At 71.2% G+C, this 111334-nt stretch carries 87 protein-coding genes and 1 tRNA gene; 53 read left to right on the plus strand and 35 right to left on the minus strand.

Annotation, left to right across the window (positions count from 1 at the left end; translation table 11 throughout):
• Positions 1-96: 96 nt before the first annotated feature.
• Both AB0M59_RS37015 and AB0M59_RS37020 read right to left on the minus strand, forming a co-directional pair.
• Positions 97-1800 carry an AMP-binding protein gene (locus AB0M59_RS37015; protein WP_364624750.1) on the minus strand — a complete coding sequence of 568 codons (1704 nt, stop codon included), beginning with the start codon at positions 1798-1800 and terminating at the stop codon, positions 97-99.
• An 11-nt stretch (positions 1801-1811) separates the two neighbouring features.
• Positions 1812-2654: a crotonase/enoyl-CoA hydratase family protein gene (locus tag AB0M59_RS37020; protein ID WP_364624752.1), complete on the minus strand. Its 843-nt coding sequence runs from the start codon at positions 2652-2654 to the stop codon at positions 1812-1814.
• A 148-nt stretch (positions 2655-2802) separates the two neighbouring features.
• Here AB0M59_RS37020 and AB0M59_RS37025 point away from each other — a divergent pair, with 148 nt between their 5' ends.
• Both AB0M59_RS37025 and AB0M59_RS37030 read left to right on the plus strand, forming a co-directional pair.
• The gene (locus AB0M59_RS37025; protein ID WP_364624754.1) at positions 2803-3681 is read left to right on the plus strand and encodes an alpha/beta hydrolase; all 879 of its coding nucleotides are present in this window, start codon (positions 2803-2805) and stop codon (positions 3679-3681) included.
• Positions 3682-3685: 4 nt separating this feature from the next.
• Positions 3686-4213, plus strand: a complete 528-nt coding sequence (locus AB0M59_RS37030) for an AAA family ATPase (RefSeq protein ID WP_364624756.1) — start codon at positions 3686-3688, stop codon at positions 4211-4213.
• Here AB0M59_RS37030 and cobA read toward each other — a convergent pair.
• The 7 genes from cobA to rpmB form a co-directional block, all read right to left on the minus strand.
• Positions 4201-5427: a uroporphyrinogen-III C-methyltransferase gene (gene cobA / locus AB0M59_RS37035; protein WP_364624758.1), complete on the minus strand. Its 1227-nt coding sequence runs from the start codon at positions 5425-5427 to the stop codon at positions 4201-4203. The two genes, AB0M59_RS37030 and cobA, sit on opposite strands and share 13 nt — an antisense overlap.
• A 47-nt stretch (positions 5428-5474) precedes the next feature.
• Entirely contained in the window at positions 5475-7343 is a 1869-nt protein-coding gene (locus AB0M59_RS37040) for a hypothetical protein (protein ID WP_364624760.1), read from the minus strand.
• Positions 7340-8401 carry a MoxR family ATPase gene (locus AB0M59_RS37045; RefSeq protein ID WP_364624762.1) on the minus strand — a complete coding sequence of 354 codons (1062 nt, stop codon included), beginning with the start codon at positions 8399-8401 and terminating at the stop codon, positions 7340-7342. The genes AB0M59_RS37040 and AB0M59_RS37045 overlap by 4 nt, the downstream gene beginning before the upstream one ends.
• Before the next feature lie 88 nt (positions 8402-8489).
• Positions 8490-8744, minus strand: a complete 255-nt coding sequence (rpsR, locus tag AB0M59_RS37050) for a 30S ribosomal protein S18 (RefSeq protein WP_364624764.1) — start codon at positions 8742-8744, stop codon at positions 8490-8492.
• On the minus strand, positions 8741-9046 hold the full coding sequence (rpsN, locus tag AB0M59_RS37055; protein WP_364624766.1) for a 30S ribosomal protein S14: 306 nt from the start codon (positions 9044-9046) through the stop codon (positions 8741-8743). Before rpsN ends, rpsR begins: the two co-directional genes overlap by 4 nt.
• A complete protein-coding gene (gene rpmG / locus AB0M59_RS37060; RefSeq protein WP_003091682.1) occupies positions 9046-9213 on the minus strand; it encodes a 50S ribosomal protein L33 in 168 nt (55 codons plus the stop codon). The genes rpsN and rpmG overlap by 1 nt, the downstream gene beginning before the upstream one ends.
• The gene (gene rpmB, locus AB0M59_RS37065) at positions 9213-9449 is read right to left on the minus strand and encodes a 50S ribosomal protein L28 (RefSeq protein WP_364624768.1); all 237 of its coding nucleotides are present in this window, start codon (positions 9447-9449) and stop codon (positions 9213-9215) included. The genes rpmG and rpmB overlap by 1 nt, the downstream gene beginning before the upstream one ends.
• A gap of 78 nt (positions 9450-9527) precedes the next feature.
• Here rpmB and AB0M59_RS37070 point away from each other — a divergent pair, with 78 nt between their 5' ends.
• The 8 genes from AB0M59_RS37070 to AB0M59_RS37105 all read left to right on the plus strand — a co-directional run bounded on the left by AB0M59_RS37070 (position 9528) and on the right by AB0M59_RS37105 (position 15457).
• Complete coding sequence (locus tag AB0M59_RS37070; RefSeq protein WP_364624770.1) at positions 9528-10778, plus strand: GTP-binding protein; 1251 nt, start codon at positions 9528-9530, stop codon at positions 10776-10778.
• Positions 10775-11029, plus strand: coding sequence for a type B 50S ribosomal protein L31 (locus AB0M59_RS37075; protein WP_364379636.1), 255 nt, complete (start codon positions 10775-10777; stop codon positions 11027-11029). The genes AB0M59_RS37070 and AB0M59_RS37075 overlap by 4 nt, the downstream gene beginning before the upstream one ends.
• Entirely contained in the window at positions 11029-11178 is a 150-nt protein-coding gene (rpmF, locus tag AB0M59_RS37080) for a 50S ribosomal protein L32 (RefSeq protein ID WP_364624772.1), read from the plus strand. Before AB0M59_RS37075 ends, rpmF begins: the two co-directional genes overlap by 1 nt.
• Complete coding sequence (locus AB0M59_RS37085) at positions 11175-12230, plus strand: GTP-binding protein (protein WP_364624774.1); 1056 nt, start codon at positions 11175-11177, stop codon at positions 12228-12230. The genes rpmF and AB0M59_RS37085 overlap by 4 nt, the downstream gene beginning before the upstream one ends.
• Before the next feature lie 80 nt (positions 12231-12310).
• A complete protein-coding gene (locus tag AB0M59_RS37090; RefSeq protein ID WP_364624776.1) occupies positions 12311-12745 on the plus strand; it encodes a MarR family transcriptional regulator in 435 nt (144 codons plus the stop codon).
• Positions 12742-14436, plus strand: a complete 1695-nt coding sequence (locus AB0M59_RS37095; protein WP_364624778.1) for an MFS transporter — start codon at positions 12742-12744, stop codon at positions 14434-14436. The genes AB0M59_RS37090 and AB0M59_RS37095 overlap by 4 nt, the downstream gene beginning before the upstream one ends.
• Positions 14433-15173: a dienelactone hydrolase family protein gene (locus tag AB0M59_RS37100; RefSeq protein ID WP_364624780.1), complete on the plus strand. Its 741-nt coding sequence runs from the start codon at positions 14433-14435 to the stop codon at positions 15171-15173. Before AB0M59_RS37095 ends, AB0M59_RS37100 begins: the two co-directional genes overlap by 4 nt.
• Positions 15174-15184: 11 nt before the next feature.
• The gene (locus tag AB0M59_RS37105; RefSeq protein ID WP_364624782.1) at positions 15185-15457 is read left to right on the plus strand and encodes a DUF6295 family protein; all 273 of its coding nucleotides are present in this window, start codon (positions 15185-15187) and stop codon (positions 15455-15457) included.
• Position 15458: 1 nt separating this feature from the next.
• Here AB0M59_RS37105 and AB0M59_RS37110 read toward each other — a convergent pair whose 3' ends face one another.
• From AB0M59_RS37110 to AB0M59_RS37125, 4 genes are all read right to left on the minus strand, one after another.
• Entirely contained in the window at positions 15459-16874 is a 1416-nt protein-coding gene (locus AB0M59_RS37110) for an aminotransferase class V-fold PLP-dependent enzyme (RefSeq protein ID WP_364624784.1), read from the minus strand.
• Entirely contained in the window at positions 16861-18192 is a 1332-nt protein-coding gene (locus tag AB0M59_RS37115) for an MFS transporter (protein ID WP_364624786.1), read from the minus strand. Before AB0M59_RS37115 ends, AB0M59_RS37110 begins: the two co-directional genes overlap by 14 nt.
• 124 nt (positions 18193-18316) lie before the next feature.
• On the minus strand, positions 18317-19342 hold the full coding sequence (locus AB0M59_RS37120) for an LLM class F420-dependent oxidoreductase (protein WP_364624788.1): 1026 nt from the start codon (positions 19340-19342) through the stop codon (positions 18317-18319).
• Positions 19343-19351: 9 nt separating this feature from the next.
• Entirely contained in the window at positions 19352-20272 is a 921-nt protein-coding gene (locus AB0M59_RS37125) for an oxygenase MpaB family protein (protein ID WP_364624790.1), read from the minus strand.
• Between the two features lie 95 nt (positions 20273-20367).
• On the opposite strand from AB0M59_RS37125, the gene AB0M59_RS37130 reads away from it, so the two are divergent.
• From AB0M59_RS37130 to AB0M59_RS37150, 5 genes are all read left to right on the plus strand, one after another.
• Entirely contained in the window at positions 20368-20958 is a 591-nt protein-coding gene (locus tag AB0M59_RS37130; RefSeq protein WP_364624792.1) for a TetR/AcrR family transcriptional regulator, read from the plus strand.
• A 55-nt stretch (positions 20959-21013) separates the two neighbouring features.
• Positions 21014-21799: an IclR family transcriptional regulator gene (locus tag AB0M59_RS37135; protein WP_364624794.1), complete on the plus strand. Its 786-nt coding sequence runs from the start codon at positions 21014-21016 to the stop codon at positions 21797-21799.
• A 95-nt stretch (positions 21800-21894) separates the two neighbouring features.
• Positions 21895-23703 (plus strand): glycosyl transferase, encoded by a 1809-nt coding sequence (locus AB0M59_RS37140; RefSeq protein WP_364624796.1) that lies wholly within the window; start codon positions 21895-21897, stop codon positions 23701-23703.
• Between the two features lie 18 nt (positions 23704-23721).
• A complete protein-coding gene (locus AB0M59_RS37145; protein WP_364624798.1) occupies positions 23722-24573 on the plus strand; it encodes a DUF4397 domain-containing protein in 852 nt (283 codons plus the stop codon).
• A complete protein-coding gene (locus AB0M59_RS37150) occupies positions 24563-25159 on the plus strand; it encodes a class F sortase (RefSeq protein WP_364624799.1) in 597 nt (198 codons plus the stop codon). Before AB0M59_RS37145 ends, AB0M59_RS37150 begins: the two co-directional genes overlap by 11 nt.
• Here the strand turns inward: AB0M59_RS37150 and AB0M59_RS37155 are convergent.
• From AB0M59_RS37155 to AB0M59_RS37180, 6 genes are all read right to left on the minus strand, one after another.
• Positions 25156-26259 carry an LLM class flavin-dependent oxidoreductase gene (locus tag AB0M59_RS37155; RefSeq protein WP_364624800.1) on the minus strand — a complete coding sequence of 368 codons (1104 nt, stop codon included), beginning with the start codon at positions 26257-26259 and terminating at the stop codon, positions 25156-25158. The two genes, AB0M59_RS37150 and AB0M59_RS37155, sit on opposite strands and share 4 nt — an antisense overlap.
• The gene (locus AB0M59_RS37160; RefSeq protein WP_364624802.1) at positions 26256-27266 is read right to left on the minus strand and encodes an ABC transporter substrate-binding protein; all 1011 of its coding nucleotides are present in this window, start codon (positions 27264-27266) and stop codon (positions 26256-26258) included. The genes AB0M59_RS37155 and AB0M59_RS37160 overlap by 4 nt, the downstream gene beginning before the upstream one ends.
• On the minus strand, positions 27253-27954 hold the full coding sequence (locus tag AB0M59_RS37165; protein ID WP_364624804.1) for an ABC transporter ATP-binding protein: 702 nt from the start codon (positions 27952-27954) through the stop codon (positions 27253-27255). The genes AB0M59_RS37160 and AB0M59_RS37165 overlap by 14 nt, the downstream gene beginning before the upstream one ends.
• Entirely contained in the window at positions 27939-28757 is an 819-nt protein-coding gene (locus AB0M59_RS37170; RefSeq protein ID WP_364624806.1) for an ABC transporter permease, read from the minus strand. Before AB0M59_RS37170 ends, AB0M59_RS37165 begins: the two co-directional genes overlap by 16 nt.
• A 125-nt stretch (positions 28758-28882) precedes the next feature.
• Positions 28883-29593, minus strand: coding sequence for an MBL fold metallo-hydrolase (locus tag AB0M59_RS37175; RefSeq protein WP_364624808.1), 711 nt, complete (start codon positions 29591-29593; stop codon positions 28883-28885).
• Positions 29594-29617: 24 nt separating this feature from the next.
• A complete protein-coding gene (locus tag AB0M59_RS37180; protein ID WP_364624810.1) occupies positions 29618-30580 on the minus strand; it encodes a zinc-binding dehydrogenase in 963 nt (320 codons plus the stop codon).
• Positions 30581-30628: 48 nt separating this feature from the next.
• On the opposite strand from AB0M59_RS37180, the gene AB0M59_RS37185 reads away from it, so the two are divergent.
• Positions 30629-31198 (plus strand): helix-turn-helix domain-containing protein, encoded by a 570-nt coding sequence (locus AB0M59_RS37185; RefSeq protein ID WP_364624812.1) that lies wholly within the window; start codon positions 30629-30631, stop codon positions 31196-31198.
• Here AB0M59_RS37185 and AB0M59_RS37190 read toward each other — a convergent pair.
• Together AB0M59_RS37190 and AB0M59_RS37195 are read right to left on the minus strand one after the other, a co-directional pair.
• Positions 31154-32275, minus strand: coding sequence for a hypothetical protein (locus AB0M59_RS37190; RefSeq protein WP_364624814.1), 1122 nt, complete (start codon positions 32273-32275; stop codon positions 31154-31156). The two genes, AB0M59_RS37185 and AB0M59_RS37190, sit on opposite strands and share 45 nt — an antisense overlap.
• 245 nt (positions 32276-32520) lie before the next feature.
• On the minus strand, positions 32521-33033 hold the full coding sequence (locus AB0M59_RS37195) for a DinB family protein (protein ID WP_364624816.1): 513 nt from the start codon (positions 33031-33033) through the stop codon (positions 32521-32523).
• Between the two features lie 44 nt (positions 33034-33077).
• On the opposite strand from AB0M59_RS37195, the gene AB0M59_RS37200 reads away from it, so the two are divergent.
• From AB0M59_RS37200 to AB0M59_RS37210, 3 genes are read left to right on the plus strand one after another with little or no spacing between them, the layout of a single operon-like run.
• Positions 33078-33938, plus strand: a complete 861-nt coding sequence (locus AB0M59_RS37200; RefSeq protein WP_364624818.1) for a hypothetical protein — start codon at positions 33078-33080, stop codon at positions 33936-33938.
• Positions 33939-33991: 53 nt separating this feature from the next.
• Positions 33992-35662, plus strand: a complete 1671-nt coding sequence (locus AB0M59_RS37205; RefSeq protein ID WP_364624820.1) for an ABC transporter ATP-binding protein — start codon at positions 33992-33994, stop codon at positions 35660-35662.
• The gene (locus tag AB0M59_RS37210; RefSeq protein ID WP_364624822.1) at positions 35659-37410 is read left to right on the plus strand and encodes an ABC transporter ATP-binding protein; all 1752 of its coding nucleotides are present in this window, start codon (positions 35659-35661) and stop codon (positions 37408-37410) included. The genes AB0M59_RS37205 and AB0M59_RS37210 overlap by 4 nt, the downstream gene beginning before the upstream one ends.
• 60 nt (positions 37411-37470) lie before the next feature.
• Here AB0M59_RS37210 and AB0M59_RS37215 read toward each other — a convergent pair whose 3' ends face one another.
• From AB0M59_RS37215 to AB0M59_RS37230, 4 genes are all read right to left on the minus strand, one after another.
• The gene (locus AB0M59_RS37215) at positions 37471-37680 is read right to left on the minus strand and encodes an MbtH family protein (RefSeq protein ID WP_360484241.1); all 210 of its coding nucleotides are present in this window, start codon (positions 37678-37680) and stop codon (positions 37471-37473) included.
• An 11-nt stretch (positions 37681-37691) separates the two neighbouring features.
• A complete protein-coding gene (locus AB0M59_RS37220; RefSeq protein WP_364624824.1) occupies positions 37692-38717 on the minus strand; it encodes an ABC transporter substrate-binding protein in 1026 nt (341 codons plus the stop codon).
• 101 nt (positions 38718-38818) lie between these two features.
• Positions 38819-39229, minus strand: coding sequence for an aspartate 1-decarboxylase (gene panD / locus AB0M59_RS37225; protein WP_364624826.1), 411 nt, complete (start codon positions 39227-39229; stop codon positions 38819-38821).
• Positions 39230-39231: 2 nt separating this feature from the next.
• Positions 39232-57357: an amino acid adenylation domain-containing protein gene (locus tag AB0M59_RS37230; protein ID WP_364624828.1), complete on the minus strand. Its 18126-nt coding sequence runs from the start codon at positions 57355-57357 to the stop codon at positions 39232-39234.
• A gap of 136 nt (positions 57358-57493) precedes the next feature.
• On the opposite strand from AB0M59_RS37230, the gene AB0M59_RS37235 reads away from it, so the two are divergent.
• The 4 genes from AB0M59_RS37235 to AB0M59_RS37250 are packed head-to-tail and all read left to right on the plus strand — an operon-like array spanning position 57494 to position 60944.
• On the plus strand, positions 57494-58531 hold the full coding sequence (locus AB0M59_RS37235) for an iron chelate uptake ABC transporter family permease subunit (RefSeq protein WP_364624830.1): 1038 nt from the start codon (positions 57494-57496) through the stop codon (positions 58529-58531).
• Between the two features lies 1 nt (position 58532).
• Positions 58533-59591 (plus strand): iron chelate uptake ABC transporter family permease subunit, encoded by a 1059-nt coding sequence (locus tag AB0M59_RS37240; RefSeq protein ID WP_364624831.1) that lies wholly within the window; start codon positions 58533-58535, stop codon positions 59589-59591.
• 4 nt (positions 59592-59595) lie between these two features.
• Positions 59596-60399, plus strand: a complete 804-nt coding sequence (locus tag AB0M59_RS37245) for an ABC transporter ATP-binding protein (protein ID WP_364624833.1) — start codon at positions 59596-59598, stop codon at positions 60397-60399.
• A 59-nt stretch (positions 60400-60458) separates the two neighbouring features.
• Positions 60459-60944: a DinB family protein gene (locus AB0M59_RS37250; RefSeq protein ID WP_364624835.1), complete on the plus strand. Its 486-nt coding sequence runs from the start codon at positions 60459-60461 to the stop codon at positions 60942-60944.
• Here the strand turns inward: AB0M59_RS37250 and AB0M59_RS37255 are convergent.
• Positions 60931-62241, minus strand: a complete 1311-nt coding sequence (locus AB0M59_RS37255; protein WP_364624837.1) for a lysine N(6)-hydroxylase/L-ornithine N(5)-oxygenase family protein — start codon at positions 62239-62241, stop codon at positions 60931-60933. The genes AB0M59_RS37250 and AB0M59_RS37255 overlap by 14 nt on opposite strands.
• A 113-nt stretch (positions 62242-62354) precedes the next feature.
• Between AB0M59_RS37255 and AB0M59_RS37260 the strand changes: the two genes are divergently transcribed.
• Positions 62355-63299, plus strand: coding sequence for a methionyl-tRNA formyltransferase (locus AB0M59_RS37260; RefSeq protein ID WP_364624839.1), 945 nt, complete (start codon positions 62355-62357; stop codon positions 63297-63299).
• On the opposite strand, the gene AB0M59_RS37265 is transcribed toward AB0M59_RS37260, so the two are convergent.
• A complete protein-coding gene (locus tag AB0M59_RS37265) occupies positions 63262-64506 on the minus strand; it encodes a hypothetical protein (protein WP_364624841.1) in 1245 nt (414 codons plus the stop codon). The genes AB0M59_RS37260 and AB0M59_RS37265 overlap by 38 nt on opposite strands.
• Between AB0M59_RS37265 and AB0M59_RS37270 the strand changes: the two genes are divergently transcribed.
• The 4 genes from AB0M59_RS37270 to AB0M59_RS37285 all read left to right on the plus strand — a co-directional run bounded on the left by AB0M59_RS37270 (position 64460) and on the right by AB0M59_RS37285 (position 69705).
• Positions 64460-66547 (plus strand): alpha-galactosidase, encoded by a 2088-nt coding sequence (locus AB0M59_RS37270; RefSeq protein ID WP_364624843.1) that lies wholly within the window; start codon positions 64460-64462, stop codon positions 66545-66547. The genes AB0M59_RS37265 and AB0M59_RS37270 overlap by 47 nt on opposite strands.
• A gap of 112 nt (positions 66548-66659) precedes the next feature.
• Entirely contained in the window at positions 66660-67934 is a 1275-nt protein-coding gene (locus AB0M59_RS37275) for an extracellular solute-binding protein (protein WP_364624845.1), read from the plus strand.
• A complete protein-coding gene (locus AB0M59_RS37280; protein ID WP_364624847.1) occupies positions 67916-68887 on the plus strand; it encodes a sugar ABC transporter permease in 972 nt (323 codons plus the stop codon). Before AB0M59_RS37275 ends, AB0M59_RS37280 begins: the two co-directional genes overlap by 19 nt.
• Positions 68884-69705, plus strand: coding sequence for a carbohydrate ABC transporter permease (locus AB0M59_RS37285; protein WP_364624849.1), 822 nt, complete (start codon positions 68884-68886; stop codon positions 69703-69705). The genes AB0M59_RS37280 and AB0M59_RS37285 overlap by 4 nt, the downstream gene beginning before the upstream one ends.
• Positions 69706-70286: 581 nt before the next feature.
• On the opposite strand, the gene AB0M59_RS37290 is transcribed toward AB0M59_RS37285, so the two are convergent.
• Positions 70287-71924: an ABC-F family ATP-binding cassette domain-containing protein gene (locus AB0M59_RS37290; protein WP_364624851.1), complete on the minus strand. Its 1638-nt coding sequence runs from the start codon at positions 71922-71924 to the stop codon at positions 70287-70289.
• Positions 71925-72067: 143 nt separating this feature from the next.
• Here AB0M59_RS37290 and AB0M59_RS37295 point away from each other — a divergent pair, with 143 nt between their 5' ends.
• The 6 genes from AB0M59_RS37295 (at position 72068) to AB0M59_RS37320 (ending at position 78187) form a co-directional block, all read left to right on the plus strand.
• Entirely contained in the window at positions 72068-72979 is a 912-nt protein-coding gene (locus AB0M59_RS37295; protein WP_364624853.1) for a PaaX family transcriptional regulator C-terminal domain-containing protein, read from the plus strand.
• A gap of 2 nt (positions 72980-72981) precedes the next feature.
• Positions 72982-73761 (plus strand): enoyl-CoA hydratase/isomerase family protein, encoded by a 780-nt coding sequence (locus AB0M59_RS37300; RefSeq protein WP_364624855.1) that lies wholly within the window; start codon positions 72982-72984, stop codon positions 73759-73761.
• Positions 73762-73880: 119 nt separating this feature from the next.
• Entirely contained in the window at positions 73881-76136 is a 2256-nt protein-coding gene (locus AB0M59_RS37305; RefSeq protein WP_364624857.1) for a glycosyl hydrolase family 18 protein, read from the plus strand.
• A 171-nt stretch (positions 76137-76307) separates the two neighbouring features.
• A complete protein-coding gene (locus AB0M59_RS37310) occupies positions 76308-77480 on the plus strand; it encodes an alginate lyase family protein (protein WP_364624858.1) in 1173 nt (390 codons plus the stop codon).
• 114 nt (positions 77481-77594) lie between these two features.
• A tRNA-Pro gene (locus tag AB0M59_RS37315) sits at positions 77595-77668 on the plus strand.
• 204 nt (positions 77669-77872) lie between these two features.
• Positions 77873-78187, plus strand: a complete 315-nt coding sequence (locus tag AB0M59_RS37320; RefSeq protein WP_364624860.1) for an antibiotic biosynthesis monooxygenase — start codon at positions 77873-77875, stop codon at positions 78185-78187.
• 58 nt (positions 78188-78245) lie between these two features.
• Here AB0M59_RS37320 and AB0M59_RS37325 read toward each other — a convergent pair whose 3' ends face one another.
• Positions 78246-79007, minus strand: a complete 762-nt coding sequence (locus AB0M59_RS37325; protein WP_364624907.1) for a PIG-L deacetylase family protein — start codon at positions 79005-79007, stop codon at positions 78246-78248.
• A gap of 424 nt (positions 79008-79431) precedes the next feature.
• Between AB0M59_RS37325 and AB0M59_RS37330 the strand changes: the two genes are divergently transcribed.
• From AB0M59_RS37330 to AB0M59_RS37390, 13 genes are all read left to right on the plus strand, one after another.
• On the plus strand, positions 79432-79905 hold the full coding sequence (locus AB0M59_RS37330) for a MarR family transcriptional regulator (RefSeq protein WP_364624862.1): 474 nt from the start codon (positions 79432-79434) through the stop codon (positions 79903-79905).
• An 82-nt stretch (positions 79906-79987) separates the two neighbouring features.
• The gene (locus AB0M59_RS37335; RefSeq protein WP_364624864.1) at positions 79988-81376 is read left to right on the plus strand and encodes an MFS transporter; all 1389 of its coding nucleotides are present in this window, start codon (positions 79988-79990) and stop codon (positions 81374-81376) included.
• 26 nt (positions 81377-81402) lie between these two features.
• Complete coding sequence (locus AB0M59_RS37340; protein ID WP_364624866.1) at positions 81403-82575, plus strand: Xaa-Pro peptidase family protein; 1173 nt, start codon at positions 81403-81405, stop codon at positions 82573-82575.
• Positions 82572-83618, plus strand: a complete 1047-nt coding sequence (locus AB0M59_RS37345) for an aminopeptidase P family N-terminal domain-containing protein (protein ID WP_364624868.1) — start codon at positions 82572-82574, stop codon at positions 83616-83618. The genes AB0M59_RS37340 and AB0M59_RS37345 overlap by 4 nt, the downstream gene beginning before the upstream one ends.
• Positions 83615-84694 carry an ornithine cyclodeaminase family protein gene (locus AB0M59_RS37350; protein ID WP_364624870.1) on the plus strand — a complete coding sequence of 360 codons (1080 nt, stop codon included), beginning with the start codon at positions 83615-83617 and terminating at the stop codon, positions 84692-84694. The genes AB0M59_RS37345 and AB0M59_RS37350 overlap by 4 nt, the downstream gene beginning before the upstream one ends.
• A 42-nt stretch (positions 84695-84736) precedes the next feature.
• Entirely contained in the window at positions 84737-85249 is a 513-nt protein-coding gene (locus AB0M59_RS37355) for a 3-isopropylmalate dehydratase (protein ID WP_364624872.1), read from the plus strand.
• Positions 85246-86526: an aconitase/3-isopropylmalate dehydratase large subunit family protein gene (locus AB0M59_RS37360; RefSeq protein ID WP_364624874.1), complete on the plus strand. Its 1281-nt coding sequence runs from the start codon at positions 85246-85248 to the stop codon at positions 86524-86526. The genes AB0M59_RS37355 and AB0M59_RS37360 overlap by 4 nt, the downstream gene beginning before the upstream one ends.
• Positions 86523-87788, plus strand: coding sequence for an aconitase family protein (locus tag AB0M59_RS37365; RefSeq protein WP_364624876.1), 1266 nt, complete (start codon positions 86523-86525; stop codon positions 87786-87788). The genes AB0M59_RS37360 and AB0M59_RS37365 overlap by 4 nt, the downstream gene beginning before the upstream one ends.
• Positions 87785-88282 (plus strand): 3-isopropylmalate dehydratase, encoded by a 498-nt coding sequence (locus AB0M59_RS37370; protein ID WP_364624878.1) that lies wholly within the window; start codon positions 87785-87787, stop codon positions 88280-88282. The genes AB0M59_RS37365 and AB0M59_RS37370 overlap by 4 nt, the downstream gene beginning before the upstream one ends.
• Before the next feature lie 178 nt (positions 88283-88460).
• A complete protein-coding gene (locus tag AB0M59_RS37375; protein ID WP_364624880.1) occupies positions 88461-88877 on the plus strand; it encodes a YbaB/EbfC family nucleoid-associated protein in 417 nt (138 codons plus the stop codon).
• 34 nt (positions 88878-88911) lie between these two features.
• Positions 88912-93450 (plus strand): RHS repeat-associated core domain-containing protein, encoded by a 4539-nt coding sequence (locus AB0M59_RS37380; RefSeq protein WP_364624882.1) that lies wholly within the window; start codon positions 88912-88914, stop codon positions 93448-93450.
• A gap of 407 nt (positions 93451-93857) precedes the next feature.
• Entirely contained in the window at positions 93858-94247 is a 390-nt protein-coding gene (locus tag AB0M59_RS37385) for a hypothetical protein (protein ID WP_364624909.1), read from the plus strand.
• Between the two features lie 32 nt (positions 94248-94279).
• On the plus strand, positions 94280-94624 hold the full coding sequence (locus AB0M59_RS37390; protein ID WP_364624911.1) for a ClpX C4-type zinc finger protein: 345 nt from the start codon (positions 94280-94282) through the stop codon (positions 94622-94624).
• On the opposite strand, the gene AB0M59_RS37395 is transcribed toward AB0M59_RS37390, so the two are convergent.
• Both AB0M59_RS37395 and AB0M59_RS37400 read right to left on the minus strand, forming a co-directional pair.
• A complete protein-coding gene (locus AB0M59_RS37395; protein ID WP_364624884.1) occupies positions 94621-95424 on the minus strand; it encodes an SAM-dependent methyltransferase in 804 nt (267 codons plus the stop codon). The two genes, AB0M59_RS37390 and AB0M59_RS37395, sit on opposite strands and share 4 nt — an antisense overlap.
• Positions 95425-95515: 91 nt before the next feature.
• Positions 95516-96760: a GDSL-type esterase/lipase family protein gene (locus AB0M59_RS37400; RefSeq protein ID WP_364624886.1), complete on the minus strand. Its 1245-nt coding sequence runs from the start codon at positions 96758-96760 to the stop codon at positions 95516-95518.
• A 142-nt stretch (positions 96761-96902) separates the two neighbouring features.
• Between AB0M59_RS37400 and AB0M59_RS37405 the strand changes: the two genes are divergently transcribed.
• Entirely contained in the window at positions 96903-97178 is a 276-nt protein-coding gene (locus AB0M59_RS37405) for a hypothetical protein (RefSeq protein ID WP_364624888.1), read from the plus strand.
• Here AB0M59_RS37405 and AB0M59_RS37410 read toward each other — a convergent pair.
• From AB0M59_RS37410 to AB0M59_RS37420, 3 genes are all read right to left on the minus strand, one after another.
• The gene (locus AB0M59_RS37410; RefSeq protein ID WP_364624890.1) at positions 97175-98014 is read right to left on the minus strand and encodes a GH25 family lysozyme; all 840 of its coding nucleotides are present in this window, start codon (positions 98012-98014) and stop codon (positions 97175-97177) included. The two genes, AB0M59_RS37405 and AB0M59_RS37410, sit on opposite strands and share 4 nt — an antisense overlap.
• A gap of 91 nt (positions 98015-98105) precedes the next feature.
• Positions 98106-99554 (minus strand): radical SAM protein, encoded by a 1449-nt coding sequence (locus tag AB0M59_RS37415; protein WP_364624892.1) that lies wholly within the window; start codon positions 99552-99554, stop codon positions 98106-98108.
• Complete coding sequence (locus AB0M59_RS37420) at positions 99554-102133, minus strand: glycosyltransferase (RefSeq protein ID WP_364624894.1); 2580 nt, start codon at positions 102131-102133, stop codon at positions 99554-99556. The genes AB0M59_RS37415 and AB0M59_RS37420 overlap by 1 nt, the downstream gene beginning before the upstream one ends.
• A gap of 115 nt (positions 102134-102248) precedes the next feature.
• Here AB0M59_RS37420 and AB0M59_RS37425 point away from each other — a divergent pair, with 115 nt between their 5' ends.
• The 4 genes from AB0M59_RS37425 to AB0M59_RS37440 all read left to right on the plus strand — a co-directional run bounded on the left by AB0M59_RS37425 (position 102249) and on the right by AB0M59_RS37440 (position 105776).
• Positions 102249-103331 carry a sensor histidine kinase gene (locus AB0M59_RS37425; protein ID WP_364624895.1) on the plus strand — a complete coding sequence of 361 codons (1083 nt, stop codon included), beginning with the start codon at positions 102249-102251 and terminating at the stop codon, positions 103329-103331.
• A complete protein-coding gene (locus AB0M59_RS37430; protein WP_364624897.1) occupies positions 103328-103972 on the plus strand; it encodes a response regulator transcription factor in 645 nt (214 codons plus the stop codon). The genes AB0M59_RS37425 and AB0M59_RS37430 overlap by 4 nt, the downstream gene beginning before the upstream one ends.
• A gap of 99 nt (positions 103973-104071) precedes the next feature.
• A complete protein-coding gene (locus AB0M59_RS37435) occupies positions 104072-104464 on the plus strand; it encodes a hypothetical protein (protein ID WP_364624899.1) in 393 nt (130 codons plus the stop codon).
• A gap of 1 nt (position 104465) precedes the next feature.
• A complete protein-coding gene (locus AB0M59_RS37440; protein WP_364624901.1) occupies positions 104466-105776 on the plus strand; it encodes a DJ-1/PfpI family protein in 1311 nt (436 codons plus the stop codon).
• Here AB0M59_RS37440 and AB0M59_RS37445 read toward each other — a convergent pair.
• On the minus strand, positions 105742-107214 hold the full coding sequence (locus AB0M59_RS37445) for an alpha-L-arabinofuranosidase B (RefSeq protein ID WP_364624903.1): 1473 nt from the start codon (positions 107212-107214) through the stop codon (positions 105742-105744). The genes AB0M59_RS37440 and AB0M59_RS37445 overlap by 35 nt on opposite strands.
• Positions 107215-107570: 356 nt before the next feature.
• Here AB0M59_RS37445 and AB0M59_RS37450 point away from each other — a divergent pair, with 356 nt between their 5' ends.
• Entirely contained in the window at positions 107571-111224 is a 3654-nt protein-coding gene (locus AB0M59_RS37450; protein WP_364624905.1) for a family 78 glycoside hydrolase catalytic domain, read from the plus strand.
• Positions 111225-111334: the final 110 nt, after the last annotated feature.

A 111334-nucleotide genomic window follows, 5' to 3' on the forward strand; every position in this document is an offset into this window, starting at 1 on the left:
TCCCAAGCGCCCCAAGGTGGCCTTCGGTGCGTTCAACGCACCCAAGGCGGCCTTCGGTGCGTTGAACGCAACCAAGGCCGCCTTGGGGCGCTCGGGTCAGGACTTGAGGTCGGGGAAGTCCTCTTCGCGGTACTCGGTCCCCGCGGCGCGCTTCGGGTCGTTCTCGCGGCCTCGCAGCTCGACGCGGCGGATCTTGCCCGAGATCGTCTTCGGCAGCTCCGCGAACTCGATCCGCCGGATCCGCTTGTACGGCGCCAGGTGCTCGCGGCAGTACGCGAGGATCGCCTTCGCCGTCTCCGCCGACGGTTCGTGGCCCGCGGCCAGCACGACGTACGCCTTGGGCACCGCGAGCCGGATCGGGTCGGGGGCCGGGACGACCGCCGCCTCCGCCACCGCCTCGTGCTCGATCAGCACGCTCTCCAGCTCGAACGGCGAGATCCGGTAGTCCGACGCCTTGAACACGTCGTCGGTGCGCCCGACGTAGGTGATGTAGCCGCGTTCGTCGATCGAACCGACGTCACCGGTGTGGTAGTAACCGCCGCCGAACGCAGCTGACGTGCGCTCGTCGTCGCCGGTGTAGCCGGTCATCAGGCCCACCGGGCGGTGCTGCAGGTCGAGGCAGATCTCGCCCTCGGACGCGCGCTCGCCGCTGACCGGGTCGACCAGCGCCACCACGAACCCGGGCAGCGGGCGGCCCATCGAGCCGGGCACGACGTCCTGGCCGGGGGTGTTGGCGATCTGGACGCTGCTCTCCGTCTGGCCGAAGCCGTCGCGGATGGTGACGCCCCACGACTTCTGGACCTGCTCGATCACCTCGGGGTTGAGCGGCTCCCCCGCCCCGACGACCTTCTTCGGCGGCGTCTTCAGCGCCGTCAGGTCCGCCTGGATGAGCATCCGCCAGACCGTCGGCGGCGCGCAGAAGCTCGTGACGCCGCAGCGGTCCATCTGGGCCATCAGCGCGTTCGCGTCGAACCGGCTGTAGTTGTAGAGGAACACCGTCGCTTCGGCGTTGAACGGGGCGAAGAAGTTGCTCCACGCGTGCTTCGCCCAGCCGGGCGAGGAGATGTTCAGGTGGACGTCGCCCGGCTCCAGCCCGATCCAGTACATCGTGGACAGGTGGCCCACCGGGTACGAGACGTGCGTGTGCTGCACCAGCTTCGGCTTCGCCGTCGTGCCGGAGGTGAAGTAGAGCAGCAGCGGGTCGGCGGCCTTCGTCGGGCCCTCCGGGGCGAACTCCGGCGAGTGCGCGAACGCGGCAGAGTACGGCTGCCACCCCTCGACCGGCTCCCCCACCGCGATCCGCGTGTAGTCGCCCTCGACGCCGGCGAACTTCGGCGCGTCCACCGACCGGACCACGACGTGCTTCGCCGCACCGCGCTCCACGCGGTCGGTCAGGTCGGCCGGCCCGAGCAGCGTGGACGCCGGGATGATCACGGCGCCGAGCTTGATCGCCGCGAGGATGGTCTCCCACAGCTCGCCCTGGTTGCCCAGCATCAGGATCAGCCGGTCGCCGCGGCGCACGCCGAGCGAACGCAGCCAGTTCGCGACCTGGTTCGACCGGCCGGACATCTCCGGGTAGGTCCAGCGGTTCTCGGTGCCGTCCTCCTCGACGATCCACAGCGCGTACCGCTCGGCGTTGTCCGGGTCGTGCGCGACGACGTCGAACCAGTCGATTGCCCAGTTGAACTCGTCGAACTCCGGCCAGGCGAAGTCCCGGTAGGCCGTGTCGTAGTCCTCGCGGTGGGTCTGCAGGTAGTCCCGCGCGACGCGGAACGCGTGGTGGACTTCCGAAGCGGTCACGCTGCCTCCTCTTATTCGCCCTTGAACTCCGGCGCGCGCCGCTCCATGAACGCCTGGACCGCCTCGCCGAGGTCCTTGCTGGGCAGGAACGCCGAGTTCCACGCCGCGACGTACCGGAGGCCGTCGGCGACCTGGCGCTCGGTGTTCGTCGCCAGTACCTGCTTCGTACCCTGCACCACGAGCGGCGGGTTCGCAGCGATCTCCCCGGCGAGTTCGCGCGCGGCCTTCAGCAGCGCCTCCTGGTCGGGGTGGACATCGTTGACGAGCCCGATCTTCTCGGCGCGCGCGGCGTCGATGTCCTTGCCGGTCAGGGCGAGCTCGCGCAGGTGGCCTTCGCCGACGATCGAGGCGAGCCGCTGGAGGCTGCCGAGGTCGGCCACGATGGCGACGCGCACTTCGCGCACGCTGAACTTGGCATCGGCGCTGGCCAGGCGGATGTCCGCGGCGGCGACCACGTCGACCCCACCGCCGATGCACCAGCCCGAAACGGCCGCGATGACCGGTTTGCGGCATTCCGCGATCGAGCTGACCGCCGCCTGCAGCGACCGGACCTGGTCGAGGAAGGCCGTCCGCGGGCCGGCCAGGTTGTCCCCGCCGAGCATCGGCGCCCAGTCGCCCATCATCGCCGGCAGGTCGAGGCCGTAGGAGAAGTGCTTGCCGCCGCCGGTCAGCACGACCGCCCTGACCTGCGGGTCGGCGTCCAGCGCGCGGAACACCAGCGGCAGCTCGCGCCAGAAGTCCGGCCCCATCGCGTTGCCCTTCGAAGGGCCGAGGAGCGTCACTTCGGCCACGGCGCCGGCGATGTCGACCTTCAGGGAGACGAGGTCGGGCAAACTGTCAGCAGTAGCGGTCATGGAATCATCTTGACCCATGTCCGCGACGAGCCGCCATTGGCATGTTGTCAATTGACGCGCGAGTCACTGCCGGGAACCACTGTGCCAACGTGGTCACGGGATGTTTTCCTGGACGTAGGTGTCCACGACGCGGGGAGGACGGTGGGACATGAGCCCGGCCAGCAGCGCGACCCTGATCGAACCCGAGCCTCCCGCCTCGCCCGCGCGGCGCGAGTCCCGCCCGATCGAGCTGACCGGCTCGTTCGACCACGAAGGCCACCGGCTCTGGTACACGGAGTTCGGCAGCGGCGACAAGGTCGTCGTCCTCACCCACGGCATCATGCTGACCCGCCGGATGCACGCCCCGCTCGCGCGCCGGCTGGCCCGCGCCGGGTTCCGGGTGGTCACGCTCGACCTGCTCGGCCACGGCGACTCCGACCGGCCGACCGAGTCGTGGCTCTACTCGATGCCGTCGTTCGCCGAGCAGACCCTGGCGCTGCTCGACCACCTCGAGGTCGGCTCCGCCGTCATCGGCGGGACGTCGCTCGGGGCGAACGTCTCGCTGGAAGTGGCGGTGCGGGAGCCGGACCGGGTTCGCGGGCTGATCGTCGAGATGCCGGTGCTGGACAACGCGATCGTCGCGGGGCTGTTCACGTTCGCACCGCTGCTGATGGCGGCCCGGTTCCTGCCGGTGACGGTCCAGGCGGTGGCGCTGGTGGCGTCCCTGGTCCCGCACGGCAACCAGTGGGTCGACGTCGTGACGGACACGCTCTCGCAGCGCCCGGCGCCGATGGCGGCGCTGCTGCACGGCGTGCTGTTCGGCCGGATCGCGCCGCCGAAGTCGGTGCGCCGCAAGATCACGACGCGCGCGCTGGTGATCGGCCACCAGGGCGACCCGATCCACCCGTTCGGCGACGCGGACACCTTGGCGATCGACATGCCGGACGCGGAGTTCGTCCAGGCGCGCAGCCCGGTCGAGCTGAGGCTGGACCCGACCCGCCTGTCGGACGCGATCCGGGACTTCGCCGCGAGCTGCTACGAGGGCTGAGCCGGTGCCGCTGGTGTGGGTGACCGGCAACGCGGGGGTCGGCAAGTCGGAGGTCTGCGCGCTCCTGAAAAGCCGGCGGAAGTTCGCGGTCGACGCAGACTGGGATGGCTTCAACCACTGGGTGGACCGGACGACCGGACAAGCCGTCGCCGATCCCCCCGATCCGGTGCCCGCCGGCTGGCTCGACCGCTACGGTTGGCAGACCAGCCGCACGAAGGTCGAGGCACTGGCGGCGAAGGCGTCCGACAAGGTCGTGTTCTTCTGCGGTTCCGCCGAAAACGACGCAGAGGTGCGGGCCCTCTTCGACCTCGTGGTCTGCCTGGTGGTCGACGACAGCACGCTCCGGGACCGGCTGCTGACCCGCACCTCGAACAGCTTCGGCAAGCACCCGGAGGAGCTGGCTGCGGCACTCGACGCCAACGGACGTGCCGAGGCCGCCTACCGGCGGCTCGGAGCGACGATCGTCGTCGACGGCCGCCGGCCGCTTTCCGAGGTCGCCGACGCGATCCTCGCCGCCGCCTACGAAGGCTGAACCGGCGCGAGGCCGGCCACCGGGCCGATCACGATGATCGCCGGCGGGCGCACCCCCGAAGCCGCCGCGTCGGTGACCACCGTGTCCAAAGTGGACCGCAACGCCCGCTGGGTGCGCATCGTGCCGTCCTCGATGATCGCCACCGGGGTGTCCGACGGGCGGCCGCCGTCCAGCAGCGCCTTCGCGAACTGCGGCAGCCGCTCCACGCCCATCATCAGCACGATCGTGCCGCGCATGCGGGCCAGCAGCTCCCAGTCGACCAGGGACCGGTCGTCGCCCGGGGCGACGTGGCCGGAGACCACCACCACCTCGTGCGCCACCCCGCGGTGAGTCACCGGGACGTCCGCCACCGCCGGGACCGCGAACGCGCTCGTGATGCCCGGGACCATCGTCACCGGGACGCCCGCCTCGGCGCAGGCCAGCACCTCTTCGAAGCCGCGGCCGAACAGGTACGGGTCGCCGCCCTTGAGCCGGACGACGAACTTGCCCTCCTTGGCCTTCTCGATCAGCGTGCTGTTGATGACGTCCTGGCTGGCCGCGCGGCCGTACGGGATCTTCGCCGCGTCGACGATCTCGACCTCGGGCGCCAGCTCGTCCAGCAGCTCACGCGGTGCCAGCCGGTCGACGACCACCACGTCCGCGCGCGAAAGCAGCCGGCGGCCGCGGACCGTGATCAGCTCCGGGTCGCCCGGACCGCCGCCGACCAGCGCCACGCCGGGCAGGCTGCCCTCGGGGTGCGGCTGGCGGCCGTCCTCGATCGTGCCGTTGTGCAGGCCGTCGAGCATCGAGTCGCGGACCGCGGCCGAGCGCAGCGGCTCGCCGCCGGAGAGCACGCCGAAGAGCAGGCCACCGTGCCGTCCGGACGCCGGGGTCACCGCGGAACCCGACTCGCCCTCGTCGGCGCGGACGCAGAACACCCGTTCGCGCTCGGCCTCGGCGCAGATCGCTTCGTTCACTGAAGGGTCATCGGTGCAGGCCAGCGCGTACCAGGCGTCCTTGAGGTCACCGGAGGTGTAGCGGCGTTCGTGCCAGACCAGCTCGCCCGCGTCCACCATCCCCTGCACCGACGGCGTCGTGTGCGGCGACACCAGTTCGACGCGGGCCCCGGCGCCGATCAGCCGGGGCAGCCGTCGCTGGGCCACGCTGCCGCCGCCGAACAGCACGACGCGGCGGCCGGTGAGCTGGAGGCCGGAGAGGTAGTGCGGGTCGTCCATGGGCGGGAGTTTATTGACGGTTCACCCTCGCGCCAGCCAAGCGTGCGTTATGCCACGCGGAAGACCGGCCCGCGGGCCACGAATGGCAGTCGCGCGCCCCGCGGCACCAGGTACGCGTGCTCACGACGCGGCCGGACGTGGTCGCACATCGCGTCGGTGATGATCAAGATGGGCCCGTCGGCCGGGAAGTCGGCCGCGCGCTGCAGGAGGTCGACGCCGGGCTGCAGGATCGTGCCGCCGCGACCGCGGACCTTCACCCGGCCGGCGATGTCCTCCACCGCGAGGTAGCCGGCGTCGTAGGCGACCGCGTCGCAGAACACCACGCGCGCCGCCGGGACGTCGCGGGCCAGCGCGTACGACGCGATCGCGCCCAGCGCCTTGCCCAGCAGCTCCGCGTTCATCGAGCCGGACGTGTCGAGCACGACGCCGAAGGTCGCGCGCCGGTCGAGGTGCTCGGGGCGGACCCGGCCCGGCCGCGGGATGTCCGGGGTGGCGGACTGACGCCGCGACGCCCGCGCGTAGCCGCGCACCGGCAGCTCCGCCCGGACGTGCTCGTCGAACCAGCGGGCCAGCTGCGCGTCCCACGGCAGCGGCGGGTGGTCCAAGGCCCGGATCTCCTGTTCCAGCCCGAGCGGCAACAGCCCGCGGCCCTGCGCGTGGTGGTATTCCAGGCCCTGGGTGAGCGCCCGGCGGTAGAACTCGTCGAGGTCGACACCCCGGACACGGTCACTCCACGACATCGGCCGCGGCTCGCGCTGCGACGACCGGCGATGGGCCGCCTCGGGCTCGGACAGCCAGTCGCCGAGAACGTCGCCCGCGGCGCGGCCGCCCAGGGTCATCAGCTTGCGGGCGCGGCGGATGTCCGTGGTCAGCGTGTCGTAAACCGACTCCGCGGACATCCCGGTGAGCTGCTGGTCGTGCAGGCTGCCGTCGGGCAGCTCGCCGACGCCCATCGCGACCAGCCAGCCGTTGACGACGTAGTCGCAGGCGACGTTCCACAGGTAGGGGTCGCGGCCCAGCACCCGGAGGTCGTGGCGCAGCGCGGCGTGCAGCATCTCGTGGGCCAGCACGAACCGCCATTCTTCGGCGGTCAGCGCGGCACTCGGGTTGACGTGGATCTCGCCGTGCCCGGCGTCGACCGCGGCCAGGGAGATGTCCCAGGCGCGCACGACCTCGGCGTCCACGACCAGCGTGAACCCGGCGGCGACCGCGCCGAGCAGCGGGAACGACGAGACGAACCAGGACAGCGCCCGGTCCCACTCCCCCATGGCCCGGCGGTGCCGCGTCTGCCCGCGGGCGGCGGCAGCGCGTTCCATCGCCTCGGTGGCCGACGCGATCAGCCCGCGGGCGAACCGTTCGGTCCACGGCTCCGGCTTCCCGTGGTACTGCAGCTGCCAGCGGCCCATCGGCTCCGCGAGCCGCAGGCACGGCCGTCCGGTGCCCAGGTCGGTGAACGGCGCCGGGACGCCCGTCTGGCGCCACGCGCGGGTCAGCGCGAGCTCGTCGGTTCCGGGGAGTTCGGGCAGGTCGAGGACGGCTGTCCCGACGTGCACCGCCTCGGCGAACCGGTGGACGGCCACGCAGCACGCGGCGCCGTAGACCGCGTCCACCTCGCGGCCGGGCGTGACCGCCTCCGCCTCGGTGAGCTGGTCCTCGTCGAGGTGACCGAGGCCGAGGTGCAGCAGGAGGTGCGCGAACACCCAGGCCCATTCGGCGGGCTCGGCGTCACGGGCGCGGTTCGGGGTGACGAGGCCGCGATCGGTGACGACGGCCCAGCCCTCGGCGCTCTCCGGGCTCAGGCTCGCACCCCGCATGAGGTGGTCCAGGACGGTGTTCGAGCGCGCCTGCGCCCAGCCGTCGGCGATCGCCTTGTTCCGCCGTTCCCGGCGCTTGGCTTCCGCGCGCGCGGTGCTCATGCGCGCGCCGCGACCAGCCGCGGCAGATCACGGGCCGCTTCGACCAGGAACCACGACGGCAGCCGCGGGTGACCCGCTTCGTCGTCGGCGATGACCAGCTGGGCCATCTCCAGGGAGATCTCGGCCAGCTCGACGAGCAGGCCCTTGGCGCGGAAAGCGAACTGGCGGACGGTCGCCGACGCGTGCCGCTTGTCCGCGGGCAGGTCCTTGACCAGGCGCGCGCGGAACGTCTCGGCGAGGAAGTAGAGCAGGTCGCGGTCGCCCGGCTCGGCCGGCCAGCGCGCGTCGCCCTTGAGGATCGCCTCCAGGTCGAAAGCGTGCCGGGCCACCTTGAGGTACGCGCGGAAGGCACCCGCGTGCGCCGGCGTGAGCGTGGCGTACGCGAGCAGGGCGATCGTCTCGTCGCCGTCCGGGTCGCCGTAGGAGTGCAGCAGGTCCGACAGCATGTGCCAGGACCGCGGCGTCGAGAACGGCTCCTCGGTCTTCGGCGGCGGGCTCCAGAGGTGGTCCGGGCGCTGGGTCAGGTACTCGACGACCCACGGGTGGATGCCGTGGCCCGCGGCCCAGACCAGCCAGTCGCCCGCGGCGGCGCGCAGGTGGACGTGCACCAGGCGGTTCACCAGCGCCGAGGCCATCGGCCGGGCCAGCGCCTGGTCGGTGGCCCGGTTGCCCGCCCCGATCACGACCGAACCCGCCGGCAGCTCGTAGGAGCCGGTCCGGCGGTCGAGGATGAGCGAGTAGAACGCCTTCTGGACGTCGGGCGCGGCGGCGTTCAGCTCGTCGAGGAACAGGCAGTACGGCTCGTCGCGGGCGATCTGCTCCGGCGGGCAGAACCGGCTGCGGCCGTCGACGATCTGCGGGACGCCGATCAGGTCCTCCGGCGCGAGCTGGGTGCCCAGCAGCGACACGCACTCCAGCCCCAGCGATGCGGCGAAGTCCCTTACCAGCGAGGACTTCCCGATGCCGGGCGCGCCCCAGAGGAACACCGGCCGGACGACGGCGGTGTTCAGCAGGACTTCGGGCAGCTGGGCGGGCGTGATCGTGAGCTGGGCGTGCAAGCGTGGACCTCCCGAGTCAGGACATCCCCGTGCGACGCCCCCTTTCGTGAGCCCATGGTCGCGCGCCCGCCCAGCCGGCGCATCCGAATTACCCGGCGCGACCCGAGGCCGGGTACGGCAGCAGGGCCATCTCGCGCGCGTTCTTGATCGCCGTGGCGACCTGTTTCTGTTGCTGCGGCGTCAATCCAGTGACGCGCCGGGCGCGGATCTTGCCGCGGTCGGAGACGAACTTCCGCAGCAGCTCGACGTCCTTCCAGTCGACCTCGGTGACCTTGTTGGCGCGCAACAAGTTCACCCGGCGCTTGGCGGGCCGGTCCCGGTTCGGCTTCGGCATCCGGCTCACCAGCTCGACTTCGTGACGCCGGGCAGCTCGCCGTTGTGCGCGGCTTGACGCATCTTCACCCGTGACAGCCCGAACTTCCGCAGATATCCGCGGGGACGTCCGTCGGCGGCGTCCCGGTTGCGGATGCGCGTCGGGCTCGCGTCGCGCGGCAGCTTCTGCAGTGCGACAACGGCTTCGGCCTTCTCGTCCGGGGACGACGACGGCGAGGCGATGACGGCTTTGAGCGCGCGACGTCGTTCGACGTACCGGGCGGCGACCACCTTCCGCTGCTCGTTCTTCGCGATCTTGGACTTCTTGGCCATCAGCGCTCTTCCTTGAACTCGACGTGCTTGCGCGCGACCGGGTCGTACTTGCGCAGGACCATCCGGTCGGGGTCGTTCCGCCGGTTCTTCTTGGTGACGTAGGTGTAGCCGGTGCCCGCGGTGGACCGCAGCTTGATGATCGGGCGGACGTCGGTGCTCTTCGCCATTACAGCTTCACTCCCCTTGCCTTCAGTTCGGCCACGACGGCCTCGATGCCCCGCTTGTCGATCGTCTTCATGCCCTTGACGGAGACGCGCAGGCGTACCCAGCGGCCTTCACCGGGCACGAAGTAGCGACGGTTCTGGAGGTTCGGCTCCCAGCGCCGCGAGGTGCGGCGGTGGGAGTGCGAGACCTGCTTGCCGAAGCCCGGCTTGCGGCCGGTGACCTGGCACACGGCGGACACGGGCCCTCCCGAGTTGATAGTGGTTGTCGTTTTCATCTACTCTACGCACCGTACCCCGCCCGTATTCCTGGAGCACTCGTGACCCCTCACCCCCGCGTCCCGCTCGTCCTCGTCAGCGGTCTCGCGCCGGGACCGAACGCCACGCTCGCCGAGCTGCTGCGCGTCGCCGAGCCCGGTACCGCCGTCGTCCACCACGACCTGCGCGAAATCCACGCCGGCGTCGTCCGCCGCCGGCTGCGGCTCGAGCAGCGCGACCAGCTGACCGTTCTCGAGCTGGCCCACGGCTGCGTGTCGTGCACGCTGCGCGAGGACCTGCTCCCGCTGCTGCGCCACCTCACGCGGATGCCGCAGGTCCGCCGGATCGTCGTCCGGCTCGACGAGGCCATGGAGCCGGAGCCGGTGAGCTGGGCGATCCGGAACGTCCTGGTCGGCGACCACCCGGTGAGCGACGACGTCGACCTGCGGGCCGTGCTCACCGTCGTCGACTGCGCGACCTTCCTCGCCGACGCGACCGGCGACGACGTCCTCGCCGAGCGGGACCTGCAGGCGAGCCCGGAGGACGAGCGCACGGTCGCGCAGGTCGCGCTCTCGCAGGTCGAGTTCGCCGACGTCCTCGTGCTGGCCGGCGCGGCCACCGACGCTTGGACCGCCGCGAAGGCGTCCGCGATCCTCGACCGCGTCGCGCCGTCGGTCCCCCGCGTGGAGCTGGGCCGGATCGACGGGCACAGCGTGCTCGACGCCGTGCCGAAGGATGCCCGGCGCGGCGAGGTCACCGACATGCACGGCGCGCTGCTGCGCGGCGAGCCGCCGTTGCACCCCGACTGCGGCATCGGCGTGGTCACCTTCACCGCCCAGCGGCCGTTCCATCCCGAACGGCTGCACGACGCCCTGGACGTCCTCCTCGACGGCGTCATCCGGACTCGCGGACGCGCCTGGGTGGCGAGCCAGCCGGACGTCGCGTTCTGGATCGAGTCGGCCGGCGGCGGGCTGGGCATCGGCCACGCCGGGCCGTGGCTCGCGGCGCCGGACGGTCCGGAGTGGACGGACGTCTCCCCGGAGCGCCGCACCCTGGCGTCCCTGCGCTGGCACCCGGTGCACGGCGACCGCGCGCAGGAGCTCGTCGTGGTGACGGACCAGACAACGCCCGACGAGATCGACGCGGCCCTGCGCAGCGCTCTACTCACTGACGACGAACTGGCCGCCGGCCCGGCGGGGTGGCAGCGCTACCCCGACCCGTTCGGCGACTGGCACGAAGAGCCGTGCGAGGACACCGAGACCGACCCGGCGCGGCACGACGCGACCGCGGCGAACCGAAAGGAAGACCAGTGAAGACAGGCATCCACCCCGACTACCACCCCGTGGTGTTCAAGGACTCGTCCACCGGCGACGCGTTCCTGACCCGCTCCACCATCACGTCCGACAAGACCGTCGAATGGTCCGACGGGCAGACGTACCCGCTGGTCATGGTCGACATCAGCTCGTGGTCGCACCCGTTCTGGACCGGCACCCAGCGCATCATGGACAGCGCCGGCCAGGTCGAGAAGTTCCACCGCCGCTACGGGAAGCGGGGGACGCGCTGATGGCCGTCCCGAAACGCAAGAAGCCGCGCAGCACCACACGATCCCGGCGTTCGCAGTGGAAAGCCGCGGTGCCGGACCTGGTGCCGATCAAAGTCGACGGCGAGACGAAGCTCGTCCCGCGCCGCCTGATGAGGCACTTCCACTCGTGACCGTCCCGGTCACGGTGCTGTCCGGCTTCCTCGGCGCCGGCAAGACGACGCTGCTCAACCACATCCTCGCCACCCGGTCGGGGCTGCGGGTGGCGGTGATCGTCAACGACATGAGCGAGGTCAACATCGACGCGGCGCTCGTGCGCTCGCAGGAGCGCCTCGTCGAGCTGACCAACGGGTGCATCTGCTGCACCCTGCGGGAGGACCTCCTCGAGGAGGTGTCGGCGCTGTGCGGCGAGAACCGCTTCGACCACGTGCTGATCGAGTCGAGCGGGATCTCCGAGCCGATGCCGGTGGCGGCGACGTTCTCGTTCCTGGACTCGGTCGCCCACCTCGACACCATGGTGACGGTGGTGGACGCGGCGGACTTCGCCCGCGAGCTGGCAGCGGGCGACTCGCTGGCCGAACGCCGGCTGGACCAGTACGAAGGCGACGAGCGGACGGTCAGCGACCTGCTGGTCGACCAGATCGAGTTCGCCGACGTCCTGCTGCTGAACAAGACGGACCTGGTCCCGGCTTCGGACGTCGACCGCCTGGTGGCGACGCTGCGGCGGCTCAACCCGGCGGCCGACGTCGTCACGGGCAGCTTCGGCGAGGTACCCCTCGACCGGGTCTTCGGCACCGGGCGGTACGACTCGGTGAAGGCCCAGGAGGCGCCGGGCTGGGTCGCCGAGCTGAACGGCGACCACGTGCCGGAGACCGAGGAGTACGGCATCTCGAGCGTCGTGTTCCGCGCTTCGCGGGCGTTCGATCCGGCGCGGCTGTGGGACTTCGTCACGCGACGGCTGGACTCCGGCGAGTTCGGGACGGTCTTGCGGTCCAAGGGGTTCTTCGCGCTGGCGTCCCGGCCCGGGGTGACGGGACTGTGGTCGCAGGCGGGAGCGGTGGCGCGGTTCGAGCCTCAGGGCGTGGCGGATGAGCCGCGTCAGGAGCTGGTGTTCATCGGCGTCGACCTGGCGGACGAAGCACTTCTGACGGCCTTGCGGGACTGCCTGGGCGAGGCGACCGCACCGGATCCGTTCCCGGCGTGGGAACCGGTCCACGTCCACTGAGCGAAAGCTCCCGACTCACCCGATAGCGGCCGCTCCGTCCGAGTTGATCAACCCAGGTTTATCAGCCTAGGTTGACTAATGTGACGGACGAGGAACTCCTCCAGGTGAGCGCCGACCTGCGCGTCGCCCTGGGGCGGCTGATCCGGCGGTTGCGGCAGGGGTACGTCGTCGGGGAGCTGACGCTGCCCGAGCGGTCGGTGCTCTCCCGGCTCGACCGGGAGGGCCCGGCCACGCCGGGTTGCCTCGCCGACCTCGAACGTGTCAAGCCGCAGGCCATGGGCGTCACGCTGGCCGGGCTCGTCGACCGCGGGCTCGTCCAGCGGCGCAAGGACGACTCCGACGGCCGCAAGGTGCTGATGTCGGTCACGGACACCGGGGTGGCGCTGCTCACCGACCGGCGCTCGCACACGACCCGGCTGATGGCGACCGCACTGGCCGAGAAGTTCACCGCGGCCGAGCAGCGCGAGCTCGTCACCGCCATCCCGCTGATCGAGCGGCTGGCGGACCAGCTGTGACGACGACGCGGACCACGAACAGCCGCTACAAGTGGGTCGCGCTCTCCAACACGACCCTCGGCGTGCTGATGTCCGCGCTCGACGGCTCGATCGTCATCATCTCGCTGCCGGCGATCTTCCGCGGCATCGGCCTCGATCCCCTCGCGCCGGGCAACATCGGCTACCTGCTCTGGATGATCCTCGGCTACCTGCTGGTGCAGGCCGTGCTGGTGGTGACGCTCGGGCGCCTGGGCGACATGTTCGGCCGGGTCAAGATGTACAACCTCGGCTTCGTCGTCTTCAGCGTCGCGTCGGTGGCCCTGTCGTTCGACCCGTTCCACGCTGGCGGCGGCGCGCTGTGGCTGATCGGCTGGCGGATCGTGCAGGCCGTCGGCGGGTCGATGCTGACGGCGAACTCGGCCGCGATCCTGACCGATGCCTTCCCGGCCGAACAGCGCGGGATGGCGCTCGGGGTCAACCAGATCACCGCGCTGGCCGGGCAGTTCCTCGGCCTGGTCGTCGGCGGGCTGCTGGCCGAGATCGACTGGCGCGCGGTGTTCTGGGTGAGCGTCCCGTTCGGGCTGCTCGGCACGATCTGGTCGATCCGCAGCCTGCGCGAGGTCGGCACGCCGAAGCGCGCGAAGGTCGATTGGGGCGGCAACGTCACCTTCGCCGCCGGGACCGCGTTGCTGCTGGCCGCGATCACCTACGGCATCCAGCCCTACGGCGGCGCCGCCACCGGCTGGGGCAGTCCGTGGGTGCTCGGCGGGATCGGCGCCGGCGTGCTGCTGCTCCTGCTGTTCGGCGTCATCGAGACCCGCGTCGCGGCGCCGATGTTCCACCTCGGCCTGTTCAAGATCCGCGCGTTCGCCGCGGGCAACATCGCCGCGTTGCTGACCGCGGTCGCCCGGGGCGGCATGCAGTTCATGCTCATCATCTGGCTGCAGGGGATCTGGCTGCCCCTGCACGGCTACGACTACGAGCGGACACCCCTGTGGGCGGGCATCTACATGCTGCCGCTGACCGTCGGGTTCCTCATCGCCGGGCCGGTGTCGGGCTACCTGTCCGACCGGTTCGGGGCGCGCGCGTTCTCCACCGGCGGGCTCCTGCTGGTAGCGGCGGCTTTCCTCGGCCTGCTCGCCCTGCCGGTGGACTTCCCGTACCCGCTGTTCGCCGCGTTGCTCGTGGTCAGCGGGATCGGCCAGGGCATGTTCTCCGCGCCCAACACGTCGGCGATCATGAGCAGCGTGCCGACCGAGCAGCGCGGGGTGGCCTCCGGGATGCGGGCGACGTTCCAGAACTCCGGGACGTCGCTGTCGATCGGTGTGTTCTTCTCGCTGATGATCGCCGGGCTGGCGTCGTCGCTGCCGCAGACGATGACGAGCGGGCTGCAGGCCCACGGCGTCCCGGCGTCGGTCGCCGACGGCGTCGCGCAGTTGCCGCCGGTGAGCACGCTGTTCGCGGCGTTCCTCGGCAGCAACCCGGTCGGGCACCTGCTCGGCCCGGACGTCCTGGCCGGGCTTTCCCCGGCCGACCGCTCGGCCCTGACCGGCGGGGAGTTCTTCCCGCAGCTGGTTTCCGGCCCGTTCCACCACGGCCTGGTGGTCGTGTTCACGGCGGCCGCGGTGATGGCCGTCGTCGCCGCGGTGGCTTCCGCTTCGCGCGGCGCGCGTTACTTCCACACCCCCGAGGGATCGAAGGAGAACCGATGACCGACGAGATCGTCGCCGGGACCGTCACCATCACCGGCCACGGCGGTGACGAGCTCGAGGCCTACCTGGCCAAGCCGACCGACGCGACCCCGCGCGGCGGCGTCGTGGTGATCCACCACATGCCCGGCTACGACGCGGCGACGAAGGAGATGGTCCGCCGCTTCGCCGTCGAGGGCTACAACGCGCTCTGCCCGAACCTGTACACGCGCGAAGCACCGGGCGCGGATCCGGACGACGCGGCCGCCACGGTCCGCGCGGCCGGCGGCGTCCCGGACGACCGGCTCGTCGGCGACGTCTCCGGCGCGGCGGATTACCTTCGCGCCCTGGAAAACGCGAACGGTCGCATCGGTGTCATCGGGCACTGCTCGGGCGGGCGTCAGGCGTTCCTTTCCGGCTGTTCGCTCGACATCGACGCGGCGGTCGACTGCTACGGCGCGTTCGTCGTCAACGACCCGCCGGAGGCCATGAAGCAGATGAAGCCGCTGCTCGGCCTGGCGTCGCAGCTGTCGTGCCCGCTGCTGGGCCTCTTCGGCGCCGACGACCAGTTCCCCGGTCCGGACGAGGTCGCGGTCCTGGCGGCCGACCTGGAGAAGCTGGGCAAGCAGCACGAGTTCCACACGTACGCGGGCGCCGGCCACTCGTTCTTCTCCGTCGACCGCCCGAGCTACCGTCCCGAAGCCGCGAAGGACGGCTGGGAACGCATCCTCGACTTCTACTCCCGCACGCTCACGGCCTGAGAGGACAGCTCATGTGCACCTACCTGACCGAGAAGTTCGAGCTCGAAGGCAGCGGCAAGGGCGCCCGCGGCTGGTTCCGCCTCAATGAGGGAACCGTGTACGTCGACCACCCGGTCCACGCACCGTACGGCCACACGGTGAACATCGACTTCCGCAACCCGGGCCTGGGCGCGTCAGCCCGCGTCGCCCTGGAACTGACGGAAGAGGATGCGCTGGCGCTGGCGGACGCGATCCACGCGGCCGTCAAGTCGGCGCCGGACGGCCTGGCTTCGCGGAACCAGTGAGTCAGGGCGTGTAAAGCGCGCCCAGGAACTCCAGCAACAGCCGCTCCCGCAACGGCCCTGGCGCCGTTGCGAGGAGCGCGTTGATGGGCGCCATCCGGTCCGGCAAGCCCGAAGCGCCGCCGAGACCCGCCGCGGCCAAGAGACCCGCGAACTGCTCCGACGTCAGCGTCGCCGGGTCGAGGGCCGCGACGAACTCCGCCACAGCGGCGTCGATCACCACGGGACCCGAGGCGCGGGCCGCGTCGACCGCGGCCGCCAAATCCGTCAGGAACTCCTTCTCGCTGCCGTGGTTCGCCGCCGTCACCGTCAGGTGCAGGTTCACCGGTGAGGCCTCGAAAGCGAACTGCGGCTGGACGTACCAGCCGCGCACCTTCATCTCGTCGGCCACGGTGAACAGGTCGAAGTCACCGGAACCCGTGAACGCGATCAGCGTCGACACCGGGTCGCCGAGCACCTGGAGGCCGTCGATCTCGGCGATGCCGGACCGGATCCGGGAAACCGCTTCCCGCGTGGCGGAAGCCAGCTGCAGGTAGCCGTCCTCGCCGAGGTGACGGACCACCGCCCACGCCGCGGCCAGCGGCCCACCCGAGCGCGTGCTCTGGATCGTCGTGTTCAGCATCGTGTAGCCCGGCCAGGCCGCGCTCGCGAAGTAGTGTGAGCGCCGCAGCTCCGCCGATGCGTGCAGCAGCACCGAAGTGCCCTTCGGGCAGTACGCGTACTTGTGCAGGTCCACCGAAATGCTCGTGACGCCCGGGACGCGGAAGTCGAACGGCGGGATCTCGGCGCCGAGGCGGGCGAAGTACGGCAGCACCCAGCCGCCGATGCACGCGTCGACGTGCATCCGGACGCCGCGCTCGAGCGCAAGAGCCGCGATCTCGGCGATCGGGTCGAGGACGCCGTGCGCGTACGACGGCGCGCTCGCCACCACCAGCACCGTCGAGTCGTCGATCGCCGCGGCCATCGCGGCCGGGTCGGCGCGGAACGTCACCGGGTCGACCGGGACGTCGATGCGGCGCAGCCCGAACAGGTGCGCCGCCTTGTGGAACGCGGCGTGCGCGGTGGTCGGCAGGACAATCGACGGCGACGCGATCTCCGGGTGCGCGTCGCGGGCGGCGAGCACCGCCAGCAGGCACGACTCCGTGCCCCCGGACGTCACCGAACCGACCACGCCCGGGACGTCGCCGAGCAACCGGGACGCCGCGAGAACGAGGTCGTTCTCCATCCGCAGCAGGCTGGGGAACGCCGTCGGGTCGAGGCCGTTGGCCGACGACGCGAGCGCGTGCGCGGCGGCCCCCAGGGTGTCCACTTCGGACAGGCCGCTGTCGTAGACGTAGGCGAGCGTGCGGCCGCCGTGGGTCGGCAGGTCACCCGCGCGCAATTCCCGCAGCGCCGCGAGGACGTCCTCAGGCGGGTTCATGGCGCGGCTCCTGCGGTTCCCGAGGCTCCAGCACCTTGCGCCGCAGCAGCGGCAGGGCCAGCGCGATGAGCACGCCCGGGATGATCGACGCGCCGACGAGGATCGCCACGATCGCGCTGTGCGGCTGGGCGGTCGTCGCGTCGGTGCTGGAGACGTACCCGCCGAAGGCGAGGATGAGCGCCCAGAGCCCGCCGCCGAAAGCCAGCCCGAGCGTCTCCCCCGCCGTCCACACGCCGGCCGCGATCCCGGCGCGGGTCTCGCCGGTGCGCTCCTCTTCGGCGGTGATCAGGTCGGGCAGGATGGCCAGCGGGAACACCGAGATCCCGGCGTACCCGACGCCGCACAGCGCCACGAAGACGAACGACACCACGAGCGGGATCGACTGGGCGAACACCAGGCCCAGCAGGCCGATCGCGAACGCCGCCGTCGCCAGGCGGAAGCCGTTGAGCTTGCCGACCCGGTCGCCGAGCCGCGGCCACAGCGGCATGGTGACCAGCGCCGGGCCGACGAAGATGACGAACAGGATCGTGCCGTAGCCCTCGCTGCCGAGGATGCGCTGGGCGAAGAACGGGATTGCGGCGAGCACCGTGCCGATGCCCAGCGCCTGGATGAAGTACGTGCCGAGCAGCCAGCGGAACGGCCGCCAGCCGGCGAGCGTGCGGACGAGCTCCTTCAGGTTCACGGTGTTCGGCCGCAGCGAACCGACCGGCGCGCCCTTGAGCCCGAAGTACACGAGCAGCGTCGCGGCCAGCACGATCAGCCCGATCACCACGGCCATCACCCGGTAGCCCGCGACCCCGTCGATCCCGGCGGTGATCGCCGGGGCGCCGCCCCCGCAGATCAGGATCGTCACGGCCAGCACCCCGATCCGGACGCTGGTGAGCTTCGTCCGCTCGGTCGCCGACTCGGTCAGCTCGGCGGGCAGCGCGTTGAACGGCACCTGGAACAGGGCGTACGCCGTGGCGCAGAGGGCGAACATGACCGCGACGTACAGCGCGTCCGGCAGCGGGCTCCCGAAGCCGGGGTGGGCGAACATCGCCGCGAACAGGATCGCGACACCGATGCCGCCGACGAGTAGGAAACGGCGCCGGCTGCCGGTCTTGATCAGGTCGGCGTCGGACATCCGGCCGGCGATCGGGTTGAAGAAGAAGTCCCAGGCCTTCGGCACGAAGACGATCGCGGCGGCCCACCCGGCCGGCACGGCCATGGTGTCGGTCAGGTACTTGACCAGGACCAGGCCGGGAACCGTCCCGAAGGACCCGGTGACGAACGAGCCGAGCGAATAGCGGAACCTCGTCCGGCCGGACAGCGTCGCCATGGTCCTCCTCGAAGGCGTACCGGGTGCCCGCATGAGTATTCGATCTCGGCGGGCACCCGGTAGTGGTCGAGGGGAATCGTGCCATCGTCGTGACCTGGAGCACGGAGCGACCCGCGCTACGCGGTCACGAAAGCGCTTCGGCGATCTTCGTCAGGGTTGCCGCGTCGCCGCGCAGGAGCAGCTGGGTGACCACCGTTTCCTCCCAGGCCTGCAGCTCGTCCCGGATCTTCGCCGCCGGCCCGATCAGCGACGTGTCCTCCACGAGCGACGTCGGGATCGCCGCGGTCGCCTCGTCCTTGCGGCCCGCGAGGTACAGCTCCTGCACCTTGTCGGCCACGTCCTCGTAGCCGAGCCGGGCGAAGACGTCGTGGTGGAAGTTCACGCTCTTCGCGCCCATCCCGCCGATGTACAGCGCGAGCGACGGCTTGATCCAGCTCGCCGCTTCCTCGACGTCGTCGTGCACGATCACCGGGATCGAGCACGGCACCTCGAACGTCTCCAGGGTGTGCCGGGCGCCTTCACGGGCGAAGCCCTCTTCCAGCGCCGCCTTGTAGAAGGCGTTGCTCTTGGGTGAGAAGAACAGCGGGAGCCAGCCGTCGCCGATCTCGGCGGAGAGGGCGACGTTCTTCGGGCCCTCCGCGGCCAGGTGGATCGGGATCTCCTTGCGCAGCGGGTGGACCGTCGGCTTCAGCGCCTTGCCCAGGCCCGCACCCCCCTTGTACGGCAGCTGGAAGTGCTCACCGTCCAGGGTCACCGGGGCTTCGCGGGCGATCACCTGGCGCACGATGTCGACGTACTCGCGGGTCCGGGCGAGCGGCTTCGGGTACGGCTGCCCGTACCAGCCCTCGACGACCTGCGGCCCGGACGCGCCGAGCCCGAGCACCATCCGGCCGCCGGAGAGGTGGTCGAGCGTCAGCGCACTCATCGCCGTCGCCGTCGGGGTGCGCGCCGCCATCTGCACGATGTTCGTGCCGAGCCGGATCCGGCTGGTCGACGAGCCGTACCAGGCCAGCGGCGTGAACGCGTCCGAGCCGTACGCCTCCGCCGTCCACACCGAGTCGAAGCCGAGCTCCTCGGCCTTCAGCACCGCTTCGAGTGCCCCCGGGGTCGGGCCGCTGCCCCAGTACCCGACGTGGAATCCCAGCTTCACGAATGCCTCCTAGACGTTCGGCGCGTAGTGCTCGGGTTTGCCCCGCTCGGACAGCGGCGGCAGGTTCCTTCGTGGAGTCTCGACCAAGGCGGCGTCCGGAGCCACCTCGCCGCGTACCCGGCGCCAGCCGGCCCGGGCCCGCGGGTGGTAGCGGCGGTCGTGCGGGACGAGCTTGAACACGGCGTTGATCAGCTTCCCCACCCGCCGGTGCCGCCGTGCGTCGCGGTCGGTCCAATGCAGGCCCAGCAGGTCGCGGATCTCGCGGTCGTACAGCCCGGTCGTCAGCCAGACGAAGTTCTTCGCGATCAGCGTGCTCACCGGGCGCCAGAGCGGGTCCGGCAGCCACGGCAGGAACGGCGGTTTCGCGATGCCGCCCAGGTCGAGGACGTCGCGGGTGGCCTTGTTGTCCTCCAGGACCTCGGCGCACATGTGCTTCCAGTACCGCTGGAAGTCCTCCCAGCTCTCCGGCACCGGCCGCATGGTCATGTCGTACATCCGCCACCACGTGACGTGCTCGTCGAACAGCCGCCGCTTCTCCGCCTCGCCGATGCCGCCCATGAAGTGGTCGGCGATGAGGATCGTGCTGACGAAGAACGTCGAGTGCGCCCAGTAGTAGGTGTCCGGGTCGAGCGCGTGGTAGCGGCGGCCCTGCGCGTCGACACCCTTGATGCGGTCGTGGTAGCCGCGGACCTCCAAGGCCGTCCGGTGCGCGCGCGGGCCGTCGTAGACCACCCCGCCGATCGGGTAGAGCGAGCGGAACAGCCGCTGCCAGCGCTCCTCGAAGAACCGCGAGTGCTGCTCGACGCCGGCGCCGAGGCCCGGGTGCATGTTCTGCATCGAGCCGGCCCACAACGCGATGAGCAGGCCACGCCAGTCGCCGAAATACTTCCACGTCAGCGAGTCGGGGCCCAGCGGTTGGGGGGCATCCATGGGCGGCTCTCCTCGTCGAGTCGTCGAGTCGGAACTGACTACGGCTGTTGTCAGGCTAGGATCTGACAACACATGTAGTCAACCGAGGAGCGACCATGCCGGGCCGCACGTGGGCGGGCACGACCCTGGACGACCGCAAGGCGCAGCGACGCGAACAGCTCGTCTCCGCGGGTCTGGAGCTGCTGGGCACCGAGGGCTCGGCCGGGACGAGCGTCCGTGCGGTCTGCCGGCACGCGAAGCTTACCGAGCGGTACTTCTACGAGAGCTTCGCCGACCGCGAGGAGCTCGTCGCGGCCGTCTACGAGCACGTCGGCGAGCAGGCGCGGCAAGCACTGGTCGACGCGGTGCGGGACGCGCCGACCCCGGCGTCGCGGGCCGAGCACGCCGTGCGCGCGTTCGTCGAGCTGATCGTCGACGACCCCCGCCAGGGCCGGATCCTGCTCCTCGCGCCCCTGACCGACCCGGCACTGACCCGCCGGGGCCTGCACCTGCTGCCGGTGTTCGCCGCGCTCGTCGGCGAGCAGCTGTCCCACGGCGACGAAACCGAGCGCCAGATGGTCGCGGTCGGGCTGGTGGGCGCGCTGAGCAACGTCTTCATCGCCTACCTCGACGGCTCGCTGAAGGTCTCGCGCGAACGGCTCGTCGCCCACTGCGTGAAGCTCGTGCTGGGCGCCGACGACCACTGACCTCACCTCCGCTGACCTGGTGACAGTGGCGGGGAAGATCGGGCACACTCAACCCATGCGTACCGCTGGGCGGAACGACGGCGCGAGCGGCGACGGACTCGTCGCGGCCCGGCTCGCCGCACTCCTGGAAGCCTTCCGGCCGGGTGACGAGACCCTCGGCGTCTCCGAGCTGGCCCGCCGGACCGGGCTCGCGAAGACGACGGTCCACCGGCTGGTGGGCCACCTGGCCGACACCGGCCTGCTCACCCGCGAGGACGGCGCGGTGCGCCTCGGACTCCGGCTGTTCGAAATCGGCCAACTGGCCTCACCCCGCCGCGGACTGGTCGAAGCGGCCCGCCCGTACCTCGCCGACCTGCGCGAGGCGACGCGCAACACCGTCCACCTCGCCATCCTCGAAGGCACCGAAGTCGTCTACCTCGACGTCCTGCGCGGCCCGGACGCGCCGACGCTGCCGTCGCGCATCGGCGGCCGGTTCCCGGCGCACGCCACCGGAGTCGGGAAGGCAATCCTCGCCTTCTCTCCGGAATCCGTGGTGAATCAGGTGATCGACGCCGGATTGCCCAGGATGAGCCCCAAGACGATCACCGCGCCGGGCCTGCTGCGCCGGCAGCTCACCCGGGTCCGGGAGGACGGGATCGCCCTGGAACGCGAGGAATCCGGCGTCGGTGTCGTCTGCGCCGCCAGTCCACTCCTCGACTCCCGCGGCGTCGCGGTCGCCGCGGTCTCGATCTCCGGTTGGGCCAACCGGATGCGGACCGAACGGGTCGCGCCCGCCGTCCGCACGGTCGCACTCGCGTTGACCCGGACACTCTCCGGATCCACTCGGGACAGTCGGAAATAATCTTGCGGGACAAGGCTTTCACGATCTCTAGGCCGTCCGGCTGACGTAACCGTCCCGAGCTGGACCGGTGATCGGGAGCGGCTACGATCCGTCGAATGGCCCAGCACAGCTGGGGGACGACGTTCTCGGGCCGCTCCCCCGCGACCCACCTCGAGCCGGCGGCCGGACACCGGTTGCTGTCGCTCGACATCGTGCTCGCGCTGCTGGCCCTCACCGGCGGCCTGCGGGTGCTCTACCTCGCCGCCCCGGCCCCGGCGCTGCCCGCCGAAGCCGCGAACGTCGCCCACGCCTACGCGCTCGGCCACCTCACGCCGTTCACCGACGCCGGCGGCGCCGGCGTCAGCCCGTTCGGCTGGTGGCAGCTCTCGGCCTACACGATGATCTCGGACGCGTTCGGCCGCTCGGCCACGGCGCTGGCGGCGGTCCGCGAGACGATGCTCGTCGCCGCGGTCGTCGGCGCCGTGCTGCTCTGGGTGCTGGCGCGCCGGCTCGGCTTGACGCGGTGGGCGTCGGCGGCCGCGGTGCTGCTGGTCGCGGCGTCCCCGCTGGCGCTGGGCCTGCAGCGGCTGGTCGTCGTCGAGCACCTGGCGGTCGTCTGGGCCCTGGGCGCGCTGGTGCTCGTGACCAGGCCCGATGCCCGGATCCGGCACGACGTCTTCGCCGCGGTCTGCCTGCTGGCCGCGGTGCTCACCTCGCCGTTGGCGCTGTTCTTCCTGCCCGCCGCCGGCTGGCTGCTGGTGCGGCGCGCGCCCGTGCGGGCCGCGCTGGTGGCGGTGCTGCTCAACCTCGGGCTCGGCATCGCGTTCGGCCCGGCGGCGGGGATCCTCCGGCCGCACCTCGCGGCCGCGGGCCGCCCGTCGGTCGCCGACTGGGTCGCGCTCGACCCGGCGTGGGCGGTGCTGTCGACCGTCGCACTGGTGGCCTCGCTGGCCGTCAGGTCCCTGCGGCCGTTCGCGGTGTCCGGCCTGCTGCTCGCCGCCACCCTGGCCGTGCCGGGCGTGCCGGACACCGCCGTGCTCGCGTTGCTGCTGCCGGTGACGCCGTTGCTGCTGGCCGGGGTCGTACAGGCGCTGACCCGGCAGCGCGTTCCCGCCCACCGGTGGGAGGCGAAGCGGGGAACCGGCGTCGCGGTCGCCGCGGTCGTCCTCGTCGTGGTGGTCGCCGCCGGCTGGGTTTACGGCTACCCGGCCCTGCGGCCCTCGACCGACCGGGGCGGCCCGATGGCCGACGCGCAGGAGTGGTTGCGGGCCAACGCTTCCGGCTCGCGCGTGCTCGTCGACGACGCCGCCTGGGCCGAACTCGCCAAGGCCGGCTGGCCGACCGGCATGCTCGTCGCGCCCGCCGCGTGCGCGGCCGCCTGCCCGCCCGCCGAATGGGCCGTCTTCGCCGACGACGCGACCGATCTCCGACACCGCTACCCGGCCCTCGAAGCCGCCTTCGACGACGCCGGGGCGACCGCGGTGTTCGGCGACGGCGATCGCCGGGTCACCGTCTCGCGCCTGGGCCTGCCGCCGGCCGACCCGGCCGCACCGTCGGAGTCCTCGGCGCGCGCCCACGCCGGCGCGGCCCTCCAGGCGTCGGCCCGCATCACCTTCACCCCGGACGCCGCCGCCGAACTCCGCGCGGGCCGTGTCGACCCCCGGCTGATCGCGACGATCGCCGCGCTCGCGGCCCTGCAGCCGGTCGCGGTCGCGGCGTTCCCCGAGGTCCCCGGCGAAGACCCCGCCGGGCAACCACGCCGCCGTGTCCTGCTGACCGGCGGCGAAGACGGCGCGGCCGCGTTCTACACCGGCCAGCGCGACCTGTTCCGCCCCTCGTCGGTCGCCCGGACCGGCGGCGGCGTGCTGGTCACCTATCCGCTGTTCGCGCCCCCGGGACTGCTCGTCCCGTTCTCCTCCCCCTGATCGGCGAAAGGCCTTCCGATGCGCACTCTCCCCCAGCTCCTGCTCAGACCCGGCGGGCTGACCGCCGCAGCCCTCCTGCTCGTCGCGCTGACGCCGGTGACGGCCGAGGCGGCGACCGCCCCCGGCCCGGGCGTCGGCTGGATCCGGGTCGGTCACCTCTCCCCCAAGGTGCCGCCGGTGGACATCTACTTCGCGCCGTTCGGCCAGGCCGAGAAGGTCGTCATCCGCAAGGCCGGCTACGGCGCGGTCACCCCGTACTCCTCGCTCGATCCCGGCAAGTACACGCTGTCGATGCGGCCCGCCGACGCCGCGTCCAGCACCCCGCCCGCGCTGTCGGCGACCATCGACGTCGCCGAGCGCAGCGCCTACTCGCTGCTGGTCTTCGCGAACGGCCCGGACGGCACGCTCAAGGGCGACCTCGTCACCGACGACCTCAGCGCGCCGGCCGCCGGCAAGGGCCGGGTCCGGGTGGTCGAAGGCTCGGCGGCGATCGCGCCGGTCAGCGTCGCGGGCCCGACGGGCGTCACGATCGCCAAGGACGCGGCCTACGGCCAGACGTCGTCCTATGTGGACGTTCCGGAAGGCCGCTGGCCGCTGCAGCTGACCGGCGGCACGGTGCAGTCGACCGCCGACCTCGACGTCAAGGCCGGCACGTCGACGACGCTGCTGGTCACCGAGAACGCCGGGGTGCTCAAGGCGAACCCGATCTCCGACGGCGGGTCGCTGCCCGAGCCGCCGAAGCTCGGCGTCGAGACCGGGGGCGGCGGCACGGCGCCGTCGTCGTCCGATCTGCCGCTCTGGCCGGCGTTCGCGGCGGCCGGGCTGCTGGCCGCGTTCGTGGTCGGGCGCCGGCTGGCTCGTGCGCGCTGACCTCGGCGTACTGCTCGTCGCGGTGCTGGTGGCCGCGGGCTGCTCGGCGGCCCCGGCCCAGCCCGCCGCGCCACCTCAGTCGCCGGTTTCGACGACGCCGGTGGCGAGCGGGCCGCAACCGCTGCCTCCGGCGGCCGACGTCCGCCCGGTCCGGCTGCGGATCCCCGCCATCGGCGTCGACGCGGCCGCGCTAGTCCCGCTCGGGCTGGGCGGCGACCACGAACTCGAGGCGCCCGCGCGCTTCGAAGACGTCGGCTGGTACGCCGCCGGCCCGGTGCCGGGAGACCCCGGGCCGGCGGTGATCGCCGCGCACGTCGACTCCCGGTCCGGGCCGGCGCCGTTCTTCCGGTTGCGCGACCTGCGCGACGGCGACCAAGTGTTCGTCGCGCGCTCCGACGGCCAGGAGACCCGGTTCGTCGTGGACACCGTCCAGCGCTACCCGAAGAACGCCTTCCCGACCGACGCGGTTTACGGGCCCGCACCGGGCAGCGCGCTGCGGCTGATCACCTGCGGCGGCAGCTTCGACGCGGCGAAACGGTCCTATCGCGACAACATCGTCGTCTACGCCTCGACCCGCTGGGGTTAGTACTCTTTGAGCAGGCCGCGCCGGGCCAGCTCGGGCCGGACGCCGTCGCCGAACCAGTAGGCCTCCTCGAGGTGCGGGTAGCCGGACAGCACGAACTCGGTGACGCCGACGCCGTGGTACTCCTCGATCAGGTCCGCGACCTCGCGGTGGCTGCCCACCAGCGCGGTGCCCGCGCCGCCGCGGACCAGGCCGACGCCGGCCCACAGGTTCGGGTGGATCTCCAGCCCGCGGACGCCGCCGCCGGTCCGGCCGCCGTGCAGCGCGACCATCCGCTGCTGCCCGACCGACTCGCTCGCCGCGAGCTGGGCTTGGGCCTTGGCGACCTGCTCCGGGCTCAACGCGTCCAGGAGCTTCTGCGCCTCCGCCCACGCTTCGGCCGACGTGTCGCGCGAGATCGTGTGCAGCCGGACGCCGAACCGGACCGGCCGGTCGCCGGCCAGCTCGCGGACCTTGCCGATCTTCTCCGCCACCTGCGCGGGCGGCTCGCCCCAGGTCAGGTAGACGTCGGCGTGCCGGGCCGCGACCGGCAGCGCGGCCGGCGACGACCCGCCGAAGTAGATCGGCGGCACCGGGTCGGGCGCAGCCAGCGTCGTCGCGCCTTCGACGCGCAGGTGCTCGCCCTCGAAGGTGAACGGCTGCCCGGACCAGACGCCGCGGACGATGGTGAGGAACTCGTCGGTGCGCGCGTAGCGGGCGTCGTGGTCGTGCCAGTCGCCGAAGCGCCGCTGCTCCACGGCGTCGCCGCCGGTGACGATGTTGAGCAGCACGCGGCCCTCCGACAGGCGCTGGAAGGTGCCGGCCATCTGCGCGGCGAGCGTCGGCGAGAGGACGCCGGGGCGGAACGCGACCAGGAACTTCAGCCGGGTCGTCTCGCGGATCAGCGCGGCCGTGGTCAGCCAGGCGTCCTCGCACCACGTGCCGGTCGGGGTCAGGACGCCTTCGAAGCCCTGCCGTTCGGCGGCGCGGGCGACCTGGGCGAGGTAGTCCAGGTCGGGTGCGCGCTGGGCCGACGGGCCCGCGGACCGGTTGGCGTGGAAGCGTTCCACGATCGTGCGGCCGTCGCCGCTGGTGGGCAGGAACCAGTGCAGACTGATGCTCATCCGTTGCTCCTCGCCTGATCCAAATCAGGGGCGAACCGCCGGTCGGCGAACGCGGCGAAGTCCACCTTGCCCGGCAGAGTCTTCTCGTCGGTGAAGGCGTCCGCGAGCTGCTGTTCGGACGCCACCACGGCGTCGTCCAGCGGGATCGGCAGGTCACGCCCGGCGTCGACGGTCTTCTGCGCCACCTCGGGCTTCAGCCCGGTCTCCTTGGCCCACGCCTGCGCCCACTCCGTCCGGTGCGTGTCCGCCCACTTCTGCGCCTTGACGACCCGGACGGCGAAGTCGCGCAGCGCCGAGTTCCGCCCCGGGTCGGCCAGCGCCGCGGTGCTCGCGGTCAGGAAGCCGAGGCCGTTCGAGGCACCGCGGCCGTCGGCCAGGACCCGGGCGTGGGCTTCGAGCTGGGCCTGCGCGGTGTAGGGGTCCCAGATCGCCCACGCGTCGATCGTGTGCTGGGTGAAGGCCGCGTAGGCCTCGGACGGCTGCAGGAAGTTCAGTTTCACATCCTTGGTGGACAGTCCGTTGTTGTGCAGGGTGTTCAGCAGCTGGCCGTGGGCCGAGGTGCCCTTGGCGACGCCGATCGTCTTGCCCTTCAGGGCAGCGACGTTCTGCAGCGGCGAGCCGGGGGGCACGAGGACGGCCTCCCGCTCGACGTTGCTGCGCGAAACGCTGATCACCTTGATCTTCGCCTTCGCCGCGGCCGCGAAGATCGGCGGCGTGTTGCCGACGCGACCGGTGTCGATCGCCCCGGCCGACGCGGCTTCGAGCAGCGGCGGCCCCGAGGTGAACGTCGCCCATTCGACCTTGTACGGCGTCCCGTCCAGCAGGCCCGCGGCGGTGAGCAGCGACTTGACGCCGCCCTTCTGGTCACCGACCTTGAGCGTCACCTTCGCCAGGTCCGCCGCGCTCACCGGGCCCGGCACGGCCGCCTGATCGGCGCTGGTCGCCGAGCCGCACCCGGCCAGCGTCAGCGCCGCCGCGACAACGGTGATTCCGCTACGCCACTGCATCTTCGGTCACTCCCAGGTCCGCCAGCACGCGCCGGCGGAGGTCGTCGTGGTCGGCTTCGCGCGGCCGGTGCTCGGCGACGATCCGCCCGCCGTCGAGCACCAGGACCCGGCCGGCGAGCCGCAGGGCCTCGTCGACGTCGTGGGTCACCAGCAGCACGCCCGGCTGATGACGTCGCCAGAGGTCCTGGACCAGCCCGTGCATCGCGATCCGGGTGAGGGCGTCGAGCGCGCCGAACGGCTCGTCGAGCAGGAGCAGATCGGGTTCGCGCACCAGGGCGCGGGCCAGCGACACCCGCTGGGCCTCACCGCCGGAGAGCGTGAGCGGCCAGTCGTCGGCGTGGTCGGCCAGGTGGACCTCGCCCAGTGCCTTCTCCGCGAGCGCGCGGTTGCGGGACTTCGCGACGCCGTCCTGGCGCAGGCCGAGGACGACGTTGCGCCAGACCTTCCGCCACGGCAGCAGCCGCGGCTGCTGGAAGGCGACCGAGACGGTCCCGGTCACCGTCGCTTTACCGGCCACGTCGTCGTCGAGCCCGGCGAGGACCCGCAAGAGCGTCGACTTGCCGGAGCCGCTGCGGCCGAGCAGGGCGACGAACTCGCCGCGCTCGACGGTCAGGTCGAGTCCACTGAGGATGGTCCGGTCGCCGAACCGCTTCGTGAGGTCACGGACCTCGGCTACCGGGTTCGCCACCGCAGCACCTTCCGTTCGAGCAGCCGGACCAGCGCGTCGGTGACCAGGCCGAGCAGGGCGTACAGGACGAGGCCGACGACCACGACGTCGGTGCGCAGGAATTCGCGCGCGTTGTTGATGAGGTAGCCGACCCCGGCGTCGGCGTTGACCGTCTCGCCGACGATGAGCGCGAGCCACGCAAGACCGAGCGACTGCCGCAGCCCGACGAGCGCCTGCGGCAACGCGCCGGGGAGGACGACGTGCCAAAGCCGTTCCGCGCGGCTGAAACCGAGCGCCCGCGACGCTTCGACGAGGTTGGGGTCGGCGCCGCGGATTCCCGAGTGGACGTTGAGGTAGAGCGGGAAGGCCACGCCCAGCGCGACCAGCACGATCTTCGTTTCCTCGCCGATGCCGAACCACAGGATGAACAGCGGGATCAGGCCGAGGAACGGCAGCGTGCGCAGCATCTGCACGGGCGGGTCGACCAGCGCCTCACCCCAGCGGGACAGCCCGGAGACGATGCCCAGCACCACGCCGGCGATCAGGCCGAGGGCGAACCCGGCGCCGACGCGGCCGAGCGACACCGCGAAGGCGGTCCCGAGTTCGCCGCTGCGGGCGACTTCCATCCCGGCCTGGACGACCGTCCACGGTGAACTGAGCTTGTCGGGCGGCAGGACGCCGGTGGCGCTGGCGACCTGCCAGGCGGCGACGAGCACCACCGGGCTGATCCAGCGCCGCAGGTCGAGCCGGCGCACGGTCCGGCGCGGCGGTCCTTCGACGCGGTTGCGGGCGCGCGGAAGCACGCCCGTGGTGGAAATCGACACGGATTTCTCCCGGGGACGGGGATGTTCGGGATTGCGTGGTCCCGACATTCGAGCCCCGGGCAGGCAAAGTCAATCGGTGCCCAGTCCGTGAAATCGCGGGGTTTCACCCCGTGGAACGCCCTTGATCAGCCGCCGAACATGACCTTCCATTCGTCGAGCGACCGCGGCCGGTAGACGAAGTTGGTGCGCTTGACGTCGGACAGCGCGGCCGACGGTTCGGCCGAGTACTGGTGCCCGGGGTACACGACGGGGTCGCCCGGCAGGCCGGCGAGGGCCTGCAGGCTGCGGTAGATCTCTTCGGCGTCGCCGCCGGGGAAGTCGGTGCGGCCGCAGCCTTCCAGGAAGAGCGTGTCGCCGGAGACGAGCTTGTCCTCGACGAGGAAACACTGGCTGCCGGGCGTGTGGCCGGGGGTGTGCAGCATCCGGATCGGGACGGCCCCGACCTCGAGGACGTCGTCGTGGTCGTGCGCGCGCAGATCGGTGTTCTCGACCCCGGTCACGCGGCGGACCCACTCGGTCTCGGCACTGTTGACGTGGATCGGCACCGGCTGGAGCGCGAGCAGCTCGGCGATCCCGGGCAGTGAGAAGCCCATCATCTCGCCGCCGACGTGGTCGGGGTGGTGGTGGGTGGCCAGCACGCCGGTGAGCCGCATGCCGTCGGCTTCGAGGACACCGAGCAAATCCTGCACGGCGTAGGCCGGGTCGACGATCACCGCTTCCCGGGTGTCCCGGTCGCCGATGAGGTAGGCGAAGTTCACCATCTGCGTCGCGACCGGGTCGCCGACGGCGAAGTCCCGCCCGGCGAGCAGCTGCCGGAAGTAGAGCCGATCTGCCATGGCCACACCCTACGGGCCCTCGCCCTACGACCTCGACGGTGTGAGGACCAGCCGGCCGAACACCTCGCCGGCCTGCATCATCCGGTGCGCCAGTACCGCCTGCTCCAGCGGCAGGACCTCGTGCACGACGGCGGTCAGCTCGCCGCGCGTCGCCGCGACGAACAGCTCCGCGGTCACCGCGCTCCGGTCGGCCCGCGGGACGGTGTTCGCGCTGAAGGTCGCGAACGACAGCGACTTCTGGAAGGCCGTGAACATTGCTTTGCCGAAGTCCGCGGGTGGGTCGCCGGCGACCGCGCCGATCGCCACCAGGCGGCCGTTCGGGTTCAGCTTGGCGAAGAACGACGGCAGCTCCGGACCCGCGACGATGTCGATGATGACGTCGTAGGTGTCCGCCGTGCCTTCGCCGGCACGGTCCAGCACGCGAGTCGCGCCCAGCTCGCGCAGGCGATCGGCGCGCTCGGGCGACGACGTCGTGACCGCGATCGCGCCGGCCCCGGCCCGGGCGGCGAGCTGGACCGTCATGATCCCGAGGCCGCCCGCCGCACCGCGGACCAGCACCGACTCGCCCGGGGCGAAGTGGGCGTGACGCAGGCCGAAGTGGGCCACGGCGCCGGAGCTGCCGAGCGTCACCGCGTCGACCGCCGACGTCGTCGCCGGGAGCGGGACGAGCGTCTCGGCCGGGGCGACCGCCTGCTCGGCGTACCCGCCGCCCACGCCGGTGAAGGCCCACACGCGCCGGCCGGCCCACGACGGGTCGACGCCGTCGCCGACCGCGGTCACCGTGCCCGCGATCTCGCCGCCGAGGATGTGCCCGTCCCGGAACCCGTACGCGGCGAGGGCGCCGCTGCGGATCACGGCGTCGACGCCGCCCACGCCGATCGCCTCGGTGGCGACCAGCACCTGTCCCTCGGCCGGCTCAGGGACCGGGACGTCGATGACCGCCAGTCCCTCAGGACCGCCGAACGCTTGTACCGCAACTGCTTTCATGGGTCCGACGGTAGTGGACGCCGGCGTCCGGTTGGCTAAAGTGAGAGCGTGGCCGATCAGTTGCCTCACCTCTTGCGCTCCGACGCCCGCGACAACCGCGAGCGCATCCTCGACGCGGCCCGCGCGGTGTTCGCCACCGACGGCCTGGACGTACCGATGCGGGAGATCGCCCGGCGCGCCGGGGTCGGGCCGGCCACCCTGTACCGCCGGTTCCCGACCAAGGAACTGCTGGTCACCGCGGCGTTCACGGACCAGATGCGGGCGTGCTACGCCATCGTCGACGAGGGGCTCGCCGATCCCGATCCGTGGCGCGGCTTCGCCTCGGTGGTCGAGAAGCTCTGCGAGCTGCACGCGCGCGACCGGGGGTTCACCGCGGCCTTCACGTCGGCGTTCCCGCACGCGATCGACTTCGCCGCGGACCGCGAACGGGCGTTGCGGTCGATCGCCGAGCTGGTCCGCCGCGCGCAAGAGGCCGGGTACGTGCGCCCCGACGTCGTCCTGGACGACGTGGTCCTCATCCTCATGGCCAACAGCGGCCTCCAGGCGCCGTCACCGGCGGCGCGTGTTCTCGCTTCACGTCGCTTCGCCGCGCTCGCGCTCCGGGGGCTGCGAGCCTGACCCCTGGTGCAGTGCGGCATGGGCCCGGTCGCGCAGGACGTTCGCTTCCGCGTCCGACAGAGTCGTGTCCAGCGGACGCAGCACCAGCCGGACCAGGAGGTTCTTCTGGTCCTCGGTCGCGCCGAGCCGGGCCAGCGCCTGGAGTGGCAGCTGCGAGCACGGCGTCTCCTGAAGGATTTCGACCGACTCGACGACGTCGGCGTCATCACCGAGGGCGGTGCGGACGCGATCCCCGAGGTCCTCCGCGCGGTCGTCGTGCGCCACCGCGATCGAGAGGTCGCGGCGCACCGGCGGCAGGGCCGAGACCGGGCGGTACGGCGCGAGGTCGGCGAGCTGCGCGGCGACGGCCGGGTGCGGTGACCGCAGGAGCCGGATGTCCGGGATGTCCTTCAGCAGCATCAGCATCCGGTCGAGACCCATGCCGAGGGCCAGTCCGGACCACCCTGCTTTGAGCCCGGCCCGAGCGAGGACCTCGGGGTGGGCGAGGCCGCACTCGGCGATCTCGACCCACTCGCCGCGGTGCCGGACGTCGAGCTGGGCACCGTCCACTGTGTACGGCTGGCGGCGGGGTTCGAGCCGCCATCGGCGTCCTGGCAGGAGCGTGGTGACGAGGCCCTCCACGAGCCGGTCGAGGTCCGGCTTCGTCGTGCGCGTGATCCGCCAGAGGTCGAGCTGGTGCGGGGTGCCCGTGTGCAGCCGGTCGATGCTGTCGCGCCGGTAGACGATGCCGGGACAGACGAGCAGGACGTCGTCGGCCGGGCACGCTTCGAGCGCCCGCAGCGCGGCGGGAACCAGGGCGCTGGAATGGCTGCGCAGCACGTGGTCCGCGTCGACGTAGCGGGTGTAGCGCGCGTCGCGGGTGACGTCGGCGCGGTCGTAGCCGAGGTTGTCGTAGTTGTCGGCGACGGTGACGATCCGATCCCCCGGCCACCACCGGACTTCGGTGCGCGATCCTTGGACGGCGGCGACGGCCCGCTCGACGACGAGCTGGATGGCGTGCGAGCCGCTGGCCGGATCGGTGAGGTCGCGGATGGCGAGGTCGCGGGTGAGCTGGGTGGGGGTGAGTGTTTCGGGCATGGCAGGGCCTCCTGGGTCAAGGGGATGGGTGAGCGAAGGTGCTCCCCCTGACCCGGACACCAGACGAGGTTCTCGGCGGCGCGCAGTCAGGTCACCGCACGACGATGCCGTTCAGGCAACACCGAACGCGGACGTGGCACCGGAACCCCACTGGCACCCGCGAAGGGCCAGGGGGCCGGTAAATCGGCGGCACTCCGCAACGACGGCCACGAACCCAGGTTAGCCGGGCTTGTCACGCGGATTTCTCATTCACCCACCTCTCCATCGGCCAGCTCCCGCAGCAGGTCCAAATGCCCCACATGCCGAGCCGTCTCCTGCACGACGTGCGCCACCACCCACCGGACCGTGAACTCCGACCGCCGCCGCGTCCGGTCGTCCGGCCCCACCCGGCGCAACGACTTCTCCGACCGGGCCCACTCGGCCTTGTACGCCGCCACCACCGATGCCGGCGTGTCGTCCGGACTCAGATCCCAGCTCGGATCCGGAGACCCCGCCCACAGCGACGGCAGGTCCGCTCCCCCGGCCTCGATCGACAGCCACCACCGCTCGACCGCCGTCAGGTGCTTCACCGCTCCCATCGCGCTCAGCCGCGGCGACGTCGAGAACGGTGTCGCCGCGGCCAGCTCGACCGACAACCCGGCCAGCTTGTTCACCGCCGTCGCCCGGAGGAACTGCAGGAAGTCCAGCTGCAGGCTCAACTCGTCCCACGCCAGCCGGGCCGGCCAGGCGCGCCGCGTCTTCGAACTCGTGTTCGACATGACCGGAACGTACCCCACAGGTCCGACAAAATAGAGTGATCGCCATGTGGTGGGGACTTTTGTGCGCCCTCGGCGCGGCGATCGCGTACGGCGTGGCTTCGGTGATGCAGTCGGTCGCCGCCCAGGCGACCGAAGACACCGGCGCCGACGGTGTCGATCCGAAGCTGCTCGTCCGCGTCCTCGGCCAGTGGAAGTTCGTGGTCGGCCTCGCGCTGGACGTCCTCGGGTTCGTCGCGCAGATCGCCGCTCTGCACGTCCTGCCGCTGTTCGTCGTGCAGGCCGCGCTCGCCGCGAGCCTCGCCGTGACCGCCGTCGCCGCCCGGTTCCTCGGGGTCCGGCTCGGCAACCGGGAGTGGGCGGCCGTCGCCGTCGTGTGCGCCGGGCTCGGCCTGCTCGGCGCGGCCGCGGAGAGCGAGGGCTCCGACCCGGTCGGGCTCGGCTTCCGGCTCGGCCTGATCGGCGCGGTCGTCGTGCTGGCCGGCGCCGGGATCGCGGCCGGGAAGGCGAGCCGGCGCATCAGGACGCCCGCGCTCGGGCTCGTCGCCGGGCTCAGCTTCGGTGTCGTCGCCATCGCCGGGCGGATCATCCCCAGCCTCGCCCCGCTGGACCTGCTCACCGACCCGGCCACCTACACCGTGGCCGTCGCGGGCGGGATGGCGATGCTGTTCTACGCGACGGCGTTGCAACGCGGCAGCGTCACCACGAGCACCGCGATGATGGTCCTCGGCGAAACGGTCTTCCCGTCGCTGGTCGGCGTGTTCGTCCTCGGCGACCGGACCCGCCCCGGGTTCGCGGTCGTCGCGATCGCCGGGTTCGTCCTCGCCGTGGCCGCCGCGCTCGCCCTGGCCCGCTTCGGAGAGCCGGCGACCGAGGGAAATGAGACGAAGCCGACCGTGCTCCCGTAACTCCTTTACTTAGACTAGCCTTACCTATCCCACGACAGGACAGGGAGGCGCGGGTGAGCACGACCGGACGGGAAGTCCTCCGCCGTTCGATCACCGGGCAACGACGATCGGTGACCCTCGCGGCGCTGCTGACGTCGTGCCACCAGGGCGGCGAAGCGCTGGTACCGGTGGTGATCGGCGTGGTGATCGACCAGGCCGTCGCGGGTGGCTCGGCAGGCACGCTGATCTTCTGGCTGGCGGTGCTGGGCGTACTCTTCGCCGCGCTGTCGACCAGCTACCGCCTCGGCGCCCGCTTCGGCGAGCGCGCCGCCGAACGCGCCGCCCACGACCTGCGCCTCGACGTCGGACGCCGTGTGCTGCACCCCGGCGGCGGGGCCGAGGCGGGCAACCTCGCGGGCGAGCTCGTCAGCATCGGGACGTCCGACGCGAAGCGCGTCGGCCAGGTCAACGGCGTCCTGCCGTTCGGCGTCGCCGGCTTGGCCGGACTGCTGGTCAGCGCCGTCGTGCTGCTGACCATGAGCATCCCCCTCGGCCTGCTCGTGCTGCTCGGCACGCCGCCGATGCTGTACCTGGCGCACCTGATCGGCAAGCCTCTCGAACGCCGCAGCGAAGCCGAGCAAGAGCGATCCGCCTTCGCCTCCGGCATCGCCACCGACCTCGTCGCCGGGCTGCGCGTGCTCAAGGGCGTCGGTGCCGAACGCGCCGCCGTCGACCGCTACCGCCGCACCAGCCAGGATTCGCTCAAGGCCACCCTGCGCGCGGCGCGCGCCCAGGCTTGGCACAACGGCGCGCTGCTCGCGCTGACCGGCATCTTCATCGCCGTCGTCGCGCTCGTCGGCGGGAACCTCGCGGCGGCGGGCGACATCAGCGTCGGTGACCTCGTCGCCGCGGTCGGCCTGGCGCAGTACCTGATCACGCCGTTCTCGATCTTCTCGTGGGTCAACGGCGAGCTCGCGCAGGGCCGCGCGTCGGCCGCGCGCATCGCCGACGTGCTGAACGCACCGCCCGCAGTGGGCACCGGTGAAGCGACGCTCCCGACGCCCGCCGCCGGGCACGTCCGACTGTCCGCGCTCGGCCGGGGCGCGTTGCGCGACGTCGACTTCGAAGCCCGCCCGGGTGAGCTGCTCGGCGTCGTCGCCACCGACCCGGCCGCCGCGACCGACCTCCTGGACTGCCTCGGCCGCGCCGCCGACCCCGCGGCAGGCTCGGTGTCGGTCGACGCGGTCGATCTGTCCACTGTGGACCCGAGCCGGGTCCGCGAAGTGGTGCTGGTGGCCGCGCACGACGCGGACCTGTTCGCCGGGACCGTCGCCGAAAACTTCGAAACCGGGCCGCTCAGCGAAGAAGCGCTGACCGCGGCCGCCGTCGACGAGGTGGCCGGCGCGCTGCCCGACGGCGTCGCGACCGAAGTCTCCGAACGCGGGCGGTCGCTGTCGGGCGGGCAACGCCAGCGGGTCGCGCTCGCCCGCGCGCTCGCCGTCGACGCGCCGGTGCTCGTCCTGCACGACCCGACGACCGCCGTCGACACCGTCACCGAGGCCCGCATCGCCGCGGGCCTGGCCGAACTGCGGCGTGGCCGCACGACCATCCTCGTGACCACCAGCCCGGCGCTGCTCGCCGCGACCGACCGCGTCGTCCTCCTCGACGACGGGCGGATCGCGGGCGAAGGCAGCCACGCCGAGCTCGCCGGTCGCGCCGACTACCGGGCGGCGGTGCTGTCATGACCCGCGAACTCCTCCCCGTGGCCGACGGCCGCCGGATCCGCGCCGTCGTCGGCGAGCTCGTCGGCCGGTCGAAGGGCCGCGCCGCGGCCGCGTTCACGATGCTGGTCGCGGCCACGGCGATCGGGCTGCTCACCGCACCTTTGCTCGGCCGGGTCGTCGACCTCGTCGCGACGCGACGGCCGGCGGCCGACCTGCTCACGCCGGTCGTCGAGCTGGTCCTCGTCGCGATCGGACAGGCCATCGCGACCGCCATCGGCGTGTCGCTGGTCGCACGGCTGGGCGAGACGATCCTGGCCGAGCTGCGCGAACGCTTCGTCGAGCGGGCGCTCGGGCTGCCGCTCGACCAGCTCGAGCGCGCCGGGTCCGGCGATCTGACCACCCGCGTGACGAACGACGTCTCGGTCGTCGCGGAAGGCGTCCGGCAGGCGCTGCCCGAGCTGGGCCGCTCGGTGCTGACGGTCGTCCTGACGCTCGGCGCGCTGGCCGTACTGGACTGGCGGTTCCTGCTCGCCGCGCTGGTCGCCGTGCCGATCCAGCTGTGGACCGTGCGGTGGTACGTGCCGCGCGCGAAGCCGCTCTACGCGAGCCAGCGCGAGGCCGTCGGCGCGCAACAGCAGCAGCTGCTGGACACGATCGGCGGCGCGAAGACCGTCCGCGCGTTCCGGCTGGCGGACACGCACCTGGACCGGGTGCGGCAGCGCTCCGACACGGCCGTCGACCTGGCCCTGCGCGGGATCCGGCTGGTGACGCGGTTCTACGCGCGGCTCAACCTGGCGGAGTTCGTCGGGCTGTCGGCCGTGCTGGCTGTGGGATTCCTGCTGGTCGGGGCGGACGCGGTGACGGTCGGCGTGGCGACGGCCGCGGCGCTGTACTTCCACAGCCTGTTCGGGCCGATCACGACGGCGCTGGCCCTGGTCGACGACGCGCAGGCGGCCGCGGCCAGCCTCGCGCGGCTGATCGGCGTCGCGGACCTGCCCGCCGAGGAGTCGCCTTCGCAGCCGGCGCGGCCGGTGGACGCGTCGGTGAAGACGGCGGGGGCGGGGTATTCCTATGTGGACGGTCACCCGGTGCTGCGCGACGTCGACCTCGGCGTCGCGCCCGGCGAGCGGGTGGCGCTGGTCGGAGCGAGCGGGGCCGGGAAGACGACGCTGGCCAAGCTGATCGCCGGGATCCACCGGCCGTCCTCGGGTTCGGTGACGCTCGGCGGGGTGTCCCTGGACGAGCTGGGACCCGAGGCGACCCGCCGGAGCGTCGCGCTGATCAGCCAGGAGGTCCACGTCTTCGCCGGCCCGCTGGCCGAAGACCTCCGTCTCGCGCGCCCGTCGGCGTCCGACGCGGAGCTGCGGGCCGCGCTGGCGAAGGTGGGCGCACTGTCCTGGGTGGACAGTCTGCCGTCCGGGTTGGCCACCGTGGTCGGCGAAGGCGGCCACCAGCTGACGGTGACCCAGGCGCAGCAGCTCGCCCTGGTCCGGCTGGTGCTGGCCGACCCGCCGATCGCGATCCTCGACGAAGCCACGGCGGAGGCCGGCAGCGCCGGTTCCCGGGTCCTGGAGTCGGCGGCCGCGGCCGCCCTCGAAGGCCGGACGGCGCTGGTGGTGGCCCACCGCCTGACCCAGGCGGCGGCGTCCGACCGGATCGTGGTCCTCGACGCGGGCGCGGTCGTCGAGACCGGCACGCACGACGAGCTGGTCGCCGCCGGTGGCCAGTACGCGACACTCTGGGCGGCCTGGTCGGGCCAGCGCGCCTGACTCCGAACACGCGAAAAGCGCCGGGAGCGAGCTGCTCCCGGCGCTTTTCTCGGAGAAGGGTCAGTTGTCCATGGCATCGGCCAGGGACTTCGGCCGCATGTCCGTCCAGTTCGCTTCCACGTGATCCAGGCACTCCTGGCGGCCCGACGGGCCGAAGGCGACCGTCCAGCCGGCGGGCACCTCCACGAACTCCGGCCACAGGCTGTGCTGGTTCTCCGCGTTGACCAGCACCAGGTAGGTACCGGACGGGTCTTCGAACGGGTTCGTCATGCGAGGCCTCCTCAGGCGGTGATGTCGGTGCGGGCGCCCTTGACGACCTCGGTCAGCTTCTGGATGACCGGGGCCGCGAGCACCGGGTTGAACCGGGGTTCGGTCGACCAGTCGGCGAGCTGGTTCGCCTTGACCGCGGGCAGCTGCGCCCACGTCGGGATCGCCGCCAGCTGCGGGCGCGACAGCGCGTACGTGCGGCTGTCGGTCAGGATCAGGTCCGCCGGGTACTTGCCGGCCTGCTCCCAGCTGAGCGTCTCGAAGTAGTCGTCCGTGCCGGCGCCGTTGATGATGTCCAGGCCCAGGTCCCGGTAGTACGCCAGGTCCGCGAAGAACTCCGGCTTGCAGACGTACAGGTTGTCCTTGTCGCTGGACACGACCAGGACCTTGAGGCCGGGCTTGGCCTTGATGGCCGCCTTCAGGTCGTCGGACGCCTTCCGGAAGTCGTCCTTGCCCTTCTTGATGACGTCGGAGTTCGCGTCACCGCCGAGCGCCAGCGCGAGCTGCTCGTAGCGCTCGATCACCTTCGGCAGCGTGACCTTGTACTCCGACATCGCGACGATCGGCGCGATCTGCTGCACCTTGGGGCCGAGGTCGTCCTTGAGCACCCACAGGTCGGTCGGCTTGGCGCCGGTGAGCCCGGTGATCACCAGGTCCGGCTTGGTCGCGGCGAACTTCTCCATGCTGAAGTCGTCCCACGCGTTGCCGATCGACGTCACGGCGTTCAGGTCGATGTTGCCGGCCTGGATCTCCTTGCCGCCGTCGGCCGTCTTCTGCGGGCCGAACACGCCGGCCGGGCGGACGCCGTAGTCCCACAGCGCGGCGGCGGAGCTGACGTAGGCCACGACGCGGGTCGGACGCTGGTCGCGCGAGGCCTTCTGCCCGCGGTCGTCGGTGAACTCCCAGGGGCCCGAGGACGCCGGGGCGGCCTTGTCGTCGCCGCTGCCGCACGCGGTGAGTGCCGCGGCCGCGGCCAGCCCGCCGGTGCCGATCAGGAATCCACGCCGGCTGAGCCCGGCACCGCCTTGAAACACGGACATGAGAACCTCTCGCCAGCCATTTTTTAGGATAGGCACACCTTATTTAGGTGAGGCTGTCGAAAGCAACAGTCGCGACCTACCTGTGTCCACCCCCACCTGCGTCAATTCCGGCCCGAGAGCTGGGCTTCCGCGCCGGGCACCGGCTCGGCCGGGTCGTGTCCCAGGTGGACCTGGCGGTTGTCGGCGTCCACGTGCACCACGCGCGGCCGGTGCCGCGCGCGCTCGACCTCGTCGACCTGGGCGTAGGTGATGATGATGACGAGGTCGCCGGGGTGCACGAGGTGCGCCGCGGCGCCGTTGACGCCGATGACACCGGAGCCCGGTTCGCCGGTGATGGCGTAGGTCTCCAGGCGGGCGCCGTTGGTGATGTCGACGACCTGGACCCGCTCGCCTTCGACGATGTCCGCGGCGGCCATCAGGTCCGCGTCGATCGTCAGCGAGCCGACGTAGTGCAGGTCGGCCTGGGTGACGGTGGCGCGGTGGATCTTGGCGTTCATCAGGGTGCGGTGCACGTCTACCTCGTGTCTCGGGTCAGCAGCGCGGCGAGTCCGGCTGCCGTGGGGGTACGGAAGAACTCGGCGATCGGGAGCTCGGTCCCGAGCCGTTCGGTGATCCGGTTGCGCAGGACCACCAGCAGCATGGAATGCCCGCCGAGGGTGAACAGGTCGTCGTCGGCGCCCACCGCGTCGACGTCCAGGACCTCCGCGAAGATTTCGCAGAGGGTCTTCTCCAGGGGTGTTTCGGGCGCCCGGCCGCGGGTTTCGAACTCGGGCGCCGGAAGCGCCGCCCTGTCGAGCTTCCCGTTGGGCGTCACGGGGAAGGCGTCGAGGGGGACGATCGCCGCGGGCACCATGTACTCCGGCAGCGACCGGGCCACGAACTCCCGCAGCCGCGCCGGATCCGCCGTCGCCGGGGTCGTGTAGGCGATCAGCCGCTTGTCCCGGTCCTCCCGGACGACGACGAGCGCCTGCTCGACGTCGTCGTGCCGGGTCAGCGCCGCCTCGATCTCACCCGGCTCGATCCGGAAGCCGCGGATCTTGACCTGGTCGTCGGTGCGGCCGAGGTATTCGAGCTGCCCGTCGGGCCGCCACCGCATGAGGTCGCCGGTGCGGTACATCCGCTCCCCCGGCGGCCCGAACGGGTCGGCGACGAACCGGTCGGCGGTGAGCGCGGGACGCTGGTGGTAGCCGCGGGCCAGTCCGGCGCCGGCCAGGTACAGCTCGCCGGGCACGCCGGCCGGGACCGGGGTCAGGCCGCCGTCGAGGACGTACGCGCGGGCGTTGTGCACCGGACGCCCGACCACCGGCCGGTCCGCGTCGGCGAACCGGCCGACGAGCGCGTCCACGGTGGCTTCGGTCGGGCCGTAGAGGTTGTACGCCTCGGTGCCCGGCATCGACCGCAGCGACTCCCACAGCGTCTGGGACACCGCTTCGCCACCGACGCCGACGACTCCCAGCGCGCACTTCCCGTCTTCGACGACGCCGGCCGCGGCCAGCTGCGCGAAGTGCGACGGCGTCAGCTCGAGGAAATCGAGCCCGCGGTCACGCACCACCGCGGCCAGCCGATCGGGGTCGCGGCGCGTGTCGTCGTCGACGACGTGCACCTCGTGCCCGTCGAGCAACCACAGCTGCGGCTGCCAGGACGCGTCGAAGAAGAACGCCCACGCGTGCCCGACCCGCAGCCGCCGACCGCCCGCCGCCGCGACTGCCGGGCGGTAGAGCGTCTCGCGGTGGCTGTGGAACAGGTTCACCAGCCCGGAATGCGGGATCACCACGCCCTTCGGCTTGCCCGTGGAGCCGGACGTGTAGAGCACGTACGCCGGGTTCGCGGGCGACGGCGGGGTCAGCGCCGCCGGAGTGTCCACAATGTCCTCGACGAAGAGCGCCCCGGGAACCGGCGAGGCGAGCGCACGGCTGGTCAGCACCAGCGAAGCACCGGAGTCGGTGAGGATCGCGGCGATCCGGTCCGCCGGCTGGTCCGGGTCCACCGGCAAGTACGCCGCGCCCGCCTTGAACACACCGAAGATCGCCTCGACGACCGCCGCGGACCGCGGCAACACGAGCGCCACGACCTTCTCGGGACCGGCACCGTGCGAAGCGAGCCGCCGGGCCAGGCGGTCGGTCCGCGCCGCGAACTCGGCGAAAGTCACACTGCTGTAAGCGTCGCTCAGCGCGGTCGCACCCGGCGTCGCCGCCACCTGCGCGGCCAGCCGGTCGACCACCGTCGGCGCGGACGTCGTCAGCGGCTCACCACGGCCCCACTCGGCGACGATCCGGTGCCGTTCGGCCGCGTCGAGGACGTCGATCCGGCTCAGCGGCCGGTCCGGGTCGGCGACGACGGCCGTCATCAGCCGGACCAGGCGCTCGGTGAGGGTCCGGGCGGTCGGCTCGTCGAAGAGGTCGAGGCTGAACTCGAGATCGCCTTCGAGGCCGCCGGGTGTTTCGACCAGGTCGAACGACAGGTCGAACTTCGCCTGTCGCAGCCCGGTGTCCCGGTAGGACGCGTCCAGCCCGAGCAGCCGTTCCGGTTCCGAACCCGAGTGGTAGACCGCGAGCATGACCTGGAACAGCGGGTGCCGGGCCAGGGATCGGGCTGGGTTGAGCAGCTCGACGAGGTGCTCGAACGGCAGGTCCTGGTGGGCGTACGCGGCCAGGTCGGCCTCCCGGACGCGGTTCAGGAGTTCCCGGAACGTCGGGTCGCCGCCGGTGTCGGTGCGCAGGACCAGGGTGTTGACGAAGAACCCGGCGAGGTCCTCCAGCGCGTGGTCGGTGCGGCCGGCCACCGGCGTGCCGAGCGGGATGTCGGTGCCCGCGCCGAGCCGGGTGAGCAGCGCCGCGAGGGCGGCCTGCAGCACCATGAACGTGCTCGTGTCGCTGCCGTGGGCCAGGTCCCGCAGTCCGCGGTGGACGTCGGCGGGCACGGTGAACGGCACGGCGGCGCCGCGGTTCGTCGACCGCGCCGGGCGTGGCCGGTCGGCCGGGAGCGCCAGCTCGTCCGGGATCCCGGTGAGGGTGTCCCGCCATAACGCCGCCTGCCGGCCGAGCAGGCTGCCGGGGTCGTCGGCCCGGCCGAACATCTCCCGCTGCCACAGCGTGTAGTCCGCGTACTGCACGGGCAACGGTGTCCACTGTGGCCGCTGTCCGCGGAGACGAGCCGCGTAGGCCGTGTCGAGGTCGCGCTTCAGCGGCGGCAGCGACCAGCCATCGCCGGCGATGTGGTGCACCAGGAGCACGAACACGTGCCGGTCGGGCCCGGCCGACACGAGCGTCGCGCGGACCGGGATCTCGGCGTCGAGGGTGAAGCAGTACGACGCCGCCGCGGTGACGCTCTCGTCGAGGTCCGCCGCCGTTTCGGTGACCAGTACCGGCCGCGCGCGTTCGTCGCTCGGGTCCAGCACGACCTGCCTGGGTGTGCCCTGGTCTTCGACGAGGATCGTCCGCAGGATTTCGTGCCGGGCGACGACGTCGCCGAGCGCGGCCCGCAGCGCGTCGGCGTCGACCGGTCCGGTCAGCTCCCACGCCCACGGAATGTTGTAGGTCGCGCTCAACCCGTCGAGGCGGCCGAGGAACCACAGCCGCTGCTGGGCGAACGACAGCGGCAGCACCTCGGGCCGCTCGGCGGGAACCAGCGCGGGACGGCTTTGCCGGCCCGGGTCGAGCAGTTCCGCCAGGCGGGCCGGGGTCGGCGCGTCGAACACCGCCCGGATCGGCACCTCGACGCCGAGCAGCGCCCGGATCCGGCTGACCAGCCGCGTCGCCAGCAGCGAGTGCCCGCCGAGGGTGAAGAACCCGTCGTCAGGACTGACCCGCGGGACGCCGAGGACGTCGGCGAAGAGGTCGCACAGGGCTTGCTCGGCCGGGGTCCGCGCGACCCGGCCGGAGGCTCGGACCTCGGGGTCGGGCAGCGCGGCGCGGTCCAGCTTGCCGTTGGCGTTCACCGGCAGTTCCGGCAGCACCACGATCGCCGACGGCACCAGGTATTCCGGCAGCCGCCCGGCGAGCGAGGCCCGCAGCGCGATCGGGTCGACGCTGTCCCCGGACGGCACGACGTAGGCGACCAAGCTGTTCGAGCGCGCCATCACGGCCGCGCGGGCGACCGAGGCGTCGGCCGTCAGCACGGCTTCGACCTCGCCCGGCTCGACGCGGAAGCCGCGGATCTTGATCTGCTGGTCGGCCCGGCCGAGGAACTCGAGCGCGCCGTCAGTGCGTCGACGGACCAGGTCGCCGGTGCGGTACATCCGCTCCCCAGGCTCGAACGGCGAGGCGACGAACCGTTCCGCGCTCAGCGCCGGACGGCCGAGGTAGCCGCGCGCGAGCCCGGCACCGGCCAGATACAGCTCGCCGCGGACGCCCGGCGGGACCGGCCGGAGGCCCGCGTCGAGAACGTACGCGCGGGTGTTCGCGACCGGCCGTCCGATGGCCACCGGCCCGCAGATCTGGGCCAAGCTGTCGCCCGCGACTTCCGAGCAGCCGTACAGGTTGACCAGCTTCGCCGACGGCCACCGCCGGGCCACCTTCTCCGCGAGAGCGGCGGAAAGCGGCTCACCACTGGTGATCCACGTGGTCACCGAGGTGAACGCGTCGGCCGGGGCGTCTTCAGCGAAGCTGTCGAGGAGGCTCGGGACGACGGTCAGCACCTGGGCACCGGACGTGCGCACGAGTTCGGCGAGCGCGTGCGGGTCGGTGGCCGTCGCGTCGTCGGCGAGGACCACCGAGTCGCCCGCGACGAGCCCGCCGAGCAGCTCGGTCGAGCCGTCGATGAACGTCAGCGCGCTCTTCGCCATCCGCACGCCTTCGGCGACATCCCGGCCCCAGTGCAGCCGGTTGGCCAGCGCGCGCTGGGTCCCGGCGACGGCCTTCGGGCGTCCTGTCGAGCCGGACGTGAAGATCACGTAGGCCGGGTTGTCCGGGCTGATCGAAGGCCAAACCGGTTCGGGCCCGGTTTCGTCCGGGCGCACCAGCCGATCCCCGAAGCCATCTTCGGCGATGACCAGGTGCGGAGCGGCGTCGGTCAGCATCAGCTCGACGCGCTCGGCCGGGTGGTTCAGGTCCAGCGGCAGGTACGCGGCGCCGGTCTTCAGCACCGCCAGGAGGGCGACGACCAGGTCGGCCGACCGCGGCAGCGCGACGGCCACCACCCGCTCCGGCCCGGCGCCCCGCGCGAGCAACGCCCGGGCGAGCGTCGTGGCTCGTGTGTCCAGTTCCGCGTACGTGAGCCGCTCGGCGCCGAACACCAGCGCCATGGCGTCCGGCGTCAGGGCCACCTGAGCGGCGAACAACTCCGCCGTCGTCTCCGCGGGCAAGGTGGTCGCGGGGGCGGCGGTGAGCTGGTCGTGCTCGGCATCGGTGAGCAGGTCGACCGCGCCGATCCGGGTGTCCGGGTCGGCGACGACGGCCCGCAGCAGCATCCGAACCCGGTCGAGGATCGCTTCGACGCTCCCCCGGTCGAAGACGTCGCTGTTGTACTCCGCCGTGCCGCGGATGCCGGTCCGGTTGCCGGGTCGCTCGCCGACGAAGAACGTCAGGTCGGCGCGGGCGGTGCCGGTGCGGACCGGTTCCTCCGCGACGGTCAGGCCGGGCAGCGCGAGGTCGGCGACGGCGTTGTTCTGCCAGGCCAGCATCGTCTGGAACAGCGGGTGGTACGCGAGCGAGCGCACCGGGTTCAGCGCTTCGACCAGTCGCTCGAACGGCACGTCCTGGTGGGCGTAGGCGTCCAGGCTGCGATCCCGCACGCGCGCCACGAGGTCGCGGAACGACGGGTCGCCGCCGGTGTCGACGCGCAACACCAGCGTGTTGACGAAGAACCCGACGAGGTCGTCGAGGGCCTGGTCGGTCCGGCCGGCGATGGACGTGCCGAGTGGGATGTCGGTGCCCGCGCCGAGCCGGGTGAGCACGGCGGTGAGCCCGGCGTGGACGACCATGAACACGCTGGCGCCGTACGCGCGGGCCAGTTCGACGAGTCCACTGTGGAGTTCGGCGTCCCAGCCGAACGCGAACTGTTCGCCCTGGTAGGACGCTTCCGCCGGGTGCGGCCGGTCGGTCGGCAGCTCGATGCGCTCGGGCAGGTCGGAGAGGGCGTCGCGCCAGTAGGCCAGCTGCGGTTCGATGACCGGCTCGCCGAGGACGTCCCGTTGCCACAGCGTGTAGTCCGCGTACTGGACTGGCAGCGGCGTCCACTGCGGAGCTTCTCCGGCCTGCCGCGCGGTGTAAGCCGTCGCGAGGTCGCGCCACAGCGGCGCGGTCGACCAGCCGTCCGACGCGATGTGGTGAAACACCAGCACGAGGACGTGCTCGCCCGCACCCAGCCGCAGCAGCTCGGCCCGCAGCGGGATTTCCGACTCCAGCTCGAACACCGTGCGGGCCGCTTCCGATACGGCGTCGACGAGCGTGGTCTCGGTGACCGCGCGGGACGGCAACGGGATCGTGACGTCGTGGAGGACCTGCTGCCCGGCTTCGCCGTCGATCTCCGGGAAGACCGTGCGGAGGGCTTCGTGGCGTTCGACCACATCGGACAGCGCGACCTTCAACGCGGCGACGTCGAGGTCTCCGGTCAGCCGCACCGCGGTCGGCATGTTGTACGTCGCCGATGGGCCTTCCAGGCGGTGCAGGAACCACAGCCGTTGCTGGGCGAACGACAGCGGCAGCACGTCCGGCCGCGGCTCGACGCGTTCCAGCGCGGGCCGGGCGACCGAGGCGTCCGACGTGGACAGCAGGGCGGCCAGGCCGGCGACCGTCGGCGACTCGAACACCGACCGGACCTGCAGCTCGACGCCGAACACCGCGCGCAGCCGCGCGACCAGGCGCGTCGCCATCAGCGAGTGCCCGCCCACGGCGAAGAAGTCGTCGTCGACGCCGATCGACGCGGCGTCGAGGACCTCGGCGAACAGCCCGCAGAGGACTTCCTCGACCGGGGTTCGCGGCGCCCGGCCGGCGGTGACGGCCTGCTTGTCCGGGCTCGGCAGCGCCCGTCGATCGAGCTTGCCGGAGGCGAGCAGCGGCAGCCGGTCGAGGACGACGAACGCCGACGGCACCATGTACTGCGGCAGCCGGTCGAGGACGTGGGCCCGCAGGGCCGAGACGAGGGCGCTGGTGTCGCGCTGCCCGGCCGGGTGGTTGCCCAGCGTGGCGAGCGCGGCCCGGACCGGCTTGCCCCGGTGGATCCGCGTCGGCTCACCGGTGGTGAACACGACCTCCAAGACGCCCCCGTGCGCCGTGAGGGTCGGGAACACCCGGTAGCCCAGGCGGGCACCGAGTTCCTGCAGTGTCTCGGGGTCCACTCCGGACGGTTCACTGTCCAAAGCGGACAACGCGGCCTCGGCATCACCCTCGGCCAGCGCGGCGACCGCCGCCAGCTCGCCGGACAGGCGGGCGTTCGGGACGCCGGTGACGCGCACCCGCGCCGGACGTGCTGCCAGGATCCGCTCCAGCTCGGACAGCGAGTCGAAGTTGACGACCTCTTCGTCGAGCGGTCCGGGCTTGGGCGCCTTCCGCAGGACGACGTCGTACCGGTGCCGGGTCAGTTCGTTGTGCGCCTCGCCGCGTTTGACCCACAGGTCGACGTCGTCGAAGCCGTCGAGCTGACGGGCCAGGGCCGTGAAGAAGTCCGGATCCAGCACGAGTTCGCCTTCACGGGCGATCGCCTGGTCGACCGCGGCCGCGTCACGACGGCCGTGCCGCAGCTCGGTCGCCGTCCGGAACGCCCGCAGCGAGCGCAGGTTCCGGATGTCGCCCAGGAAGATCACGCCGCCCGGCCGGACCCGCGCGGCCGCCGTGCGGATGACCTCGGCGAGGTAGTCGACGCTCGGGAAGTACTGCGCGACGGAGTTGATGATCACCGTGTCGAACGGCTCGTCCGGCAGGTCGCCAAGGTCGTGCGCCGGCCGGGCCGCGACGTGGACCTTGTCCGCGAACGGTGTCGCCGCGAGTTCCCGCCGGAGGTTGGCGATGGCCCGCTCGGAGAGGTCGACACCCCAGTACTCCTCGGCGTCCGGCGCGATCCGGGAGAGAATGAGCCCGCTGCCGACGCCGATCTCCAGGACCCGCTTCGGCTGGAGTGCCTGGATCCGCTGGATCGTCGCCGCGTGCCACTCGCGCATCTCGCCGAGGGGGATCTCGGTTCCGTCGTAGCTGGAGTTCCAGCCGGTGAAGTTCTCCTCCAGCCCACCGGACGCCGCTTCGGTGAAGACGTTCTCGTGCAGCTCACGCCACTCGCCGACGTGGTCCAGCTCAGCTTCTTCGTCGCGTCCGGCGGCCGGGACGGCGTAGGCGATGAGCCGGCCGTCCTGCGCGAGGACGACGGACTGCCCGACGGCCGGGTGCTCGGTGAGCACGGCTTCGATCTCGCCCGGTTCGATGCGGTAGCCGCGGATCTTGACCTGGTCGTCGGCCCGGCCGAGGAACACCAGCCGCCCGTCCGGCAGCCACTTCACCAGGTCGCCGGTGCGGTAGAGCCGGCCGCCCGAACCGAACGGGTCGGCCACGAACCGCTCCGACGTCAGCGCGGCGCGCCCGAGGTATCCGCGGGCGAGGCCCGATCCGGCGAGGTACAGCTCCCCCACCACGCCGGGCGGGACCGGCCGCAGCCCGGCGTCGAGCACGGAGGCCCGCGTGCCCGGGTCGGGGATGCCGATCGGGACGACGGTCGCGTCCGCCAACTCAACGGGGTCGCTCTCGCCGAGCGTGGAGTTGGTGGTGGCTTCGGTCGGGCCGTAGGCGTTGAACATCCGGCGGCCCGGCGCCCACCGCCGGATCAGCTCGGGCGACACGCGTTCGGTGCCGGCCAGCAGGACGCTGTCGCGCGGCAGGTCGCAGTCCGCCGGCATGGCGTCGAGCAGCGCGGGCGGCAGGATCATGAAGTCGACGCCGTGCTGATGCGCGTACTCGGTCAGCGCGGGTCCGGCGACCCGGCGCTCGGCCGGGACCACGACGAGGCGACCGCCGGAGAGCAAGCCGAGGCATAGGTCCCAGAAGGCGACGTCGAAGCTCGGCGACGCGAACTGCAGCACCCGGCTGTGCGGGCCGATACCGAACCGCTCGACCTGGGTGGCGACCAGTTTCGCAACGCCCGAGTGCTGGAGGACGACGCCCTTCGGCCGTCCGGACGAGCCGGACGTGTAAATCACGTAGGCCGCGTTTTCCGGCTTCACGACAACCACCGGGTCCTTTATGGACATCGCGTCGAGGGCAGAGTCGTCGAGGAGCACACGAGGCACGTCCGCCGGAAGCTTCGCGTCGATCTCCCGGGTCGTCACGACGCAGACCGGGCGGGCGTCTTCGACCATGTAGGTGATCCGGTCGCCGGGGTAGTCGACGTCGATCGGGAGGTACGCGGCGCCGGCCTTGAGCACGGCCAGCTCCGCGACGATCATGTCGACCGACCGCGGCACGGCCAGCGCGACGACGCGCTCCGGCCCGGCACCGCGGTCGAGGAGGAGGTGCGCGAGCCGGTTGGCACGCGCATTGACCTCGGCATACGTCAGCTCGACGTCTTCGAAGACGAGCGCGACGGCGTCCGGCGCTTCGGCCACGCGGCGGGCGAACAGCCCGGGGAACGTCTCGGTGCCCGCCGGTTCCGGCGACCCGGCCCACTCGGTCAGGACCCGGTCGCGCTCGTCGCCGGCGAGCAGGTCCAGGGCACCGACCGGGCGGTCCGGCTCGGCCAAGGCCGCCCGCAGCAGTACTTCCAGGCGGCGCAGGATCGCGTCGGCGCCGGAGTGGTCGAAGACGTCGGCGTTGAACTCCAGGACACCGGCGATCCCGGCGTCACGCTCGGTCAGCGAGATCGCCAAGTCGAACTTGGACGTCCCGGTGGTCACCGCGATCTCGGTGACGGTCAGCCCGGGCAGGGACACCTCGGCGCGGGTGTTGTTCTGTCCGGCGATCATCACCTGGAACAACGGGTGGTACGACAACGACCGCGCCGGGTTCAGCACTTCGACCAGGCGCTCGAACGGGACGTCCTGGTGGGCGTATGCGTCGAGGTTGCGCTCGCGGACGCGCGCCACGAGGTCGCGGAACGACGGCTCGCCGCCGGTGTCGACGCGCAGCACGAGGGTGTTGACGAAGAAGCCGACGAGATCGTCGAGGGCTTGGTCGGTGCGGCCGGCGATGGGCGAGCCGATCGGGACGTCGGTGCCCGCGCCCAGCCGGGTGAGCAGGGCGGCGAGCGCCGCGTGGACGACCATGAACACGCTCGCGCCGGCCTCCCGGGCCAGCTCGGTCAGGCGGGCGTGGAGGTCCGCGTCCCAGGTGAAGGTGTGCAGCTCGCCGCGGAACGTCGCGGTCGCCGGGTGCGGCCGGTCGAGGGGCAGCTCGATGCGGTCGGGCAGGCCGTCGAGGGTGTCGCGCCAGTAGTCCAGCTGCGTGCTGAGCACGCTGTCCGGGTCGTCCTCGGCGCCGAGCAGATCCTGCTGCCACAGTGTGTAGTCCGCGTATTGGACCGGCAGTTGCGTCCACTGTGGAGTCTCACCGGCGCACCGGGCGGCGTAGGCCCTGGCGATGTCGCGCCACAGCGGGGCCATCGACCAGCCGTCGGAGGCGATGTGGTGGAACACCAACGCCAAGACGTGCTCGCGCTCGTCCAGACGCAGCAGCTCCACGCGCATCGGGGCGTGGCGTTCCAGGTCGAACGAGCCTCGGACCAGGCCGGTCAGTGCGGCGTCGAGGTCGGAAACGTCGCGGACCGGCAGGTCGACCTCTTCGGCGGGGAGGATGTCCTGGTACGGGACGCCGTCGCGCTGCGGGAAGCGGGTCCGCAGCGCCTCGTGGCGGGCGACCACATCGGACAGTGCGGTGCGCAGCACCTCGACGTCGACCTCGCCGTCCAGGCGCATGATCAGTGGGACGTTGTAGGTGGCCGACGGGCCTTCGAGGTGGTGCAGGAACCACAGCCGCTGCTGCGCGCCGGACAGCGGCACGAGCGCGGGCCGGTCCCTCGGGACCAGCGCGGGCCGCGCGGTCCCGGTCCCGGCGCCGACCAGCGCGGCGAGGCCGGCGGGGGTCGGCGTCTCGAAGACCGACCGGACTTCCAGCTCGGCGTTCAACGTCGTGCGGATGCGGGCGATCAGCCGGGTGGCCAGCAGCGAATGGCCGCCGAGGGCGAAGAAGCTGTCGTCCGGGCCGACCCGCGGCAGGCCGAGGACGTCGGCGAACAGCTCGCACAGCTGCCGTTCGACCGGCGTGCGCGGCTCGCGGTCGGACGTCGGTGCGACCGGGTCCGGTGACGGCAGTGCGCGGCGGTCGAGCTTGCCGTTGGCCATCACCGGGAGCGCGTCGAGGACAACGATCGCCGACGGGACCATGTGCTCCGGCAGCCGGTCGGCAGCGAGGGTCCGCAGGTCGGCGGTCAACGTGCTGATCCGGCGGAAGCGGCCGGGGTTGCCGGTGTAGGACAGCAGCGGGCCGGCGCCCGGCCGGAAGGCACCGGCGGTCTCGCCGGTCGTGAAGAGGACGTCGACCGAGCCGTCGCCCTCGGCGGACCAGGTGACGACCGTGCGGTAGCCGTGCGCGTCACCGAATTCGTACCAGTCTTCGGGGTCCACCCCGCCCGGTGCGGTGCGGCCGTTCGGAACGCGTTCGATCCGGCTCGGACCGGCCACCTCGTCCACCGTGGACAGACCGGTGCCCCACACGAGTGTCGGGACCTCGGGTGCCACGGCCGAACCGGGGCGCAGGACCACGTCGTAGCGATATCGGGTCAGCTCGTTGACCGCCCGGCCGCGCTTGACCCGGATGTCCGCGGTGACCCCGGGGAGCCCGGCGAAGAACTCGGGCGCGACGAGGAGTTCCTTCTCCCGCAGCAGGCGCTGCTCGACGTCGCCCCCGCGCGCTTCGGCGACCGCCGTGTGGAACGCCCGGACCTGACGCAGGTCGCGGACGTCGCCGACGAACAGTGACCCACCCGGCGCGAGTAGCTCGAGGGCGTTGCGCAGCACCTCCAGCAGGTACGTCCCGCTCGGGAAATACTGGATGACGGAGTTGAGCACGATGGTGTCGAAGAACCCGGACGGCAGTCCGGACAGGCCCGCGGCGTCGCCGGTACGCAGTTCCACGCGATCGGCGAGCGCGGGGTCGGCCTCGACCCGGCGGCCCAGCGACGCGATGACCTCGGCGGAGAAGTCGGTGCCCCAGTACGTCTCGCACTGCGGGGCCAACTCGGTCAGCAGCAGGCCGGTGCCAACGCCGATCTCCAGCACCCGCTTCGGCTTCAGCGACCGGATCCGCGTGACGATGGCGTCCCGCCACTCCCGCATCTCCGCCCGCGGGATCGGCTCGCCGGTGTAGCTGGAGTTCCAGCCTTCGAATTCGTCGGCGGCACCCGCGTACAACGAGTCGTACAGTTCGCGCCACTCGCCGACCTGCTCGGTCTCGTCCAGCGATGACGGTTCGGCGGGCACGACGTACCCGACCAGGCGGACATCGCCCGGCCGGTCCTCGCGGGCCACGACCACGGCGTGGGCGATGTCGCCGTGGGTGGCGAGGGTCGCGGCGATCTCGCCGGGCTCGACGCGGAAGCCGCGGATCTTGATCTGCTCGTCGCCGCGGCCGAGGAACTCGAGGACGCCGTCGGGGCGAAAGCGGGCGAGGTCGCCGGTGCGGTACATCCGCTCCCCCGGCTCGAACGGCGAAGCGACGAACCGCTCCGCGCTCAGCCCGGGACGGCCGAGGTAGCCGCGGGCCAGCTGGACGCCGGCGAGGTGCAGCTCACCGGCCGTACCCGGCGGCACCGGGCGCAAAGCCGCGTCGAGGACGTAGGTCCGGGTGTTCCACACCGGACGTCCGATCGGGACGGATATGTCCTCAGTGGACGTCCGCCAGGACGTGACGTCGACCGAGGCTTCGGTGGGGCCGTAGAGGTTGTGCAGCTCGGCGTCCAAGACCTGACCGAACTGGACGACCGCGTCGGCGGGCAGGGCTTCGCCGCTGCACAGGACCCGGCTCAGGCTCGTGCACTCCCGCGCGGCCGGCTCCTGCAGGAACACCTGGAGCATCGACGGGACGAAGTGGACGGTCGTGACGCCGCGGCCGCGGATCAGCCGCGCGAGGTAGGTGGGGTCCTTGTGGCCGTCCGGCCGGGCGACGACCTCGGTGGCGCCGGTGATCAGCGGCCAGAGGAACTCCCAAACCGAGACGTCGAAGCTGGACGGCGTCTTCTGCAGGACGCGGTCGTCGCCGGTCAGGCCGTACTCGTCCTGCATCCAGAGCAGCCGGTTGACGATGCCCTCGTGCGGCACGACGACGCCCTTGGGACGGCCCGTCGACCCGGAGGTGTAGATGACGTACGCGGGATTCTCCGGCCGGAGCACGACATCGAGCGGCGCATCCGGAACTCCGGCCAGGGTGTCCGGGTCGTCCAGCAGAAGCGCACCGGGTACAGCCGTCGACGCGGTGGCCAGCACCAACGTCGGAGCAGCATCTTCGAGCATGAACGCGAGGCGCTCGGCCGGGTAGCCCGGGTCGAGCGGCAGGTAGGCCGCGCCCGTCTTGAGGACGGCGAGGATGGCCGTGACCAGGTGCGTCGAGCGCGGCAGCGCGAGGGCGACGACGCGCTCGGGCCCGGCTCCCCGCTCGGCCAGTACGCGGGCGAGGCGGTTCGAGACGGCGTCCAGCTCGGCGTAGGTCAGCTCTTCGTCCTCGAAGACGAGCGCCGTGGCATCCGGCGTCCGCGCGACCTGGGCGGCGAACAGCTCGGGCACGGTCACCGCGGGGACGTCCTCGACCGCCCCCGACCAGACCCCCGGCAGGGCGTCGCGCTCCGCCGGGGTGAGGACGTCGAGGCTGCCGAGCCGCCGGTCCGGGGCGGAGACGACCTGGCGCAGCAGGACCTCGAGGCGGTCGAGCAGGCCGGTCACGGTGGCGTGGTCGAAGACTTCGGCGTTGAACTCGGCCTGGCCGTGGATGCCGTCGGCGCGCTCGGTGAGGGAGAACCAGAGGTCGAACTTGGCCGTGCCGGTGCCGACCGGCCGCTCGGTGACGGTCAGCCCCGGCAACTCGACGCCGGCGCCGGGGGTGTTCTGCCAGGCGAGCATGGTCTGGAACAGCGGGTGGTGGGAGAGGGACCGCGCCGGGTTCAGCGCTTCGACCAGCCTCTCGAACGGGACGTCCTGGTGGGCGTAGGCGTCGAGGCTGCGCTCGCGGACGCGCGCCACGAGGTCGCGGAACGACGGGTCGCCGCCGGTGTCGACGCGCAACACCAGGGTGTTGACGAAGAAGCCGACGAGGTCGTCGAGGGCCGGGTCGGTCCGGCCGGCGATCGGGGTGCCGATCGGGATGTCGGTGCCGCCGCCGAGCCTCGACAGCAGGGCGGTCAGCCCCGCGTGCACCACCATGAACGGGCTGGCGCCGCACGCTCGCGCCAGGGCGGCCAGCCCGGCCTGCAGGCCGGCGTCCCAGGCGAAGGTGAAGAACTCGCCGCGGTAGGCCGACACCGCCGGGTGCGGCCGGTCGAGCGGCAGCGGGATCCGCTCGGGCAGGCCGTCGAGGGCCGTGCGCCAGTAGTCGAGCTGGACGGTCTCTTCGGCTTCCAGGAGATCACGCTGCCAGAGCGTGTAGTCCGCGTACTGCACCGGAAGCGGCGTCCACTGCGGAGCTTCCCCGCGGAGGCGCGCGCGGTAAGCCGTGGCGATGTCGCGCCAGAGCGGGGCCAGCGACCAGCCGTCGGCGGCGATGTGGTGCACGACGAGGACCAGCACGTGCCGCCGCGCGTCGACGGTCAGCAGCGCGGCGCGCACCGGGACGCCGGCACCGAGGTCGAACACCCCGCGGACGAGCGTGTCCACTGCTGCGTCCACTTCGGACTCCGGCAGCGCGCGGACGGTCAGCGCCACCTCGGCTTCGGTGAGAATCCGCTGGTACGGCACGCCGTCGGCGGTCGGGAACACCGTCCGCAGCGATTCGTGCCGGTCGAGGACGTCGTGCAGGGCCGCCCGCAGCGCGTCGACGTCCAGCTCACCCGCCAGTCGCATGACGAGCGGGACGTTGTAGGTCGCCGAGCCGCCTTCCAGGCCGTGCAGGAACCAGAGCCGCTGCTGCGCGAACGACAGCGGCAGCTGCTCGGGCCGGTCGGTGACGCGGGTGAGCGGGCGCCGCTCGGTGCCGGTCGTCGCCCCGGCGAGGAGGTCGGCGAGCGCGGCCGGGGTCGGCGCGTCGAACACCGCCCGCACCGGGACCTCGGCGCCGACGGCCGCGCGGATCCGCTGGATCAGCCGCGTCGCCAGCAGCGAATGCCCGCCGAGGGCGAAGAAGTCGTCGTCCGGCCCGGCCTGCGGGACCCCGAGGACGTCGGCGAACATCTCGCAGAGCAGCTGCTCGACGGGGTTGCGCGGCGCGCGGCCGGGTCCGGCGGTGAACCGCTCCGGGCTCGGCAGGGCCTTGCGGTCGAGCTTGCCCGAGGCCAGCACCGGCAGCTTGTCCAGCACGACGAACGCCGAGGGCACCATGTACAGCGGCAGCCGGTCCCGCACGTGCGCCCGCAGCGACGCCACCAGCGCGCCGGTCTCCCGCCGGGCCGCCGGGTTGTTCGCGTACGACGCGGGCGTGCCTCCCTGGGCCCGCAGTGGGCGGTAAGCCGAGGGGCCGCCTTCCCCCCTCGAGAAGACGGCCTCCAGCTCACCGCCCTCGTTCGCCCAGGTCACCGCCACCGCGTAGCCGGCGCGCTCACCGAGCGAGTACAGGGCTTCCGGGTCGACGCCGTCGCGACGCTCGAGCGCCCGCCGAGCGGCCGCCGGATCGCCGGCGTCCAGGGCGCGCACCGCCGCCAGCTCACCGGACAGCCGGGCGTCGGGGATCCCGGTGACCCGCAGCCGGCCCGGTGACTCGGTGGCCAGGAACCGTTCCACCGCACCGAGATCGCCGTACGCGACGACCTGCTCGTCGACCGCGGCCGGCTTGGGCGCCTTGCGGAGGACGACGTCGTAGCGGTGCCGGGTCAGCTCGTTGTGCGCCTCGCCGCGCTTGACCCAGAGGTCGACGTCGTCGAAGCCGTCCAGGCCGCGGGCCAGGGCCGGGAAGAAGTCCGGGTCGAGCACCAGTTCACCCTCGCGGGCGATCGCCTGGTCGACCGCCGCGACGTCGGTCCGGCCGTGCCGCAGCTCGACGGCGGTGCGGAACGCGCGCAGCGAACGGAGGTTGCGGATGTCGCCGAGGAAGATCGTGCCGCCGGGCTTCACGAGGCCGGCCGCGGTCCGGACGACCTCGGCGAGGTAGTCCGCGCTCGGGAAGTACTGGGCGACCGAGTTGATGACGACGGTGTCGAAGGGCTCGTCCGGCAGCTCGCCCAGGTCGTGCGCGGGGCGGGCGGCGAGGTGCACCCGATCGGCGAAGGGCATCGCGGCGACTTCGCGCCGGACGTTCTCGATCGCGCTCTCGGACAGGTCGACGCCCCAGTACGTCTCGGCGTCCGGCGCGATCCGGGACAGGATCAGGCCGCTGCCGACGCCGATCTCCAGGACCCGCCCGAAAGCGCCACTTTCACGTGAAAGTGGCGCTTTGGCGGTGGCGCGGATGCGCTCGATGGTCGCCGCGTGCCACTCCCGCATCTCCGCCAGGGAGATCTCGGAGCCGTCGTAACTGGAGTTCCAGCCGGCGAAGTTCTCCTCGATGCCCGTCGATCCGGCGAGCATCTCCTCGTGGACGTCGTGCCACTCCTCGACGTGGCCCTGCTCGGCGGCCTGATCGCGGTCGGGCACCGGCACGGCGTAGGCGACGAGCTGCCCGTCCTGGGCGACGACGACCGACTGGCCGACGCGCGGGTGCTCGGCGAGCACCGACTCGATCTCGCCGAGTTCGATGCGGTAGCCGCGGATCTTGACCTGGTCGTCGGCCCGGCCGAGGAAGACCAGCCGGCCGTCCGGCAGCCACTTCACGAGGTCACCCGTGCGGTAGAGGCGCCCGCCCGAACCGAGGGGGTCGGCCACGAACCGCTCCGCCGTCAGCCCCGGCCGGCCGAGGTAGCCGCGGGCCAAGCCGGATCCGGCGAGGTACAGCTCGCCGACGACGCCGACCGGGACCGGCGCGAGGAACGCGTCGAGGACGTACGCGCGGGTGCCCGGGTCCGGAACACCGATCGGCACGGCCGAGCCGGGCGCGATCTCCGGGTCGCACAGCCCGAGCGTCGAGTTGGTCGTGGCCTCCGTCGGGCCGTAGGCGTTGAACATCCGCCGTCCCGCCGCCCACCGGCGCACCAGCTCCGGCGACACCCGCTCGGTGCCGGCCAGCAGCACGCTGTCGCGCGGCAGGTCGCAGTCGTCGGGGAACTCGGCGAGCAGCGCGGGCGGCAGGATCATGAAGTCGACGCCCTTGGCGTGGGCGTAGTCCGCCAGCTCGGGGCCGGGCACGCGGCGCTCGGCGGGGACGATCACCAGGCGTCCGCCGGAAAGCAGGCCGAGGCACAGGTCCCAGAACGCGACGTCGAAGCTCGGCGACGCGAACTGCAGCACCCGGCTTTGGGGGCCCACGCCAAAACGCTCCGACTGCGTCGCGACGAGCTTCGCGACGCCCGCGTGGGACACCACGACGCCCTTGGGACGTCCGGTGGAGCCGGAGGTGTAGATGACGTAGGCCGCGTTCGCCGGGACGATCGCCGCCGTCGGGTCGGTGTCCGGTGCCGCTGCCAGAGCGAGTTCGAGTTCGTCGAGGAGGACCGCGCTCTCGAAGTGATCCGCCAGCTCGGCGGTGGTCAGCACGCACACCGGGCGCGCGTCGGTGACCATGAACGCGATCCGCTCGGCCGGGTAGTCCGGGTCCAGCGGCAAGTAGGCGGCACCTGCCTTGAGCACGGCCAGCTCGGCCACGATCATGTCGACGGATCGGGGCACGGCGAGCGCGACTACCCGTTCCGGCCCGGCTCCGCGCCCGATCAGGACGTGGGCGAGCCGGTTCGCACGCGCGTCCAGCTCGGCGTAGGTCAGTTCCTCGTCCTCGAAGACGAGCGCAACGGCGTCCGGTGCCTCGCGGACGCGAGCGGCGAACAGCTCCGGCAGGGTCGAGAGCGGCGGGTCGAGGTCGGTGGAGTTCCAGTCCTCGAGAATCCGGCGCAGTTCCGGCTCCGGCACCAGGTCCAGGCGCGCGACCGGCCACTGTGGACGGCTCAGCGCCTCGGCCAGGACGTGCTCGAGGTGTCCGAGCATACGGTCCACTGTGGACTCGTCGAGGACATCCGCGCGGTAGTCGGCGACGATCGTGTCGCCGTCGACGATCAGGTTCACGTCGAGGGGCAGGTCCGTCTCGGCGCCGAAGCCGACGTTGACGACCACCGATCCCCCACGACCGGGCTCGGGCTCGACCTCGGCGAGCAGGTCGTCGAACGGAACTTGGTGGCTCAACGCCTCTTCACGCGCCTCACGAACGCGTGCGACGACGTCCGCGAAACCGGGCGAGCCACCGAGGTCGACCCGCAGCGGCACCAGCGAGCCGAGGCCGAGGACGACGTCGGCGGTTCCCGCGTACCGGGACAGCAGCACCGTGAAGGCCGCGAGGAGGGTCAGCTCGTCGACCGCCGGCAGCGGCCGGGCCAGCCGGGCCGGAACCGGCTCCGCCGAGTACGGCCGGTCGATCGGCAGCGGGAGCTCCTTCGGCGCCGAGGCGAGGCGGTCACGCCAGAATCCGAGCTCCGCCACCTGCTGCACAGCGTCACCGTTGCTCACCGGTAGACCAGCCTCCCGCTGCTCACGGCGCCCCGATCGGGGCGCAAACTTAGGTGACCCTAACAAACAGATGGTGAGGATGCACTCCTGTACCATCGGTTAGCCTTACCTAAAAGCAGTACCAGTCGGAGGTGCGATGCGAACAGACCCCGGAGGGATCGCTCTCACGCGACGCCCGCCACACACGGGCCGCGCCCTCGGCCTCTTGGCCGCCCTCGGTGTCCTCGTCCTCCTGTGCCTGCTGAGCGTCTGGCTCGGGTCCAAGGAGATCTCGTTCGGTGCCGTCTGGCAGGTGCTGTGGCACGACGACGGCTCCGCGGACGCCGTGATCATCCACAGTGTCCGGATGCCGCGGACGCTGCTCGCGGTGCTCGTCGGCGCCGGCCTCGGGCTCGCCGGCACGGTGATGCAGGCGCTGACCCGCAACCCCCTCGCCGACCCGGGCCTGCTCGGCGTCAGCGCCGGGGCCGCGTTCGCGATCGTCTTCTCGATCACCGTGCTGGGGATCAGCTCGCTCTACGGCTACATCTGGTTCGCCTTCGCCGGCGCGCTCCTCGCCACCGCCGTCGTCTACTACCTCGGCACGCGCGGGCGAGCCGGGTCGAGCCCAGTCAAGCTCGCCCTCGCGGGCGCCGCGGTCACGGCGCTGCTCTCGTCGTTCACCAGCGCGATGGTGCTGTCGGACCCGGTGGCGCTCAACCGCTACCGCTTCTGGTCCGCCGGCTCGCTTTCCGGGGTGGACGCGAACGCGTTGCTGCAGGTGCTGCCGTTCCTCGTCATCGGGGTGGTGCTGGCGATCGCGAGCGGCCCGGCGCTCAACAGCCTCGCCCTCGGTGACGACGTCGCGATCGCGCTCGGCCGGAAGCTCGGTCCGCTGCGGCTGCGCGGCGCCTTGGCGATCACGCTGCTGACCGGCGCGGCCGTCGCCGTCGCCGGGCCGATCGTGTTCCTCGGCCTGATCGTCCCGCACGCGGTGCGCTTCGTGATCGGCCCGGACCACCGCTGGCTGCTGCCCTACACCGCCGTCCTCGCGCCGTGCCTGCTCCTGGCCGCCGACATCCTGGGCCGGATCATGGCGCGGCCCAGCGAGATCCGCGCGGGCGTGATCGTCGCGTTCCTCGGCGCGCCGTTCTTCATCTACCTGGTCCGCCGCCGCAAGCTCGTGGAGTCCTGACGTGAGCCTGCTCCAGCTGCGGCGAGACCGCGTCACCTTCCGCTTCACCAGGCCGCCCGTGTCCGGTCGGGTCCGGCCCCGCATGCTGCTCGTCTCCGTGATCCTCGCGGTGCTCGCGATCGTCCTGTTCTGCGTGGGCATGACAATCGGCGACGTGCCGATGACGGTGTCCGACGTGCTGTCCGGCCTGTTCGGCGGCAGCGACGGCGGGAATGGCTACATCGTGCAGGAGCTGCGGCTGCCCCGGGCGCTGACCGGGCTGCTGGCCGGGCTCGCGTTCGGCGCGTCCGGCGCGGTGTTCCAGACCATCACCCGCAACCCCTTGGCCAGCCCGGACATGATCGGCATCAACGCGGGCGCGGCGACGGCCGTGGTCGCCGGGATCGCGTTCGGTTTCGGCGGCGGGCTCGGCACCACGACGCTCGGCCTCCTCGGGGGCCTGTTCACGGCGCTGCTGGTCTACGCGCTGGCGTGGCGGCGCGGCACGACCGGGTACCGGATCCTGCTGGTGGGCATCGGGATCTTCGCGATGTGCACCAGCCTCACCGACTACCTGCTGAGCAAGGCGCAGATCACCGAGGCGCAGGCGTCGATCGGCTGGCTGGTCGGCAACCTCGCCAACCGCGGCTGGGAGCACGTCGTCCCGCTGTTCGCCGCGCTCGTCGTGCTGTTCCCCCTGGTGCTGGCGCTGTCGCGGTGGATGCAGACGCTGCTGCTCGGCGACGACGTGGCCGCCGGGCTCGGCACGCCGGTGCAGCCGGTCCGGCTCGGCTTGCTGCTGGCCGGCGCCGGGCTGGTCGCGTTCGCGACGGCGTCGGCGGGCCCGATCTCGTTCGTCGCGCTGACTTCGCCGCAGATCGCGCAGCGGCTCGCCCGGCTCTCGTCGCCGCCGATCACGGCGTCGGCGCTCACCGGCGCGGTCGTGGTGCTGGGCAGCGACATCATCGCGCGCTCGCTGACGGCGTCGGCGCTCCCGGTCGGCATCGTGACCGGTGTGCTCGGCGCACCCGTGCTGCTTTGGCTGCTGGCCAGGGCCAACCGATCCGGCTCCGGAGGCTGAAAAGATGACACCGTCCTTGCGGGTGCAGGACCTGCGCGTCGCCTACGACGACCGCGTCGTCATCGACGGCCTCGACCTCGACATCCCGCCGGAGCAGATCACCGCGATCGTCGGGCCGAACGCGTGCGGGAAGTCGACGCTGCTGCGGACGCTCGCCCGGCTGCTCACGCCGAAGTCGGGCGGGGTGTACCTCGATGGCCGCTCGATCTACGACCTGCCCACGCGCCAGGTCGCCCAGCGCCTCGGGATCCTGCCGCAGTCTCCGGTGGCGCCCGAGGGCATGACGGTGGCGGACCTCGTCGGCCGCGGCCGCGCCCCGCACCAGAGCTGGTGGCGGCAGTGGTCCACATCGGACGAAGGCGCGGTCCGGGCGGCGCTGGAGGCGACATCCATGACCGATCTCGCCGACCGTCCGGTGGACGAGCTTTCCGGCGGTCAGCGCCAGCGCGCGTGGATCGCGATGGCGGTCGCGCAGGGCACGCCGGTGCTGCTGCTGGACGAGCCCACGACGTACCTCGACCTGGCCCACCAGATCGACGTGCTCGACCTCGTGGTCGACCTCAACCGCGGCGAAGGCCGGACGGTGGTCATGGTGCTGCACGACCTGCCGCAGGCGTGCCGCTACGCCGACCACGTGATCGCGATGAAGTCCGGGCGGATCGTGGCGTCGGGCAAGCCGGTGGAGGTCATCACGGAGGAACTCGTCGACGAGGTCTTCGACGTGCGCTGCCAGGTGACGCCGGATCCGATCAGCGGGACGCCGATGGTGATCCCGATCAGCCGCCACCACCCGGCGCCGGTGAACTAGCGCTATCCTGGGGGCTCTCGCCGACTCCGGCACTCTCCCCTTCCAGGAAGCTGGTACCTGTGTACGTGCTGCCCGAAAAGACCGTCGGCCCCGAGCGCGAGCTGCTCGAGGCCATGCTCGACCGCAACCGGCGCGCGCTCGTCGACAACGCGCGGGACCTGTCGGAAAGCGACGCCCACAAGCGGTTGGTGTCGTCCCTGACCACGCCGATCAGCCTGGTCAAGCACGCCGCCGTCGCCGAGCGCCGCTGGTTCCAGTGGCTGGTGGCCGGCCTGGACGAGTCCGAATGCGACGGGCCGTCGACCCCCGGCGACGCGAGTTTCGCCGTCGCCGAGGACGAGACGGTGGCCGACGTGATCGCCGAGTACGAGCGGACGAGCGCGCGCTCCCGCGAAATCGCGGCGGGCTTCTCGCTCGACGACCGGTGGACGCACCCGGTCGTCGGCGAAGTCAGCCTGCGGTTCATCTACCTGTTCCTGATCGAGGAGTTCGCCCGCCACACCGGCCACAGCGACATCCTCCGGGAACAGATCACCGCGCGCTGACGGCGTACTCCCCCTCGGGCGCCGCGACCACCCGGCGCTCCACAATGGACTGCAGGATCTCCCCCACCCGCACCGCGGTGTTCGACAGCAGCGACGACGTGATCCCGTGCGTGTGCTCGGTACCGCCCTGCAGGTAGATCCCGCCGCGCAGGGGCGGCTCCGTCGCGAGCCGGTAGTCGCGCGTCACCCGGAGGCGGCCTTCGTCGTCACGCAGGCAGCGCGCGCCGAGCTCGCCCAGCAGCGGCGTCGGGTCCGCCGGCCGGTAGCCCGTCGCGTAGACGACCGCGTCGGCGTCCAGCACCGTCCGCTCGCCTGACGTCAGGGACTCGATGGTGACCGTTCCCGTGTCGGTCACCTCGACCGGGCGCGAGACGTTGAACAGCCGCAACCGCTCCACGCCCAGCACCTTCTCGCGGTACATCCGGCGGTACAGCTCGTCGATCAGGTCGACGTCGACGGCCGAGTAGTTCGTCGCGCCGTGGTAGCGCATCAGGCGGTCTTTGACCGGCTCGCCCGCGCGGTAGAACCGGTCGACGGCGTCCGGGTCGAAGATCCGGTTCGCGAACGAGCTGTCGTCGGCCGGGCTGTAGCCGTAGCGCGCGAACACCGCGCACACCTCGGCGTGCGGGAACTCGTCGTGCAGCAGGGCGGCGACCTCCGCGGCGCTCTGCCCGGCGCCGACCACGACGAACCGCTTCGGATCGGTCGCGCGCAAGGCCTCCACGCGGAACAGCAGCTCGCTGTTGTGCCAGATCCGCTCGCCGGCGGTGACGCCCTCGGGCAGCTGGGGCCGCAAGCCCGTGCCCACCACCAGGTTCCGGGCGCGCAACGACGAGCCGTCCGACGCCTCGACGTCGAAGTACGCGATCTCGTCGCCGTCGTGGACCGGCTTCACCGCGACGATCTCGGTGCCGTAGGAGACGACGTCGTCGACCTTCGCGGCCGCCCACTCGAAGTAGTCGTGGAACTCGACGCGCAGCGGGAACAGGTTCTTGTGGTTGATGAAGTCGACCAGCCGATCGGCCGCGTGCAGGTAGTTGAGGAAGCTGAACTCGCTGGTCGGGTTCCGCATCGTGACCAGGTCCTTGAGGAACGACACCTGCATGGTCGCGGTGTCGATCAGCATCCCGCGGTGCCAGCCGAAGCGCGGCTGCCGCTCGAGGAAGTGCGCGGTCACCGGCTCCCCCGGGCCGGCGTTGTGCTCGGCGAGAGCGATGGCGAGGGCCAGGTTCGACGGGCCGAAGCCCACCCCGACGACGTCGTAGATCGGGATCCGTTCGCCGGCCTCTGCAGTCATGTTGCTCCCTTGCGCGCTCCGGTACGTTCAGGGAACCCTAACCTAACTTAGGCGAGCCTCGCCTAGTACGTTCGTGGTGATGTTCGTCCCCCGATCATGAAAGGCACTCTCGAATGCGCGTGGCGATGTTCGGCTACCAGACCTGGGGGCACCGGACCCTCCAGGCGCTCATCGACGCCGGTCACGAGGTCGCCCTGGTGGTCACGCACCCGAAGAGCGACCACGCCTACGAGCGGATCTGGGCCGACTCGGTCGCCGACCTCGCCGAGGCCCACGGCATCCGCGTCCTGCTGCGCGACCGCCCCGACGACGCCGAGCTGCTCGCCGAGCTGAAGGTGGCGGACCTCGACCTGATCGTGGCGAACAACTGGCGCACGTGGCTGCCACCGGAGATCTTCGAACTGCCGCGCCACGGCACCCTGAACATCCACGACTCGCTCCTGCCGTCCTACGCGGGTTTCTCGCCGCTGATCTGGGCGATGATCAACGGCGAGCCGGAGGTCGGCGTGACGGCCCACATGATGGACGGCGAGCTCGACGCGGGCGACATCGTCCTGCAACGCGCGATCCCGGTCGGCCCGGCGGACACGACGACGGACCTGTTCCACCGCACGGTCGACCTGATCGCACCGATCACGGCCGAGGCGATCTCGAAGATCGAGACCGGCTACACGCCGGTGCCGCAGGACCGCACGAAGGCCAGCTTCTTCCACAAGCGCGCGGCCCGCGACAGCCTCATCGACTGGACTTCGCCACCCGCCGACATCGAGCGTTTCGTGCGCGCGCTGTCCGACCCGTACCCGAACGCGTTCACCTTCCACCGGGGCGAACGGCTGCGGATCCTCCGGGCGTCGGTATCCCAGGGCCATTACGGGGGCACGCCGGGCCGGATCTTCATCCGGGAGGGCGAGGGGGTGGTGATCGTCGCCGGGCCGGACGCGCGGCGCGGTCAGTCTTCGGGGCTGGTCGTGGAGCAGGTCCGGACGGCCGATGGCACGGACCTGCCTGCGCACGAGTATTTCAAGACGATGGGCGGGTATCTGACGGACCGGCCTTGACCGGTCCGTTTTCCTTGCCCGGCCCGGTCTCCGGCGGCCGCGGATCGGCGGCGTCCGGCAGACCGGGCAGGGTCCGGACGATCGTGTCCTGAGCCCACCGTTCGCTGAATCCGGCGAGGAACGCCAGGCCGGCGAAGAACAAGACCTTTTCGCCCGAGCCGGAGGTCGCGATCGGCAGCAACCCGCCGGTGACGAGCACGAACACGACCGCCCCGAACACCGCGCCGATGATGGACCGGAAGGCGCCCGACAGGACCGTGACGAACCGACCCTGGTCCATGTCGATCTGCACCTTCCGCCGGTTCGTGATCCGCACCATCACGCTTACCATCGCCCCGATCCCGCCACAAGCCAGGCAAAAGCCGACCGACGACCGCTGCTCGTCCGGCAGCGGCAGCAGCACCGCCGCGTAAACCGCGAGCGCGACGGCGATCGCTCCGAGAAAGATTCCGGAGAGGTAGCGGATCAACGCGGATTTCATCGCGGCGACGGAAGCGTAGTCCTCGATCTGCCGGGTTTCCTTCTTCGCCGAGGCGGCCGCGGCCGAGATCCGCGCCGACTCCTCCTGAGACCGGACTTCGCGCGACGGCATCGCGTCGAGGACCGCCAGCAGGTGGGCGCCCGTGGTGTAGAGGCCCCGAGTCACGATCTCCTGGACCCGTCCGCGCAGCAACACCGCGTACTTCCGCTCGACCCGCCGGGCGGACCGGAAGACATCGTCGAACTCTTGCGTGCTTTTGGCCGGATCGTAGAACAGCCGGGTTTTGTACACGACGCCGCCCGATCGGCGCTTGCGTTCCTGAGCCACCAGCAGCAACGCGGCGGGAAACTCGAGCGCGTAGTACTCCTCGAGGATGCGCCCCTGCTCGTCTTGGAACGCCGCGCGCAGCCGCTCGAAATCCGGACGGCCTTCCTTCTGGTGGGCGACGATCAGATCGTGCACCGACGGCGACTCGACTCCGGCAGCGTTTCCGTATTTCATTGTCCTACCTCCCCGACCTCTGTCCCGCAGAATCCCTCGTTCCCGGATCCCTGTTACGGAGTGCAGGACACGAATCAAAATACCGCCCGAAGGAGCGCCCTTTCGGACGAACGAGGTCACGCCCCAGTCACCGGGACACCCCTTGGCCCCCGGCCACCCCGGCGCCAGGATGGCCCGTATGGGCGAGATCAGCTTCCTCGAGGACCACCGCACCTGGGTGCTCACCGGCGAATCGAGCACCTACGCCCTGCGGCTCGACGAGGACGACGTCCCGACCCACGTCTACTGGGGCCCGAAGCTCCACGCCCAAGACATCCCGGAACTCACCCCGCAAACCCTCCCCTGGTGGGACGGCTTCAACGACCCCAACGAAGGCCTCGACGAACTCGCCGCGGACGGCGGGACCAGGTACTGGACCCCCGCCCTGCAAATCCGCTTCCACGACGGCACCCGCGCCCTCGAATGGCGCTACCGAACCCACGAGATCACGAACGACCACCTCGAGATCCACTTCGAAGACCGCCACTACCCGCTCCGGATCACCCTCCACTACCGCCTGAAAACCGACGTCCTCGAACGCTGGCTCGAACTGACCGCCGACACCGACGTCGAGGTCACCAGGGCCGACTCCGCGACCTGGGTACTGCCCGTCCAGGACGACTACCGGTTCAGCCACGTCACCGGCCGCTGGGCCGCGGAAACCCAGCTCCACCGCACCTCTGCGCCCCACGGCGAAACCACGTTCGCCAGCCGTCGAGGGATCACCGGGCACCACGCCAACCCCTGGGTCATGGTCGACGACGGCACCGCCACCGAGCGCCACGGCGAGGTCTACGGCGTCGCCCTCGCCTGGAGTGGCTCCTGGCGCCTCACCGCCACCCGTTCGTCCACCGGCCGGCTGACCGTCAGCGGCGGCTTCGGCCAGGACGGTGTCGTCCACCGCGTCGGGCCGGGAAGATCCCTCACCACGCCGGTGGCGGCCGGGCTCTACACCAATGGCGGATTCGGCGCTGCAAGCCGCGCCTGGCACGCGTACGTCAAGATGCACGTCCTTTCCCACCCGCGAGAACTGCGTCCCGTGCTCTACAACTCTTGGGAGGCAACAGGTTTCGACGTCTCGGAAGCACAACAGCGCGCACTGGCGGAACGCGCCGCCGCGCTCGGGGTCGAGCTGTTCGTCATGGACGACGGCTGGTTCGGCGCCCGCACCGGCGACCACGCCGGGCTCGGCGACTGGCACGTCAACCGTGACCGCTTCCCCGACGGCCTCAAACCCCTGGTCGACGCCGTGCACGGGCTCGGCATGCGGTTCGGCATCTGGGTCGAACCGGAGATGGTCAACCCCGACAGCGACCTCTACCGCGCGCACCCGGACTGGGTCCTGCACCACCCGCACCGGCGCCGGTCGGAACTGCGCAACCAGCTCGTCCTCAACTTCGCCCGGCCCGACGTCGCCGGATGGGCCCACGACTGGCTCGACCGGCTCGTCGGCGACCACGGCGTCGACTTCCTCAAGTGGGACATGAACCGCCCGTTCAGCGAAGCGGGCTGGCCGGGCGACGCGGACCCGGACCGCCTGTGGGTCGAGCACACGCGAGCCGTGTACGCGCTCATGGACCGACTCCGGGAAGACCACCCGGGCCTGCGCATCGAGGCGTGCAGCGGTGGGGGCGGCCGGATCGACCTCGGCGTGCTCGCCCGCGCCGACCAGGTCTGGACGTCGGACAACACCGACGCCCTCGACCGGCTGCGGATCCAGCACGGCTACGGCCAGCTCTACCCGGCCCGCGCGATGTCGGCGTGGGTCACCGACAACCCCAATTTCGTCACCGGCCGTGAGGTCCCGCTGCGGTTCCGGTTCCACGTCGCCATGGCCGGCGTGCTCGGCGTCGGCGGCGACATCGTGCACTGGCCCGACGACGACCTCGCGCTCGCCCGCGAGCTGATCGCGCTCTACAAGGAGATCCGGCCCATCGTCCAGCACGGCGCGCTCTACCGGCTGCGGCCGCCCGTCGACGACGGCGTCACCGCGTTCCAGTACGTCCACGAGGACCGGACCGTCGTCTTCGCCTACCGGCAGGCCGCGCACTTCAACGCGCCGGAGCGCCCACTGCGGCTCGACGGCCTCGATCCCGCTGAGCGGTACCTCGATTCCGGCACCGGGACCACGCACAGCGGAGCCGTCCTGCTCGCCCGGGGACTGCCTCTTGGCCTGCCGACCGGCGATTTCGCAAGCACGGTCGTCCGACTGCATCGAAAGATCTGATCTCTCGGTCCGCTATCGACGTTTTCCCGCGGAAGAGTCGCTTGACACCGCATCAGAGGTCCGATCAAATGCCTCGTACATCACATATGGTGGGTGGCATGCGGGAGGAACGATGAGGCGGTCCCTGGCGCTCGGAGCGGCAGTGCTGCTGGCCGTGAGCGGATGCTCGGTCGGCTCGAACACCGGCGGCAGCGGCGGCGATCAGGAGATCACCTTCCTGACCTTCGAGACGCCGAACCTCACCCCGGCCTACTGGGACGCCGCCATCAAGCGCGTCACCGACAAGAACCCGGGGATCAAGGTCAAGAAGCTCGTCGCCCCGACGGCCGACGGGCGGACGTCGTACGCGAAGCAGCTCCTGCAGTCGGGCCAGTTCCCGGACGTGATGATCGCCGTCGACTCGGCGGGGTTCGCCGAGGCGGGCAACCTCTACGCGTGGACGCCAGAAGAGCTCAAGGACTTCCAGTTCCCCGACGCCAACCCGGTGAAGGGCAAGTACTACCAGCTGCCGGCGAACACCCAGACGATCCCGCCGGTCTACTACAACAAGAAGATGTTCGCCGACGCGGGCATCACCACCACCCCGAAGACCTGGGCCGAGCTGGAAACCGACGCCGGCAAGCTGAAGGACAAAGGCCTCGCGCCGTTCACCATCGGCGGCGGCAAGGACGGCTTCCCGTCGTCGATGATCCTTTCCGGTTTGGTCAGCACCGAGGTCTACGCCACGATCCCGGACTGGCTGACCCAGCGTCGCCAGGACAAGGTCAAGTTCACCGACCCCGCGTTCCAGACGGCGTTCTCGAAGCTCGCCGACCTCGCCGCCAAGGGGTACGTGGACAAGACGAGCGTGTCCCGCGACTACGCGGCGACCGAGCAGGCGTTCCTCGACGGCAAGAGCGCGATGTACCCGATGGGCAACTGGTTCGCCGCCAACGCCGACACCAAGAAGCACGACTTCGAGGTCGGTGTATTCAACTTCCCGACCGAGGACGGCAAGCTCGTCGTCCCCGCCTACACCGGCGGCGGCATGATCGTGAACGCCAAGGCCGCGAACCTCGACGCCGCCAAGAAGTTCGCCCTCGGCTTCCAGCTCGACAAGGACCAGCTCGACGCCTCCGTCAAGGCAGACGGCCTGTTCCCGGCGATCAAGGGCTACACCCCGCCCGCGGACGTCGGCCCGACCTTCAAGGCCGGCTACGACCTCTACACCCAGGCCGTGCAGCAGAACGCCGTCGTGCACGCCTTCCGCTGGGAGACCGCCGACGACGGGCTGCTGCCCGGCATGAAGGACAAGGTCGACCAGGCCGCCCAGGACGTCATCACCGGCCGCAAGTCCGTGGCCGACGCGTGCGCGTTCCTGGACACCGAGTGGGCGAAGGCGGGCTGACGCACTTGGCCGCCGTCGTCAGTCCCCCCGCTCCCCCGAAGGCCCGCCGGGCGCCCGCTCGAGGCAGGCGGCGCAAGCCGATCCTGCCGCGGGTGTGGCACTTCGCGTCGTTCGGCGCGCCGGGCGTGCTCGTCTACCTGTGCTTCGTGATGGCCCCGATCCTGATCAGCTTCGGGTACAGCCTGACGAACTACAACCCGTTCAACCCGCCGGTGAAGTTCGTCGGCTTCGACAACTACAAGCTGCTCTTCACCGACGAACAGTTCCTCACCGCGCTGAAGGTCACCACGATCCTGACGCTGATCGTGGTGATCGTGCCGAACGTGCTGGGCCTGGGTGTGGCATTGCTGCTGGACCGGAAAGGCTGGCTCTACAACGCTTTGCGCAGTGTGTTCTTCACCCCGGTCATCCTCAGCTCGGTCGTCGTCTCGATCGTCTGGTCGCGGCTGCTCGACGACCAGGGCCCGCTGAACAACCTCCTGCGGGCGATCGGGATCGAGCACCCGCCCGGCTGGCTGTCCGATCCGGACGTCGCGCTGTACTCGGTCGCGTCGATCGTGTGCTGGCAGATGCTCGGGTTCTGCGTCGTCGTCTACCTCGCCGGGCTGCAGGGCGTCCCGCAGGAACTGCTGGAAGCCGCCGAAATCGACGGCGCCGGGCCACTGCGGCGGTTCCGCGCCGTCACCTGGCCGCTGCTCGCGCCGTCGCTGACGATCAACACGGTCGTGCTGCTGATCTCCGCGTTCAAGACCTACGACTACGTCAAGGTGATCACCAACGGCGGCCCGGGATCCGGGGCCACCGCGACGATCGCGTTCGACGTCCTGCAGACCGGGTTCGACTCGAACCACGTCGGCTACGCGTCCGCGATGGCCGTGCTGATGCTGGTCATCGTCGCGGTCGTGACCACGGTCGTGCTGAACTTCCTGCGCCGCCGGGAGGTGGACCTGTGACCCGGGCCTGGCTGCGACCGTCGGTCGCGCTCGTCGTCAGCGCTGTGTTCTTCGTGCCGCTGTACCTGGTGCTGACGAACGTCGTCAAACAAGGCGACCAGATCGCGAAGTCGCCGGCGTCGCTCCCGCTGCCGCCGACGCTGGCCAACATCCACGCGGTGCTGACCCGCCCGGACGGCCTGTTCTGGGTCAGCCTGACCAACAGCATCGTCGTCACCGTCCTGTCGATCCTGGTGCTGACCGTGCTGTCGGCGCTGCTCGGCCACTACCTGGCGCGCTCGGGCAAGCGGTGGACGAAGGTCCTGACGCTCGTGCTGCTGGCCGGGCTGATGATCCCGCCGCAGGTCATCCTCATCCCGATCACCGACGTCCTGCGCGTGACGCACTTGATGGCGACACTGCAGGGGCTGATCCTGTTCAACGTCGGGTACTACGTGCCGTTCGGGGTCTTCGTGTTCACAGGGTTCATCCGCGGGGTGCCGGTGGAGCTCGAGGAGGCGGCGCTGCTCGACGGCGCGAGCCGGATGCAGGTGTTCTGGCGCGTGGTGTTCCCGCTGCTGCGCCCGGCGACCGCGTCGGTGCTGATCTTCCTCGGCGTGTGGATCTGGAACGACTTCATCGACCCGCTGATCATCCTCGGCCCGAGCCAGGGCACCACGATCACGACCGGCATCTACCGCTCGATCGGCCAGTACCAGGCCGACCTGGGCAGCGTGTTCGCGCTGATGTTCCTGGCCACGCTGCCCGTGCTGATCTTCTACCTGGCTCTGCAGAAGCAGTTCGTCAAGGGCCTGACCGGCGGCGCGACGAAAGGGTGAGCGGTGCTCCCGACCGAGAGCGCCGATCACCCGGGAAAGCGGGCGGCGCTCAATTTCGAGAGCAGTGCTCACGGACGCTCGCGTGCACTGTTCGGAGTCGAGAGCAGTGCTCACAGACGGCGGCCGTCAGTGCTCAGATTCGAGAGCAGTGCTCACCCATCGCGGCCGTCAGTGCTCAGCCTCGAGAGCAGTGCTCACACCCGGGCGACGGTCAGTGCTCGTTTCGAGAGCAGTGCTCACCCCTGGCGACGGTCAGTGCTCGTTTCGAGAGCAGTGCTCACCCCTGGCGACCGCCAGTGCTCGTTTCGAGAGCAGTGCTCACCCCCTGGCGGCCGTCAGTGCTCAATCTCGAGAGCGGTGCTCACGCTCAGCGGCGAGCACCGCTCAAGGTCGGGAGCACTGCTCGCGAATAACTGCGCCGGCGCGCTCTCGACCGAGAGCACCGCTCACGCACGGCGGTGTGCACCGCTCAGAGTCGAGAGCACTGCTCGCGAATACTTCCAGCGCGACGCTCCCAACCGAGAGCGCCGCTCTCCAACCCGCCGAGCGCACCGCTCACCGGCGCCGGCAACCGCCGGGGCTCAAAGCTCGCGGACCTTCCCACCATCAACCTCGAGCCGGCGGCCCACATGCACGGCGTCGAGCATCCGCCGATCGTGCGTCACCAACAGCAACGTCCCCGGGTACTTGTCCAGCGCCGCCTCGAGCTGCTCGATCGCCGGCAGGTCGAGGTGGTTGGTCGGCTCGTCCAGCACCAGCAGGTTCACCCCACGCGCCTGCAGCAGGGCCAGCGCCGCGCGCGTGCGTTCACCCGGCGAAAGGGTCGCGGCGGACCGCAGCACGTGCGCGGCCTTGAGCCCGAACTTGGCCAGCAGCGTGCGGACGTCGGCGTCGGGCAGCTCCGGCACCTCGCGTGCGAACGCGTCGGCGAGCGGGACGTCGCCGAGGAACAACCGCCGTGCCTGGTCGACCTCGCCGACGACGACGCCGGGCCCGAGTGCCGCGTCGCCGTCGTCCACGGGCAGCCGTCCCAGGAGAGCGGCGAGCAGCGTCGACTTGCCCGCGCCGTTCGCGCCGGTGATGGCGACCTTGTCCGCCCAGTCGATCTGCAGGTCGACCGGCCCGAGCGTGAACCCGCCGCGCCGGACCACCGCGCCGCGCAGGGTCGCGACGACCGCGCCCGCCCGCGGGGCCGCGGAGATCTCCATCCGCAGCTCCCACTCCTTGCGCGGCTCCTCGACCACGTCCAGGCGCTCGATCATCCGGTCGGTCTGCCGGGCCTTCGACGCCTGCTTCTCGGTGGCCTCGGTGCGGAACTTGCGGGCGGCCTTGTCGTTGTCGGGCTGCTTCCGGCGGGCGTTCTTGACGCCCTTCTCCATCCACGCCCGCTGCATCCGCCCGCGGGCTTCGAGGGAGGACTTCGTGTCGGCGTACTCCTCGTACTCCTCACGCGCGTGCCGGCGCGCGACCTCGCGTTCTTCGAGGTAGGCCTCGTAGCCACCGCCGTAGACGTTGACCTGCTGCTGCGCGAGGTCCAGCTCGACGACGCGGTCGACGGTCCGGGCCAGGAACTCGCGGTCGTGGCTGACCAGGACGGTCGCCGACCGCAGCCCGGACACGAACCGCTCCAGCCGGGCCAGCCCGTCCAGGTCGAGGTCGTTGGTCGGCTCGTCGAGCAGGAAGACGTCGTAGCGGCTCAGCAGCAGCGACGCGAGCCCGGCGCGCGCGGCCTGCCCGCCGGAGAGCGACGTCATCGGCTGGTCCAGGTCGACGGCGAGCCCCAGGTCGGCGGCCACTTCGGCGGCCCGCTCGTCGAGGTCGGCGCCGCCCAGGTCGAGCCAGCGGTCCAGCGCCACGGCGTAGCGGTCGTCCGCGCCGGCTTCCTCCGCGGTGAGGGCTTCGGTCGCCGAGTCGAGGTCCGCCTGTGCGGCCGACACGCCGGTGCGCCGGGCCAGGAAGGCGCGCACCGACTCGCCTTCGCGCCGCTCGGGCTCCTGGGGCAGGTGCCCGACGGTCGCGGTCGGCGGGTTCAGCCGGATCTCGCCGTCGTCGGGTTTCGCGAGCCCGGCCAGCGTCCGCAGGAGCGTCGACTTGCCGGCGCCGTTGACGCCGACCAGGCCGACGACGTCGCCGGGCGCGACGACGAGATCGAGGCCGGAAAAGAGGATGCGGTCACCGTGGCCCGCGGCCAGGTCCTTCGCGACGAGAGTTGCGCTCATGAGGTGGTCAAGTCTACGGGCACGTGCTGAACTGTCAGATCATGGTCAAAGGCACCGACTGTGTGTGTCCGGTGGCGCTTTGATCACTCAGTGTGGGTAACCTGTTCGGTTGTCGATACCCCCGCACAGTGAGGTGAAACAGCATGGGCGAATCCGCTCCCCCGGTCACCCTCGGCCGCAGGCCGAAACCGAGGGAAGGCCGCCCATCCGCGCCCCGGCCCACGGTGAGCCGGCGGCGCGAGGTCAGCCACGCCAGCGCGCGGTCGCTGCTGATGACCGTGCTCGGCGAGTACACGCTGCCGCGCGACACGCCGGTCTGGACGTCGATGCTGGTCGAGGTGCTCGGCATCCTCGACATCGAGGAGAAGTCGGCGCGGCAGGCGCTGGCCCGCTCCGCCGCCGAGGGCTGGATGGTCTCCGAGCGCGTCGGGCGTCGGGTGCGCTGGTCGCTGACGCCGCCGGGCCGCCGCCTCCTGACCGAGGGCGCCGAGCGGATCTACGCGTTCGGCCGCGAAGAGCGCCCCTGGAACGGCCAGTGGCTGATGCTCATCGTCTCCGTGCCCGAGGCCAAGCGCGACCTGCGGCACCGCCTGCGCACGCGACTGACCTGGGCAGGCTTCGGCTCGCCCGTCGCCGGCGTGTGGGTCAGCCCGGACCTGAGCCGCCAGCGGGAAGCCGAGCAGATCGTCAACGAGCTCGGGCTCGACGCCCAGGCGATGTCCTTCACCGCCACCTACGGCGAGGTCGGCGAGCAGGAGACCATGGTCGCCCGGTCCTGGGACCTCACCGAGCTGAAGGACCGCTACGAGGACTTCATCGACCGGTTCACCGGCCTGCACCCGACCGGCGGCCGGGCGGTGCTGCGGGCGCAGACCGAGCTGGTCCACGAGTGGCGGCGGTTCCCGTTCCTCGACCCGCAGCTGCCCGCCGAGCTCCTGCCGGCGAAGTGGAGCGGGACGAAAGCGGCGGAACTCTTCCATCACAAACACGTCGACTGGCGCCCGGAGGCCCAGCAGTATTGGGACGACATCGTCGCCGCCGAAGAAGCAGGGTGAACATGACTCCGCAGGTCCGCCTCGACCGTGACGGCGGGCTCGCCGTCCTGACGATCGACGCTCCGCCGTTGAACCTGTACACAGCCTCGCTGCAATCGGACCTCGCCGCCGCCATCGGCTCGCTGGAATCGTCGCCCGCGCGGGCGCTGCTGATCCGCGCCGAGGGCAAGGTCGTCAGCGGTGGCGTGGACGTCTCGCTGTTCGACGCGCAGGGCTCGCCCGCCGAGGCCAAGGTGCTCTTCGACGAGATGCTCGCGGTGCCGGACCGGATCGCGGCGCTGCCGTTCCCGACGGTGTTCGCCGCCCACGGCCTGTGCCTGACCTGGGCGTTCGAGGTGGCCGTGGCGTGCGACATCATCCTCGCCGCGTCGCGCGCGAAGTTCGGGCTGGTCGAGAAGGTCGTCGGGCTGACGCCGACCATGGGCGGCACCCAGCGGCTCGCCGCGCGCGCCGGCGTCGGCCGGGCCAAGGAGTTCGTGATGACCGGCGACACGTACGACGCCGCGACTCTGGAACGCTGGAACGTCGTCAACCGCGTCCTGGCGGACGAGGGCTTCGACGCCTCTTGTCGCGAGTTCGCGCACCGGCTGGCCTCGGGACCCACCCAGGCCCACGCGGCCACCAAGCGCGTCCTCGACCACTTCTCCGCCGGCGGCGTCCCGGAGGCGAACGCGCACATCACGTCGATCGCCGCCGCGCTCTTCGAGACCGAGGACCTCCGCGACGCCGTGAAGTCGTTCCTCGCCGATGGGCCCGGGAAGGCGACCTTCTCCGGCCGTTAACAGTCCGTTCGGACGGCGGTTGCCGCCGTTCGGGCGTGCGCGGATCTCCCGGCACCGGGTTACATTCTATGTGGTCTAGACCACATCGTCGTCCCGCTCGTGCCGCTTGGAGAACCGCCATGAGACGCACTCCCGCACGACTATGCTCCGCGCTCGCCGCCGTACTGATAGCAGCCGGCGGCGTCGCGGCGCTCGCGCCACCCGCCGCCGCGGCCGGTTCGCTGACCGCCACCCTGGCGATGAGCGGCACGACCGGCACCTACACCGTCGCCAACACCGGCACCGCGTCGGTGAGCAACTGGGCGATCACGTTCACGCTGCCCGCCGGCGTCACCGCCAGCACCGGCGAGAACGGCACGGTGGCCCAGAACGGCACCCAGGTCACGCTCACCCCGGCGTACTTCATCGCGACGCTGGCGCCGGGCCGCACCACCTACCCGTACAGCCCGACGTTCCGGCTCAGCACCGCCGCGACGCCGGCGCAGTGCCGCGTCGACAACGCGAACTGCGACGGTTCACCCGACACTCCCCCGAGCGCGCCGGCGAACCTGCGGCTGGTCGCGAAGACGACCAAGACGGTCGCGCTGGCCTGGAACGCCTCGACCGCCGGCTCGCTGCCGGTGACCGGCTACGACGTGTACCAGGGCACCTCGCTGACCGCGTCGGTGACTGGGACGAGCGCGACCGTGGGTGGTCTTACGCCGGGTACCGCGTACTCGTTCACGGTCAAGGCCAAGGACTCGAAGGGGACGACTTCACCGGCGAGCGCCGCGCTGGTCGTGACCACCAACAACCCCGCCGACGACACTTCTCCGCCTTCCGCACCGGGTTCCCTGCGCTCGACCGCGGCCGACGCGACTTCGGTGTCGCTCACGTGGACCGCGGCGACCGACAACACCGGCGTCGTCAGCTACGACGTCTACCGCGGTTCCACGCTCGCCACCACGGTGACGACCACGGGCGCGGTCGTGACCGGTCTGGCACCGTCCACTTCGTACACCTTCACGGTGCGCGCCCGGGACGGCTACGACAACGTTTCCGCCGCCGGCAACGCGGTTTCCGTGAAGACCGGCGACATCGTGTCGGGCTACGCGAAGGTCGGCTACTTCGTGCAGTGGGGCATCTACGGGCGCCAGTACTTCGTGAAGAACCTCGAGACGTCGGGCGCGGCGGCGAAGCTGACACACCTGCTGTACGCGTTCGAGAACATCGACCCGGTGAACCTGACGTGCCTATCCGGCGTCACGAAGGGCACGACGGCGAACCCGCAGGACCCCAACCAGGGTGACGGCGCGGGCGACGCCGAAGCCGACTACTCGCGGCCGTTCTCGGCGGCGCAATCGGTGGACGGCGTGGCCGACACGGGCTGGGAGTCGTTGCGCGGCAACTTCAACCAGCTCAAGAAGCTCAAGGCGAAGCACCCGAACCTGAAGGTGCTGGTCTCGCTGGGCGGCTGGACGTATTCGAAGTACTTCTCCGACGTCGCTGCCACGGACGCGTCGCGCAAGAAGTTCGTCGCGTCGTGCCTCGACACGTGGATCAAGGGCAACATCGCGTCCTACGGCGGCGCGGGCGGTCCGGGCACGGCGGCCGGCATCTTCGACGGCATCGACCTCGACTGGGAGTGGCCGGCGAGCGCCGACGGCCACCCGGGCAACCACTGGAGCCCGAACGACAAGAACAACCTGACGGCGCTGCTGGCCGAGTTCCGCACGCAGCTCGACGCGTACGGCGCGACGACCGGCAAGCGGTACCAGCTGCACGCGTTCACCCCGGCGGACCCGGCCAAGGTGGCGGCCGGCTGGGACCTGTCGAAGGTGTTCAGCTACCTGGACGTGGCGAACGTGCAGGGGTACGACTTCCACGGGTCGGGCAGCGACAACTCGTGGGAGCCGAACCGCACCGGCCACCAGGGCAACCTGTACGCGGACGCGGACGATCCGTACAACTTCCGTTTCAGCGCGGAAGCGGCGATCAACGCTTATACGAACGCGGGCGTCGATCCACGTCGGCTGACTTTGGGGTTGGCGTTCTACGGGCGCGGCTGGCAGGGCGTGGCGGACGGCGGGAAGAGCGGCGAGTGGCAGTCGGCGACCGGTGCGGCTCCCGGGCAGTTCGCGGAGGAAGCCGGGACGCGCGGGTACGCGAACCTGGTGTCGAGCGTGCCGGGGTGCACGGTCCACCACGACACGGCCGCGGTGGCGACGTCGTGCTACACCGGCAATGGCGGCCAGTGGTGGACGTTCGACGACGCCTGGTCGATCGGGGTGAAGACGACGTGGCTGAAGCAGCGCGGCCTGCTCGGCGTGATGGCGTGGGAGATGTCGGGTGACACCGGGACGTTGATGAACGCGGTCAGCGCGGGTCTCGGCTGAGTTGTTCAGCCCGCTGAACGGAGAACGTTTTCCGTTCAGCGGGCTGAACAATTTCCGGTTCTTTTCTTCAAGAGGCAAAGAAAGGACGTTCGGCTTCTTGACGGGCGATGGTCTGGACCATGAAACTGTTCGCAGCGCGCTGCCCCGGACACCGTCGTCTCGAGGAGAGCCATGTCCCGCTTTAGAAACGTCGCCACGCTCGCCGCCCTGATCCCCCTCGCCCTGGGCTTGGTGGCGACGCCGGCCCCCGCGGCACCGGCGACGTTCACCCACCCCGGCGTGCTGGTCAGCCGCCCACAGCTGGACTTCGTGAAGAGGCAGGTCAATGCCGGCGCCCAGCCGTGGAAAGCCGCTTACGACCAGGCTGCGGCGAGCTCCTACGCCTCCCTTTCGCGGACGCCGAAACCGCGTGCGGTCGTCGAATGCGGGTCGTATTCGAACCCGAATTACGGGTGTACCGACGAGCGGGAAGACGCGATCGCGGCGTACACGGACGCACTGATCTGGTACATCTCCGGCGACGCCCGTTACGCACAGAAGGCGATCGCGTTGATGGACGCGTGGTCGGCGACGATCACGAGTCACACCAACAGCAACGCGCCCCTGCAGACGGGCTGGGCGGGCTCGTCCTGGCCCCGCGCGGCGGAGATCATCAAGTACACGTACACGAGCTGGCCGAACTCGGGCCGCTTCGGCACGATGCTGCGCAATGTGTACCTGAACAAAATCATCAACGGCAGCAACAGCAACGGCAACTGGGAACTGTCCATGATGGAGGCTGCGGTAGGGATCTCGGTGTTCCTGGAGGACAAGACGAACTTCGACAAGGCGGTAACGCGTTACCGCAACCGCGTCGCGGCTTACGTCTACCTACCGTCCGACGGCGCGCTGCCCAAGACGGTCCCCGGCAGCGGCCTGTCTTCGCGTGACCAGATCGTGGGCTATTGGCAGGGCCAGGGAACGTTCGTGGACGGCCTGACCCAGGAGACCTGCCGCGACTTCACCCACACGGGCTACGGAATCGCCTCGATCGCGGACGTGGCGGAGACGCTGCGCATCCAGGGCCAGGACGTGTACGGAACGGACGTGGGCGAGCGCCTGCGCCAGGCGCTGGGGTTCCAGTCGAAGTACCAGCTGGGCACGGCGGTGCCGTCGTGGCTCTGTGGTGGCAGCCTGAAGCTGGGCCTGGGCCCGGTGACGGAGGTGGGCTTCAACGCGCTGCACACGCGCCTGGGCATCGCGATGACGAACACGCAGACGTTGACGGAGCGCCAGCGCCCGGCGGGCTCGAACAACCTGTTCGTGGCATGGCAGACGCTGACCCACGCCGGCAACGCTGCGTGAGGCTTGTCGATCCGCCTGACATGTTTCCGCAGGTCAGGCGGATCGAGGCCCCGCGTGCAGGGCCGTTCGGCGGGCACGCTAAAGTACTTCTCACGCACTCAGCGAGTGCGGGTCCGGGCTGTGGCGCAGTTTGGTAGCGCACTTGACTGGGGGTCAAGGGGTCGCAGGTTCAAATCCTGTCAGCCCGACCGGATCAGCCACGTTCACGCAGGTGGACGTGGCTTTTTTCATTCCCGAGGTAGCTCCGGACGCGACTCGGCCCCGGGGCTGCCTGCCCGGGCCGATCACCACGCCCCCATGCTCGCCTGCGAAAGTCGCAGCGTCGAGCACTTCCGCAACCTCGTCGAGGCGGTCCGGAACAGGTGCCCGACACGAATGACTGAAGGAGAGAGATGTTCGCACTTGTCGTCCGTTTCGACCTCCACGACGAGGCACGAGCCGCAGAGTTCGACCGGCTGGTCGAAGAGACCGGCCGAGGTATCGCCGAACACGAACCCGGAACTCTCGTCTACGCGACCCACCACGTCACCGATGCGCCCCTCGCACGCGTCTTCTACGAGGTCTACCGAGACCGGGAAGCGTTCGACGAACATGAACGCCAGCCCCACACGCGACAGTTCCTCACCGAACGACACAAGTACGTGAAGTCGACGCGGGTCGAGTTCATAACACCTGCCACGACCAAGGGACTGCCTGCTGACGGCTGATGCCGGTACCGAACTGGACCGGACGATCGTCTTTCACCACATACGACAGGCGCCAGATTCAGTCCTGCGCCGCTTCAGTGGATAGCTCCGGTGGTGCCTGCAGGTCGTGGGCGCGGAACAGGACGGCGTGCTCAACGCCCATGGCCTTGCCGCTCATCGCGGCGAACTGCGGGATGAAGTCCGCGGGGGCCGGGTGGTCCGGGAGCGCGGCCAGGTACGCGGCGTGCGCCTCGAGCGAGGCGACGCCGCGGCGCAGCGGTTCCCCGGTGACGTCGACCCCGTGGGTCGCGTCCGTGATGCCGGGGATGAGGTACCAGCGCACAGAGTGCGGTTCGAGGTCCTCGTCGACCTGCTCCGGGAAGACCCACCGGTTGCCCGCGTCGCGGATCGCGTCGAGCGTGGCGAGCCCGGCCGCGCGGTGGTCGGCCTGGTCGAAGCCGTAGGGCGTTTCGACTTCGAACCCGGTGCCGAACACGACGTCGGGTTTGAACCGGCGGATCTCCCGGCAGATGTCCCGGCGCAGGTCCAAGCCGTAGACGAGCACCCCGTCCGGATGCTCCAGGATCGTCAGGTGCTCGACGCCGACGACGGCGCAAGCAGCCTGCTGCTCGGCGACGCGCAGGCGAGCCGTCTCCTCAGGAGGGTTCGGCATCCCGGCTTCGCCGCGGGTGAGCAGCAGATAACCGACCTCAATGCCACGCGCGGTCCAGCGAGCGACGGCCGCGGACGTGCCGTACTCCATGTCGTCAGGGTGGGCGACGACGCAGAGCACGCGCCGGAAGGACTCCTCGGGGAGAGCAGGCAACGTCATGGCGGCCATCATTCCGCATCCAGAGGTCCCTCTTTTGCAGATCGACCGGCTCGACACCGGGTCGAGCCGGCTCCGTGGCGAATACCCGGCGAACCTAGGCCAGCTCGAGAAGCACCTCGCGGTGCAGCTCCGCCTCAACTCACGGGCCGGGCAACCCGACCAGCGGCAAGGATCTCCTGGCGGCGGGCGCGGCCTTTCGCGAGCCCCGGGCATCGTTCGACGGCATACCCCGAGACATTTGCCTGACCCCGCCGACGTCGGCGGGTGCGGAACCCGGGCTGAGCTCCGGCGCCCTGCCCACCGTCACCCGCTCGGGCAGTTGCACCGAGGACGCAGTGACCAGGCAGCGAAATCGCCTCTTCCCAGCGAGCTCCCAGCGGACGTATAGTCGGCCTCGCAAACACTTCGGGTACCGGAACATACGGGAGCCTAAATGTCCGTTCGCGACACCGCGACCTTCGACGAGCCGGGGCCGGACGCCACCCTCGGCGAGGTCCTCCTCGCCCTGGGCGGGCGGCTCACCCGGCTCCAGACGGAACTGCTGGCGGGCCTCGAGCAGCCGCTCACCATCCGGCAGTACCGGATCCTGTCGCGGGTCGGGGCCGGGCACACGTCGCTCACCGCGTTGTGCAAGCTGGCGCACCGCAACCCGTCGACCATGTCGGAAAGCGTCGACAAGCTGGTCAACCAAGGGTTCCTGTCCCGCCGTCCGTCGGCGACGAGCCGTCGCACCATGCAGCTGGACCTGACCGCCCGAGGGGTCGACGCCCGCGACGCCGCGCGGCGGGCGCTCGACAAGTTCACCGCCGAACTCACCTCGGGCCTCACTCCCGAGGTCCGCGAACAGCTCCTGCCCACCCTCGCCCACCTCTACCACGGCGTCCAGGGCAACCTCGACGACCGGTAGCCGACGAAGACCCGAGGGGGGTCGCAGAGCGCACCACACCGGGTTCCAACCGCTGGTCCAAGCCACAAGGAGGTGGCCCGCCATGCCCCCGTCCCCCGCTACGTCGTCCCACTCGCTGCTCGGCCGGCTCGACGAGTCGGCGTTCACCCCACGACACCTCAGGATCTACGTCACCGTCCTTTTGGGACACTTCCTGTGCGGGTTCGTCATCAACCTGACCGGCGTGATCCTGCCGGGCGTCATCAAGTCGTTCCACCTCACCAGCGCGTCGGCGGGAGTGTTCTCCTCCGCGCTGTTCGCCGGCATGCTCGTGGGCGCCGCCGTCGCCGGCACCGTGTCCGACCGGTACGGCCGGAAGGTGCCGCTGGCCATCACCCTCATGGTTTACGCGCTCTTCTCGCTGGCCGCGGTGTTCGCGCCCAGCTTCGGCGCCCTCGTCAGCTTCCGGGCCCTGCAAGGGATCGGGCTCGGTGCGGAGATCGCCGTGGTGCTGCCCTACATCGCGGAGTTCGTGCCGTCCCGCCACCGCGGTCCGCTCGTCACCGCGGCGACGGCCGCCTGGCTGATCGGCCTGCCGACGGCGGCCGCGGTCGGCACCGCCGTCGTGCCGGTGTTCGGCTGGCGGGCGATGTTCGTGATCGCCACCGTGCCCGTGCTCGTCGGGGTCTTCATGCTGACCACGCTGCCGGAGTCGGTGCGCTACCTGCTGCGCCGCGGCCGCCTCGACGACGCGAGGGCGATCGTCGGGACCCTCTGCCGCGGCGCCGGCACGACCGTACCCACCGAGTACCACGAAACACCCGTGACCCATGGCACCGTGCGCACGCTCGTCGCCCGGCACTACCTGCGCTACACCATCGCCATCTGGTTCATGGAGGTCTGCGCCGGGGCGTTCCTCTACGGGCTTTCGAGCTGGCTGCCCTCGGTCCTCGAGGGTCAGGGCGTGAGCCTGCTCAAGAGCTTCGGCTACACGGCGATCATCACCACGGCCGGCGTGGTCGGCGCGCTCCTCGCCGGGCAGCTGATCAACCGGATCGGCCGCCGGGTGGTGCTCGGCGGCGGGTTCGTCCTCAGTGGACTGTTCTGCCTGGCCTGGGGAACCACGTCCGCCACCGGCGCGGTGATCCTGCTCGGCTCGCTGGCGACCTTCTTCGGCAGCGGCCTGGCCGGCAGCACGCTCTTCGCCTACGCCAGCGAGCTCTACCCGACCGCGAGCCGCGCGACCGGGCTCGGCTGGGCCGCCGCGTGGCAGAAGGTCGGCGGCCTCGTCATGCCGGTGCTGGTCGGGTTCGTCCTGGCCATGCACACCTCGCAGTTCCTGTTCTTCCTGCTCTTCGGGATCATCTCGGTCCTCGCCGGGATCGCCGCGCTGGTGGCGACCTTCGAGACCCGCGGCCGCACCGTCGAGCAGATCACCCAGGAGATCACCGGGTCGCAGGCGATGACCGACCCGGCGATGGCCCGCTCCTGACCCACTCACCACACCGTGGAGGAACGATGACGATCGACCACGCCCCGGCACCCGCCGGAGCGGGCCTGTCCCCCGAGGATCGCGCGGAGCTGCGGCTGCGGCACCGCAAGATCCGCGACGCGATGGCCGAGCAGGGCCTCGACGTCGTGCTCGCCTACGGCCCGGCCTGGCGGCGGGAGAACATCCGCTACTTCACCGACGTGACCCCCGCCGGCAGCGCCGCGCTCGTCGTGTTCCCGGCCGAAGGCGACGCCGTCGCGTTCTCGACCCGGCCGTCGGACCTCACGGCGTTCACCGCGCAGGGCTGGGTCGACGACGCTCGCCGACTCGATCCGGCGAACCCGGCGGAGCTGGGGTCGGTCCTGAAGGACCTTGCGCCGCGGCGCATCGGGATCGCCCACCACGAGCTCGTGCCGCTCGTGCTCATGGAGACGATCCACGCCGCGGCACCAGGCGCCGAAGTCGGATCCGCGACGGCACTGCTCGACCACGCCCGGCTCGTGAAGAGCGATTGGGAGCTGGCTCGCATGCGTCGCAGCGCCGTCGTGTGCGCGGCCGGCTGGGAAGCCTTCGTGGACGTGCTCGAACCGGGGCTGCCCGAGTACCGGATCGTCGCCGAGGTCGAGGCGCGGTTGAAGAACCTCGGCGCCGAGGACAACTTCATGCTCATCGCCTCGGGCCGCGACGAGGTCCGCGGCATGACCCCGCCGGGCGACCGCCTGCTGGAAGCCGGCGACATGGTCCGCACCGAGCTGACGCCCAAGATGGACGGCTACTGGCTGCAGATCTGCCGCTCCGCCGTGGTGGCCAAGGCCGACGACGGGCAGCGCAAGTCGTTCGACCTGTTCGACGAAGCCGTCGAAGCCGGCATCTCGGTGGTACGGCCGGGGATCACCGCCCACGAGGTCGCGGTGGCGCAGAACGACGTGTTCCGCAAGTACGGCTACGGCGAGTACTGCTCGAGCCAGTACACCCGCGTGCGCGGTCACGGCCACGGCCTGCACCTCGACGAGACGCCGATCATCGAGGGCAACCACACGGTGCTCCCCGAGAACTCCGTGTTCATCATCCACCCCAACACCTACACGCCGCTGGCCGGCTACCACGTGCTCGGCGACCCGGTGCGGGTGACCGCCGACGGCTGCGAAGTGCTGATCACGACCGAACGCAAGCTGTTCGAGACAGGAGACCTGGCGTGAAACGAGGTTTGCACGTACTCGATCCCGCGGAGATCCCGGACCAGGAGTGGCGGGAGCGCGTCTCCACGCTGCAGCGCACCATGACCGCCCAGGGCATCGACGTCGCCCTCGTCTACGCCGACGTGTCGCGCTCCGACGACCTCGCCTACCTGACCAACCTCTGCCTCTACTGGAACGAGGGAGTGCTGGCGATCCCCGCCGAAGGGCCCGTCACGTTCCTGACGAAGCTCTCGCTGCGCGTCCAGAACTGGATGAAGGCCTCGTCGACGGTCACCGAGTTCAGTGGTGGCAAGAACTTCGCCGACCTCGTCGCCAAGTACCTGCTGGGCGAGAAGAACGGCACCGTCGGCTTGGTCGACGCCGCGCTGTGGCCCGCCGACGTGGCCGGCGAGATCGTCGCCGCGGTGCCCGGCTGGGAGGTCCGCCGCCTCGGCGGGCTGGTGCGCGAACAGCGGCTGGTGCCCTCGACAGCCGAGGTGGAACTGCTGCGCGCGGCCGGCCGGATCCTGGACGACGCCGCGGCGAAGGCGACCGTCCAGGGCAGCACCGCCGGCAGCCGCGTCGAGACCGTGGAACGCGCGTTGCGCGGCGGTGGGTTCCTCGACCTCTACCCAACCTCACTGTCTACATCAGACGGTGTGACGTCGTTCGGCGTCACCGGGCAGTACCGCATGAACTGGGTGCACTCCAGCCTTGTGCTCGGCGACGGCACCGGCTGGCCCGGCGCGCTCGAAGCAGCCCTCGCGAAGGCGATCGCCGCGGCCAAGTCCGGTGCCACGGTCGGCGCCCTCGCCGAAGCCGCCGCACCCGCGTTGGCGAAGCTGCCGGACGGCGCGAAGGCCGAGGTCCGCTGGGTCAACCAGGCCGACCTGTCCACCGGCGGCGAGTTCCGCACCCAGGACCCCGCCACCGTGCTGGCCGACGGCGAGGCGGGCGCGGTGTCCGTGGAAGTCGCGTTCGCCGACGGCGGCCACGCGGCCGTGGCCGAAACCGTCCGCGTCACCGACGGCGAACCCGAACACCTGACAGGAGCACAACGGTGAGAATCCTTTCCAACAGCGACATCGAGCAGGTGCTCACCGCCGGCGAAACACTCGACGCGCTGGAGACCGCGTACCGGGAACTCTCCTCCGGACAGGGCGCCAACCGACCGCGCAACCACACCTACTTCCCGGTCGAGGACAGCCGCCACCCCGGCTTCCGCTTCCGGTTCAAGTCGCAGGAAGGCGGCAACGTCTCCAGCGGCGTGTGGGCGCTGCGGATCACCTCCGACATCGCGGGCGTCGAAACGCTGCCCAGCGGCGTGCAGCGACGGCGGCTCATCCCGGCCGCACCCGGCGGCCGGTACGTCGGGCTCGTCACGCTCTACAGCCTGACCACCCTCGAACCACTCGCCATGATGCACGACAGCTTCATCCAGAAGATGCGCGTGGGCGCCACCTCCGCGCTCGGCATCCGGGAGCTGGCCGCCCCGGACGCGACCGTCGCCGGCATGTTCGGCTCCGGCTGGCAGGCCGAGGCGCACCTGGAGTGCCTCCTGATGGTGCGCCCCGGCATCGAAGAGGTCCGCGTCTACAGCCCCACGGCCGAGCACCGCGAGGAGTTCGCGCGGGTGTGGAGCGAGCGGACGGGCCGCAAGATCGTGGCCGTCGACGAACGACGCGACGCGGTGGCCGGCTGCCAGATCGTCACGTGCGCGACCGCGGCCATGGAGGCCTGCTTCGACGGCGCCTGGCTCGAGCCCGGCACGCACGTCACCGCGATCACCTCGCCCGATGGCACGGCCACCCGGCGCGAGCTCGACGACACCACCTTCGACCGGGCGGCCCGCATCACCGTGCTCTCGCGGGAGCAGGTCCACCACGACAAGCAGTACGACATCCTCGGCCCGGTCGAGCGCGGCCTCAAGTCGTGGGACGACATCCGCGAACTGGGCAACCTGCTGCTGGGTGACGCGCCCGGCCGCACGAGCCCCGAGGACATCACCGTGTTCGCCAACAACACCGGCATGGGTGTGCAGTTCGCGGCCGTGTGCGCGCGGGCGCTCGCGCTGGCCGAGGAACGCGACCTGGGGCACACCGTGCCGACCGACTGGTTCCTGGAGGAGACAAGCCCCTGACCGGGCGCGAGGCACCACCGGAACTTCGAGCGGAGACGCATCATGGGCAGTGAACATCGCGTCGGGGGCAAGGTCATCACCTTCGGCGAAAACGTGAACACCGACGTCATCATCCCCGGCCGCTACCTCGTCAGCATCGACCCGGCGGAGCTCGCCGAGCACGCCTTCGAGCCGCTGGGGCCGGAAACGCAACAGCGGCTGCGCGCCAGCGACGTCGTCGTCGCCGGCCGCAACTTCGGCTGCGGCAGCGCGCGGGAGCAGGCGGCCACGTGCCTGATCGGCGCCGGGATCAAGGCGGTCGTCGCGGCTTCCTTCTCCCGCGTGTTCTTCCGCAACGCGATCAACACCGGGCTCGTCGCGGTCGAGTCGCCCGCCGCGGCTGAGGCGGCCGCGGACGGCGGCGAGATGTGGGTCGACTACGACGCGGGCACGGTCGAAACGGGCGGGCAGACCTTCCCGTTCAGTCCGTACCCCCCGGTGCTGCGGGAGATCATGGCCGACGGCGGCCTGATCCCGCACCTGATGGCGAGCTCCACGACGGGAGGGAAGAAGTGACCGGCAAGACCTTCGCGCAGAAGGCGATCGAACGCGCTTCCGGGGTCGCGGACCTCGCACCGGGGCAGATCGTCGACGCGTACCCGGACCTGTACATGAGCCACACCGCGAGCTGGCGCTGCATCCGGACGCTCGAAAAGATGGGCGTCGAGCGGCTCTACGACGTGGACCGCGTGGCGATGGTGATGGACCACCTCTCCCCCGCCATGAACGCGAAGACGGCCGCGGACCACGCGTTGTGCCGCGAGTTCGCGAAGAAGCTGGGCGTGAAGAACTTCTTCGACGTCAACAGCGGCATCGCGCACATCGTGCTGATGGAGCACGGGCTCGTGCGGCCCGGCCAGTTCATCATCGGCACCGACTCGCACTCCACGATCTACGGCGCGCTGGGCGCGTTCGGCACCGGTGTCGGCTTCAGCGAGATCACCGCCGCGTGGGTCACCGGCAAGCTGTGGGTCAAGGTGCCGGAGTCGGTTCGCGTGGTCATCGACGGCGACCTCGCCCCGGGCGTCCACGCCAAGGACGTGATGCTGAAGCTCATCGGCGACCTCGGTGCCGACGGGCTCACCTACGACTCGGTCGAGTTCTCCGGCTCCTACGTCGCGGGCATGTCCGTGTCGGAGCGCATGACGTTCTGCAACCTGGCGATGGAGATGGGCGCGAAGAACGCCTTCGTGGCCCCGGACGACACCACGCTCGCCTACCTCGACGAGGCCGGGGTGCCGCGTGCCGAGCTGGACGTCCTCCTGCCGGACGAGGACGCGACCTACCGGGCCACCGTCGGCCTCGACGGACCGTCGCTCGCGCCGCAGATCGCGGTGCCGCACACGGTCGACAACGTCGTCGGCGTCGGCGACGTCGCCGGCACCAAGCTCGACCAGGTGTTCATCGGCTCGTGCGCCAACGCCAAGTACGACGACCTCGTGATCGCGGCCGACGTGCTCGCCGGCCACCGCGTCGCACCCGGCCTCCGGCTCATCGTGACACCGGCGTCGGCGAAGATCATGGCGCAGGCGTCGGACAGCGGTGTGCTCACGAAGCTGATCCAGGCCGGCGCGATGATCACCAACCCGGGCTGCGGCGCGTGCGCGGGCAGCGGCGGCGCGATGGCCGACGGTGAGGCCACGCTCTCGACCGCCAACCGCAACTTCCAGGGCCGCATGGGCAGCTACGACTCGAAGATCTTCCTTTCGAGCCCGGCGACGGCCGCGGCCTCGGCGATCCGCGGGGTCATCACCGACCCGCGTGAGATCATGGCGAAGGCGGTCCTCGCGTGAACCTCGTCGAGAAGATCCTCGCCCGCGCGAGCGGCCGCGAATCGGTGGAACCGGGCGAGATCGTGGTCGCGAAAGTCGATCGGCTGCTCATGCACGACCTGTCCGGCTACCTCACGTCGCAGGTGTTCGAGAAGCGCGTGAACACGCCCATTCCCGACCCCGAGCGGGCGGTGATGGTGTTCGACCACCACTTCGCCCCGCCCACCGAGCAGCAGGCCGACGTGCTGCGGCACAACCGGGAGTGGGCGCGCAAGCACGGCCTCACGCTCTACGACTGCGGGAACGGCAACCTGCACCACGCGGCCGTCCGCAACGGGCACATCAAGCCCGGCATGATCGTGGTCGGCTCCGACAGTCACACGCCCGTGCACGGCACGCTGGGCGCCCTCGCCGTGGCACTGGGCAACGACTCGCACGCCGGAACCGTGCTGCCGTACGGGAAAGCGTGGTTCAAGGTGCCCGAGACGACGCGGGTCCGCCTCGAAGGCACGCCGAAGCCGGGCGTCACGCCGCGCGACGTCGCGCTGTGGCTCGTCGGCCGCATCGGCGAGGGCGAGCTGAACTACCGGGCCGTGGAGTTCGGCGGCTCGTACGTGCGCGGACTGTCCTTCTGGGACCGGTGGCTGTTCCCGCTGCTGTGCGTGGACCTCGGCGCCAAGTGCAGTTTCGTCGAACCGGACGAGGTGACCGAGGCGTTCGTGCGCACGCTCCCCGGCACCGGGCCGGACCTGCTGGTGCGCGGCGACGGCGAGGAAGCGGCTCAGGTACTGCGCTTCGACGTCGCCGAGGTGGTCCCGCAGGTCGCGTGCCCGCCGACCGTGGGCAACGTCAAACCGGTCACCGAGGTCGCGGGCACCCCGATCCAGTACGCGGAGCTGGGCGGCCACGGCGGCGGCCGGCTCGAAGACTTCCGCGCGGCGGCCGAGGTGCTGGCCGGGCGCCGGGTGCACCCCGACCTGCGGTTCCACCTCGTGCCCTCCAGCCGCGAGGTGTTCGCCGAGGCGGCCCGGGAAGGACTGGTGCTCGCGCTGCACGAGGCGGGGGCGATGTGGTTCCCGCCGAGCACGGGCTCGAACCAGGCCTACAACATGGGCGCGCTGGCCTCGGACGAGGCGATGATCTCCACGCACGCCCGCAACTTCCCGGGGCGCAACGGCAGTCCCGACGCGTCGATGTACCTGGCGTCGTCCGAAACCGTCGCCGCGTCGGCCGTCGCCGGGGTCATCGCCGGCCACGGCGTCCGGTCAGGAGGGAACTCGTGAAGTTCGAAGGCCGCTGCTGGCGGTTCGGGGACAACATCCCGACCGACCGGCTCGTGAAGACGCAGTACGTGTTCGAACCCATGGACGTGCTCGTGCAGCACGTGCTGGAGGACCTCAACCCGGAGTTCCCGAAGCACGTGCAGCCCGGTGACATCGTGTTCGCCGGCAAGCACTTCGGGCAGTCCTCGGGCCGCGCGATCGCCACCAAGGCACTGCAGGCGACCGGGATCGGCTGCGTGGTCGCGGAGACGTTCGCGCGGACGTTCTACCGCAACTGCTTCGAGATCGGGTTGCCCGCGCTGGAGATCGGGCTCAACCCCGGCCTCGCGACCGACGGCGACCGGGTGCGGGTCGACCTCGCGGCGGGCGAGTTCACCAACCTCACCACCGGGGTGATGGTGCGTGGTGCCGCCGCCGACCCGTTCCTCGTCGACATGCTCGACGCCGGAGGTTTGATCAGCTTCGCGAAGAGCCGGCCGGAGGTGTTCCGCTAGGACGGGGGCCGTTGCCCGTTGAGTCACAGACCGTGGCCGTTCGGGCAACCCGCCACCGACCCGTACAGCAGCCGTGGCGACATTGCTATCCTCCCGCCGAGTGATCTCTTTCGAGGGGACGTGAGCGCATGACGGCCGGGGGTTTCGAGGTCGGGACGGACGACCTGGTGGCGATGGCGTGACCGACCCGAACGACTGGGCGGCCGCGTTCGCGGCGAAGGCGCAGCGCTACCAGGCCGCGCAGGAACAGACCGAACGCCTGCGGTCGACCGCGAAGAGCGGCGACGGCGCGGTGAGCGTGACGGTGGGCGCGGACGGCACGATCACCGATCTGACGTTCGGCAGCAAGGTGCAGTCGTTCCCGCTGGACGAGCTGTCCCGGACGATCCTCACCACCATGCGCCGGGCGCAGTCCGGCATCGCCGAACGCGTCGCCGGGGTGATGGCCGAGCAACTCGGCGACGAAGACCGCGAAACCCGCGCCGAACTCCTCGACACCCTGCGCGGCCGGTATCCCGGCCCGGACGAACCGGACGAGCTGCCCACGGCGCCCGAATCCGGCCCGCCGGCACCGTCCGAGAACAACCCCTGGTGATTCGGTTCACGCAGAGCGTCGGAAAGGTCGCGTAGTGAGCAACCCGCTGGTCGCGGAAACCAAGGACTCCACCAAGGCGTACTCAGGCATCTCCCTGCTGGAGTCCGCCGCCGACCTGAAATCCGCAATCGAAAGCGGCGATTGGGCATCCGTGGCGATGGGCGCGGTCGGCACCGCCCTCGACGCGTTGTCGATGGCGATGGACCCGTTCGGGGCGATCCTCGCTGCCGGGGTCGGCTGGCTGATCGAGCACGTCGGCCCGTTGAAGGAAGCCCTGAACGGTCTCACCGGCAACGCTGATGAGATCGCCGCGCAGTCGGAGACCTGGAAGAACGTCGCGACCGAACTGGGCAGCGTCGGGGAAGACCTCACCGGCATGGTCAAGGCCGACACCGCGTCCTGGACCGGGAACGCCGGCGACAATTACCGGCAACGCGCACAAGACACCGTCACGCTGCTGGAAACCGCACAAAAGGGCTGCGAAGGCGCCTCCAGCGGCGTGAAGACCGCCGGTGAGGTCGTCGCCGCGGTGCGGGCCTTGGTGCGGGACATCATCGCCGAGCTGATCGGGCACTTGATCAGCTGGGCGCTGCAAGTCGTGTTCACCCTGGGCATCGGGATGACCTGGGTGGTGCCGCAGGTGATCGGCGCCGTCGCGAAGACCGCCTCGAAGATCGCGGACCTGGTCAAGCGACTGGTCACCGCGCTCAAAGCGCTGGTCCCGCTGCTCAAGCGGGCCGGTGACTTGTTCGGCGACGCAGCCAAGGCGTTGAAGAACATCAAGCCCGGCAAGGCCGCGCCACCGGCCAAGAACATCGACATCAAGGGCAACCCCAAAGGCCTGGACGGACCGAACGGCAAGGGCGGCCCCGACGCACCTCCCCCGAAGACCGACCCGCCACCGAAGGGCGACGACAGCACCACCACCTCCGGCGCCAAGGGCGACAACACCACCACCTCCGGCGACCACACCCCGCCCAAGACCGACCCGCCGCCCGCGTCCAAGGGCCCCGACGACACGCCGTCCCCGAACGGCAACACCACGCCCTCCGGCGGTGGCAAGGGCCCGGGCGGCGGCAAGCCGACAGACGGCGGGGGCAAGCCGAAGGACGGCGGGCTGGCCGACCACAACGGCGCGCCCAAGGAGAACTCGACCCCGACCGACTGCCGCCCGGGCAGCGGCGACCCGATCGACATGACGACCGGGCGGATGATGCTCGCCCAGACCGACGTCGAGATCGAGGGCGTCCTGTCCCTCGTGCTGGACCGCAGCCACTTCTCCGGCTACCGCAGCGGTGTCCACTTCGGACGGTCCTGGGCCTCGACCGCCGACCAGCGCCTGGAAACCGGCGACGACCGCGTCGACTTCGCCGTCGAGGACGGCACCCTGCTCGTCTACCCGGTCCCGGGCGCCGCGGCTGTCACACCGGTGGACGGCCCGTGGTGGCCCCTGCGGCGGCTCGGCGACGAGTACGTCCTGGACCAGCCGGATCTCGGTCGCTCCCTGCACTTTCCCGCGGGCAGGGACACCGGCTGGCTGGCCGCGATCTCCGACGCCGACGGCAACCGGATCACCTTCGACCGCGACGCGCACGGCGTCCTGCGCGAGGTCCGGCACTCGGCCGGGCACCGCGTCGCGGTGACCACGGTGGACGGCCGGATCACCGAGCTAGCCTCCGTCGGCGCGCACGACGACGACCGCCTCACCCTCGCCCGTTTCGCCTACGACGAGCGGGCCCACCTGGTCGAGGTGGTCAACTCGTCCGGCCGGCCGTACCGGTTCACCTACGACGAACGCGGCCGCATCTCCGGCTGGCAGGACCGCAACGGCTGGGGCTACGAGTTCACCTACGACGAACGCGACCGCTGCGTCCGCGGCACCGGGCCGCGCGGGGTCCTCGGCTACACCTTCGCCTACGACCGGGAAAACCGCGTCAACCGCGCCACCGACTCGCTCGGGCACACCACCACCTACGAGCTGAACGAAGAGTTCCAGCTCGTCCGGGAGACCGATCCCCTCGGCGGCGTCACGGTCTACGAGTGGGACCGCCACGACCGGCTGCTCGCCTGCACCGACCCGCTGGGCCGCGTCACCCGCTACGGCTACGACGAGCACGGCAGGCGCACGTCGGAGACCCGCCCGGACGGCAGCGTGCGCAGCGTCCGCTTCGACCCGCGGGGTCGCCCGCAAGCGGCCGTCGAGCCGGACAGCGCGGTCTGGGCGTACGACTACGACGACGCCGGCCGGCTCGTCGCGACCACCGACCCGATGGGCGGGATCCGCCGCTACGGCTACGACCCGCGCGGGGCGCTCAGCTCGTTCACCGACGAAGAGGGCCGCACCACCGGGATCGAATGCGACGCCCTGGGCAAGCCCCGGACGGTGCTCGACCCCGCCGGCGGCCGCACGTCCTACACCTACGACCGGCTGGGCCGCATCGAGTCCGTCACCGACCCCACGGGCCACACGACGACGTACGCCTGGACGGTCGAAGGCGAGCTGTGGAAGCGCATCGCCCCGGACGGCTCCGTGGAGCGCTTCACCTACGACGGCGAGGTCAACGCGATCGAGCGCACGGACGCCACCGGCGCCGTCACCCGCACCGACTTCGGGCCGTTCGACCTGCCCGTCTGCGAGATCGCCCCGGACGGCAGCCGCACCCGGTTCGAGTACGACACCGAACTGCGGCTCGTCTCGGTCACCAACGCCGCCGGCGCGCAGTGGCGGATCGACCACGACGCGGCCGGGCGGGTCGTGCGGGAGACGGACTTCGACGGCCGGGTCGTCACCTACCGCCGCGACGCCGCCGGGCAGCTCCTGGAAAGCACCCCGGCCACCGGGGCCCCGACGACGTACACGTGGGACGCGCTGGGCCGGATGACCGGAAAACGCCGTGGGGACAGCGTCACGACGTACTCCTACGACGCCGCGGACCGGCTGGTGCGAGCGAAGAACGCCGACGCCGACCTCACGCTGGCCTACGACCGCCTCGGGCGCGTGGTGGCCGAAGGCTGCGACGGCCGGGAGGTCCGCTCCGGGTACGACCGCAGCGGGCTGCGGACCGCGCGCCGCACCGCGACCGGCGTCACGAGCACCTGGACCTACGACGCGGCGAGCGCGCCGGCCGAGCTGAGCACCGCCGGCCGGTCGATCCGGTTCGCGCACGACGCGGCCGGGCGCGAGGTCGGGCGCGTCTTCGGCGCGGCGACGCTGGCCCAGACCTGGGACGCCAACGACCGGCTGGTCGAACAGGTCGTCGCGGGCGCGGACGGGCAGCCGCGGCAGCGGCGCGCGTACCACCACCGGGCGGACAGCGTGCTCGCCGGCGTCGACGACCTGCTTTCCGGCCGTCGCGAGTTCGCCTTGGACCGGCTGGGCCGCGTCACCGGGCTGCGCCGGCCGACGGGCAGCGAGCGCTACGCGTACGACGCGCTGGGCAACGTCACCGTCGCCGACTGGACCGCGCCCCACCCCGCCGCGGGTTCCCGCGAGTACGCCGGGACGCAGGTCCGGCGCGCCGGCGACGTCCACTACCGCTACGACGAGCTGGGCCGCCTGACCGGGCGGCAGCAGCCGGGCGGCGAGTGGGCGTTCGCGTGGAACGCCGACGACCGGCTCGAGCGCGTGCGGACCCCGGACGGGGGCGAGTGGCACTACGCCTACGACGCGCTGGGCCGTCGCGTGGCCAAGCGCCTGCTCGGGCCGGACGGCACGACGGCCGCCGAGACCCTGTTCGTCTGGGACGGGATCGTCCCGGCCGAGGAGATCGTCACGACGGCGGGTGCGCCGGCGCGGGTCACGACGTGGGACTGGGAGCTGGACCGGCCGGTGCCGGTGAGCGTGCTGGACCGCCGGTCCCGCGCGGACGGCGGCGTCGACGAGCAGTTCCACGCCGTCGTCGCCGACCTGGTCGGCAGCCCGGCGGAACTGGTGGACGAGGCGGGCCGGATCGCCTGGCACGCGGCGCAGACGCTGTGGGGCGTGGAAACCGCGGCCGCGGCGCCGACGCCGTTGCGGTTCCCGGGCCAGTACTTCGACGCCGAGACGGGCCTGCACTACAACGTGAACCGGTACTACGAACCGGAAACGGGCCGCTACATCAGCCCGGATCCGATCGGCCTCGGCGGCGGCACCAACCCGCACGCCTACGTCCGCAACCCGACCGGCTGGCTCGACCCGGTCGGGCTCAAGGGCAAGAAGTGCAAGGGCGGCAAGGCGAACAACCCGGTGCTGGGCAACAACCGCCCCGGCCAGCCGGTCTTCCACGGCAACGCGAACGTCCCGGTGACGGAGATCAGCGACAAGAAGTTCGTCGGCATCCTCGAAAACCTCGCCGCCGGCCGCGGCGAAGGTTCACGCCGGGCGAAGGAGCTGCTGAAACAGATGCAGGAAGGCCGCGGCTGGCAGCAGACGGCGGGCATCCACCAGGGCGGCCTGGGCGGAGCCGCGGGTGGCGCCGACCCGAGGCCCCACATCACGGTCAGCGTCGGCGGCCGCGGGTACCACGTGCACGTCGGGGGTTCGAACGGGAACCTGTTCGCGCAGGACATCACGCCCAACCCGATCCGCTGAGCGGGAACCGGACGAGCGACTCGCAGCGAGGGCGGGTCGCTCCGCCGGCCGGTGACGACGAGGCGCTCGCAGTCCCGCGGGTCAGACGTCGGCGGCGGGACCGGTGCGGTGCCGGCGTAGCCGTCCTCTTCCGTGTTGTGCACCGGGAAGCGGCCCTGCCAGATGGTGCCCCGGTGCTCTCCCCCGGGGTCAGCTCGTCGCCCCACGGAAACCGCGACTGCTCCAAGCCGCCGCGCGGGGCGTACCAGCCCTTGCGCGGCAAGCGTCATTTCCGCGATGGAGAAAATAGGCTCCCGGCACGCGCTACCCGAGAGCACCCGATCAGGGCTGATTCCGCACACGATGGCGTGACCCCGCGAGTCGGAACGGCCGGACTGTGCCTGCGGGTCCGCAGAGTACGTCCGGTGATGAACAACTCGATGGACGACGCGGGCTGCTGCCTGCTGTCGGTGGCCTGGAACGTCGCCCCGCTGACCGAGGGGCGGCCGGACTCCCGGCGCGGCGACCTCCGGCGCACGGTCGTGGCGGTGTGCCGCGCGGCCGGGCACGGTGCCCGTGACTGGGCCACGCGGAACGGGGCCGGCGCCGAGGCCGAGTACCGGCCGTTCCTGCAGCTCGCCGACGTCGCCTACGAGATCGCCACGTTGCTGCAGCTGGTCGAGGACTTCCTCGTGCCGGACCTGGAGCGCGAGCACCGCCGGTGGGCCGAGATCGAGGAGCTGACCGGGCGGTTGACGGAGCTCGCCGACTGGACGTCGTCGTTCCTGAGCTTGTCAGGGTCCGCCTTACGCGCGTAAGGTCCTTCCTGACAAGGGAGGTCCTGATGGCTGTGATCGCACGGTGTTCGTTCTGCGCGAAGCCGAACACGGAAGTCGACACGCTCGTCGGCGGTCCGGGGGTGTTCATCTGCGACGGGTGCGTCCAGCTGTGCGTCTCGGTGATCGAGGGCAAGCCGAGCGACGCGCCGCTGATCGCGCCGTGGGAGCACGACCTGCCGATCGAGCAGGTGCTGCAGAACCTCGGCCCGGTCGCGGCGGCGACCGCGCAGGTGCAGCAGAACCTGGCCGCCTGGGTCGGCAAGGCGCGCACCCTGGGCGGCACGTGGGCGCAGATCGGCGAGGCGCTGGGGATGACCCGCCAGTCGGCGTGGGAGCGCTTCTCCGGCGAGGCTTAGAGTTTGACGCCCACGCCGGCGTAGAGGCCGTCCTCTTCGGGATCGACGACGGCGGCGAGCCGGTCCGGCCGCCAGTTCGCGGAGGTGGTCAGCCCGGGTTCGACGAGCTCGAAGCCGTCGAAGAGGGCGAGCACCTCGTCACGCGAGCGCGGGTAGATGTGGTCCTGCGTCGACCGCATGGTCTCGGCGATCTTGGGGTCGCGCAGGACGGCGAAATCGTTGGTGAGATGGGTGAGCGCGAGGTGGCTGCCGGGCGCGAGCGCGTCCCGGTAGGTGCCGAACACTCCGCGGACGTCCGGCAGGTAGTGCCCGAGCGTGATGGCCAGCAGCCCGACGGGCTTCTCGAGATCGAGCAGCTTCTTCACGGACTCGGAGCCGAGAACGGCGGCGGTGTCGGTGGCATCGGCCTCGAACGCCTCGGCGTTCGGGTTGTCCTTGAGCAGCATGAGACTGTGCGCGACGGCGACGGGTTCGTAGTCGACGTAGACGACCTTGGCCGCGGGATCGACGGCCTGGGCGACTTCGTGCACGTTGCCGACGGTCGGGATCCCCGAGCCGAGGTCGAGGAACTGCCGGATGCCCTGGTCGAGCATGAACCGCACGACGCGCCGCAGGAAGGCCCGGTTCCGCCTGGCCACGGTGGCGACCTGGGGCTGGATGGCCTCGAGGCGTTGAGCGACGGCCCGATCGGCGGCGAGGTTGTGGGCCCCGCCGAGCAGGTAGTCGTAGATGCGCGCGGCGCTGGGCCGCGAAAGGTCGGCATCCGGCGGGATCCAGTCCGCGCCTTCCTGGTCGGTCATCGCTTCCCCTCGAATCGGCTCGGCTCACCTTAGCGAGGTACGAGCGGACCGTGGGCGCGACTACGGAGGAACGGTACCGACCCGATACGGGTCATCGACGCGTGGAGCCGGCCAGCATCGGCAGGGAGATGAAATCCGCCAAGGCCTGCTGACCCGCCGCGTCGGCGTGGATGCCGTCGCCGTTGTCGTACGCCGGCAAGATGCTGTTCGGCTTCACCGGGTCCTTCAGCACCTGGTCGAAGTCCACCACACCGGAGCACGTGCCGCCGCAGGAGTCCCAGCGGGAGACGAACAACCCGATCTCGTGCCGCGCCAGGTTGGCCTGGTCGTCGTACCCGGGCCGGGGCGTGCTCGGCGTGACGTACACGGCGATCCCAGCCGCGCGAAGCCGCGCGAAAACCGCACGGTAGCTGGCGAGGATCGTCGCCGCGTCGCAGCCGTAAGCGAGGTCGTTCGTGCCGTAGTAGTAGATGACCGACGTGACGCCGTGCAGCGCCAGGACGTCGCGGTCGAGCCGGCTCGCGGCGTCCAGGCCCGCGACCGACGGCGGCATCCCCGGGCACGTCGGCGCGCTCGTCGTGCCCGAGACGCCCGCGTTGGCCACCGCCAGCTGCGCCGAAGCGGGCGCCTCCGCGACGATCCGCCGCGCCAGGTCGTCGGTCCAGCGCCGATCCGCGCCGACCTGGGTGCAGCCGGGGCCGCAGTTGGTGCTGCCGATGCCGTCGACGACCGAGCTGCCGAACGGGACGACCACGCCCTTCAGCGCCGTGTTGTGCACGTCGACCGCGCTGACGACGTACGTCGAGCCGACCGTGGAGGTGAAAGCGATGCCGGCAGCGTCGGCCGTGTGGTCGCCCGAGCCCGGCGCGGAGAGGTAGTTGTCCCGCAGCGCCGCGCCGTGGCGGCCGGGCGTGGCCGTGCCCGCCACGAACATGCTCACCGCGAGGTTGGTGTCCGGGCGCGTCACGAGCCGGGTTTCGTCGCTCCAGACGTCTCCGCCCACCGGGATCGTCACGCCGGACCGGCCGGCGAAGGTCAGGTCGCGCACTCCCGACACACCGGCGCCGTCCGTGCTCAGCCCGGCGGTGGCGTGCCCGATGGTCAGCGGCCCGGTGCCGAAGGTGTTCTGGAGCCGGACGCGCACGGCGTCGCCGCCCTGGCCGAGGTGGGTGATCATCCGCAGCGACTGCCCGGACACGGGCGCGTCCGCGTGGCCGTCCTGCGACTGGGCCCACGAGGTGAACCAGGCGTGTCCCGCCCCGTCCGCGGCAGGCGCCGAAGCGACCACCACAGCGGAAACCGCGGCCAGAAGGGCGATTCGGTGGGCTGCTCGCACGGTGCCTCCCGGTCCACAAAGGACTTCGTGGCGACGTCGGTGAGCGCCACTCCCCGACCGATCGTAGGGAGCCGGTCACGAAAGCGGCAAGCAGCTTGTCCGATCTTGTCAGCCGCCGGGTTTCGGAGTTCGATGAGGAGTCATGACGCTGCGAGGCCTGCCACGACGAGCCGAGAACACCCTGCGGCTGTTCGGCGAACCGTACGAAACCCCGGACGGCACGACCGTGATCACCGTGACGAGCCCGCCCGGGGTGTTCGCGATCCGCGAGGGCGAGGCGAAGTTCGAGCCTGCGGTCGACGCGACGCGCGTGGCCCTGCTGGCCGTGGGCACCGGGCTGGTCGCGGCGACCCTCGGCACGCTCGCCGTGCTGCGGCGGCCGCCGTGGCCGGACCTGACCGGCCGCTGGGAGCGCTAAGCCGCCCCACCGGCCAGCGCCACGACCCGGCCGAACGGGCCGTTGTAGTAGTTCTGGTCGCCCGGGAGGCCGCCGCCGCGCGCGAACTGCCAGATGCTCTGCTTGTCCCAGCCCGCCGGGAGCTCCCCGACCGCCGGGCCGTAGCGCGCGAGCCACAGCGGGTTCGTGTTCCCGAACCCGGACGCGTTGCCGGTGCACTGCTTCCACCACGCCGTGCTGGTGTAGATCAGCGCGCTGCGCTTCATCTTCGCCAGGTAGGTACGCGTGAAGTCCGTGATCCACGCCGTCATGTCGGCCTGGTTCTTGCCGTAGCAGACGTCGCCGTACGGGTTGTACTCGATGTCGAGCGCACCCGGGAGCGTCTTGCCGTCGGAACGCCAGGCGCCGCCGTGGGCGATGAAGTACTGCGCCTGCTCCGCGCCGCCCGAGATGTCGGGCCGGGCGAAGTGGTACGCGCCGCGGATCAAGCCCGCCGAGTGCGCGCCGTCGTACTGCTGGCCGTACTGCGGGTTGACGAACCCGGTGCCCTCGGTCGCCTTGACGTAGGTGAACTTCGCGCCGCCGGCCGCCGCCGCGCCCCAGTCGACCGCGCCCTGGTGCCCGCTGACGTCGTGGCCGAGCGTCTGGTCGGTCGTGTCGGCGCGGGCGGAACCCGGCACGACGCCTTCGTGCAAGGCGATCTGCGTGCCCGCGAAGTTCGTGTCGGCGCGGGAGTAGTCGGGGGCGGCTTCCGCGGGAACGGCGACGACCACCGAAGCGAGCGCGGCCAAGGCACCCGCCGCGGCAAGACGAGGCCGCCATCGCTGTTCGTCGTGTCCGGCAACGGTTCGGCTCATCGGGGCTCCGATCTCGGTACGGGCACGTTCGAAGCCCATGCTGCCTGCCCGTGTCGCTCCCCGCGAGCGATGTGTCACTCGATGTGGTGATCTATAGCTCCGTGGTGATGATCGCCTCGACCAGCACCTCCCCCGTCCGGGTGAGTTCGACGACGCCGTCGTCCGGCCGCAGCTCGACGAGCCCCCGCGCGGCCAGCGACCGGAACTTCCCCAGCCACGGTTCCGCGAACAGCGAACGTCCCGGGAACCTCGACGCGTGCAAGGAATCCCGCAACGGCTGGAGCGTCGTCAGCGCCATCTTCACCGCCCGTGCCTCCTGGGCCTCGGGCGTGAACCGTGTCGCCGAGCCCAGGGGAATGCGGCCGTCGGAAACGGTTTCGATGTACCGGCGGGAGTTGACGTCGGTGATCGCCTCCGACGCGCGGCAGCTCGAGCTGCCGCCCAGCCCGATCGCCACCTCGGCTTCCTGCTTGTCCTGGTCGACCATGATGGACTTCCACTTCTCGGGCCCGAGGCCGTCCCGCGCGAAGTACATCGTCGGGTGCTCGGTGTAGCCCGCCGCGCGCAGGCCGTCGGTGAGCAGCTCGCGCATCTGGTACTGCTCGCCGAGCGTCGGCCAGCGGTGGCCGTCGCGCACCAGCTTGTCGCGGTAGGCCGGCAGCTGCCACGCCGCCGGCTTCTCGCCGGTGACGCCGGTGCGCGTGTCGCTGTAGGACGCCAGGTGCAGCTTCGTGCACACCACGGCCGTGACTTCGTTCTCCAGTACGACGTCGAGGTCGCGGCGGACGCTGTCGAGGGTCTGGTCGAGCAGCCCGTACATCAGGTCGATGCTGACCCACTCGAAGCCCGTCCGCTGGGCGTTGCGGACGAAGTCGACGCACATCCGAGCACTGTGTTCGCGGCCGCACAGCTCCAGGACGTGGTCGTCGAACGACTGGACGCCGCTGGACAGCTTGGTGCAGCCCAGGTCCCGCAGCAGCTCGAGCTTGGCCGGGGTGAACGTGCTGGGGTCGCCCTCGAACCGGATCGTGGTGTCCGCGGTGAAGCCGAACTCCGAACGGTAGAACTCCAGGAGACGGCGGATCTCCGGCTCCGGCAGCAGCGACGGCGTACCACCGAAGACGTTGAACTCCCCCACCTCGGCGCCGGCCAGGTGCGGCACGGCGTCGAGCCACAGGCGTGCCTCACGGATGTTGAGATCGACCCAGTGCTTCGCTTTCTCATACGCCACTTCGGGTTTGCCCTTGACCAGCACCACCGGGTACTGGCAGAACCGGCAGCGGTACGCGCAGGTCGGGATGTAGGACCACAGGTGGATCGGCCGTGAAGAAGCCAGCTGCGCGTCCAGGTCACGCAGGAAGTCGGCCGGCGAGCCGGGGACGTTGCCCGGGAAGACGTGCGCCCCGAACGGATCCTCCTGCACGAAGTCCAGGAGGTGCCGGTTGTCCGGTGCTTCGAGGACGTCGAGCACCGTGGGCCGCGGCCACGCCGGGTCGAGCGCGTGCAGCGAGCCGATCGCCTCTTCGTAGGCGAGGGTCATCAGAACACCCCTCCGTTGCCGAAGTAGTTGTGGGCCTCTCCGGATTCCCGGTCCTCGCAGTAGTAGTGGACGAACTCCGCGAAGCGTTCCGCCGGGATCTCCGCCAGGCACGGCGGTAGCGGCGGCGGGAACCCGATGTCCTCGCCGACGTGCCGCCGCAGGCAGGCGAACAGCTCGTCGGCGAACTCGAAGTACAGCCGGTACGACGGCGTCTTGTACGCGTGGATCGGCGTGAAGTCGACGACGCGCATCTCGGCGCGGATCTCGGCGATCCGCCGCGTCAGCCGGGAGGCCAGGTCGGCGCCGAAGAACGCGACGACGGCGTCGTCCTCGAGGAGCGCGGGCGTCAGCAGCACCGGCAGGATCGTGTTCTTCGGCGTGAAGTCCTTGATCGAGAACTCCCACGCCTGCCGGGCCTCGGCCTCGGTGAGGTCGGCGGGCACGGCGGGGGCCGACGGCCGGATGTCGCGCATGACGATGATGCCGTCGGAGCCGTAGGCCCGGCCGGCGATGACCTCGTCGATGGCGTGGTCGACGCGCCGCGGGTTGATCTCGACGCGCGAGCGCGGCGCGTAGGTGATCGCGTCGCCACCGCTGGCGACCTTGATCCCGAAGTCCCAGTCGTCGGACAGGTGGCTGACGAACTTGCCGTCCTGCAACTGGTAGAAGATCTCGATGCCGCCGGCGCGCTCGTAGGCGTCGCGCTCGACCGCGAAGCCCTTGCCGTCCGGGAAGCCGCCGAACAGCGCGAACGTGACGGCGCGGCACCGCAGCGTCCGCTGGATCGCGTCCCACAGCCGTGGCCGGCCGGTGAAGTGCTCGGCGTTGTAGTAGTAGTCGCAGACGCCGATGGCGGCCTTGGTCGTCTCCATCGCGTCCAGGAGCTCGCTCAGCCAGTGCGGGTCGACGCGGCAGTCCGCGTCGGCCGACACGAGGTAGAACCGCTCCCCCGGGTCGGTGTCCGGGCGGTTCCGGCTGCGCGCCGCGGCGAAGTCCATCCCCGCCCGCCGCGCGCACGACACGCCCTGCTCGGATTCGGCGATCACGTGCAGCGCCAAGTCCGGGTGCGAAGCCGCGAAGGCGTGCGCGACGGCCACGGTGTCGTCGGTCGAGTTGTTGTCGACGAGCACGACCTCGTACCGGCTCTTGTCGAGCGGCGCGTCGCCGTCGCGCTGGTCGTGCAGGGTCCGCAGGACTTCCGGCAGGTTCGCGGCTTCGTTGTACACCGGCAGGACGACGGAAAGCCGGGTACCGGCGCCCATCGGTGGCGGGTAGAGCCGGTCGACGAGGTCGTCGACGACCCGCGTCCCGAAGTGCGCCTGCCCGAGTTCGGAGTTCGCCCGCACCACTTCCGCCCGTTTCCCTTCGTCGGTGATCAGCTCGGCCACCTCGCGCGCGAACGCCGCGTCCGGCAGGTCGCGGGCCCGGATGTCCAGCACCGGAGCCCGGAACCCCTTGCGGCCGTAGACGACGTCGTACAGCTCGTACCCGCTGGTGACGTACGGCGTCCCGGAGGCGATCGCCTCGCTGACCGGGTTGCCGTAGCTCTCGTAGTCGTAAGAGGTCAGGAAGGACACGACGCTCGCGTGTGCGAGGAGGTCGCGCACCGAGTACCGGCCGGGCACGGCGGTGTCGTACGGCGTCAGCCAGCCGCCGAACACGACGCGGTCGCGGACACCGAGCCGGGTCGCGAGATCCGTGAGCCGCGCGTGCTCGGCCGGCGTCTCGTCGACGTCGCCGGCGACGAACAGCCAGACGCCGGGCAGCAGCGCGAGCAGGTGGAGGTCCCGGTCGATGCGCTTCTGCGGGATGATCCGCGTGATCCGGGCCAGCAGCGGGACGCCGTCGGGAATGCCGTGGTCACGCCGGAAACCCGCGTTGCGCTCGTCGACCCGCGCGGGCGCGATGGCGAACGCGTTCGGCAGGACGTCGATGGCCCGCAGGTGCGGCACCCAGTCGAGGGTTTTGGCCTTCGCCTGCTCGTGCAGCGCGAAGTAGTGGATGTGCGGCGAATTCCGCGGTGCGGGGACGCCGGGGTACGGGAAGCGGCCGTACTTGGCGATGCCCGGTTCGCTCTGCCACATGAGGTCGTGGTCGCGCCAGAACACGAACCGGCCGAGGCGGTGGCGAGTCCCGTAGCGCTCGATCGCCCGGTAGAGCGCTTCGGTGTAGGCGATGTTCTCGGGCAGCGTGCCGTTCTCCACCATCACCATCGTGACGCCGAGGCGCTCCCAGGTGGCCACGATCTTCTCCGCCAGCTCGCCCGCGATCCGGTCGATCTCCGGACGCAGCGTCTCGTCGCCGTGCTGGACGACGTCGCGCAGGACCCGCTCGACGAACTCCCGGTCGTAGCCGCGAATCCCGTCGACACCGTCGACGCGGTCGAGCGTGACCCAGTCGGGCAGCAGCCCGGCTTCGTCGCGGTAGGGCCGGAAGAAGGCGCCCTTGTCGGCCTTGATGTCGTAGCCGAGGTCGAGGTGGACCCGGTGCCCGGCGAACCGGCGCGCCGTCTTGAGGAACTCGACCACGACTCCGGACAGCGGAGTGGCGTCGAAGGACACGCCCCAGAGGACTGACATCGATGTCGGACTCCCGTCTCGGCTTCGCCGTCGTTCCCAGCGTAAGCGGCGCAGGCTCGGGCGGCCGCGTGAGCGAGTGGTTGACCGCGGGCGCCGGACACCCCACAGTGACCCCATGAACCGGGCCCTCGGGGTGCTGACCTGCGGCGCCTTCCTCTCGATCGTGCTCGGGGTCCTCGGCTCCGGGGAGCCCGTGCTCGCCTTGGTGTTCGGCACGGTCTTCGCCGTGCTCGCGACGGCGGGCTTCGGCTGGGTCCGCACCCGCGACGGCTGGGCGTGGCCGGCCGCGTACGTCGGTGTCCAGCTGCCGCTGGCCTTCGTGACGTTCACGATCAGCGCCGGCGTCGGGGCGACGCTGTTCCTCGTCGTGCTGGTCAGCCAGTGCGTGCTGCTGCGCCTGCCGCTGCCGGTGATCGCGCTCGTCATCGCCGTGGTGCCGCTCGTGCACCTCGGGATGTCGCTGGGTGCGGGCCTGCGGGAAGGTCTCGGCACGCTGGTTTCGGTGCTGTTCGCGGCCGTCATCACCGAACTGCTGGTGCGCGAACAGCGGTCGCGCGGCGAACTCGCCGAAGCCCACGAGAAACTGCGCGACTACGCGAGCCAGGCTGAACGGCTGGCGACCGCGCAGGAGCGCAACCGCGTCGCGCGGGACATCCACGACGGGCTCGGCCATTCGCTCACCGTGGTCCAGATGCAGGTCAAGGCCGCACGGGCGGTGCTGCCGACGGACCCGGGCAAGGCCGACGAAGTCCTCGCGAAGGCGCAGGAGCAGGCCGAGAACGCGCTCTCCGAGGTGCGCCGCTCGGTGAAAGCGTTGCGCGAGCCGCGGTCGACGCCGTTGCCCGACGCGTTGCGGGCGCTGGTTTCGGAAGCCGGTGTTCCGGCCGAGCTCACGGTCTCGGGTGCCGAGCGACCGCTGCCGGAAGAGCATCGCGAGGCCCTTTTCCGGACGGCGCAGGAAGGTCTGACGAACGTCCGCAAGCACGCCGGCGCGGACAGTGTCGAGCTGGTTCTGGACTACGCCGACGCCTCGGTCCGCGTCGTCGTTCGCGACGACGGCGCCGGCAGCGACGGCGGCACGTCACCCGGCTTCGGGCTGCTGGGGCTGCGGGAACGCGCCGACCAGCTGGGTGGCAAGCTCGACTTCACCTCGGCGCCGGGCGAGGGCAGCGCGCTGAGCATGGAGGTGCCGGGATGACACCGGTCCGCGTCCTGCTCGTCGACGACCAGGCGCTGTTCCGCGAAGCCCTCGCCACCCTGCTGGCGACCCACGACGGCATCGACGTCGTCGGCGAAGCGGGCAACGGCGAGGAGGCGCTGAGCCGGGTCGCCTCCGTCAAGCCGGACGTCGTCCTGATGGACCTGCGCATGCCGGTCCTCGACGGCGTCGGCGCGACCGGGCGGCTGCGGCTGGCGCACCCGGACGTCCAGGTCATCGCGCTGACGACGTTCGACGACGACGAAGACGTCTTCGCCGCCCTGCGCGCGGGCGCGGTCGGGTACCTGCTCAAGGACGTCTCGTCGGCCCGGCTGATCGAAGCGGTGCTGGCCGCCGCGCGGGGCGAGTCGGTGCTGCAGCCGTCGGTCGCCGCGAAGGTCGTCGCGCGGTTCGCGCAGCTGCCCGAAGAGCGTCCTCAGCCGCTGGTGGTGCCGTTGTCCGAGCGGGAGCGGGAGGTGCTGCGCCTGCTCGCGGACGGCCGCAGCAACCGCGAGATCGCGGCTTCGCTGTTCCTCGCCGAAGGCACGGTGAAGAACCACGTGACGAACCTGCTGGGGAAGCTCGGCGCCCGCGACCGCACCCAGGCCGCCCTGCGGGCCCGGGACCTCGGGCTGCTCTGAGGAGTCACATGACCCGGGTCATGACTTCCGGCACCTCACAGGACGGCCGGCACCCGGGATTCTCGTCCAGGAGCGAAACCGCACTGGAGGGAACCCGAGATGACCACCGCCGCCGCCCCACCCCGGACCACCACCCGCAAGCTCGCCCGGTTCACCGGGCACTACGTCGAGATGGTCGCCGCCATGCTCATCGGCATGGTGGTGCTGCACCCGCTCTGGCCGTCGTCCTGGCTTGAGCGCGCGGACGTCGACGCGCTCGTCATGGCCACGAACATGACCGTCGCCATGACCGCGGCGATGCTGCTGCGCCGGCACTCGTGGCCGCGGATCGCGGAGATGGCCGCCGCCATGTACCTGCCGTTCGTCGCGCTGCTCGTGCCGTTCTGGCTCGGGGCGATCGGCGGCGGCACCCTGATGGTCGCCGGGCACGTGGTCATGTTCCCGCTGATGCTCGCCGCCATGGTGTGGCGCCGCGCCGAGTACTGGCACTGACATGCGGACCGTCCTGAAGTGGTTCGCCCTGGTCGTCGCGGTGCTCGCCGTCCCGGCCGTGGGCGCGACCATCTCCGCGCTGTCGGCGTTCGACGCCCTCTACTCCCCCGGCCCGGACCGGCCGTTGCCCGCCGCGACGCCGCCGGTCCACGATCCGGCCAAGCCGACGGCGGTGGTCGTCGTCGGCGACCGCGGGGCCGTCGTTTCCGACACCCTCGCGCCGTACGAGATCCTCGCCGCGACCGGCCGGTTCAACGTCTACACCGTCGCGCCGAAGCGGGAGCCGAAGCCGCTGACCGGCGGCCTCGACCTGGTCCCCGACCTGAGCTTCGACGACCTCGCCGCCCGGCTCGGCCCGAAGGCGCCGGACCTCGTCGTCGTGCCCGCGCTCCCGGACGTCGGCGAGCCGAGCACCGAGCCGGTCAAGAGCTGGCTGCGCACGCAGGCCGCCCACGGCGCGAAGCTGCTGAGCGTCTGCAACGGCGGGGGCGTGCTCGCCTCCACCGGCCTGCTCGACGGCCGGCCGGCCACCGCGCATTGGCTGAAGCTCGAGGCCTTCGCCGACGACTACCCGGCCGTGCACTGGGTGCGCGGGCAACGGTTCGTCGACGACGGCGACGTCGTCACCACGGCCGGAATCCTGTCCGGCATCGACGGAACACTGCATTTGGTGGAGCGGCTGGCCGGTCGCGCCGTGGCCGCCGACGCCGCGAAGGCGATCGGCTGGACGCGGTACGGCACCGACGTTCCGGTGCACGCCCCGGCGTCGATGCCGGACGCGGCCGCGATCGTCAACGCCGCCTTCCGCTGGCACCCGGACGAGATCGGCGTGCTGCTCGCGAACGGCGTCGGGGAGATCGAACTCGCGTCGGTCTTCGACACCGAAGGCCAGTCGCTGTCTTCGCGCACCCTCGCCGTGAGCGCGGACGGCGCCCCCATCCGGTCGCGGCACGGCCTGACGTTCGTGCCGCGCGCGTCCCTCGATTCGGCGGAACTCGACCGGCTGATCGTGCCGGGGGCGACGCGCGGGGTCACGTCGCCGCCCGGCGGCCCGGCTCCGGAGTACGTCCACGACCGGCCCGGCTTCGCCTACGACACCGCGGTGAGCGCGCTCTCCCGCAGCACGGACGTCGCGACCGCGCGCTGGACCGCGAAGGTCCTGGAGCTGCCGACCGATCGTGTCGGCTTCGAAGGCCGGGCCTGGCCGTGGCTGCCCACGGCGCTGCCGATCGCCCTGGTCCTGCTGGGCGCGGCAGTCGTGGTCGTCGTGCGCCGGATCAGGGCGCCCAGGGCTGAGCGACGACCCAGCTGACATCGTCGTTGTACGAACCGGCGGCGTCCCACGCGTGGGCGCCGCTGGTGTCGGCGATGTAGACGGTGTTGTCGTAGTGCCGCAGGTACTTCCCGGAGTAGTTGTACGAGCGGAACGACGAGCCCTGGCCGTTCTTCCCGGCGACCGGGCAGAACGTCGCGTCGGCGCGGAAGGCCGCGCTGCCGTCCATCGGCTGCCGGTACACCTGGAAGTTGAAGTGGCGCAGGAAGTCCCCGGGGTAGTTCCGGGACTCGAACGACACGCAGGAGGCGTCCGCGAGTCCCTTGCGGACGATCCACGTGGCGTCGTTCTTGTCCAAAGGGGAACTGACGGGCGAGATCACCGTGCTGTTGTTCTGGTGCCGGAGGTAGTCACCGGCGCAGCACGCGGTGGTCGCGCGCACGGAGATCTCCGAGCCGGGGTTCAAGGTGCCGGTCGAACCGGTGGGGCCGCCGTAACCGACCGAGACGACGTTCGCCTGGACCGCGTTGTCCGCCGCGTCGGTCGGCAGCCCGGCGGTCATCACGCCTTCGAAGAACGACCCGATCGAACCGTTGCTGTTGTCGCCGCCGGTGCCGAGAACGATCGCGCCTTCCTGGTGCATCGGCGCATAGCCGCCGGCCGTCGGCTCGGGGCCGGAGTAGGTCGTCCGGAGGCCACCGGACTGCGCGTTGCCGTCCTTGAGCGCGAAGAAGTTCTGGCCGTTGTTCTTCAACAGGGCGGTGACGAACGGGGCCGTGATGCCGGTGTTGGCGGTGTTCTGGCTCCCGCCGGCGCTCGACTGGAACAACCCGTTCTCCAGGTCGGCCTGCACCCAGGGACCCGCGCCGTGGCAGGGCTGGAACCAGCACTCGGTGCCGAAGTTGAGCGCGTCCATGTGGCCGTTGCCGGTGTCCTGGTTGTTGGTCTCGGCGTTGCCGTAGTCGAAGCAGCAGGCGCCGTTGACGTGCGTGCCGGAGGTGATCATGTACATGCCCTCGGGCTGGCCGTTGCGGGCGACACCGGTCGTCGTGTTGTCCCGGTAGCCCATCCGGCCGGAGAACGAGGCGCCGTAGACCTGGTGGCCGCCGGCGGTCACCGGCAGGGCGTCCGCGGGGACGCCGGTGTCCTGACCGCCCGCGCCGCCGGGCCCTTCGATCGTCAGGTCGTTGTGCCGCGGGGACTGGTCGTAGATCTCGGTGATCAGGCAGGTCGTCCCGGCGCAGAAGGAGTCCTGGGCCGCGGCGTTGGCGTAACCGCCCGCCGCCAGGAGGCCGACGTTGGTCTTCGCGCCGTCCGACGCACGCTGGACCTGGTACAGCGGACCGTTGTAGGTGCCGTAGAGGGCTCGCGTGGTGCTGTGCGCCGCGACGCAGGCCGTGCCCGCCGCGCCGTAGATGTCGCACGGCAGCGACGCGGCGGCCGAAGCCGTCGACGCGGTCGTGAGGCTCGCGGACACCAACGCGACGATGCCCACCAGAACGCGCCAGATCCGCGACCTATTGTTAGCGCTAACATTCTTACTGTCTCGACGTTGAGACATAAAAGCCTCCAGAGCGGGACCAATGATGTGAGCGTTACCAGCGAGCACTATGCAGCCCAGCCCGGGCTTTCGTCAACGCTCCGATTTGCCGCGAACCGGACGTCCGCGTGTCCTAAAACGATTTAGGAATCCCCGCCATCGTCGAAGCGATTCACCACCCATACGTCCCGGTGGAGTATTGCCAACGTGTGAGTTCGTGATTACAGTCACGTATCACGCTGTATTGAAACGTTTAAATCCAGCCGCTCCGTCCCCGCTGTAAGGGAGCCCGCATGCTGCCCTCGAAGCTCTGGCGCGCGACCACCACCACGCTCGCCGCGATCCTCGCCCTCTCCGCCGCCTCGGTCCCCCCGGCCGGTGCCGCTCCACCGGTCGACCTGGCCGGTGCGCACTGGATCTGGTACCCGGAAGGCAACGCCCGCGTCTCCGCGCCGGCCGCGACCCGGTACTTCCGCACCACGTTCACCGTCCCCGCCGCCGCGGTCAGCGACGCCCGGTTCGTCGTCACCGGCGACGACACCGCCGACGTCTGGCTCAACGGCAAGCCCCTCGCCTCTTCGGCCCGCACCACGGATTCGTGGCGTTCGGCGCTGGCGGTGGACCTCCGGCCCGCGCTGACTCCCGGCGTCAACACCCTCGCCGTCGCCGTCCGCAACTCCGGCGGCGCGGCCGGCCTGCTCGGGCGGGTACGCGTGACGACCGCGTCGGGCACCACCGACCTCACCACCGGTGCCGGCTGGAAGAGCGCGACGACCGCGCCGGACGGCTGGGACCAGCCCGGCTTCGCCGACGGGACCTGGGCCGCCGCCCAGGACCTCGGCACCTACGGCACCGGCCCGTGGGGCACGCGCGTCAGCACGCCGAACGCCTCGGCCAAGACGCCGCTTTCGGTCGCGAGCGCCACAGTCGGGCAGCGCGTCAACCCCCTCGGCGTCGACCCGGCCCAGGTCCGGTTCGGCTGGAAGCTGGCGTCTTCGGCCGCGCAGCAGCGCCAGTCGGCCTACCAGCTCGTGGTGTCCACCGGCGGCAAGGACGTCTGGGACAGCGGCCGCGTCACGTCCGCGCAGCAGGCCGACGTCGCCTACGGCGGTCCCGCGCTGACGTCGCTGACCGCCTACACCTGGAAGGTCCGCGTCTGGGACGCCGAAGGCCGGATGAGCGGCTGGAGTGCGGTGCAGCGCTTCGAAACCGCGTTGCGCGACCCGGCGGCCGAGTGGACCGGAGCCTTCCTCGGCCGCGCCACGGCCGGCCCGGACCTCGCCGGCGCGAGCTGGGTCTGGTATCCCGAAGGCGACCCGCTCGGCGGCGTACCACCGGCCACGCGGTTCTTCCGGAAGAACGTCGACCTGACCGCGGCGCCGTCGACGGCCACCCTGGTCGTGACCGGCGACGACACCGCCACGGTGTGGGTCAACGGCACCCAGGTCAGCGACTCACCGCGCGTCACCGACTCGTGGAAGACGGCCGCCGTCGTCGACGTCGGCGGCCTGCTGACCGCCGGGACGAACACGATCGCGATCAGCGCGGAGAACACCACGCAGAGCCCGGCCGGGATGATCGCCAAGCTGACCGTCCAAGGTGGCCCCACGGTGAGCACCGACGGCACGTGGAAGGCGAGCCAGACCGGCCCCGACGGCTGGCAGCAGCGCGGGTTCGACGACTCCTCCTGGCCGGCGGCGCGGGCATTGACCGCGTACGGCACCGGGCCGTGGGGTGCGAACGTCGCCGTCAGCGCGCCCGCTCCCCTGCTGCGCAAGAGCTTCACCGTCTCGAAGCCGGTCGCGAGTGCGCGGCTGCTCACCACCGCGCTCGGCCTGCAGGAGACCCATCTCAACGGCGCGAAGGTCGGCGGCGAGGTCCTGGCACCGGGCTGGACGGACTACACGAAACGCCTGCAGTACCGCGTTTCCGACGTCACGAAGCAGATCAAGTCCGGCGAGAACGTCCTCGGCGCGATGGTCGGCAACGGCTGGTACTCGGGGAGCATCGGCATCGCCGGCAGCCAGAAGTACGGCACCGAGCCGTGGTACTCGGCACAGCTGAAGCTGACGTTCACCGACGGCACGTCCACCACGGTCGCGACCGACGGCACCTGGAAGGCCGGCGACGGCCCGATCCGCGCCGACGACCTCTACCAGGGTGAGACCTACGACGCCCGGCTCGCGTCCGGCTGGGACCGGCCCGGGTTCGACGACCGCGCCTGGGCGGCACCCCGCGTGAAGACCGGCGCGAAGCCGAACCTGGTGTCCCAGGCGGACAACGGCGTCACGGTGCAGCAGGAGTTCAAGCCCGTCGCGTGGACCCAGCCGAAGCCGGGAGTCTGGGTCGCCGACCTGGGCCAGAACTTCAGCGGCTGGAACCGGCTGGCGGTGACCGGTCCGGCCGGCACCACGGTCACCATGCGGCACGCCGAGGTGCTCAACCCCGACGGCACGATCTACACGACGAACCTGCGCGCGGCGCAGGCGACCGATCGGTTCACCCTGGCGGGCACCGGTGGCGTCGAGACGTACGAGCCGCGCTTCACCGTGCACGGCTACCGGTACGTCGAACTGACGGGCCTGCCTTCGGCACCGACGGCGTCGACGCTGACCGGCCGGGCGATGTGGACAGCGGGCGCGCAGGCCGGCACGTTCACGACGTCGAACGCGATGGTGAACCAGCTTCAGCACAACATCCTGTGGGGTGAACGCTCGAACATGCTGTCCGTGCCGAGCGACTGCCCGCAGCGCGACGAGCGGCTCGGCTGGACCGGCGACATCGGGATCTTCGCCGGCACCTCGACGTTCAACCTCGACGTCGCGAACTTCCTCGGCAAGTTCAGCGACGACCTGGTCGACGCGCAGCACGACGACGGGTCGTTCACCGACGTCGCGCCGGGCGTGCTGAGCGGTTCGGGCACGGCGGGCTGGGGCGACGCGGGCGTCATCGTGCCCTACACCCTGTGGCAGCGCTACGGCGACACCAGCGTGATCAACGAGCACTTCGCCGCGATGGTCAAGTGGGTCGAGTACCTGCGGTCGACGTCGGGCGCCGACCTGATCCGCGACCACCAGACGTTCGGCGACTGGCTGAACGTCAACGACAACACCGCGCAGGACCTGATCTCGACGGCGTTCTTCGCGTGGTCGTCACGGCTGGTGTCGCGGATGGCCGCGGCCACCGGGCACACCGCGGAGGCGACGAAGTACGGGACCCTGGCCGACCAGATCGGGGCCGCCTTCACCTCCCGGTTCGTGGCGGCCGACGGCACGGTGGGGGCGAACACGCAGACCGGGTACGTCCTGGCACTGGCGTTCGGGCTGCTGCCCGCTTCTCAGGTCCAGCCGGCGGCGGACAAGCTGGCTGCTCGCGTGGCCGCGGCCAACGGTCACCTCAGCGTCGGATTCCTCGGCGTCGAGAACCTGCTGCCGGTGCTGGCCGCGCACGGGCACGCGGACGTCGCGTACCAGGTGCTGCTGCAGCCGGACTTCCCCGGCTGGGGCTACATGATCGGCCACGGCGCGACGACGATCTGGGAGCGCTGGGACGGGATCAAGCCGGACGGCTCGTTCAACGACCCGGGGATGAACTCGTTCAACCACTACGGCCTCGGCTCGGTGGGCGACTTCCTGTACCACTCGGTCGGCGGCCTGTCGCCGGCGTCCCCGGGGTACGCGTCGCTTTTGGTGGCGCCGCGCCCGGGCGGCGGGTTGACGTCGGCGAAGTCGGCGTACGAGACGCCGTACGGCAACGCGGTCAGCGACTGGTCGATCTCGGCCGGGAAGCTGACGCTGCGGGTGACGGTCCCGCCTGGTTCGTCGGCGACGGTGCAGGTGCCGTCGTCGCAGCCGGGGTCGGTGGTGGCGCCGCCGGAAGCGGTGCCGTCGGCGGCGGGTTCGTACTTCGTGCCCGCGGGTTCGTACGTCTTCACGGCTTCGGCGTGACCCGCTGACCAGCGCCCCAATGTGGCCTTGGTTGCGTTGAACGCACCCAAGGCGGCCTTGGGTCATGTGCTCACCGGCGGCCGCGCCCGGCCCGACCTCGGGCCGCTGTT

It is taken from the genome of Amycolatopsis sp. NPDC051371, assembly GCF_040682155.1.
In the GTDB taxonomy this organism is placed as follows: Bacteria; Actinomycetota; Actinomycetes; order Mycobacteriales; family Pseudonocardiaceae; genus Amycolatopsis.

What these genes read in the sequence shown, in the direction of transcription:
- AB0M59_RS37190 (WP_364624814.1), bottom strand. Translation starts at nt 32,275, where the DNA reads ATGCCCGAAACACTCACCCCCACCCAGCTCACCCGCGACCTCGCCATC.
- cobA (WP_364624758.1), bottom strand. Translation starts at nt 5,427, where the DNA reads ATGGACGACCCGCACTACCTCTCCGGCCTCCAGCTCACCGGCCGCCGC.
- rpmG (WP_003091682.1), bottom strand. Translation starts at nt 9,213, where the DNA reads ATGGCGAAGAGCACCGACGTCCGCCCGATCATCAAGCTGCGGTCCACC.
- AB0M59_RS37040 (WP_364624760.1), bottom strand. Translation starts at nt 7,343, where the DNA reads ATGAGCACCGCGCGCGCGGAAGCCAAGCGCCGGGAACGGCGGAACAAG.
- AB0M59_RS37305 (WP_364624857.1), top strand. Translation starts at nt 73,881, where the DNA reads ATGAGACGCACTCCCGCACGACTATGCTCCGCGCTCGCCGCCGTACTG.
- AB0M59_RS37180 (WP_364624810.1), bottom strand. Translation starts at nt 30,580, where the DNA reads ATGAAAGCAGTTGCGGTACAAGCGTTCGGCGGTCCTGAGGGACTGGCG.
- AB0M59_RS37110 (WP_364624784.1), bottom strand. Translation starts at nt 16,874, where the DNA reads ATGAACCCGCCTGAGGACGTCCTCGCGGCGCTGCGGGAATTGCGCGCG.
- AB0M59_RS37130 (WP_364624792.1), top strand. Translation starts at nt 20,368, where the DNA reads ATGCCGGGCCGCACGTGGGCGGGCACGACCCTGGACGACCGCAAGGCG.
- AB0M59_RS37195 (WP_364624816.1), bottom strand. Translation starts at nt 33,033, where the DNA reads ATGTCGAACACGAGTTCGAAGACGCGGCGCGCCTGGCCGGCCCGGCTG.
- AB0M59_RS37175 (WP_364624808.1), bottom strand. Translation starts at nt 29,593, where the DNA reads ATGGCAGATCGGCTCTACTTCCGGCAGCTGCTCGCCGGGCGGGACTTC.
- rpsN (WP_364624766.1), bottom strand. Translation starts at nt 9,046, where the DNA reads ATGGCCAAGAAGTCCAAGATCGCGAAGAACGAGCAGCGGAAGGTGGTC.
- AB0M59_RS37385 (WP_364624909.1), top strand. Translation starts at nt 93,858, where the DNA reads ATGAACAACTCGATGGACGACGCGGGCTGCTGCCTGCTGTCGGTGGCC.
- AB0M59_RS37255 (WP_364624837.1), bottom strand. Translation starts at nt 62,241, where the DNA reads ATGACTGCAGAGGCCGGCGAACGGATCCCGATCTACGACGTCGTCGGG.
- AB0M59_RS37200 (WP_364624818.1), top strand. Translation starts at nt 33,078, where the DNA reads ATGTGGTGGGGACTTTTGTGCGCCCTCGGCGCGGCGATCGCGTACGGC.
- AB0M59_RS37420 (WP_364624894.1), bottom strand. Translation starts at nt 102,133, where the DNA reads ATGTCAGTCCTCTGGGGCGTGTCCTTCGACGCCACTCCGCTGTCCGGA.
- AB0M59_RS37140 (WP_364624796.1), top strand. Translation starts at nt 21,895, where the DNA reads ATGGCCCAGCACAGCTGGGGGACGACGTTCTCGGGCCGCTCCCCCGCG.
- AB0M59_RS37020 (WP_364624752.1), bottom strand. Translation starts at nt 2,654, where the DNA reads ATGACCGCTACTGCTGACAGTTTGCCCGACCTCGTCTCCCTGAAGGTC.
- AB0M59_RS37235 (WP_364624830.1), top strand. Translation starts at nt 57,494, where the DNA reads ATGCGAACAGACCCCGGAGGGATCGCTCTCACGCGACGCCCGCCACAC.
- AB0M59_RS37260 (WP_364624839.1), top strand. Translation starts at nt 62,355, where the DNA reads ATGCGCGTGGCGATGTTCGGCTACCAGACCTGGGGGCACCGGACCCTC.
- AB0M59_RS37410 (WP_364624890.1), bottom strand. Translation starts at nt 98,014, where the DNA reads ATGAGCCGAACCGTTGCCGGACACGACGAACAGCGATGGCGGCCTCGT.
- AB0M59_RS37160 (WP_364624802.1), bottom strand. Translation starts at nt 27,266, where the DNA reads ATGCAGTGGCGTAGCGGAATCACCGTTGTCGCGGCGGCGCTGACGCTG.
- AB0M59_RS37145 (WP_364624798.1), top strand. Translation starts at nt 23,722, where the DNA reads ATGCGCACTCTCCCCCAGCTCCTGCTCAGACCCGGCGGGCTGACCGCC.
- AB0M59_RS37425 (WP_364624895.1), top strand. Translation starts at nt 102,249, where the DNA reads ATGAACCGGGCCCTCGGGGTGCTGACCTGCGGCGCCTTCCTCTCGATC.
- AB0M59_RS37025 (WP_364624754.1), top strand. Translation starts at nt 2,803, where the DNA reads ATGAGCCCGGCCAGCAGCGCGACCCTGATCGAACCCGAGCCTCCCGCC.
- AB0M59_RS37105 (WP_364624782.1), top strand. Translation starts at nt 15,185, where the DNA reads ATGTGCACCTACCTGACCGAGAAGTTCGAGCTCGAAGGCAGCGGCAAG.
- AB0M59_RS37405 (WP_364624888.1), top strand. Translation starts at nt 96,903, where the DNA reads ATGACGCTGCGAGGCCTGCCACGACGAGCCGAGAACACCCTGCGGCTG.
- AB0M59_RS37325 (WP_364624907.1), bottom strand. Translation starts at nt 79,007, where the DNA reads ATGGCCGCCATGACGTTGCCTGCTCTCCCCGAGGAGTCCTTCCGGCGC.
- AB0M59_RS37300 (WP_364624855.1), top strand. Translation starts at nt 72,982, where the DNA reads ATGACTCCGCAGGTCCGCCTCGACCGTGACGGCGGGCTCGCCGTCCTG.
- AB0M59_RS37245 (WP_364624833.1), top strand. Translation starts at nt 59,596, where the DNA reads ATGACACCGTCCTTGCGGGTGCAGGACCTGCGCGTCGCCTACGACGAC.
- AB0M59_RS37270 (WP_364624843.1), top strand. Translation starts at nt 64,460, where the DNA reads ATGGGCGAGATCAGCTTCCTCGAGGACCACCGCACCTGGGTGCTCACC.
- AB0M59_RS37215 (WP_360484241.1), bottom strand. Translation starts at nt 37,680, where the DNA reads ATGACGAACCCGTTCGAAGACCCGTCCGGTACCTACCTGGTGCTGGTC.
- AB0M59_RS37220 (WP_364624824.1), bottom strand. Translation starts at nt 38,717, where the DNA reads ATGTCCGTGTTTCAAGGCGGTGCCGGGCTCAGCCGGCGTGGATTCCTG.
- AB0M59_RS37330 (WP_364624862.1), top strand. Translation starts at nt 79,432, where the DNA reads ATGTCCGTTCGCGACACCGCGACCTTCGACGAGCCGGGGCCGGACGCC.
- AB0M59_RS37415 (WP_364624892.1), bottom strand. Translation starts at nt 99,554, where the DNA reads ATGACCCTCGCCTACGAAGAGGCGATCGGCTCGCTGCACGCGCTCGAC.
- AB0M59_RS37435 (WP_364624899.1), top strand. Translation starts at nt 104,072, where the DNA reads ATGACCACCGCCGCCGCCCCACCCCGGACCACCACCCGCAAGCTCGCC.
- rpmF (WP_364624772.1), top strand. Translation starts at nt 11,029, where the DNA reads ATGGCCGTCCCGAAACGCAAGAAGCCGCGCAGCACCACACGATCCCGG.
- AB0M59_RS37100 (WP_364624780.1), top strand. Translation starts at nt 14,433, where the DNA reads ATGACCGACGAGATCGTCGCCGGGACCGTCACCATCACCGGCCACGGC.
- AB0M59_RS37310 (WP_364624858.1), top strand. Translation starts at nt 76,308, where the DNA reads ATGTCCCGCTTTAGAAACGTCGCCACGCTCGCCGCCCTGATCCCCCTC.
- AB0M59_RS37335 (WP_364624864.1), top strand. Translation starts at nt 79,988, where the DNA reads ATGCCCCCGTCCCCCGCTACGTCGTCCCACTCGCTGCTCGGCCGGCTC.
- AB0M59_RS37135 (WP_364624794.1), top strand. Translation starts at nt 21,014, where the DNA reads ATGCGTACCGCTGGGCGGAACGACGGCGCGAGCGGCGACGGACTCGTC.
- AB0M59_RS37395 (WP_364624884.1), bottom strand. Translation starts at nt 95,424, where the DNA reads ATGACCGACCAGGAAGGCGCGGACTGGATCCCGCCGGATGCCGACCTT.
- AB0M59_RS37275 (WP_364624845.1), top strand. Translation starts at nt 66,660, where the DNA reads ATGAGGCGGTCCCTGGCGCTCGGAGCGGCAGTGCTGCTGGCCGTGAGC.
- AB0M59_RS37430 (WP_364624897.1), top strand. Translation starts at nt 103,328, where the DNA reads ATGACACCGGTCCGCGTCCTGCTCGTCGACGACCAGGCGCTGTTCCGC.
- AB0M59_RS37295 (WP_364624853.1), top strand. Translation starts at nt 72,068, where the DNA reads ATGGGCGAATCCGCTCCCCCGGTCACCCTCGGCCGCAGGCCGAAACCG.
- AB0M59_RS37125 (WP_364624790.1), bottom strand. Translation starts at nt 20,272, where the DNA reads ATGGATGCCCCCCAACCGCTGGGCCCCGACTCGCTGACGTGGAAGTAT.
- AB0M59_RS37355 (WP_364624872.1), top strand. Translation starts at nt 84,737, where the DNA reads ATGGGCAGTGAACATCGCGTCGGGGGCAAGGTCATCACCTTCGGCGAA.
- AB0M59_RS37210 (WP_364624822.1), top strand. Translation starts at nt 35,659, where the DNA reads ATGACCCGCGAACTCCTCCCCGTGGCCGACGGCCGCCGGATCCGCGCC.
- AB0M59_RS37115 (WP_364624786.1), bottom strand. Translation starts at nt 18,192, where the DNA reads ATGGCGACGCTGTCCGGCCGGACGAGGTTCCGCTATTCGCTCGGCTCG.
- AB0M59_RS37155 (WP_364624800.1), bottom strand. Translation starts at nt 26,259, where the DNA reads ATGAGCATCAGTCTGCACTGGTTCCTGCCCACCAGCGGCGACGGCCGC.
- AB0M59_RS37340 (WP_364624866.1), top strand. Translation starts at nt 81,403, where the DNA reads ATGACGATCGACCACGCCCCGGCACCCGCCGGAGCGGGCCTGTCCCCC.
- AB0M59_RS37440 (WP_364624901.1), top strand. Translation starts at nt 104,466, where the DNA reads ATGCGGACCGTCCTGAAGTGGTTCGCCCTGGTCGTCGCGGTGCTCGCC.
- AB0M59_RS37320 (WP_364624860.1), top strand. Translation starts at nt 77,873, where the DNA reads ATGTTCGCACTTGTCGTCCGTTTCGACCTCCACGACGAGGCACGAGCC.
- AB0M59_RS37290 (WP_364624851.1), bottom strand. Translation starts at nt 71,924, where the DNA reads ATGAGCGCAACTCTCGTCGCGAAGGACCTGGCCGCGGGCCACGGTGAC.
- AB0M59_RS37450 (WP_364624905.1), top strand. Translation starts at nt 107,571, where the DNA reads ATGCTGCCCTCGAAGCTCTGGCGCGCGACCACCACCACGCTCGCCGCG.